Genomic DNA, 115,343 nt, shown 5'->3' on the forward strand with positions numbered 1-115,343 from the left:
GAGTTACGGCGGTTATGGCGGAGGGGAAACACCCGGTTACATTCCGAACCCGGAAGTTAAGCCCTCCAGCGCCGATGGTACTGCACCGGGGACGGTGTGGGAGAGTAGGACACCGCCGGACAATCTTCATACGAAAGCCCGACCAGTACTGGTCGGGCTTTCGTCATTTCCGGGCAGGTCCGCATCACCTGCGAAGACTTGCTAGGCTGGCGTAGCCGGGCCACCCTGACGAACGGGTGGCCTTCGTCGCGTCAGAGGAATACGCGACCCCTAACAGTGCCCATACCGCGCACCCGCCTCGCAGCCAGAGACGTAGATCCGTACGCGGTGGAGCAACAGAGGATCAAAGTGAACAGAGAAGACGGGCGTGACGGCGCGGGCCGTGGCGATGAGCGAAACGACCGACCGGCCGGCGGCCGGGACGGCGACAGGTATGGCCGCGGCGGTGCCGACGGCAGAGGCGGCCAGGTAGACGGCCCGAACGACCGGGGCAACCGCCCCTTCCGCGCGAACAGCCGCGGCGGCTACCGCGACCGCGACGAGGTCAGCGGCGGCGGTGGCTTCGGCGGCCGCTACGGAGTACGCGACTCCCGCCCCCCGCGGTCGTCCGGCGACCGCGACGACCGCCCCCAGCGTTCCTACGGCGACCGCGACGACCGGCGCGGCTTCCAGAACCGCGACGACCGCCCCCAGCGCCCCTTCAACGACCGCGGTGACCGCTCGCAGCGGTCCTTCGGAGACCGTGGCGATCGTCCCCAGCGGCCTTTCAGCGATCGTGGTGACCGTGGCGATCGCCCGCAGCGCTCGTTCGGCGACCGTGGTGACCGCCCCCAGCGGCCTTTCAACGACCGTGGTGACCGGCCGCAGCGGTCTTTCGGTGATCGCGGTGACCGTCCCCAGAGGTCGTTCAACGATCGGGGTGACCGCCCCCAGCGTCCCTTCCAGGACCGTGGCGACCGTCCCCAGCGGCCTTTCAGCGACCGCGGTGACCGGCCGCAGCGGCCTTTCAGCGACCGGGGCGATCGTCCCCAGCGCCCCTTCAACGACCGAGGTGACCGGCCGCAGCGGTCTTTCGGTGATCGCGGTGACCGGCCTCAGCGTCCCTACCAGGACCGTGGCGACCGTCCCCAGCGCCCCTTCAACGACCGTGGTGACCGGCCGCAGCGGTCGTATGGCGACCGGGATGACCGGCCGCAGCGGTCCTTCGGTGACCGTGGCGACCGACCCCAGCGTCCCTTCCAGGACCGGGGTGACCGCCCGCAGCGGTCGTTCCAGGATCGGGGTGACCGTCCCCAGAGGTCCTTCAACGATCGTGGCGACCGTCCGCAGCGTCCCTTCCAGGACCGCGATGACCGTCGTGGTTTCCAGGACCGGGGCGACCGTCCCCAGCGGCCTTTCCAGGATCGTGGTGACCGTCCGCAGCGGTCCTACGGCGATCGTGACGACCGGCAGTCCCGGCCGTTCCAGGACCGGGGCGACCGTCCCCAGCGCTCCTACGGCGACCGCGACGACCGGCCGCGTCGGTCGTTCGGTGACGATCGCCCGCAGCGGTCGTACCAGAACCGGGATGACCGGCCGCAGCGGTCGTTCGGCGACCGTGACGACCGGCGGGGTTCCCAGAACCGCGACGAGCGCCCTGTTTACGGTGACCGGGACCGGTTCCGGGGTGGCGACCGCCCGCAGCGGTCGTACCAGAACAGGGACGACCGGCCCCAGCGGTCGTTCCAGGACCGGGGCGACCGGCCGCAGCGGCCTTTCCAGGACCGTGACCGCCGGCCCTCCGGCGACCGGGACGACCGGCCGCAGCGGCCTTTCCAGGACCGTGACCGCCGGCCCTCCGGCGACCGGGACGACCGGCCGCGCCGCAGCTTCCAGGACGGTGGTGACCGGCCGCAGCGGTCGTTCGGTGACGACCGGGGAGGTAGCCGTACCCGCTATGGGCGGGAGGACGAGCCGCGGCGCGAGCGCGAGGTGCTGCCCGAGCTCGAGGCGGACATCACCGCGGAGGAGCTCGACCGCGAGGCCCGTGGCGAGCTGAAGTCGCTGCCGGGCGACCTGGCCGAGCTGGTGGCCAAGCACCTGGTCGCGGCGACGCGCGCCCTGGCGGCCGAGGACGCCGAGAAGGCCTACGAGCACGCCAAGGTCGCGCGCCGGTTCGCCGGACGCATCGGCGTGGTCCGGGAGGCGGTGGGCATCGCCGCCTACCACGCGGGGCAGTACGCCGAGGCGCTCAGCGACCTGCGGGCCGCCCGGCGGATGACCGGGTCTGAGGCGTTCCTCCCGATCATGGCCGACTGCGAGCGCGGCATGGGCCGGCCGGAGCGTGCGCTCGACCTGGTCAAGTCCAAGGAGGCCGAGAAGCTCGACCGGGCGGGCAAGATCGAACTGGCCATCGTCGAATCGGGCGCCCGGCGCGACCTGGGCCAGCTCGACGCGGCCGTCGTGACCCTCCAGCGCCTGACGGAACTGCGCGACCCGCAGCCCCGCGAGTGGTCGGCCCGCCTGGCCTTCGCCTACGCCGACGCCCTCGCGGCGGCCGGCCACGCGAGCGCCGCCGCCGACTGGTTCGGCCGGGCCGCCTCCTTCGACGAGGACGGCGAGACCGACGCGGCCGAGCGCTACGCCGAACTGACCGGCGCGGTGATCGAGGACATCGAGGAGGACGAGGGCGACTTCGACGACGACTTCGCCGACGACGCCTCGGACGACGCCTCGGACGACGACGATCTCGACGAGGAGTCCCCCGAGTCCGCCTCGGCCGAGGACGACTCCGATGAGGACGACGACCTCGACGAGGAGTCCCCGGAGAACGCCTCCGCCGAGGAGGAGGACGACTTCGACGACGACGAGGACCTCGACGAGGAACCCGTCGAGAAGCAGGCCGCCGCCCCGGTGAAGGCCGGGGCCGACAAGCCCGCCGAGGAGGCCGGGTTCGGTCCGGCGTTCATCGAACCGGACTACGGCGACGTCCTCGACGGTCCGGCGGACAAGCCGGAGGCCTGATCAGGTCTTCGGGCGGTCGAGCCAGTGCATGATGCCCGCCAGGTTCGGCTCGGTGCCGCTGAGCATCTCGATGTGCTCAGCGGCCTTGTCGCCGGGAGCGGGCCGGGCATAACGGTCACGGGTGCGCTGGTCGACCATCGCCACGGCGTGGTCGAGGTCGAGCTGCTCGCCCTTGGCCTGCTTGGCCAGATCGACCCAGATCAGTAGTTCCTCGGCGGATCGCTCCAGAATCGATCCGACTTCGTCGACCGGGCCGTAGTGGCTGAACAGCAGCCGCTGCGGCCCGAGCGCTTCGAAGAGGGCGATCGACGCCAACGCCGTCTCGAGGTCGAAATCCGGCGGAGGCGTGGACGGCCGCACGTCCCCGGTGTCCGGGATGTACACCCCGGCGGCGTCCCCGACGTACAGATCACCCGTTAGCGAGTCGACCAGCCCGACGTGGTGCTTCGCGTGACCGGGTGAGTAATGGCTGGTCAGCCGCCTGCCGTTGCCCAGGTCGATGGCCCCGGTGTCGCCGAGCGCCCGGATCCGGGTCGCGTCGGTCGGCTTCAGCATGCCGAAGAGGGTGTCGAGCCGCTCACCCCAGACCATCCGGGCACTGGACATCAGCCGGGACGGATCGGCCAGATGCCGGGCCCCCTTCTCGTGTACGACGATCTCCGCAGCCGGGAACATTCCGGCGATGTCGCCCACTCCGCCCGCGTGGTCGAGATGGATGTGCGTCACGACGACCGTCGCGAGATCACCGGCTCCGACTCCGAGTGAGGCCAACGCGTCGCGGACGACCGGCGCCGAGGTCGACGTACCCGTCTCCACCAGGCACGGTCGATCGCCAAGGATCAGATATCCGGCGGTGATTCCGGCATGTCCGGCCAGCCTCGTGTCGATTTCGTACACGTCTCCGCCGAGCGGGGTCACGTTTTCCACAGCTCACCTCAGAGCGAGAACGGGTTCTCACAGAACGGGGCTCGAACAGCCGGTCCAGCAGCATAGTCACCGACAGTGGTGCCCGAGAGAAGGGGATCACATGTCAGTTGATCAAATGGTGAGCGTGCCCGCCCACCACAACGAGGTCATCCTGGTCGGCCGTCTGTCCAAGGCCCCGGAGGCCCGCCGGCTGCCCAGCGGCACCGAACTGACCCAATGGCGCCTGGCCGTCCGCCGCCCCACCCCCGACAACGAGAAGGGCCGCGCCGACGCCATCGAATGCGTGACCTACGACCCGATGGTCCGCGACGCCCTGACGGGCCTGACCGTCGACGACGTGGTGGAGGTCCAGGGCGCGCTACGCCGCCGCTGGTGGCGCGGCGGGAGCGCCTTCGAGGTCGAGGCCCGCTCGGTGCGCTTGGCCCATCGCGCCAGTGCGGGGGATGAGGAGACACCGCCGGGGTGAGGCTGACGGCGGGTTTGGGCGGCCGGGCGATTCGATGCTGCCGCTGAGGTGTGGTGAGGCCTTCTGGCCTGCGTATCCTTGCGAGTTCCGCTCGTTCGCAAGTTCGGTTTGTCGGCTGGGGGTCGCCCACCGGATCGCGGGGCGACTTCGCTCGCTGGCCCGGCCTGCGGGGCGGTTCCTTGCCATGGGCAGCTGCGGGCTAAGCGAAGTCGCCAGGCGGGTGGCCGCGGGACGTTTCCGGGAAGTGGTTTGCCGCTATGAAGGGAAGCCGCCCGGCGGGTCGGTCCGTGAGGCGGTTTCGGCGAACTGGTCAGCCGGTGGCGAAGGTTCTCAGGACCAGGCCCGTGGCGGGTTTCGGGCTGAACGATGTCGACTTTCTGGGCACTCGTTCGCCCTCTTCGGCCACGGCGAAGACGTCCGACGCGTCCAGTGGGCGCATCAGGACCGCTGTGCCGTTGGACTCGTGGGCCAGGCGGGCGGCGGTGGTGTGGTCGTGGTGGACGATCTGGACGTTCTGTTCGTCGTCCTCGATGCCCCACACCTTCGGGAGGAGGAACTCGTTCAAAACGGCTGTGACCAGGGAGCGCCAGCGGGGCGAGCGGTCTTTCGGCATGGCCAGGTTCAGCTGGAGGGGGTCGGGGTGGGTCAGGAGGTGGGCCGTCTGGCCTGCGGTGATGACATAGGCGGGGGAGTCCGCGTCGGCCAGGGCGGCGAGGGCCTCGTCCAGGTGGGGGTGGTCGGCGACCTGCCAGGAGCCCTTGGCGCGGGCGACGGCCTCACTCAGGGGGAGGCCGGGGATCACGCGGTGGATCGCCTTCAGGTCCGGAGGGTAGGCCGTCGAGTCGACCAGGTAGGCGAGGCCGCCGTCCCAGGGGCCGGGTTCGTCGTGTTCGGCCTGGAGCTCCTGGTAGGTGGCGTAGCGGTGGTGGCCGTCGGCGATCATGGCGCGGTGGTCGGCCAGGTCTTCGGCGATCTTGTCGAGGGCGCCGGGGTCGGTGATCGCCCAGAGGCGGTGCCTGGTGTGTTCGCTCAGGTTGACGTCCACCAGAGGGGGTTTGGTCGCGGCGGTCTCCTCGACGAGGGCGGTGGCGGGGCCGCCGCCGGCGTACAGGAGGAAGATGGGTTCGAGGTTGGCCTCGGTGGTGCGCATGAGGGCCAGGCGGTCGGCCACGGGGCCGGGCATGACGTTCTCGTGGGGGAGGACGGCGTCGGAGCCGACGCCCACGGCGCCGATCAGGCCGCGCTGGACGAAGGTGGGGCCGCTCTGTTCGTACACATAGAGGGCGGGTTGCTCGTCGGCGGCCAGGATTCCCGCGCTGAGCCAGGCGGCCAGGGTGTCGCGGGCCTCGGTGTAGTGGCCGGGGCCGGGAAGGATCAGGCGGACCACGTTGTTCGGATGGGCGTCAGCGAGCCGACGGGCCTCGGCGGGGGAGATGAGGTCGTAGGGCGGCGAGGTCAGAGCGCTCAGATCGTCGGCCGTGTAGCGCACGCCACGGAACGGGCGCAGCACCAGTCCCGCCCGTTCAGATCTCTCCATATCGGGCATGCTGCCATAAAGGCCCGGACTCCCCACTGCCGCGGTGCCCGGTTGGAACCGAAATCGGAAGCAGGAGGCCATTGCGTGACACGGCATGATCAGAATGGAGTGGGCGATACGTCCGGCAGCCCGTCGGGCGACGTATACGAGTGGTACCAGCGCGGCATGAAGCTCCTCCAGGAGGGCAGCCCCGCTGCCGCCGCGGCGCTCCTGGAGCGCGCGGCCGACGCCGAACCCGATGCTCGGAGCATCCGCGAAGGACTGGCTCGGGCCCAGTTCAACTCACGCCGGTACGAGGAGGCGGCCACCAGCTTCCGCTGGATCGTGGACGCGAACCCGGCCGAAGACTACGCCTACTACGGTCTCGGTATGGCACTTTGGCGAACCGGCGACATCGAAGGCGCCCAGGAACCCCTGGCCGTCGCTGTCGCGATGCGTCCCGACGAACGACACTACGTCTCCGCCCTCACCCAGATCCGGGCGACCCTGCGCGCGAGGCGCGCGTGAACCACCTGCTCGACGCGTACGACACCCTGCTCCTCGACCTCGACGGTGTGGTCTACCTGGGACGGCACGCCGTCCCGGGCGCACCGGAGGCGCTGGCCCTGGCCCGGGAGCGGGGCGTACGCCTGGCCTACGTCACGAACAACGCCTCCCGCACCCCGGCGGCGATCGCCGAACACCTGACCCACCTGGGGGTGCCCGCGTCGCCCGACGACGTGGTGACCTCCGCGCAGGCCGCCGCCCGGCTGGTGGCCGAACACGTGCCCGCCGGGTCGGCCGTGCTCGTCGTGGGCGGGATGGGACTGCGGTCGGCCCTGCGCGCTCACGGGCTGCGGCCGGTGACGACCGCGCTGGAGGGTCCGGCGGCGGTCGTCCAGGGCATCTGGGACGGGCTCTCCTACGGGCTGCTCAGCGAGGGGACGCTGGCGGTGCGGGGCGGGGCCTGGTTCGTGGGGGCCAACCACGACAGCACGATGCCGACCGATCGGGGCGAAATGCCCGGTAACGGGTCGATGCTGAAGGTCATTCAGGCCGCCACGGGGGTCAGTCCGGTGGTGGCGGGGAAACCGGAGCCTCCGCTGCATCGGGAGTCGATGATCCGCACCGAGGCGCAACGGCCGTTGATCGTGGGCGACCGGCTCGACACCGACATCGAGGGCGCCAACCGGGCCGGGGTCGACAGCCTGCTGGTGCTGACCGGGGTGGCCACGCCGCTCGACCTGCTGACGGCCGAGCCGGTCCATCGGCCCACCCACGTGTCGGCCGATCTGTCCGGGTTGCACCAGCCCGCCGCTTCCGCGCGCGCCACTCAAGACGGGTTCGCGTGTGGTGGATGGGTGGCCTCGTGGGAGGGCGGGCGGTTGCGGCTGTCCGGAAGCGGGGAGTCGATCGACGCCTTGCGGGCGGCTTGTGCTGCCACGTGGGCCGGGGTGGGGGACGGGCGAGCGGAGGAGGACGCCGTCAAGCCGGCGCTTCGGGCCTTCGGCTAGAGCCTCGGGCCGGGCTGTCCGACCGGTCGAGCAGCGTCGCCTTGCCGCTGCCGTCGGCGGTCGGTGCCTCCACAGCAGGATGTCGTTCCCGAGTTCCTTCGCGGGTGGCCGTGGTGATGACGGGGGCCTTTGCCGGGGTGCCCGTCGGTTTGCCGGAACGGCGTCCGTTGAGGGCTTGGGCCGCGCTTGCTTGCCGGGCGGGGGGCCGACTTCTCGGCTTGTGGTGCCTTCTTGTGGCTTGTTGATGCGCTGAGTCGGGTCGGTTGTGTTCGCGGGTGCGGGAATGGCGTCGTATTGGCGGAGTCGTTCGGGCTGGGATTCGGTTTGAGAGACATCGTGTTCGCACGGTGGCCTAACGTGGCTGCCGTGCGGGGCGGCTGTGAATGGTCTCTCCAAAGCCGGTCCGTTTTTGTTGGGGCCTTTGGGACTTCAAACCTTTCCGAAGGGCCTGTCGCCACATGGTGATCAGAATGCGTGAGTCGCGGAGTTCGAGTTACGAGAACTGAATGGAAGCGACGGTGGAATTCGGGAGTCCTTGGCGCCTTGTCCTGGCGGTCAGTGGGGACTGGAAGCGTCAGCGGAGCAACGTGGATCGCCCAGGGCCGGCCGCGGCGACCGGCCACGTGTAGTTCGGAGGTGCGGTGGGGCCTGCGGGGTCATGGCCGGCGTCCGGCCGGCTGACGCTGCTGCGGCAGCGGGTCCGCCCGGCGCTGATCGGGCCCGACAACCCGTCGGTGGGGGAAGACGCCGCTGGTCATCGCGAAGCCCGGCCTGGCTTTGGCCACGTGGTGCAGGAGCATCGAGTACATAGTGCTTGCAGGAGTCCAGGTGATCGATTACGTGGTGCTTTGCAGGGTGCAGGAGGTCCTTCGGATGGTCCAGGTGCATCGATTACGTGGCGCCGCCCGTGCGGTCCTCTTGGGGTCTGGCCGTCATGTGTTGCGTGGTGGCGAGGCGTTGTTCGGTCGGCTGCGCAGGCGGGCTGGTTTCCGACGTGTGCACTTCGGAGCAGGGTGACGGTTCTCTCGGAGGCTCTGTTCAGCGGCGGCTTCGATGTGAATTCCACGCGCTGTCGTCACGGCCATCCCCGTGATGGGCCGTTGTCCTGTCGAAATCAAAGGGGGCGGGAGGTCCCCAGCCAGGCGGGGGCGCCGTGTTGGGCCGGTTTGGTGACTGGGTCTGGTCCGGGTTGTTGAGGGCCGGTCGTCGGTGGGGTGGCGTGGGTCGTATCACAAACCACTCGTGAACGAGGAGCGGGAGGTCTCCAGCCAGGCGGGGCGCCGTGTTGGGGTGCGTTTGTGACCGGTGCCTGTCCGGGTTGTTTGGGGACCGGTCGTCGGTGGGGCCTGGGTCGCATCACGGACCACTCGTGAACGAGAGGGCGAGAGGTCTCCAGCCAGGCGGCGGTGTCGTGTTGGGCCGGTTTGCTGGCCGGGGGTCTGGTCCCTGCTGTTGAGGGCCGGCCATCGGTGGGGTGGCCTGAGTCACATAACGGACCACTCGTGGACGAAGGGTCGGAAAGTCTCCAGCCAGGTGGGGGTGCTGTGTGGGGGCGGTTTCGTGATCGGCGTCCGGGTGCGGGTTGTCACGGACCGGCCGTCGGTTGGGTGGTCTGGGCCGTATCGCGGACCACCGCGTCGGACGTTCGGGGTGAGGTCGAACGGGGGTTCAGAGGAGGCGGCGGAGGCGGAGGAGGTCGCCCAGGCTCGCGTCGATTTTGACTCTGCCGCCGAAAAGGGCTCGGGCCATGTCGAGTTCGCCGTTGACGAGGGCGATGAGGTCTTCGCTGCCCAGGGTGAGTTTCACTTCGGCCGGGCGGCCGTCGGCCGGGGGGATCTCGGTGAAGGGGTCGAGGCCTTCGCGGTGAATGCGGCCGTAGAAGGTGACGTTCAGGTCGGAGATGCGGCATTGGAGCCGGCGCTCGACGACATGTTTGGCGCGGTCCTCGTCGCTGATCTCGTGGAACTGCTCACCCAATTTGTCCAATGCGGCACGGCATTCTTCGATCGTCGCCATGCGTCATCCCCCTTAAGCCAGGACCGGTCAAATGCCCATCTACCAACGGACGGTAGCGTTCAACCTGAGTACTACGCGAAATCTGACACGTGGGGGCGTGTCAGGTGACAAGGGGGTTCGCATGGTGTTCCACACGCTGCGTGGCATCGTACAGATGGCCACGTCGCTCACCGAGACGGCCACGAGCAGCGCTCGCGCCGCCGTCATCGACCTGCTCGACACGGACTCGTCGCGGTCCGCGAAGTCGCGGCGGGGCTCGTCCCGGTCGTCGTCCCGGTCGTCCCGGTCGTCGAAGGGGATCCAGGAGTACGTCCGGTCGGGGGCCGACCAGGTGCTCGGGGCGTTCGACCTCGCGCGCAAGGACGAGGTCGACCGGCTGCGGTCGCAGGTCCGCGAGCTGCAGGGACGTCTGAAACCGGCCGACCGGGCCAACGGGTCGCGCTCGCGCACGTCCACCCGCGCGAAGGCGGCCTCGGCGCGGACGTCCCGGGGGGTGTCGGCCCGGGTGTCCGGGATGGCGGCCAAGGCCGAGCGGACCATCTCCGCCATCACCGGCAAGGCCGCGTCGAGCGCCACGAAGACGACCGGCGCGAAGACGTCGGCGGCCAAGCGGACGGCCAAGGCGGCCGCCTCGGGGTCTCCGGCCCGCCGGACGTCGGCGGCTCGTTCCGGGACGGCGCGGAAGGCCACGACCGCCCGCACCGCCGCGTCGCGGTCCAGGGCCGGTCTCAACGGCGCCGCGGCGTCGTCGCGGACGGCGTCGGGCTCCGCGTCCGCGCGCCGGGCGTCGTCGTCCCGTTCGGGTGCGTCGGCGACGGGTTCGGTCCGTCGGGCGTCGACCTCCCGGACGGCCGGTTCCGCCAAGACGTCGGCCGGCTCGGCCCGGCGGTCGTCGGCTTCCACGTCGGCGGGTTCCGCGCGTAGGTCGTCGGCTTCCACGTCGGCCGGTTCGGCTCGCCGGGCGTCGGCCGCCACGTCGGCGGGTTCCGCGCGTAAGGCGTCCGGTTCCGCGGGTAAGGCGTCGGCTTCCCGGTCGGCGGGTTCGGCTCGGAAGGCGTCGGCCTCCCGGTCCGCCTCGGCCGGTTCGGTGCGCAAGGCCTCGGCCGCTCGCAAGGGGTCCACAGCCACTCGTACCACGGCCGCTCGCAAGAGCGCGTCCGCCGCCGGGAACCGGATCGCCACGGCCGAGAAGGCCGCCGCGCGGATCGTCAAGGCCACCGGGTCCACCCGGGGCGCGCGGGCCGAGAAGATGGCCGCGCGCATGGCGCACGCCGTCGGGACGGCGCGCACGCCGGCGCACGCCGTCTCCCGGGCGGCCTCGCACGCGGCGAGCGTCGTGGCGGCCAAGGCGCCGGCCTCGACCGCGCCCGGCAAGGGCGGGAAGAAGTCCGCGAAGAAGGCGCTCGCCAAGAAGCCGGGGAAGAAGGCCGGCAAGAAGTCGTAGCGCCGCCGGGTGGGCGGCGGGCGACGTCGTCGGCCCGGTCCGCTACCGTCAAGGCGGCGGAGCGTCTGAGGCCCGTGTTCGGGAGCCTTGTTTCGGGTGCCTCGTGAGGCGTTTCGGGCAAGGGCCGCGTATCTGACACCGGAGGGGGCGCATGACCGAGATGAACTCGGCCGGCGGTGGGGAAGCCGTCGTGCCGGTGCAGGCCGCTGTGTCCGCGGATGCCGGTTCGCCGGCTGATGTCATGGCGACCCCGACAATCAACGTGGTGCCGGCCGTTGTCCCGGCCGGCACCCGACCGCCCGGCGCCGAGGCCGATCCGGAGACGGCGGTGCGCGCCGCCGTCGAACGGCTCGCGGAGGCGCCGGTGGCGGCTCATGTGGAGGTGTACGAGCAGGTGCTCGGCACGTTGGAGGAGACCCTTGCCGCTGTGGACGACCGCCCGTGATCGATAATCCCCCCACCACGTCCCTCGCCAGGGGTGACCGTTGAGTCAGCGCCGCCGTCTCGACAGTGAGCTGGTGCGGCGCAAACTGGCCCGCTCGCGGGAGCAGGCCGCCCAGCTCATCGAGGCGGGCCGGGTCACCATCGGTGGCCGGCCCGCCTCCAAAGCGGCCACGCAGGTCGACACCGCCGCCCCGATCGTGGTCGCCGAGGCCCCCGAGGGGCCCGACTACGTCTCCCGGGGGGCGCACAAGCTCATCGGCGCCCTCGACGTCTTCGCCGACCTCGACGTCACGGGGCGGCGCTGCCTCGACGCGGGCGCGTCGACCGGCGGGTTCACCGACGTGCTGCTGCGGCGCGGGGCCGCCCACGTGCTGGCGGTCGACGTCGGCTACGGGCAGCTCGCCTGGTCGCTGCGGACCGACGAGCGGGTCACCGTGATGGAGCGGGTGAACGTCCGCGACCTCACCCCCGAGATGGTCGGGGAGCCGCCCACGCTCGTCGTCGGCGACCTGTCGTTCATCTCGCTGCGGCTGGTGCTGCCCGCGCTGACCGCCTGCCTGGCCGAGGGCGGGGAGCTCGTCATGCTGGTCAAGCCCCAGTTCGAGGTGGGGAAGGAACGGGTGGGGGCCGGAGGGGTCGTCCGCGACCCGGAGCTGCGGGCCGAGGCGGTGCGCGAGGCCGCGGCGGCGGCGCAGCGGCTGGGGCTCACGGTCAAGGGGGTGACGGCCAGTCCGCTGCCGGGTCCTTCGGGCAATGTGGAATACCTGATCCGGCTGGGGAAGGGTTCCGGTCACGAGGCGGTCGCCGACGTGGCCGCCGCCGTCGCCCGTGCCGTCGAGGAGGGGCCACGATGAGTGACAGCCGATCGGTCCTGATCACCACGCACACCGGGCGTGACGCCGCCGTCGAGAGCGCCCGGCTGGTCATCGACCGCCTGCTCAAGGAGGGGCTGAGGGTCCGGGTCCTGGCCGACGAGGCCGACGAGGTGGCCCGGTCGGGCGTCGAGGTCGTGCCGGCCGACGAGCGGGCCGCCTTCGGCGCCGAGATCATCATCGTCCTGGGCGGCGACGGAACGCTCCTGCGGGCCGCCGAGATCTCCCGGCCCACGGGCGTGCCGCTGCTGGGCGTCAACCTCGGGCACGTCGGGTTCCTCGCCGAGGCCGAGGTGGAGGACCTCCACGTCGTCGTCGACCGGGTCGTCGACGGGCGGTTCGAGGTCGAGGAGCGCATGACCCTCGACGTGACCGTCCGCAACGGCACCGTGCTGGCGCGCACGTGGGCGCTCAACGAGGCGTCGGTGGAGAAGCGCGACCGCATGCTGGAGGTCGTGGCGGAGATCGACGGGCATCCGCTGTCCCGCTGGGGCTGCGACGGCGTCATCTGCGCCACGTCGACCGGGTCGACCGCCTACGCGTTCTCCGCCGGCGGGCCCGTCGTGTGGCCTCAGGTCGAGGCGCTGCTGGTGGTGCCCAACAGCGCCCACGCGCTGTTCGCGCGGCCCCTCGTGGTGGCCCCGACCAGCTCGATCGCGATCGAGTTGTTGTCGACGACCCACGCGGGCGTGTTGTGGTGCGACGGCCGCCGCCGCTTCGACCTGCCGCCGGGCGCGCGGGTGGAGGTCCGCAAGGGCACCCATCCGGTACGCCTGGCGCGCATGCTCGGCGTCGACTCCACGGGCGTGCCGTTCACCGACCGGTTGGTCGCCAAGTTCGGCCTGCCGGTGGAGGGATGGCGCGGCCGCGCCAGGCCCGCCTGAGGTCTGAGCGACTCGAAAATCTTGGCGAGTTGCGCGTAGGATCGCTTGCGACATTGACGTTGAACGGGAGGGACCAGTGCGGCCGAGGGTCGAGGAGGTCCGCATCCAGGGACTGGGTGTCATCGACGAGGCCGTCCTCGAGTTGTCACCCGGTTTCACCGTTGTCACGGGTGAGACGGGCGCCGGCAAGACCATGGTGGTGACCGGCCTGGGGCTGCTGTTCGGCGGCCGGGCCGACCCCGCGCGGGTCCGGCCGGGGGCCGACAAGGCGACCGTCGAGGGCACGCTCATCGTCGACCCGGCCGGCCGGGCCGCCCAGCAGGTGTTCGACATCGGCGGCGAGGTCGACGGCGGCGAGCTCATCATCTCCCGCACCGTCTCCTCCGAGGGCCGGTCGCGGGCCTGGCTCGGCGGCCGCACCGTCCCGGTCGGCACGCTGACGTTCCTGGCCGACGACCTGGTGGCCGTCCACGGGCAGATGGACCAGCAGCGGCTGCTCCAGCCCGGCCGCCAGCGCGCCGCACTCGACCGCTACGCCGGAGACGAGCTGGTCAAGCCGCTGCGCGCCTACGAGCAGGCCTACAAGCGCCACAAGCAGGTCGGCGACCTGCTCGCCGAGCTGACCGGCAGGGCCCGCGAACGCGCGCAGGAGGCCGACGTGCTGCGGTTCGGCCTGGAGGAGATCGAGAAGGTCGCCCCCCTGCCCGGCGAAGACGCCGAGCTGAAGGAGGAGGCCGAGCGCCTCACCCACGCCGACACCCTCCGCACGGCCGCGACGACCGCCCACACCGCGCTGCTGGGCGACCCGATGTCGGGGCCGGAGGCGGCGCCCGACGCGGTGTCGCTCATCGGGCAGGCGCGGTCGGCCGTCGAGTCGGCCCGCGACTACGACCCCGCGCTTGCCGGTCTGGCCGAACGGCTGGCCGAGGCCGGCTACCTGCTCAACGACGTCGCGACCGAGCTGGCCGCCTACGCCGAGTCGGTCGAGGCCGACCCCCAGCGCCTGTCGATCGTCCACGAACGCCGCTCCCAGCTCAACGGGCTGACCCGCAAATACGGCGCCGACGTCGGCGAGGTGCTGGCCTGGGCCGAGCGGGCGGCCGTCCGCGTCGGCGAGCTCGACGGCGACGACGACCGCATCGGCGAGCTCACCCGCGAACACGAGGAGCTGACCACCCGGCTCGGCGAGCTGGCCGGTGAGCTGACCCGCATCCGCGAGGCCGCCGCCGAACGTTTCGCGGTCGCGGTGACCGAGGAACTGACCGCGCTGGCCATGCCCCACGCCCGGGTCGCCGTCGTCATCGATTCGAGCGGCGACTTCGGCCCGACGGGGGTCGACGAGGTCGAGCTGCGCATGGCCCCCCACCCGGCGTCCCCGCCGCTGCCGCTGAACAAGGGCGCGTCGGGGGGCGAGCTCAGCCGCGTCATGCTCGCCATCGAGGTCGTGTTCGCCGGCGCCGACCCGGTGCCGACGTTCGTCTTCGACGAGGTCGACGCGGGCGTCGGCGGCAAGGCGGCCGTGGAGATCGGGCGGCGGCTGGCCAAGCTGGCCCGCACCGCCCAGGTCATCGTGGTCACCCACCTGCCCCAGGTTGCGGCCTTCGCCGACCAGCACCTGGTGGTCGAGAAGGACAGCGACGGCAGCGTGGTGCGCAGCGGCGTGGTCACCCTCGACCGCGAGGCCCGCAAACGCGAGCTCGCCCGCATGCTGGCCGGCATGGAGGACTCCGAGCTCGGCCGCGCCCACGCCGAGGAACTGCTGGCCACGGCGGCCGCCGCGAAGTCCGCCGGCTGACGTTCCCGCGCACAATCCGGCGGCCCCCGATGGTCCGCGGGCGCGATCCGTGGTCGTGATGGGCCGCGGTTGACGTGGAGGCTCCGTCGTCGCGGCGGGCCCCTGGCCGCGTGCTCGGCGCCGGATGCGGTGCGGTGGGACGACGGCGGGCGGCGCCGGGGTGGGCGGAGCCGTAACGGAAATGAAAGAGCAGCTCAGCGGCGGCTTAGTCACATATCGGAAACTTGTCGGCGAATCTCGTGAAAGTCGGCCAGGCTGGAGTCACCGCGGGTGGCGGTCGCGCGGGGGCGTGCGGCCGATCGTCGGGAAAGGCCTCCCGCGACGGGTGACATCGGTTCGTGTTCTGGGCAGAGGTGGGCATCGTGCCCGGACGAGGCCGGATGGCGACATGGGGGACGGCGGCATGAGGGCAGGGTGGCGACAAAGCTGGCGGGTGCCGGGGTGTCGGGCCTTCATGGTCGCCGCCTCTGGCAGGATGGTCCCGATGAAGGTCTCGAGCGTCAGGGTTCCAGGCCTCCGCCGCCGGAAGGTCAGTGTCCTTCCCGGGGTGACTGCGACGGCGCGGATCGACCGGCGCACCAAGAGGCTCACCAAACGCCTTCGCCCGGGGGAAGTCGCGATCATCGATCACGTCGACATCGACCGGGTCAGCGCGGAGGCCCTCGTCGCGTGTGGCGTGGCCGTGGTGGTCAACGTCGCGGCGAGCGTCTCCGGCCGTTACCCGAACCTGGGGCCGCAGATCCTGCTCGAGGCCGGGGTGACCCTGGTCGACAACGCGACGCCGGAGCTGTTCGAGAAGGTCCGCGACGGTGACACGGTCCGGATCGCCGAGGGCGTCGTCTACGTCGACGACGAGATCGCCGGCAAGGGCGAGGTGATGACCGCCGAGTCGGTCGAGGCCGCGATGGTCGAGGCCCGCGCGGGGTTGTCAGTCCAGATCGAAGCGTTCACCGTCAACACCATGGAGTACGTCCGGCGCGAGCGCGACCTGCTCATCGACGGTGTCGGTGTGCCCGACGTCCGCACCAAGCTCGACGGGCGGCACGCCCTGATCGTGGTGCGCGGTTACCACTACAAGGAAGACATCGCCGCGCTGCGGCCCTACATCCGCGAATACCGGCCGGTCATGATCGGGGTCGACGGCGGCGCCGACGCGCTGCTGGAGGCCGGTTACCGGCCCGACATCATCGTCGGCGACTTCGACTCGGTCTCCGACGAGGCGCTGAGCGGCGGCGCCGAGCTCGTCGTCCACGCCTATCCCGACGGCCGGGCCCCCGGGCTCGACCGGGTGCGCAAGCTGGGGCGCGACGCCGTCGTCTTCCCGGCCGCCGCCACCAGCGAGGACATCGCGATGCTGCTGGCCGACGAGAAGGGCGCCTCGCTCATCGTCGCGGTCGGCACCCACGCCACGCTCGTCGAGTTCCTCGACAAGGGGCGGGCGGGCATGGCCAGCACCTTCCTCACCCGGCTCCGGCTGGGCAGCAAGCTCATCGACGCCAAGGGCGTCAGCAGGCTCTATCGCAGCCGCATCTCCGCGGCGTCGCTGCTTCTCCTGGTGGCCACCACGATCGTGACGATCGGCGTGGTGCTGTTCGTCTCGCCGGTCGGCAAGATCTGGCTCGACGGGGCGCAGGACGTCTGGAACGGCTTCATCTTCTGGGTGGTCGGACTCTTCTCGTGATCGATTTTCGCTATCACCTCGTCTCCATCGTGGCGATCTTCCTGGCGCTGACGGTCGGCATCGTGCTCGGCAGCACCGTCATCCAGGACCCGATCATCGAGTCGACGCAGGTGACCGCCGAGACGTTGAAGAAGGAGAACCTGACCCTGCGGGCCGAGATGGCCGCGCAGCAGGCCCGCGAAGACGGCAACAACACCTTCGTCTCCTCCGCCACCGCCGAACTGGTCGAGCGCGACCTGGCCGGCGAGCGGGTCGTGGTCGTCGAGGCGCCGGGCGCCCCCACGGCGCTGCGCGACCCGCTGCGCGAGGTGCTGGAGCTGGCCGGCGCGACCTACACGGGCCGGGTGTCGCTCACCGACGGCTTCCTGGAGGCCGAGCAGGCCGGGGTCGTCGACGGGCTGGCCACCCAGCTCGCCCCGGCCGGGGCGGCCTTCCCCGAAGGCGCCACCCCCTACGACAAGGCGGGCACCGTGCTGGCCGCCGCGCTCGTGACGAACATGCGCCCGCAGGCGGGCACGGTCAACACGGCCACCTCGACGGTGCTCTCGGCCTTCCAGGAGGGCGGGTTCATCGCGGTCTCCGGCGAACCGGCCGACCGGGCCACCCTGGCGATCGTGGTCGCGCCCGCGCTGCCCTACGAGGGCGAGACGGCCGAGACGATGAACGGGGCGATCGTTTCGGTGTCCGGCGCCCTCGACAAGGCCGGGCTCGGTACCGTCATGACCGGCACCACCGCCGCCTCGGCGACCGGCGGCGTCATCGCCGCGCTGCTCGACTCGGGCGAGGAGACCTCCCAGGTCTCCAGCGTCGACACCCTCGACCTCCCCTCGGGGCGGATCGTCGTGGTCGACGCGCTCCGGGAGCAGCTCGGCGGGCAGTCGGGCGCCTACGGGATCGGCAGCGGCGCGACCGCGTTCGAGCCGGCCCCGGCCGTGCCCGCGATCACGCCGTCCGTCACCCCCTCTGCGACTCCGTCTCCCGTGGCCTCGTCCACGGGCTGACCCGGAAGGATCCGCCGTGACTCAACGTCCCCTGCTCCTCGCCCTGGCGGGGGCGGCGCTCGGCGCGGCCGCCGCGCGGGTCGCCTACACGGCCTTCACGAAGAAGCAGCCGTTCGGCGAGGAGAAGACCTGGGCCCGCGTCAACCATCGCGGCGAGCCCGTCACGCTGCTCGAAGGCCCGGCGTTCGCGGCCGGGGCCGGGGCCGCGCTGGCGCTCACGCCCGGTCTGCCCGCGAAGGTGAAGGCGGCCGGCGTGCTGACCTCCCTCGCCTGCGGCGCGCTCGGCGCCTACGACGACGTGTTCGGCACCAGCGCCTCCAAGGGCTTCAAGGGCCACCTGTCCGCGCTGCGCAGGGGGCAGGTCACCAGCGGCGCGGTGAAGATCCTCGGGATCGGCGCGACTGGGCTCGCCGCCGCCGCGCTGACCCGCCGGAACGTGGCCGACATCGCCATCGACGGCCTGCTGATCGCCGGGTCGGCCAACCTGGCCAACCTGTTCGACCTGCGGCCCGGCCGGGCGATCAAGGTCGGTCTGCTGGCCGGCGCGCCGCTCGCCGGGTCGCCCCTGGCCGCCGTGCCCCTCGGCGCGGCCGCGGCGCTGCTCCCCGACGACCTGGCCGAACGCGCCATGCTCGGCGACACCGGCGCGAACGCGCTCGGCGCGCTGCTGGGGCTGGCGGCGGCGCAGCAGCTCGGGCGGCCGGGACGGCTGGCCGTGCTGGGCACGGTCGCGGCGCTGACGGCCGCCTCGGAGAAGGTGTCGTTCACCAAGGTCATCGCGGGTAATCCGGTGCTGAACCGGCTCGACATGCTCGGGCGCCGCCCGGTGCCGCCTCCGGCCGAGGTCACCCGGCCCACCCCTTGACCGCCCGGGGGGTCGCCCGCGCGGCCCTGCTCATCGGCGTCATCACGATCGCGGCGCGGGTCACCGGCTTCGCCAAGCAGCTCGTGTTCGCCAAGACGGTCGGCACGGGCTGCCTGTCGACGGCCTATTTCACGGCGAACGCCGTCCCCAACCTGATCTTCGAGGTCGTCGTCGGGGGCGCGCTGGCGGGCATGGTCGTGCCGGTGCTCGCGGGCGCCGCCGAGCGCGGTGACAAGGAGACCGCCGGGCGGATCGCGTCGGGGCTGCTGACCTGGGTCGTCGTGCTGCTGGTCCCGCTGAGCGTGCTGGCCGCGCTGTTCGCGGGCCCCATCGTGTGGATCTTCGTGCCCGGCACGATGGACGGGTGCGACGGCGGCGACGTCGTGGTGCTCGCCGCCCGCATGCTGGTCGTCTTCGCGCCCCAGATCCTTCTGTACGGTCTGGCGGTCGTCCTCTACGGCGTGCTCCAGGCCCACCGGAGGTTCGCCGGGCCCGCCCTGGCCCCGCTCGTGTCGAGCGTCGTCGTCATCGCCGCCTATCTGGCGTTCGTCCCGCTCGGCGGCACGATCGAGGTCGCCGGGCTGCCCCGGGCGGCCGAACTCGTCCTGTCGGTCGGCACCACCCTCGGCGTGCTCGCGCTCGTGCTCACCGTGGTGGGGCCGGTCGCCCGGCTCGGCCTGCGCTGGCGGCCGGTGCTCAGCTTCCCGCCCGGCGTCGCGCCCCAGGTCAGACGGCTGGCGGTGGCCGGGCTGAGCGCCCTGCTCGCCCAGCAGGCCGCGATGGCCGTGGTCGTCCGGCTGGCCAACGAGGGGGGTGCGGGGCGGCTGGCCGCCTACAACTACGCGTGGGCGATCTACCTGGTCCCGTACGCCGTCCTCGCGGTCCCCATCGCGACCAGCGCGTTCCCCGTGTTGTCGGCCCGCTGGGAGACCGGTGACGGGCGGGGGTTCGCGGAACTGGCCGCCCGCACCACCCGCGCGGTGATCCTCGTCTCCGGCCTGGCGGCGGGCGCCCTGGCCGCCGTCGCCGCGCCGGTCGCCGAGGTGTTCCTGAAGACCAGGTCGCAGGTGCCGCCCGGCCAGCTCACCCTGGGCATCGTCGCGTTCGCCCCCGGCCTGGTCGGCTACGGCCTGATGGCCCACCTGTCCCGCGTCCTGTACGCGGGAGGTCACGGCCGCCCCGCCGCCCGTGACCAGGTGATCGGCTGGCTCGTGGTGATCGCCGCCCAGGTCGCCCTGGTGCTCACCCTGCCCGACGATTGGGCGGTCGGCGCGCTGGGCCTGGGCAGCACGATCGGCATGACGACCGCGGGGGTGCTGCTGCTTCTGGCGGTCCGCCGCGCGTACGGCCCTCTCGCCGGGCTCGGCCGGGCCGCGTTCGCCTCGGTCGGCGGCGGCGTGACGGGCGCGGTGGCCGGTTCGGCCGTCGTCTGGCTGCTGGGCGCCCCGGGCCTGTGGGGCAGTGTGCTGGTGGCGGGCCTGGCCGGGATCGTGGCGGCCGGTTCCGGCGGCGCGGTCGCGGCCGCGATCGACCGTGACGACCTCAGGGAAGTGATCAGACGGTGAAGATCCTGCTGACCCTCGGCACCAGCGCCGGGGGAGTGGGCCGACACGTGCGCACCCTCGCCGACGGCTTCGAGGCCCGGGGGCACGAGGTGGTCGTCGCCGGTCCGGCCGAGACCCGGGACCGGTTCGGCTTCACCCAGTCCTTCGCCGAGGTCCCGGTCGCCGACCGCCCCCACCCGGTGAACGACGCCCGGACGGTCCGTGTCCTGCGCCGGATCGAGGCCGACGTCGTGCACGCCCATGGCCTGCGCGCCGGCGCCCTGGCCGCGCTGGCCCGCCCGCGCCGCCTGGTGGTCACGCTGCACAACGCGGTCACCGCCGGCGGCGCGATCGGCGCGGTGTACGCGACGCTTGAACGGGTCGTCGCCAGGCGGGCCGACGTGGTCCTCGGCGTCTCGCCCGACCTCTGCGAGCGTATGACGGCGCTCGGCGCGCGGGCCGTCGCCCCGGCCGTGGTGCCCGCGCCGCCGCTGGCCGACCTGCCCGCCACCACCGAGTTCGGCGGCAGAAGGGTGCTGCTGACCGTGGCGCGGCTGGCCCAGCAGAAGGGGCTGGAGGTGCTGCTCGACGCGGCGGCGGGGCCGTATCCGCAGGACGTCGTCTTCGCCGTCGCCGGGGAGGGGCCGCTGCGCGAGGCCCTTCAGGAGCGGGTGACCCGCGAGAACCTGCCGGTGACCCTGCTCGGCCCGCGCGACGACGTCGCGGCGCTGCTGAAGGCCGCGACCGCCCTGGTGGTGCCGAGCCGCTGGGAGGGGCAGCCGCTGACCGTCCAGGAGGCGCTGCGGGCGGGGGTGCCCGTCGTGGGCTTCGCCGTGGGGGGTGTGCCGCCGATGACCGGCGACGCGGGACTGCTGGTGACGCCCGGCGACGCCGGGGAGCTGCGGTCGGCGCTGCTGCGGCTGCTGGCGGACGACGCCCTGGTGGACGGGCTGAGGGCCGCCGCGCTGGCCCGTGGCCGGGCGCTGCCGGGCGAGGCCGACGCGGTCGAGGCCGCCTTGAAGAACTACGGCTGAGCGGGGAATCACCCGGGCTTGTTCCGGGTTGAGAGGAATAATTCCTTCAGGAAACCTGCCCCTGGGGTTCAGAAGCCCTTGGGCATGGTCTCTATACTGTTCGCGTTGGGGGGGAGTATCCCTTCGCGACGGTCCCGTCATCACGGTGTCTGCACCCGGGGCCGTCGGTCCGTGTCTGGAGGTTTTCCAGGGGCGGGAGAGACCTCCGGCAGTGTGTTTCGTCGCGCGCCGGAGGGATTAAGGAATTGGACATTCCCGTGTGGGGTTGGGCTGCCGTCATCATCGGCCTGCTCGTGGTCATCGCCGTCGACCTGTGGGTCGTCGACCGAGGGGAGCCCAGAGAGTTCTCCCTCCGTCAGGCGGGATTCTGGGTGGGTCTCTACGTCGCGCTCGCCGTGCTGTTCGGGATCGGCCTGCTGATCTTCGCGGGCCCGCAGCAGTCGGGTGAGTTCTTCGCCGGTTACATCACCGAATACAGCCTGAGCATCGACAACCTGTTCGTGTTCTTCATCATCATGTCCAGGTTCGCGGTGCCGAAGGCCTACCAGCACAAGGTGCTGACGATCGGCATCCTGATCGCGCTGGTCATGCGCGGGTTCTTCATCGTCGTCGGCGCCGCCGCCCTCAACTCCTTCCACTGGCTCTTCTACGTGTTCGGCGCGATCCTCCTCTACACCGCGTACACGATGATCCGCGACCACAACAAGAGCGAAGAGGACTTCGACGAGAACATCCTGCTGCGCTACGCGCGCCGGGCGTTCCCCACCACCCCCGACTACGTCGGCTCCAAGATGATCGTCCGGGTCGACGGCAAGAAGATGGTCACCCCGATGCTGATCGTCATGATCGCCATCGGCAGCACCGACCTGCTGTTCGCCCTCGACTCCATCCCCGCGATCTTCGGTCTGACCACCGACGCGTTCATCGTCTTCACCGCCAACGCGTTCGCCCTGATGGGTCTGCGGCAGCTCTACTTCCTGCTCGGCGGTCTGCTGCAGCGCCTGGTCTACCTCAGCTACGGCCTGGCCTTCATCCTCGCCTTCATCGGCGTGAAGCTGATCCTCGAGGCCATGCACGATGTGGTCGACTGGGCGCCGAAGATCCCGATCCAGGTCTCGCTGAGCGTCATCATCGGCACGATGGTGATCACGACGGTGGCGAGCATCATCAAGTCCCGCCGCACCCCTCCGGCCGTCGACGCGGACGCCGCCCCGGAGCAGGCGGAGCGCCACTAAGGCCTCGAAACCCCTCGGGGGTGCCGCGCTTGACGCGAAAGAGGACGGTTAGGGACTGTGGCATCGGTAACATAACTGCCTAAGTCGCAAATCCGTCCTCTAGTCGCAAAAGAGTACAAAGGCTCCTAGTGTCGAACGAAATGGAAAGTCCTCGCCCGCGCATACGGCTCGCGCGCGGTGTGTCGCCGTGGCTGGCTCCGACAGCGGCCGCGGCGGCCGTCACCGCGGCGCTGACCGCTCGGTCTCCCAAGTGGGCTCTCGCGGCGGTGCCGCTGACGGCCCTCACGGGAGGGATGCTCTGGTTCTTCCGTGATCCTGACCGTTCGCCCGGCGCCGGGCGGCTGCTCTCGCCCGCCGACGGCGTCGTGCAGAGCGTCGACCCCTGGCCCGATGGCCGCACCCGTGTCGCCATCTTCATGAGCCCCCTGAACGTCCACGTCAACCGCGCCCCCGCCGCCGGGACCGTCGTCTCGGTCGAGCACATCGCGGGGGGCTTCGTGCCCGCGTTCAACAAGGACAGCGACAAGAACGAACGTGTGGTGTGGCACTTCGACACCGCGCTCGGCGACATCGAGATGGTCCAGATCGCCGGGGCCGTCGCGCGCCGAATCGTCCCCTATCTGCAGGCCGGCGCGAAGGTCGCCCAGGGCGACCGCGTCGGGCTGATCCGGCTGGGCTCCCGGGTCGACCTCTACCTGCCCGAGGGCGTCGAGCCCGCCGTGACCGTCGGCGACAAGACCGTGGCTGGGGTGACCCGCATTGACCGCGCCTGATATCAGGGCCGGAACCTGGTCCGTCGAAGAAGAGGAAGAACCGATAGGGCCGGTCGGCAAGGCGTTCCGCCTGTCGGCGGCCGACCTGCTGTCTCTGGGCAACGCGTTGTCGGGGTTCCTGTCGGTGGTCGTGCTGGCGTACAGCGCGATCGACCAGCTCAGGATGACCGGCAAGTTCGAGCCCGACCCCCGGTTCTTCGGGACCGCCGTCGTGCTGCTGCTCGTCGGCGCGACCTGTGACCTGTTCGACGGGCTGGTGGCCCGCCGGTTCCGGGCCTCGGCGATGGGCGCCGAGCTCGACAACCTCGCCGACGTGATCAGCTTCGGCTTCGCGCCGGCGTTCATGATCGTCATCTGGGGCGGCTTCGACGCCCCGCTGCCCCTGTGGCTCGTGCTGGCCGCCGCGGCGTCGGTGCTGCTCGCGGGGGTGACCCGGCTCGCCCGGTTCGCCTGCGTGAAGACCAAGAGCGGCGACTTCATGGGCCTGCCCATCCCCATGGGCGCCATGACGATCGTCTCGATCGTGCTGCTGTTCCAGCCGACGATCTGGACGATCCTCGGCATCTTCGCCACGTCCTACCTGATGATCAGCCGGATCGAGTACCCCAAGCCGAAGGGCAACCTGGCGGCCGTCGTGCTCGGCTGGATGATGATCAACGTGGCCTGCCTCACGATCTGGGCGGCCGGTCTGCCCGGCGGCGACCAGCTCATCCAGGTCGGCGCGATCATGCAGATCGCGATCGTGTCGGCGATCCCGCTGCGGGTGCTGATGTTCAAGCGGGCCCAGCGCAAGGAACGCCGCGCCGCCGACTCGTGACGGGGCGGCTGTCCCGGGGCGGTGCCGCCGTTGTTGAATGGGCACATGGCGACCGCCCCGCGTGAGCTGACCCGGTCCTACTTCCTCGGCAAGCTGGCGCGTGAACTCGAACAGCGCGGCTTCGACGTCACCCTTCGGCTCGATCCGCCGTCGCTGAAGGTGAGCGACCCCGAGGCCGCCCTGCTCAACGAGACCGTCGACTGCGTCTCGCTGCAGGGCGGCTGGTTCTACCGGTGGTCGTGGGGCGAGGTCGTCGAGAGCGCCGAGGAGCCCGACGCCGCCGCCACGCTCATCGCCAGGGTGCTGGGCGCGCGCTGACCTACCAGCCGCGCGCCTTCCACTCGGGCAGCGCGGGACGCTCGGCCCCGAGCGTGGTGTCCTTCCCGTGGCCGGGATAGACCCACGTCTCGTCGTCGAAGCGGTCGAAGACGCGCTCCACCACATCGGTGTAGAGCTGGGTGAACCGCTCCGGGTCCTTCCAGGTGTTGCCCACGCCGCCCGGGAACAGCGAGTCTCCCGTGAAGACGTGGCCCGGGTAGTAAAGGGCGATCGAGCCCGGCGTGTGCCCGCGCAGGTGGATCACCTCCAGGTCGGTCACCCCGACGGTCACCCGGTCGCCGTGGTCGACGGGACGGGCCTCGACCGGCAGCGCCCCGGCGTCCTCGCGGCCCGCCACCACGGTCGCGCCGGTCGCCCTGACGACCTCCTCCAGGGCGCCCCAGTGGTCGCCGTGCTGGTGGGTGGTCACGATCACGCTGATGGGCTGCCTGCCGATCAGCTCCAGGATCCTCCCGGGCTCGGCGGCGGCGTCGATCAGCATGCCGTCGCCGGTCTCCCGGCAGCGGATCAGGTAGGTGTTGTTGCCGAAGTCGCCGACCTCCATCTTGGCGATGGTGATCTTCTCCAGTTCCCGGACGTCGGCCGGGCCGCCCTTGGACACGTCTCCCGTATAGGTCATGAGATCACGCTAGGCCGTCGGGGGCCGACCGGACCATCCAGGGCGGGGGAGCCGGGAAGCCGTCGGGGCTGTGCCGGCCGATCAGCCAGGCGACGAGCTCCCGCTTGGCAGCCCGCAGGTCGGGGCCGTCGGCCCCGGTGATCGTCTCGCCGGTGTCGGTCGCGGTCAGGCTCCGGTACGTCGGCTCGTCCGCCAGCGCGGGGGAGTCGCGCCACTCCCAGTGGACGTAGCGGTCGGGCCAGTCGCGCCAGGTGTAGGCGGTGCCGAGGTCGCCGTGGTGGATCTCGACCTCGCGCAGGCGGCGCATGACGACGTACCAGGCGGGGTGCTCGGGCGGGCGGGTGCCGCTGATCAGGGCGTTCCACCGGTCGTCGGGCATCGCGTCGGCCGCGGCGGCGAACCGGGCGGTGCTCTCCTCCAGGTCGGCGAGCTGCTCCTTGGCGGGCCTGGCGTAGCCCGCCTCGATGCCGGCGTCGCGTTCGGCGGCGTCGCGGTACTGCGGGGTGACCACGCCCGTACGGGCCCAGGTGAGCAGGTTGACCAGAGAGTCGGCGTTGCGGGCGACGTGGGTGACCACGTGGCCGCGGGTCCAGCCGGGCAGGGCCGAGGGGGCGCGCATCTCGTCGTCGGACAGGGCGGCCACGGTGGCGATCAGCCGGGCGTCGGCGGCCTGGAGCTCCGCCCGGTAGTCGTGAAGGAGGGACATGGCTTCATCCTCGTCCACGGGACAACAGGTTTGACCGCCTGCATACTCTGGATGAGCAGGGGGAGACCGGCCGGGCCGGTTTTTGTCGGTGGCGGCGGATAGCCTGCCCGACGCACACCTGTAGACCCCAACGACCATCGGGAACGCTGTGGCTGACCGTCTCGTCGTGCGTGGCGCACGCGAACACAATCTGAAGGACGTCTCTCTCGATCTCCCCCGAGACGCCCTGATCGTCTTCACCGGGCTGAGCGGCTCCGGCAAGTCCAGCCTGGCCTTCGACACGATCTTCGCCGAGGGCCAGCGGCGCTATGTCGAGTCGCTGTCGGCCTATGCCCGGCAGTTCCTCGGCCAGATGGACAAGCCCGACGTCGACTTCATCGAGGGCCTGTCCCCGGCGGTCTCGATCGACCAGAAGTCGACCAGCCGCAACCCCCGCTCGACCGTCGGCACGATCACCGAGGTCTACGACTACCTGCGGCTGCTGTGGGCCCGCATCGGCAAGCCCCACTGCCCCACCTGCGGGCGGCCGATCGCCCGGCAGACCCCGCAGCAGATCGTCGACCGCGTCCTGGAGCTGGAGGAGGGCACCCGCTTCCAGGTGCTCGCGCCGGTCATCCGGGGCCGCAAGGGCGAATACGCCGAGTTGTTCCGCGAGCTCCAGACCAAGGGCTACGCCCGCGCCCGCGTCGACGGCACGATCATCCGCCTGGAGGAGCCGCCGACCCTCAAGAAGTACGAGAAGCACGACATCGAGGTGATCGTCGACCGGCTGGCGGTCAAAGACTCGGCCCGCCGGCGCCTGACCGACTCGGTCGAGACCGCGCTGCAGCTGTCGGGCGGCACGATCACCCTCGACTTCGTCGACCTGGAGGCCGACGACCCCAACCGGGAGCGCTTCTACTCCGAGCACCTCTACTGCCCCTACGACGACCTGTCGTTCGAGGAGCTGGAGCCCCGGTCGTTCTCGTTCAACTCGCCGTTCGGCGCCTGCCCCGAGTGCACGGGCCTCGGCACCCGCATGGAGGTCGACCCCGAGCTGGTCGTCCCCGACCCGGAGAAGACCCTCGGCGACGGCGCGCTGACCCCGTGGGCGGGCGGCCACACCAGCGACTACTTCGAGAAGCTGATGGAGGGCCTGGGCAACGCGCTCGGCTTCGACCTCGACACCCCGTGGGAGAAGCTGACCCGCGCCCAGCAGAACGCCCTGCTCCACGGGCACAACGAGCAGGTCCACATCCGCTACAGCAACCGGTTCGGGCGCCAGCGCTCCTACTACACCGACTTCGACGGCGTGATCCCGTGGATCCAGCGCCGCCACGCCGAGTCCGAGAGCGACGCGGTGCGGGAGAAGTTCGAGGGCTACATGCGGGAGATCCCGTGCCCGGCCTGCAAGGGCCGCCGCCTCAAGCCGGTCTCGCTCGCGGTGACCGTCGGCGGGTCGTCGATCGCCGAGGTCGCGGGCCTGTCGATCGGCGAGTGCGCGAAGTTCCTGGCCGGGTTCAAGCTCTCCGAGCGCGACATGCAGATCGCCGAGCGGGTGGTCAAGGAGATCAACGCCCGCCTGGGCTTCCTGCTCGACGTGGGCCTCGACTACCTGACCCTCGACCGGGCCGCCGGCACCCTCGCCGGCGGCGAGGCCCAGCGCATCAGGCTCGCCACCCAGATCGGCTCGGGCCTGGTCGGGGTCCTCTACGTCCTCGACGAGCCCTCGATCGGCCTCCACCAGCGTGACAACATGCGCCTGCTGGAGACCCTGATCCGGCTGCGCGACATGGGCAACACCCTGATCGTCGTCGAGCACGACGAAGACACCATCGCGGCGGCCGACTGGGTGGTCGACATCGGCCCCGGCGCCGGCGAGCACGGCGGCCAGGTGGTCGTCTCGGGCACCGTCGAAGAGCTGCTGGCCAGCGAAGAGTCGCTGACCGGCGCCTACCTGTCGGGGCGGCGGGCCATCGCGGTGCCCAAGAAGCGCCGCAAGCGCGACCGCAAGCGCCAGCTCGTGGTGAAGGGCGCCCGGGAGCACAACCTCGGCGGCATCGACGTCGAGTTCCCGCTCGGCGTCTTCACCGCCGTGACCGGGGTGTCGGGCTCGGGCAAGTCGACGCTGGTCAACGACATCCTCTACAACTCCCTGGCCAAGGAGCTCCACGGCGCGAAGACCGTGCCGGGCCGGCACTCGCGGGTGACCGGGGTCGACCAGCTCGACAAGGTCGTCCACGTCGACCAGTCGCCGATCGGGCGCACCCCGCGCTCCAACCCGGCGACCTACACCGGGGTGTTCGACCACGTCCGGAAGTTGTTCGCGCAGACGACCGAGGCCAAGATCCGGGGCTACCAGCAGGGCCGGTTCAGCTTCAACGTCAAGGGCGGACGCTGCGAGGCGTGCGCCGGCGACGGCACCATCAAGATCGAGATGAACTTCCTGCCCGACGTCTACGTCCCGTGCGAGGTCTGCCACGGCGCCCGCTACAACCGGGAGACGCTGGAGGTCCACTACAAGGGCAAGACGATCGCCGAGATCCTCGACATGCCGATCGAGGAGGCGCTCGACTTCTTCGAGGCCATCCCGGCGATCAGCCGCCACCTGCGCACCCTCAACGACGTCGGCCTCGGCTACGTCCGCCTCGGGCAGCCCGCCACCACCCTGTCGGGCGGCGAGGCCCAGCGCGTCAAGCTCGCCTCCGAGCTGCAGCGGCGCTCGACGGGCCGCACGATCTACGTGCTCGACGAGCCGACCACCGGCCTCCACTTCGAGGACATCCGGCGGCTGCTGGGCGTGCTGGAGCGGCTGGTCGACGCGGGGAACACGGTCATCGTGATCGAGCACAACCTCGACGTCATCAAGACGGCCGACTGGGTGATCGACATGGGTCCCGAGGGCGGTTCTGGCGGCGGCCGGGTGGTCGCGACCGGCACCCCCGAAGACGTCGCGCTGGTCGACGGCAGCCACACCGGGCTGTTCCTGCGGAAGATCCTCGACCTGTAAGTGCATTTCTTCATATTCCGCCGGGATCCGGTAGGTCAGGCTGAACCGCGAACGGGGTTGGCCCCGTACCTACCTATGATCGCGAAGTCCCCCAGCGGAGGATGGAAATGAACGTTGACGGCACCTCTGAGCAGGAACAGGTCACGAGCGCGCTGACGCGGCGGGGCCTGGTCTTCGCGGTGGGCGGCGCCGGGCTGGCCGCCGCCCTGACGGCGTGCACCGGCTACTCCTCCGGCGCGGCCACCAGCGCCGAGCCGCCGGGCTCGGTGCCCGCCGACCAGGCCAAGCCCGCCTGGGGCGACAACCCGCCGCCGACCGGCGACGCCCAGTCCGAGGCGCCCCCGGCCGGCGAGCCGGACGAGGAACCGGCCGACCCGCCCGCGGAGGAGGAGCCGCCCGCGCAGGCCGCCAACGCCTTCGCCAAGACGGCCGACATCCCCGAGGGCGGCGGCAAGATCTTCGAAGCCGAGAAGGTCGTCATCACCCAGCCGACGCCCGGCAACTTCAAATGCTTCACGGCCGTCTGCACCCACGCGGGCTGCACGGTGGCCAGCATCTCGGGCGGCACCATCAACTGCCCGTGCCACGGCAGCAAGTTCAAGATCTCCGACGGGTCGGTGGCCGGTGGCCCCGCGCCGTCGCCTCTGGAGGAGAAGCAGATCACGGTCAGCGGCGACAGCATCGTCCTGGCGTAGTTGGACGGCGCGTGCTCCGCACGCGCGGCTCGGGCGTCGGGCGTGGGTGTTCTCACAGGCTCCCCGAATCGGAGCGGCTGTCGAGGGCGCCGCTTGGGGTGTCGGGGGTGCTCGGTTGACGGTCGGGTGATGATCATGGAGTGGTGTGGGGGTTCGCGCGGGCCGGTCGGCCGGGGTGGTTCGTACTGGCCGCGGGGGCGGTGCTGGGGTGGGGGGTGCTCGTCGCCTTCCGGCATGCCTGGCTGGCCGACTGGGATCTCCACGTCGCCACCCTGCGGGCGATGCTCGACGAGCCGACGGCCGGGGGGTGGACGCCGACGCCCTACGTCCTCGGGCTGGCCATGCTGGCCCGGATCTCCGGCGCGGGGCCCGAGACCGTTCTGGCGGGCGCCGGCATACTGAACGTCCTGCTGCTGCTGGTCGCGCTGCGGGCGTTCGGGCGGGAGCTCGGCGCGCGTGACTCCGTCGCGGCGCTGGCGGCGGTGTTCACGGTGGTCCTGTGGGGGGTCAGCGGGCTCGGGGCTACCGGGTTCCCGGGGCTCACCTCGTTGTCGTTCTCGTTCGCCTTCCCGTCGACGCCGGCCTTAGCGCTGATGGTGCTCACGTGGACGGTGTTCGTGCGGTTCCGCGAGAGCGGGCGCGGGCTCGTCGGGCTGGTGCTGCTGCCGCCGGCGATCCTGCTCGTCCATCCGTTCGCGGCCGTGGCGACGCTGCTCGGCGTGGTGGGCATCCTGGTGGCCCGGCGGTGGGAGTGGCGGCGGCTGGTGCTGATCGTGCCCGCGGGGGTGGGGGCGATCGCGCTCGCGCTCGCCTGGCCCTACCCCGACGTGACCGGGGTGCTGGCCGACTCTCCGGAGTTCTCGGAGGTGCACGCGCCGCTGGTGGAGGACCCCCATCTCCGGTACGGCCTCGCCCTGCTCGGCGTTCCCGCGCTCCTCTACGGGCTGCGCCGGCCGCTCGGCAGGGAACTGCTGATCATCGCCGCCCTCGGGACGGGCGTCGTCGGCGTGGCCGCGTGGGCGGGGCGCTACGAGTTCGCCCGGTTCGTGCCGGTCGTCGTGCTGACGTGCCATCTGGCGCTGGCGCGGCACCTGGGGGAGCGGATGACCGGGTGGCGGCCCTACGCCGTCGTGACCGCCATCGGGTGTCTCGCCGGGTTCGTGGCGGCGATGCCGCAGGTGATGGAGACGCTCCCATGATGTCCTCGATCATGGAATCGGAATGTCAGCGGGGGCGGATAGTCTTTGAGGGTGGCTGATCCGGCAACCTATCGGCCCGCACCCGGATCGATCCCCGAGTCCCCCGGCGTCTACCGTTTCAGGGATCCCTCCGGCCGGGTGATCTACGTGGGCAAGGCGAAGAGCCTGCGGCAACGACTGAACTCCTACTTCGCCGACTTCGCGGGCCTCCACTTCCGCACGCAGTCGATGCTGACCACCGCGGCCCGCGTCGACTGGACGGTCGTCGGCACCGAGGTCGAGGCCCTCCAGCTCGAATACTCCTGGATCAAGGAGTTCGACCCCCACTTCAACGTCAAATACCGCGACGACAAGTCCTATCCCTACCTCGCGGTGACGATGTCCGACGAGTTCCCCCGCGTCCAGGTGATGCGCGGCGCCAAGCGCAAGGGCACCCGCTACTTCGGGCCCTACAGCCACGCCTGGGCCATCCGCGAGACCGTCGACCTGCTGCTGCGCGTCTTCCCGGTCCGCACCTGCTCGGCGGGGGTGTTCAAGCGGGCCGGGCAGATCGGGCGGCCCTGCCTGCTCGGCTACATCGACAAGTGCTCGGCGCCCTGCGTCGGCCGGGTCACCCCCGAGCAGCACCGCGCCCTGGCCGAGGACTTCTGCGACTTCATGGCGGGCAACACCACCCGCTTCATCAAGCGCATCGAACAGGAGATGCGCGAGGCCGCCGCGGTCGAGGAGTACGAACGCGCCGCCCGCCTGCGCGACGACGTCCAGGCCCTGCAGAAGGCGCTGGAGAAGCAGGCCGTGGTGCTCGGCGACGCCACCGACGCCGACGTCGTGGCGCTGGCCGAAGACGACCTCGAAGCCGCCGTCCAGGTCTTCTACGTGCGCGGCGGGCGCATCCGCGGCCAGCGCGGCTGGGTGGTCGACAAGGTCGAGGAGTCCTCGCCCGGCGACCTGGTCGAACACTTCCTGATCCAGATGTACTCCGAGGCCGAGATCCCGCGCGAGATCCTCGTCCCGGCGACCCCGCCCGACCTCGACGCCGTGGTCGAGCTGCTCTCCGAGGCCAAGGGCGCCCGCGTCCAGGTGCGGGTCCCGCAGCGCGGCGACAAGAGGGCGCTCATGGAGACCGTGGAGCGCAACGCCAAAGAGGCCCTCACCCAGCACAAACTGCGCCGCTCCAGCGACCTCACCAGCCGGAGCAAGGCCCTGCAGGAGCTCGCTGAGGGGCTCGACCTCGACCAGGCGCCGCTGCGCGTCGAGTGCTACGACGTCTCCCACATCCAGGGCACCAACGTGGTCGCCTCGATGGTCGTCTTCGAAGACGGGCTGGCCCGCAAGAGCGAATACCGGCGGTTCCAGATCAAATCCACCGAAGGCGACGTCGCGTCCATCCACGAGGTCATCACCCGGCGGTTCCGCCGCTACCTCGAAGAACGCAGCGCCACCGGCGAGCTCGGCGGCGAACCCACCGGTGAGCCGATCGACCCCGACACCGGCCGCCCGCGCAAGTTCGCCTACCCGCCCAACCTGGTCGTGGTCGACGGCGGCCCCGCCCAGGCGGCGGCGGCCCAGCGGGCCCTCGACGAGCTCGGCATCGACGACGTGGCGGTGTGCGGCCTGGCCAAGCGGCTCGAAGAGGTCTGGCTGCCGGGCGACGACCAGCCGGTGATCCTGCCGCGATCGAGTGAGGCCCTCTACCTTCTGCAGCGGCTCCGTGACGAAGCGCATCGCTTCGCGATCACCTACCATCGTGCCAAGAGGTCCCGATCGCTCAAAGAGAGCGCTCTGGACGCGGTCCCCGGTCTCGGTCCCGCCCGGCGGCAGGCTCTTCTCCGTCACTTCGGCTCCGTGAAACGCCTAGGTGACGCGACCGCCGCCGAGATATGCGAGGTTCCCGGCATCGGGCCGGCGACGGCCGAGGCCATCGTCGCGGCGTTGAAGGGGGAGAGCGCATGAGCGACAACAAGTCCGGTGAGCCCGGGTTCGTGATCGTCACCGGCATGTCCGGCGCCGGGCGCAGCACCGCGGCCAAGGCGCTGGAGGACCTGGGCTGGTTCGTCATCGACAACCTGCCGCCCGGCCTGCTGTTCTCGCTGGCCGAGGAGGCCGGGCGGGTCAAGCTGGCCGCCGACCACGTCGCGGCGGTCGTCGACGTGCGGTCGCTGGCGTTCACCACCGACCTCAACGCGGCCATCGAGGAGCTCGACGGCCGCGGGGTCGAGGTGCGGGTGGTGTTCCTGGAGGCCAGCGACGACGAGCTGGTACGCCGGTTCGAGAACGTCCGCCGGCCCCATCCGCTCCAGGCGGAGAACCGCCTGGTCGACGGCATCGACCGCGAGCGGGGCATCCTGCGCGAGGTCCGGGCCAACGCCGACCTGGTGATCGACACCTCCAAGCTCAACGTCCACGAACTCCGCAAGAAGATCGTCTCGTTCTTCGGCGGGGAGGACCGGCCAGGCCTTAAGGTCAACGTGGTGTCGTTCGGTTACAAATACGGCCTTCCGGTTGATGCCGACCTCGTGGTCGACTGCCGTTTCCTGCCCAACCCTCACTGGGTGCCGGAGCTGCGGCCGATGAACGGTCTCGACGTCCCGGTGAGGGAATATGTGCTCAGCCAGCCCGGCGCCAAGGAGTTCCTCGACGGCTACGAGGAGGTCTTCGGCGTGGTCGCCGCCGGCTACACCCGCGAGGGCAAGGGCTACGCCACCCTCGCCGTCGGCTGCACCGGCGGCAAGCACCGCAGCGTGGCGATGGCCGAGCAGCTCGGCGCGCGGCTGCGCGAACGCGGCATGGACGTCCAGGTCAGCCACCGCGACGTGGGTCGCGAGTGAGTGACGACGCCCCCGCGAGACCGAGGGTCGTCGCGCTCGGAGGGGGCCACGGTCTGCACGCCTCCCTCTCCGCCCTGCGCCGGGTCACCACCGACCTCACCGCGGTCGTCACGGTCGCCGACGACGGCGGCTCCAGCGGCCGGTTGCGCCGCGAGCTCGGCGTGCTGCCGCCCGGCGACCTGCGCATGGCGCTGGCCGCGCTCTGCGGCGACGACGAGTGGGGCCAGACGTGGTCCCGGGTCGTCCAGCACCGCTTCCACGGCGAGGGCGACCTGCAGGGACACGCGGTCGGCAACCTGCTGATCGTGGCGCTCTGGGAGCTCCTTGACGACCCTGTCAAGGCGCTCGAGTGGGTCGGCCGCCTCCTCGGCGCCCACGGGCGGGTGCTGCCGATGGCCTCGGTGCCGCTCGACATCCAGGCCGAGGTGGAGCTCGACGGCGCGGTCACGATCGTCCGGGGGCAGGTCGCGTGCGCGCTCACGCCCGGCCGGGTGCGGGCGATTTCGCTCGTTCCATCCGATCCGCCGGTGTCTCCCGAGGCGGTCACGGCCATCCACGAGGCCGACTGGGTGGTGCTCGGGCCCGGCTCCTGGTTCACCAGCGTGCTGCCGCACCTGAAGGTGCCCGAGCTGGCCAGGGCGCTGGCGACCACGAGCGCCCGGCGGCTGGTCATCCTCAACCTGGCTCCCCAGCCGGGGGAGACCGACGGCTTCTCGCCCGAGAACCACCTGGAGGTGCTCCGCGACCACGCGCCGTCGCTGCTGGTCGACGCCGTCGTCGCAGATCGGGGCGTGGTTCCCGAACCGGGCGAACTGGAGAAGGCCGTGGTGGCCCTCGGGGGCCGTCTGGTATTGGCCGATGTGGGCGCCGCTGACGGATCTGCCAGGCATGACGCACCACGCCTTGCCGCTGTCCTGGACGAGATTTTCCGCGAGAAGCGGTGATACCCCCTAGTCAGCGTGCGAGAGACTAACGGCCATAGTCTGTTTGGGGGAGGACACGCGCTAATGGCCATGACAGGCGTGGTAAAAGACGAGCTGAGCCGTCTGCCGGTGCTGAAGCCCTGCTGCCGCAAGGCCGAGGTGTCGACGCTGCTGAGGTTCGCCAGCGGGCTCCATCTGGTGGGCGGCCGGATCGTGATCGAGGCCGAGCTCGACACCAACGTGACGGCCCGCCGCCTGATCAAGGACATTGGCGAGGTGTTCGGCCACAAGGCCGAGGTCCTGGTGCTGGCCCCGGCGGGGCTGCGGAAGGGGTCGCGTTACGTCGTGCGCGTCTACAAGGACGGCGAGGCGCTGGCGCGGCAGACCGGCTTGATCGACAACCACGGCCGCCCGGTTCGGGGCCTGCCCCGACAGGTCGTGTCAGGAGCGACGTGCGACGCCGAGGCCGCCTGGCGGGGCGCGTTCCTGGCCCACGGCTCGCTGACCGAGCCCGGCCGGTCGATGTCGCTGGAGGTGACCTGCCCCGGCCCCGAGGCCGCGCTGGCCCTGGTCGGCTCCGCCCGCCGGCTGAAGATCCACGCCAAGGCCCGCGAGGTGCGCGGCGTCGACCGCGTGGTCGTCCGCGACGGCGACGCCATCAGCGCCCTGCTGACCCGCCTCGGCGCCCACGACAGCGTGCTGGCCTGGGAGGAGCGCCGGATGCGGCGCGAGGTCCGGGCCACCGCCAACCGCCTCGCCAACTTCGACGACGCCAACCTGCGCCGCTCGGCCCGCGCGGCCGTGGCCGCGGGGGCGCGGGTGCAGCGGGCCCTGGAGATCCTCGGCGACGACGCCCCCGAGCACCTGGTGATCGCCGGGCGGCTGCGGGTGGAGCACAAGCAGGCGTCGCTGGAGGAGCTCGGCCAGATCGCCGACCCGCCCCTGACGAAGGACGCCATCGCCGGCCGCATCCGCCGCCTGCTCGCCATGGCCGACAAGCGGGCCCAGGACCTCGGCCTGCCGACCACCGAGGCGAGCCTCACGGCCGACATGCTGAGCGGCTGAAGACCCCACATCACAGCGCAATTTTTTACAGAAAGTCGCCCCGCTTTGCGGCTTTCTTACGCTATGCCGCCCTGCGGCAGACCCGCTTGGTCTAAACCAATTTGAGTCCGATAGGGTCTGCACCGAGGTTTCAGTCACGTAACGACGGACGAGGAGATCGGATCCCCGTGACCATCCGCGTAGGCATCAACGGCTTCGGCCGCATTGGCCGCAACTTCTGGCGAGCCGCCGCAGCCAGCGGCAAGGACATCGAGGTCGTCGCTGTCAACGACCTCACGGACAATGCCACGCTCGCGCACCTGCTCAAGTACGACAGCATCCTCGGCCGCCTCCCCTACGAGGTGAAGGCGACCGCTGACGAGATCATCGTCGACGGCAAGCCCATCAAGGCGTTCGCCGAGCGCGACCCGGCCAACCTTCCGTGGGGCGACCTGGGCGTCGACGTCGTCGTCGAGTCGACCGGCTTCTTCACCGACGCCAACAAGGCCAAGGTCCACGCCGAGAACGGCGCGAAGAAGGTCATCATCTCCGCTCCGGCGAAGAACGAGGACGTCACCATCGTCATGGGTGTCAACCACGACACCTACGACCCGGCGAACCACACGATCATCTCCAACGCGTCGTGCACCACCAACTGCCTGGCCCCGCTCGGCAAGGTCCTCAACGACTCCTTCGGGATCGAGAAGGGCCTCATGACGACGATCCACGCGTACACGCAGGACCAGAACCTGCAGGACGGCCCGCACGGCGACCTCCGCCGCGCCCGCGCCGCCGCGCTGAACATCGTCCCCACCTCGACCGGCGCCGCCAAGGCGATCGGCCTGGTGCTGCCCGAGCTCAAGGGCAAGCTCGACGGCTTCGCGCTGCGCGTGCCGATCCCCACGGGCTCGGCCACCGACCTGACCGTCGACCTCAAGCGCGAGGTGACCGTCGAAGAGGTCAACGCCGCGTTCAAGGCCGCCGCCGAGGGCCCGCTCAAGGGCTTCCTCACCTACACCGAGGACGAGATCGTCTCGAGCGACATCGTCACCGACCCGAGCTCCTGCATCTTCGACGCCGGCCTGACCAAGGTCTTCGGCAACCAGGTGAAGGTCATCGGCTGGTACGACAACGAGTGGGGTTACAGCAACCGCCTCGTGGACCTCATCGAGTACGTGGGTGCCTCGCTCTGATGCGTGGTCTCGACGAGCTCGACGTGAAGGGTCGGCGCGTCCTCGTGCGCGCCGACCTGAACGTTCCCCTCGACGGGGACGTGATCACCGATGACGGCCGCATCCGCGCCTCGCTCCCGACGATCCGGGAGCTGGCCGGCAAGGGCGCCAAGGTGATCGTCTGCGCTCACCTGGGCCGTCCCAAGGGCCAGGTCAAGCCGGAGTTCTCGCTGGCCCCCGTGGCGAAGCGGCTCTCCGAGCTGCTGGGCGAGCCGGTCGCCTTCGCCGCCGACGTGGTCGGCGACTCCGCCCGCGCCACCGTCGCGGCGCTGGAGGAGGGCCAGGTCGCCCTGCTGGAGAACCTGCGCTACGAGCCGGGCGAGGAGTCCAAGGACGACGCCGCCCGCGCCGAGTTCGCGGCCCGCCTGGCCATGCTCGCCGACCTCTACGTCGGCGACGGCTTCGGAGCGGTCCACCGCAAGCACGCGTCGGTCTACGACGTGCCCAGGCAGCTTCCCCACGCGGTCGGCGGCCTGATCGCCGCCGAGGTCGACGTGCTGAGGAAGCTGACCGAAGACCCGGCCCGCCCCTACGCGGTGGTGCTGGGCGGCGCGAAGGTCTCCGACAAGCTCAAGGTCATCGCCAACCTGCTGACCAAGGTCGACCGGCTGCTCATCGGCGGCGGCATGGCATACACGTTCCTCAAGGCCCAGGGCTACGAGGTCGGCAAGTCCCTCCTGCAGGAGGAGCAGCTCGACACCGTCCGCGGGTTCCTGAACGAGGCCGCCTCGCGCGGCGTCGACCTGGTCCTGCCGGTCGACATCCTCGCCGCGACCGAGTTCGCCGAGGACGCCGAGTACGAGGTCGTCGACGCCACCGCCATCCCGGCCGACCGGGAGGGCCTGGACATCGGCCCGCGCACCCGCGAGCTGTTCGCCCAGAAGCTGGCCGACGCCGAGACCGTGTTCTGGAACGGCCCGATGGGCGTGTTCGAGTTCGAGGCCTTCTCGGGCGGCACCCGCGCCGTCGCCGAGGCGCTCGTGCGCTCCGAGGCGTTCACCGTGGTCGGCGGCGGCGACTCCGCCGCGGCGGTCCGCAAGCTCGGCCTGCCGGAAGACGGCTTCTCGCACATCTCGACCGGTGGCGGCGCCTCGCTCGAATACCTCGAGGGCAAGGAACTGCCCGGCCTGATCGCGCTGGAGGACTGACGTGAGCCGCAAGCCGCTCATCGCCGGCAACTGGAAGATGAACAAGAACCACCTTGAGGCGATCAAGCTGGTTCAGGAACTCGCCTTCTCCCTGACCGACAAGGACTTCGACAAGGTCGAGGTCGCGGTGCTGCCCCCGTTCACCGACCTGCGCAGCGTCCAGACCCTGGTCGACGGCGACAAGCTCCGCATCGTCTACGGCGGCCAGGACCTGTCCGCCCACGACGGCGGCGCCTACACCGGGGAGATCTCCGGCGCCATGCTCGGCAAGCTCGGCTGCACCTTCGTGGCGATCGGCCACTCGGAGCGCCGGCAGTACCACGCCGAGGACGACGCCCTGGTCAACACCAAGGTCCAGGCGGCCTACCGTCACTCGGTGACGCCGATCCTGTGTGTCGGCGAGGGCCTGCCGGTCCGCCAGGCGGGCAACCAGGTCGAGCACACCCTCGCCCAGGTCGACGGCGCCCTCAAGGGCGTCACGGCCGAGCAGGCGAAGACGATCGTGATCGCTTATGAGCCGGTGTGGGCGATCGGCACCGGCGAGGTCGCCACTCCCGACGACGCTCAGGAGGTGTGCGGCGCGATCCGCGTGCGACTCGCCGAGCTGTACGACACGGAAGTCGCCGACGCCGTCCGTATCCTTTACGGAGGCTCGGTGAAGTCTGACAACGTCGCCGCGATCATGGCACAGCCCGACGTCGACGGCGCGCTCGTCGGCGGGGCCAGCCTCGACCCGGCGGAGTTCGTGAAGATCTGCCGGTTTTAGCGCAGATGTCGGCCTAGCTGGGTCATTATGGGGGTGCGACTTGACACCAGGTCGTACCCTCATAGAGCACGTTTGAATCGTCATGCCGCTCAGGCGCTATCCGGAAAAGGTCTACCGTGACTATCGGAATCTCCATCGCCCTCATTCTGTCGAGCTGCCTCATGGTGCTGCTGGTTCTGCTCCACAAGGGCAAGGGCGGCGGTCTGACGGACATGTTCGGCGGCGGCTTCGCCTCGTCGTTCGGCGGTTCGTCCGTCGTGGAGCGCAACCTTGACCGCCTCACGGTCATCACCGGCGTCGTGTGGTTCGTCTGCATCATCGCGCTCGGCCTGCTGCTCAAGCCGTAGCAGCCGCAAGCGTCACATAGGGTTCATTCTCTCCCCGTGTTCCCCGCGGGGCGATCGAGCGAGGAGTAATCCGTGGGTAGTGGCAACGCGATCCGTGGCAGTCGAGTCGGAGCCGGCCCGATGGGCGAGGCCGAGCGCGGCGAGGCGGCCCCCCGAGTGCGTGTCGCCTTCTGGTGCGCGAATCTTCACGAGACGCGTCCCAGTTTCGCCAGCGACGCGGCCGTCCCGGAGTTCTGGGACTGCCCCCGTTGCGGCCTGCCCGCGGGTCAGGACCAGGCCAACCCGCCTGCTCCGCCGCGCAACGAGCCCTACAAGACCCACCTTGCCTACGTGAAGGAGCGCCGGAGCGACAAGGACGGCGCGCAGATCCTCGCGGAGGCGCTGGAGCGGCTGCGCTCCTCCTCGCGTCCGATCTACTAGGACTTGCCGAAACGGCCCCGCTGCCCTGGCAGCGGGGCTTTTTCGTGCGTCAGAACACCTGGTCGCCGTCTATGAACGTGGCGCGGACCCGGGTGAGGGCGATCTCCTCGACCGGCTGGGCGAAGGGGTCGCGGTCGAGCACGACCAGGTCGGCCGGGCGGCCGGGTTCGATCACGCCCGCCGGCGACCCGTTGAGCCAGGCGCTTCCCTCCGTGTACGCCGTCATGATCGTGCGCAGGTCCAGCGCCTGACCGGGGAGGAACGGCGTCGCGGAGTGCCCGGCGTGGTGGGAGCCGGGCGGCTCGACCCGGTTGACCGCGACGTGCATGCCCTCAAGGGGGTCGGCCGACGACACCGGCCAGTCGGAGCCCGCCGCCAGGCGCGCGCCGGAGGCGACCAGGTCGCCGAACGGATACTGCCACGACGACCGGGGCTCGCCCAGGTAGGGCAGGGTGAGCTCGTCCATCTGGGGGCTGTGGGCGGCCCACAGCGGCTGGAGGTTGGCCACCGCGCCGAGCTTGGCGAACCGGGGCACGTCGTCGGGGGTGATGATCTGGAGGTGGGCGACGTGGTGGCGGTTGGCGGGGTCGGTGCCCTCCAGGGAGTCGAGCACCTCCCTGACGGCGCGCTCGCCGATGGCGTGGAAGTGCACCTGGAAGCCCAGCGCGTCGAGTTCGCGGACGTAGCCCTTCAGGAGCTCCGGATCCACATAGGACAGGCCCGTTCCGCCGCAGCGGCAGTAGGGCTCGATGACGGCCGCGGTGAAGTTCTCGGCGATGCCGTCCTGCATGATCTTGACGGCCCCGGCGCGGAACCTCTCCAGCCCCGCCGCCGAGGCGCGGCGCTCGACCAGTGACGGGATCTGCTCGGCGCCCCGCGTGCGGTCCCACCACAACGCCGCCACCACGCGGGCCTTCAGCAGGCCTCTCCCGGCCACCGACAGGTAGGTGGGGAGCTGGTCGTCGGAGCCGGCGTAGGAGCCGACGATGGCGTCCTGCCAGCCGGTGATGCCCAGGGAGAACAGGTGCCGCTGGGCGTCCAGCAGCGCGGCCTCCTGGTCGGCGGCGGTGGGGCGGGGGGTGAGGAGGCCGACCAGGTCCATCGCGCCCTCGTGCAGGACGCCGGTCGGGGTGCCGTCGGGGTCGCGTTCGATGCGGCCGTCGGCGGGGTCGGGGGTGTCCCTGGTGATGCCCGCCCGTTCCAGGGCCCGCGTGTTGACCCAGGCCGCGTGGTGGTCGCGCTGGATCAGGTAGGCCGGGCGGTCGAGGAAGTCGAGTTGCTCACGCCGGGGGAGACCGCCGGGGAAGGCGGCCATGTCCCAGCCGCCGCCCTGGATCCACTCGCGGCCGGGGTGGGCGGCGGCGTACTCGGCGATCTCCTGGAGGTAGGCGTCGAGGCCGTACACCTCCGACAGTTCGCACAACGCGCGTTCGAGGCCGGCCTGGACCGGGTGGACGTGGCTGTCGGTGAAGCCGGGCGTGAGCAGGCCGCCGGCCAGGTCGAACGGCTCCGCGGCCGGGGTGGCGACCTCGTCGGTCGCGCCCACGGCGGCGATGACTCCGTCGCGGACCAGCGCCGCTTCGGCGAAGCCGCCCGGGGTGAGGACGCGGCCTCCGTGGAACAGGGTCTCGGTCAATTCAGTGTCCTGTGATCTTGTCGGCGATTCTGGCCAGCACGGACGTGCGGGGCACGCCCCCGGCCTCCTGGGCGTCGGCGAGCCGGTAGAGACGGTACATCGCGTGCACCCCCGTCCAGCGCAGGGGTTCGGGCTCCCATTTGCGCACCCTGCGGCCCACCCAGGGCAGCGCGGTCAGGTCGGTCTCGCGGCCGAGCACCAGGTCGCGCAGGGTCCGCCCGGCGAGATTGGTCGCGGTGACGCCGTGGCCGGTGTAGCCGCCGGCCCAGCCGAGGCCGGTCGAACGGTCCAGCCCGACGGTGGCGCACCAGTCGCGCGGCACGCCCAGCACCCCCGACCAGGCGTGCGCGACCCTGGTCGAGCGGGCGGCGGGGAAGAAGCCGAGCAGCAGGCTCCAGAGGGCGTCGACCGTCCAGCCGTGGGTGTGGCCCCGGTCGTCGACCCGGGAGCCGTAGAGGTAGGGGCGGCCCCGGCCGCCGAAGGCGATGCGGTCGTCGGCGGTGCGCTGGGCGTACATGTAGTAGTGGGCGAAGTCGCCGAGCAGTTCACGGCCCTGCCAGCCGACCTCGTCCCAGAAGCTCGGAGGGAGCGGCTCGGTGACGATCATGGAGCTGTTCATCGGGAGCCAGTCGCGGTGGTTGTCCTTCAGCGTCGCGGTGAACCCCTCGGTGCAGCGGAGGATCACGTCGGCGCGGACCGTGCCCCGCGCCGTCGTCACCCGGCCGGGCGCGATCCCGGTCACCTCGGTGCCCTCGTAGAGCTCCACCCCCAGGTTCTGTACGACCTCCGCCAGCCCCCTGGCCAGCTTCGCCGGCTGCACCCGCGCACAGTGGGGGCTCCAGGATGCCGTCAGGGCGCCCTCGACCCGGATGCGCTCGCCGACCGGCACCACCGACACGTCCTCGGGGCCCCAGCCCCAGGCGTACTGCGCCTCGACCTCCTGCTCCAGGCGCAGCGCCTGCGCGGGGGTCCGGGCGACGTTGACGACGCCGCCCTTCACCACGTCGGCGTCGACGCCCTCGGCCGCGCAGACGGAGATGACCTCGTCGACGGCGGTGAACAGCTCCCGCTGGAAGGCCCGCGCGGCCTCGGCGCCGTGGGTCTTGGCGTAGCGCCGGGGGCTGCCCGGCAGCAGCCCGGCCAGCCAGCCGCCGTTGCGGCCCGAGGCGCCGAACCCGGCGAACTCCTTCTCCAGGACCACGACGTGCAGCGACGGGTCGGCCTTGACCAGGTAGTAGGCCGTCCACAGGCCCGTGTAGCCGCCCCCGACGATCGCCACGTCGGCCCGCAGGTCGCCGCCGAGGCGGCGGGCGGGCTCGGGGACGCCGAGCGCCCGATACCAGTAGGAGACGTCACCGTTGGCGAAGGAATCGGAGAGCGGAGCGTTCATAGGGGCAATCCTGCTCTATCCGTCACCGACGCCGCATCTCACGACGGAACACGTCGTCGTGGACGGTATTAAGCACCGTTATGCGAAGTCTTAACAGAATTTGTCATGACGAAACGGATGGCACACCGTCATGTAGCAAATGCGTAACAACGCTCCCCCAGGCTGGGACGCAGCGGAGGGAGAGATGTTATGGGGTTTCTGCGGATCAGGACGACGGTCGACGAACGTCCCGGGCGGCTGGCGTCACTGGCGTCGGCGCTCGCGGCCAAGGGCGGCAACATCCTCGGCCTGTCCGTGCAACCCGACTCCGACGGCACCGTCGACGAGTTCATCGCCGACATCCCGGCCTCGGCGGACGACGTGCGGGTCGCCCTCGAGGAGGCCGGCGGCCGGCGCGTCAGGGTCGTCCCGGCGACCGCCCACGAGCTGACCGACGAGCCGACGCGGGTGCTGCTGCTGGCCGCGCGGCTGCGGGCGATGCCGTGGCGGCTCCCGGAGATCCTCGGCGACCTGCTCCGCGCCGACGACGCCCGCTGGGTGTTCGGCGCCGCGAAGGGCGAACTGCCCGACCCCACCCTGCTCGTGGTGCCGGTGGCGCAGCGCCGGTCGATCCGGCTGCGACGGACCGGCCTGCCCTTCACCATGACCGAGGCGGCCCGCGCCGCCGCGCTGGTCCGGCTGGCCCAGCCGCCGGCCGACCCCGTCTCGGCCGAGCGCGACCTCACGCTGACCGACGGGACGCGGGTGCGCGTGGAGTCGCTGGCCCCGATCTACCGCGAGGCCGTACGCGACCTGCACGAACGCTGCTCCCCGGAGACCCGCAGGTTCCGTTACTTCACCGCGGCACCCAGCCTGCCCCCGAGGGTCTTCGACCGGCTCTGCGACCGGTCGAAGGGCCACTCGCTGGTGGCCGGGCACGACGGCCAGGTGGTCGCGCTGGCCAGCCTGAACTTCGGCGCCGAGCCCGGCACCGCCGAGTTCACCCTCCTCGTCGAGGACCGCTGGCAGGGCCGCGGCCTCGGGGCCGCCCTGACCCGGATGCTCCTGGAGGAGGCCCGTGACCTGGGCCTGGCCGAAGTGCGGGCCACGCTCCTGTCCGACAACGCGCGCATGCGGAGTCTGCTGATCTCCCTCGGCGCCACGCTCGGCTACACCGAGGACCCCGGTGTGGTCGAGGCGCGGATCGCCGTGGGTGTGCTGGCGCCGGTCGTCCCGGCCTAGACCGCGCCACACGAACATTCCGGTCCGGGGCGGCTCAGGGGCCCCGGACCGGAATGATCACTTTTCCGGATCGGGCGGCGCGCCCATCGCGTCGAGCCGCCGGTGGAGGCTTTCGAGGCTCTCCAGGACCTTCTTCATGGTCTGCCGGTCTTCTCCGTGGCGGCGGAGGGTGGCCTGGATGATGTGGTCGCCCGGATCGGTCAGCCGGTCGATGACCGACCGGTCCTTCGCGCCCTGGGCGGTCATGCGCCGTTCGAGCGCGTCCTCGGCCACCTCGGGCGGGATGCCGCACTCGGCGAGCGCGTGCACGGCGATGCCCTGCCCCTCCCGGAGGGTGGCGAGCAGGATGTGCTCGGTGCTGACGTACCTGTCATTGCGCCGCATGGCCTCACGGAGCGCCAGCGCGAGGATCTACTTCGCGCGGGGGGGGAAGGGGACGGTGGCGATCTCGCCCGGGGGCGGGGTCTCCGGTTCGCCGACGAGGCGGGCGACGACGGCCCGTACGTGTTCGAGGTCGGCCTGGCACTCGGTGAGCGCCTGGGCGGCCAGGCCGTGGCCCTCCCTGATGAGCCCGAGCAGGATGTGCTCGGTGCCGAGGTGGCGGTGGCCCAGGTGGCGGGCCTCTTCGCCGGCGAGCATGATCACTTGGCGCGCGCGGTCGGTGAATCGCTCGAACACGGGTTTCCTCCGTGTCGTCTCCGTGGGGAGTGTGGGGGACTGCTCCCACTATGCGCCGGATACGGCGGGTGCGCGAAGCGTGTAGACGTGGACGGGCCCGTGCTCGCCCCTGCGGGTCCGGGTGCGGATCATGCCCAGCTTCTCGGCCAGCCGCTGGGAGGCGGTGTTGGCGGCGTCGGTCTCGGCCACCACCTCGGGCGCGCCCCGGTCCTCGAAGGCGAACCTCACCACCAGGCGGACCGCCTCCAGTGCCAGCCCCTTCCCCTGCCACTTCGGATCTACGCTGTAAAGGAGCTCGGCCGCGTGGTCGTCGGTGGTGCGCAGCCCGCACACCCCGATCTCGTCGCCGACGACGATCGCCCACAGGCCGTAGCCGTGGGAGGCGAAGTCGTCGCGGCTGTCGCCGACGATCTCGGCCACCAGCTCCACCGATACCAGCGCGTCGTCGAAGAGGTGCCGCCGCACGCTCGGCTCGTTCCAGTGCACCAGCAGCCAGGGGGCGTCCGCCGGGGTGATCGGGCGGAGCGTCAGCCGGTCTCCGCGCAACTCGGTCATGCGGGCCAGGGTATGACCTCTCCGTGAACCGTGAAGAGGCCGCCGACCGGCTTTACGCCCTGCCCCCGGCGGAGTTCACCGCCGCGCGCAACCGGCTCGTCAAGGAGACCGGCGACAAGGAGATCGGCAAGCTGCGCAAGCCCACGGTGCTGGCGTGGGCGGTCAACCAGGTGGTGCGCTCGCACCCCGCCGAGATCGACGAGCTCCTGGCCGTGGGGGAGGAGTTGCGGGCCGCCTGGGCCTCCGGCGACGGCGACGCCCTGGCCGCGCTCGGCCCGCGCCGCTCCGCCGCCGTCGCGGCGGTCTCCCGCCTGGTGCTGAAGGCCGCCTCGGGCCGGTTGACCTCGACGGTGGAACTGGAGCAGACCCTCGACGCCGCCGTGGTCGACGCCGACGCGGCCGCTCAGGTCCGCTCCGGGCGGCTGGCGGGGGCGCTGAGCTACAGCGGCTTCGTGCCCACCGCGGTCCCGCCCTCCGCCCCGGCCCGCCGCAGGCCCGCCGCCCCCGACCCGTCGGCCCGCGCCGAGGCCGAGGCGGCCGTGGAGAGGGCGCGGGACCGCCACGCGGAGTGGGCCGGCCAGCTCGCGTCGGCCGTCGCGGAGCGCGACGAGGCGCTCGGCGCCGTCGCCGAGGCCGAACGCGCCCTGACCGAGGCGCGGAGACGGGCGTCGGCGTCCGAACAGCGCCACGACGTCGTCAGGAAGGAGGAGGCCAGGGCCCGGCAGGCGCTCACCGACGCCGAGCAGGCGCTGAGACGCGCCTCTACGGGCAGATGACGACCCGTCCGGGTGGCCGCTTCGCCACCGCCTCGTAGGCGTCTCCGGCCAGTTCGAGGTCGAAGGTGAACGCGATGGGCGGCGGCCGGAAGTCGCCCGACTCCAGGTAGGAGGCGACCTGGGCGAGCCGTGCGGCGCACTGCCTGGTGCAGAGCCGCCTGGTGTCCAGGCCCGTCATGCGCACCTCCCGGTGGTAGAAGTCGGGCAGGTCGATCTCGACCTTCCGCGTCCCGGTCGAGGCGATGACGAGCAGCCGGCCCCCGTGGGCCAGGCAGGCCAGCGCGGCGGGGGTGGTGACACCGCCGACGGCGTCGTACACGACCTCGGCCCCGGCGCCCCGGGTCAGCCGCCGCACCTCGCCGGGGACGTCGCCGTGCAGCAGCACGAAGTCGTCGAGGGCGGCGTCGTCCACCGGGGGCCTGCGGTCGATCCCGATGACCCGCGCGCCCCGGACGCGGCCGATCTGCGCCACCGCCGAGCCGACGGCGCCGCTGACGCCGAAGACCGCGAGCGTCTCGCCCTTCTCCAGCAGGGCGGTCTCGACGACGCCGAGCCAGCCGACGACGAAGTTGACCCCGATGACCGACGCCTCGGCGAAGGTGAGCCTCTCGGGCTTGCGGACCAGCGCCGAGACGGGCACCACGACGAGTTCGGCGTGCGACCCGTCGCGGGTGTACCCGAGGTCGCCGCCGCTGCCCCACACCTCGGCGCCGAGCCAGTCGTGCGGCCCGCCGACGACCACCCCGGCGAAGTCGCGGCCGGGCACGCGGGGCAACGAGGTGCCCGGGATGTAGCCCGAGACGGTCTTCAGGTCCGACGGGGTCACCGAGGCGGCCCTGATCGAGACGAGGGCGTCGCCGCCGTTCAGCTCGGGCTCGGTGACGTCGACGACCTCCAGGACGTCGGCGGGCGAGCCGTAGCGGGCGAATCGCAGGGCGCGCATGTCACGGCCTCCTCTCCGGCGCGGCCGGGGTGAGCGTGAAGGTCCAGTCGACGGTCTGGAACGGCTCGCCGACCTCGGTCCCGTCGGGCGCGGTCCCCGGTCCGTGCTCGACGAAGTCGACGACCAGCGACCGCTTCGCCGCGAAGACGGCGTCGTGGTCGAGGTAGGGGTCGTCGCGCCGGAACAGCATGGTGATCAAAGGCTGGTAGCCGTCGGCGTGCAGCCGGAAGTGCAGGTGTTCGGGCCGCATCGCCGACCGCCCGGAGGCCTCCATGATCTCCCCGCACGGCCCGTCGACCGGCACCGGGTAGAAGCGCGGCGCGATCGACCGGTACCAGAACCGCCCGTCGTCGTCGGTGGTCAGCAGGGCGCGCATGGCCGGCCGGCCGTGCAGCCGGTCCTCCTGCTGTACGTCGTAGTGCCCCTCCCCGTCGCTGTGCCAGGTGTCGACCCTGACCCCGGCCAGGGGGTCGCCGTCGGGCCCGAGGACCCGCCCGGTGACGAACATGGGCGTGCCGGGCACCCCGCCGGAGATGTCGGCCCCGTTGGGCACCTGCGGCCGTCCTTCGACGAAGAAGGGGCCGAGCAGGGTGCCGTCGGTGGCGTGCGGCCCGTGGTGCTCGTTGATCAGGTCGACCAGGACGCTCAGCCCGAGGATGTCGGAGAGCAGGACGAACTCCTGGCGGGTGGGCGTGGTGACCCGGCCGACGCGGGCCAGGAAGTCCATCGCGGTGAACCACTCGTCCTCGGTGAGCCGCGTCTCCCGGGCGAAGTCGTGCAGATGCCGGACCAGCTCGACGAACAACTCGCGGGTGCGCCGGTCGGGACAACCGTCGAAGGTGCTCTGCACCTCTTTGGTGATCGTGTCCTCTGTGAGGTCGATCGACATGGTCCCCTCCCTCGTCCGTGGACCACCTCAGACGACACTATCCGCAGGTCGGAGAGGGGTTCGCGGGCGTGGAGGCGGCCACGTAAAAGCGCCGCAACAGTGCGGCAGAGGGGTTGCCCCGGCGTCGGGCCGCCGCAAGGCCGGGGCCGGGGCCCGGCCAAACGCGGGCCCCGTTCCGGCAAATCCCGGCTTTACCCGACCGGCGACTGGCCGGGGATCTCGGCGGCCGCCGCCCGGTCGACCAGGAACAGGGTGCGCTCCACGCCGCGGGCGCCCGCCGCCGGAGCCTCAAGCCGGTCGCACGTCAGGCCGACCCGCACCGCGGGCGCCTTCTCCGCGCCCGACGCGATCACCCACACCTCACGCGCCGCCTGGATGGCGGGGAAGGTGAGGGACACCCGCGTGGGCGGCGGCTTGGGGGAGTCGTGCACGGCCACGACCAGGCGGTCCTTCTCGTGGAGGGCCGGGTGGCCGGGGAACAGCGAGGCCACGTGGGAGTCGGGGCCCATGCCCAGCATCAGGACGTCGAACGCCACCCCGGAGCCCAGCGCCGCGGCGTACCGGTCGGCGGCCTCCTCCGGGGACAGGCCCGAGTCGGAGGCGGGCATCGGGTGCACCCGCTCCGGGTCGAGGTCGAGCACGTCGAGCAGGGCCTCGCGGGCCTGCTTCTCGTTGCGGTCGGGCGAGTCGGCCGGCACGAACCGCTCGTCGCCCCACCAGACGTCCACGGCGCGCCAGTCGACCGCGTCGCGGGCCGGGGAGGCGGCGACGGCGGCCAGGGTGGCGATGCCGATCGTGCCGCCGGTCAGCACGACCGAGGCCGTTCCCCGCTCCGTCTGCACGTCGGTCAACCTCGTGATCAGCCGGGCCGCCACGGCCTGGGCCAGGACGCCCGGGTCCCGGTGGACCACGACGAAGGGGACTGCGCTCATGACGTACCTCCGATAAAAGAGAAACCGCCCGTCTCCCGGGAGGGGAGACGGGCGGTTGACGATCTTATTGTCCGGCGAGGTGCTTCAGCGCGCCGGCGTAGATCTCGTCGGGGTCGAGCCGCCGCAGCTCCTCGGCCAGCAGTTCCGACTCGCCGCGCCGGGCCAGCGCGACGTTGCGGTCGGGCTGGCCCGGCCGCGACAGCGTCGCCAGCCGCGCGTCGCCGCGGACCAGCGACAACTCGCCGCCGCTGGCCAGCGTCAGCCGCACGGCGGTCAGGCCGGGGCCCTCCGACTCACCCACGGCGATGTCGGCGCCGAGCCTGTCGGACAACCACGACGCCAGCAGGCAGGCGCTGGGGTGCCCCGGCGTCCCCTCGACGACGCCGCCCGTGACCGGGCCCACCGGCAGGTCGAACGCCGCCGCCAGCAGCGAACGCCACGGCGTGAGCCGCGTCCAGGCCAGGTCGGTGTCGCCCGGGACGTAACCCTCCCAGCGCGACCGGATGACCTTGGCGCCGTCGTGGGCGGTGCGGGCGTCGACGATGCGCCGGGTGGCGAGGTGCCCGATCGGGTCCTTCGCCGGGGCCGACGGACCGTCGGCCGGCCACCAGACCACCACCGGGGTGTCGGTCAGCAGCAGCGGGCTGAGCACCGAGTCGGCGTGCCGGGTCAGCTCGCCGTAGAGGCGCAGGATGACGACCTCGCCGGGCGAGGACTCGCCGACGCGCAGCTCCGCGTCGAGCCGGTCGGGCTCGCGGGCGTCGCGGCGGATCACCACCAGGATCCTGGACGGGTGCTCGCGCGCCGCGTCGGTGGCCGCGCGCACCGCGTCGTACTGGCCCGCCTCGTCGGAGACCACCACGAGCGTGAGCACCATGCCGACGGCCGGGGCGCCCATCTGGTGGCGGAGCTTGGTCAGCGCGGAGCTGATCTTCGACGCGGTGGTCGCGGTCAGGTTGAAACTGGTCACAGCCGCCTCCAGACCCGCCCGTCGCGGGCGAGCATCTCGTCGGCGCCCGCGGGGCCCCACGTGCCGGCCGGGTAGCCCTCGGGGCGCCCGTGGGTGGCCCAGTACTCCTCGATGGGGTCGAGGATCTGCCACGACAGCTCCACCTCCCGCTGGTGCGGGAACAGCGGCGGGTCGCCGATCAGGACGTCCAGCAGCAGCCGCTCGTAGGCCTCGGGGCTGCTCTCCATGAACGACTCGCCGTAGGCGAAGTCCATGGACACGTCGCGGACCTCCATGGCCGTGCCGGGCACCTTCGACCCGAACCGCACCGTGATGCCCTCGTCGGGCTGGACGCGGATCACCAGGGCGTTCTGGCCCAGGATCTCGGTGTCGTCCTTGCTGAACGGCAGGTGCGGCGCCCGCTGGAACACCACGGCGACCTCGGTCACCCGGCGGCCCAGGCGCTTGCCCGCGCGCAGGTAGAACGGCACCCCGGCCCACCGGCGGTTGGCCACCTCGAGCTTGATGGCGGCGTAGGTGTCGGTCAGCGAGTCCTTCGGGATGCCCTCTTCCTCGAGGTAGCCGATGACCTTGTCGCCGCCCTGCCAGCCCGCGGTGTACTGGCCCCGGATCGCGCCGGTCGCCAGGTCGTCGGGCAGCTTGACCGCCTTGAGGACCTTCTCCTTCTCGCGGCGCAGCGAGTTGGCGTCGAAGGACGTCGGGTCCTCCATCGCGACCAGCGCCAGGAGCTGGAGCAGGTGGTTCTGAATGACGTCACGGGCCGCGCCGATGCCGTCGTAGTAGCCCGCCCGCGACCCGATGCCGATGTCCTCGGCCATCGTGATCTGCACGTGGTCGACGAAGCTGCGGTTCCAGATGGGCTCGTAGAGGTTGTTGGCGAAGCGCAGGGCCAGGATGTTCTGGACCGTCTCCTTGCCCAGGTAGTGGTCGATCCGGAAGACCGAGCTCTCCGGGAAGACCGCGCTGGTGATGCGGTTGAGGTCCTGCGCGCTGGCCAGGTCGTGGCCGAACGGCTTCTCGATCACCACGCGGCGCCACGACCCGTCGGGGTGCTGCGCCAGGCCGGTGCGCTTGAGCTGCTCGACGACCGTCGGGAAGAACTTCGGCGGGACCGACAGGTAGAAGGCGTAGTTGCCGCCCGTGCCGCGGGTCTCGTCGATCTCCTTGAGCATCATCGACAGGCAGTCGAACGCGCCGTCGTCGTGGAACTCACCCGGGCAGAAGTGGATGCCCTCGGAGATCTGCTTCCAGACCTCCTCCCGGAACGGGGTCCGGGCGTGCTCCTTCACGGCCTCGTAGGTGACGTTGGCGAAGTCCTCGTGGGCCCAGTCGCGGCGGGCGAAGCCGACCAGGGAGAAGCCCGGCGGCAGCAGGCCGCGGTTGCCCAGGTCGTAGATCGCCGGCAGCAGCTTGCGCTTGGCCAGGTCGCCGGTCACGCCGAACAGCACCAGGACGCACGGCCCGGCCACGCGGGGCAGGCGCTTGTCTCTGGGGTCGCGCAGCGGGTTGGCGGCGATCGTCTCCTCATTCGTCGCCACCGCCGCGACGGCCGCGGTGGCGACCTGGGTCTCCTCCGCGAGCGCGGCGGGCTCGTTCTCAGACATGATTCGGCGCCCTCCTGTACGACGGCTCCGTTTTGATCTCATGCGCTCTCATCGGGTCAGAGCTCCTCGGCCACCGCCAGCAGGTGGGCGACGCCCGCCCGCCGGTCGGTGAGGTGGAGCCGCACGGTCGGACGGCCCCGCGACTGGAGCGCCCCCAGGTCGCCCAGCGCCTGCGCGAGCTGGAGCTCGGCCAGGCCGTAGGGCCGGCCCGGGACCTCCACGTCGTCGCCGTTGGCGCCGGTGATCTGCAGGAACACCCCGACCTGCGGGCCGCCCTTGTGGTATTGGCCGGTCGAGTGCAGGAACCGCGGGCCCCACCCGAAGGTGACGGCCCGCTCGGTGCGGTAGTCGAGCAGGTTGCGCAGCGTCGCCACGTCGGCCCTGGCCCACGCCTCGGTGGTCTGCTCGAAGTCGGCCCCGCCGAGCACCGCGGCGTCGAAGGCGGCCTCGCGGTCGAGGTACGCCATGATCGCCAGGTAGCCGTCGGAGGGGATCGCCCGCAGCAGCCACGTCAGCACGTCGGCCAGGTTGCGCGAGTCGCCGACCTCGCCGTAGACCTCGACCGGGCCGTCGACCAGCGCCGGGGCGCCGATCTGCGGGGCGGAGGCGAGGATCTTGCCGGTGTTCTCCTTCGACTCGGCCACGTTGGGCTGGTTGAAGGGGTCGATCTCCAGCACCCGGCCGGCGATCGCGGTGGCGTACTCCCAGACCAGGAACTGCGCGCCCAGCGGGCCGTCGACGTGGACGTCGCCCTCGGGGCCGATGTCGACCGCGAACTGGTCGTGGCCCTCGGCCGAGTCGGCACCGACGACGGGCAGGATGCCCTTGCCGGACTTGCCGGTCGACTCGGCGATGAGCTGCTCGATCCAGTCGGGCAGCCCCGCGATGTCGGTCAGCGCGTCGCGCAGGATCAGCTTGTCGCGCCCGCCCAGCGCCTGGGCCCCCAGCAGGGCGCCCAGGTCGAGACCCGGGTTGCCCTCGTTCTGACCCAGCAGCGGGGCGATCTCGGCGGCGTCGTCGAGGAGCTTGACGACGTCGGCGCCGGCCAGCGCGCTCGGCACCAGGCCGAACGCGCTGAGCGCGCTGTAGCGCCCGCCCACGTTGGGGTCGGCCAGGAAGACCTGGTAACCCGCCTCGGTGGCGGACTTCTCGAGAGGTGAACCCGGGTCGGTCACGACGACGATCCGGTCGGCCGGGTCGATGCCGGCGTCGCGGAAGGCCTTCTCGTAGATGCGGCGGTGGCTGTCGGTCTCGACGGTGCCGCCGCTCTTCGACGCGACCACCACGACCGTGTTCTCCAGCCGGTCGCCCAGGGCGCGCAGCACCTGGCCGGGGTCGGTGGTGTCGAGCACGGTCAGCGGCACGTCCTCGGTCGCGCAGATGACCTCCGGCGCCAGCGACGAGCCGCCCATGCCGGCCAGCACGACGTGGTCGAGCCCTTCGGCCCGCACCCGCTCCACCAGCTTGTTCAGCTCGGGAAGCAGCTCCCGGCTCGTGGTGGGCAGGGTCAGCCAGCCGAGACGGATCGCCGCCTCGGCCTGCGCCTCCGGCCCCCACAGGGTCGCGTCGCCCGCCGCGAGGGCGGCCGGCACGCCCTCGGCCACCAGCTTGTCCTTGACGGCCGCCGCGGCCTCGGCCACGGGACCCAGGGTCACCTCTACCGCCATGAGTTATCGGGCCTTCCCCAGCTCGGTGGTGACGGTCTCCAGCAGTTCGTTCCACGACACGGCGAACTTGTCGACGCCCTCGTCCTCGAGCGCCCGCACGACGTCGTCGTAGTCGATGCCGATGTTCTTGAGGGCGGCCATGGCGTTCCAGGCGGCCTCGTAGAACGGACGGATCGTGTCGCCCGAGATACGGCCGTGGTCAGCCACGGCGTTCAGCGTCTTCTCCGGCATCGTGTTGACGGTGCCGGCGGTGACGAGCTCGTCGACGTAGAGCGTGTCGGGGTAGTCGGGGTTCTTGGTGCCCGTGGAGGCCCACAGCGGGCGCTGGGGACGCGCCCCGGCCGCGCGCAGCTCCTGCCAGCGCGGGGTGTTGACGACCTCCTCGAAGGCGGCGTAGGCGAGCCGCGCGTTGGCGACGGCGGCCTTGCCCTTGAGCTCCAGCGCCTCGGGGGTGCCGATCTTGTCGAGCCGGGCGTCGATCTCGGAGTCGACGCGGCTGACGAAGAACGACGCCACCGACTCGATCTTGGACAGGTCGAGGCCCTTGGCCTTGGCCTGCTCCAGGCCGTCGAGCCAGGCGTCCATGACCGCGCGGTAGCGCTCCAGGGAGAAGATCAGCGTGACGTTGACGCTGATGCCCTCGGCGATGGCCGCGGTGATCGCGGGCAGGCCCTCGACGGTCGCCGGGATCTTGATGAACAGGTTCTCGCGGTCGACCAGCCACCACAGGGCGCGGGCCTCGGCGATGGTCGCCTCGGTCTCGCGGGCCAGGCGCGGGTCGACCTCGATGGACACGCGGCCGTCGACGCCGGAGGTGGCGTCGTAGACCGGGCGCAGCACGTCGGCGGCCCAGCGGATGTCGAACGTGGTGATCGCGCGCACGGCCTCGTCGACCGAGACCTTGCGGACCGCCAGGTCGTGGAGCTGGGTGTCGTAGGCGTCGCCCTTGCTCAGCGCGGACGCGAAGATCGTCGGGTTGGAGGTGACGCCGGTCACGTTCTTCTCGCGGATCAGCGCCGCCAGGTTGCCGGTGCGCAGACGCTCGCGGCTGATGTCGTCGAGCCAGATCGACACGCCGAATTTGGTCAGCTTGGAGAGGTTCTCACTCATATTCAGTTTCCCGTCGTCTCGCCCTTGTCGGCGCCGGTCTTGGCGAGCGAGGCCTTCGCCGCCGCGGCCACGCGCTCCGCCGTGAGGCCGAACTGCTCGTAGAGGGTCCTGTAGGGGGCCGAGGCGCCGAAGTGCTCCAGGCTCACCACGACGCCATCGTCTCCTACGAACTCACGCCAGCCCAGCGCGATTCCCGCCTCGACGGCGACCCTCGCGTGAACATTCGGTGGCAGGACCTCCTGCCGGTAGGCGGCGTCCTGCGCGTGGAACCACTCGACGCACGGCATCGAGACGACGCGCGTCGGGATGCCCTGCTCCTCGAGGCTCTTGCGGGCGCCGAGAGCGATCTCGACCTCCGAGCCGGTGCCGATGATGACCACCTTCGGCTGCCCGTTCGAGGCGTCTTCAAGCACGTAGCCGCCCTTGGCGACCTTGCTGGCGTCGGCGGTGCCGGCGTAGACCGGCAGGTTCTGCCGGGTCAGCGCCAGTGCGGCCGGGCGGTCGTTGTGCTCCATGATGATGCGCCACACGGCGGCGGTCTCGTTGGCGTCGGCCGGGCGGACGACGTCGAGGCCGGGGATGGCGCGCAGCGCCCACAGGTGCTCGACCGGCTGGTGGGTCGGGCCGTCTTCGCCGAGGCCGATGGAGTCGTGCGTCCACACGTAGGTGACCGGCAGCTTCATCAGCGCGGCCAGGCGCACCGCGGGGCGCATGTAGTCGCTGAAGACCAGGAAGGTGCCGCCGTAGGGGCGGGTGCCGCCGTGCAGGGCGATGCCGTTGAGGATGGCGCCCATGCCGTGCTCGCGGATGCCGAAGTGGAGGGTGCGGCCGTAGGGCCCGCCGGGGAACTCCTTGGTCTGGAACTCCTCGGGGATGAACGACGGCTCGCCCTTCATCGTGGTGTTGTTCGACTCGGCCAGGTCGGCCGAGCCGCCCCACAGCTCGGGCAGCACCGGCGCCAGAGCGCTCAGCACCTCGCCCGACGCCTTGCGGGTGGCCATGGAGCCGCCGGCCTCGAAGGTCGGCAGCGCCTCGGTCCAGCCGGTGGGCAGTTCCTTGGCGCTCAGCCGGTCGAGCAGGGCGGCCCGCTCGGGGTTGGCGGCGCGCCACTCCTGGTAGCCCTTGTCCCATTCGGCGTGGGCGGCCCGGCCGCGCTCGACGACGCCGCGGGCGTGCTCCAGCACGGCCTCGGGGACGACGAACGACTCGTTCGGGTCCATGCCGAGGATCTTCTTGGTGGCGGCGATCTCGTCGGCGCCCAGCGCCGAGCCGTGGATCTTGCCGGTGTTCTGCTTGTTGGGGGCCGGCCAGCCGATGATCGTGCGCAGCCGGATGAACGAGGGGCGCTCGGTCTCGGCGCGCGCGGCCTCCAGGGCGGCGTGCAGGGCGGCGACGTCCTCCACGTAGTCGCCGGTCCGCGTCCAGTCGACGGTCTGGGTGTGCCAGCCGTAGGCCTCGTAGCGGGCCACCACGTCCTCGGAGAGGGCGATCTGGGTGTCGTCCTCGATCGAGATGTGGTTGGAGTCGAAGAGCACGGTCAGGTTGCCCAGGCGCTGGTGGCCGGCCAGGGCGCTGACCTCGTGGCTGATGCCCTCTTCGATGTCGCCCTCGGAGGCCACGCACCAGATGTGGTGGTCGAAGGGGGAGGTGCCGGGGGCGGCGTCGGGGTCGTAGAGGCCGCGCTCGCGGCGGGCCGCCATGGCCATGCCGACGGCGTTGCCGATGCCCTGGCCCAGCGGGCCGGTGGTGGTCTCGACGCCGAGCGTGTGGCCGTGCTCGGGGTGACCGGGGGTCAGGCTGTCCCAGGTGCGCAGCGCCTTGATGTCCTCGAGGCTCAGGCCGTAACCGGACAGATATAGCTGAATGTAAAGCGTAAGGCTAGAATGACCACAGGACAGTACAAATCGGTCACGGCCCACCCAGTGGGAATCGGTTGGGTCGTGTCGCATCGTCTTCTGGAACAGCAGGTAGGCGGCGGGGGCCAGGCTCATCGCCGTACCGGGGTGTCCCGAGCCCGCCTTCTCGACAGCGTCCATCGCCAGGGCGCGCACCACGTCGACGGCCTGCCGATCGAGGTCGCTCCACTCAAGACCAGCACTGCTCACTCGTTCGATCCCCTCTTTTTTCATTCACGCGGTTCAGGCGTTCCCGCCCACACGGGACCCTAACGGGTGCGGATGCGTACCGTCCGGTAAGGACCCCCCGAACGATCAGGGGGTGGGTGAGCAGCCCCGATTCAGGGACCACGGGCCCGTCCCACTACAGTGATTTCCCTAGTTCCGGCTGCTGCCCGGAGATCCCGCTCTAATCCCGAGGTTACGCGTTGACCCCGCACGTGCTGGAAGCGCCTTGACGGTGCTGATGAAGAACGAAGCGATGGCCCCCGCCGCGGTTCGCCGCGGCGCCGGCGAGGTCATCCGGGCCTATGTGGCGCTGACCAAGCCGCGGATCATCGAGCTGCTCCTGATCACCACGCTGCCGGTCATGTTCCTCGCCGCCAAGGGCCTTCCCGACCTGTGGCTCGCGATCAACACCATGGTGTTCGGCACCCTGTCGGCGGGCAGCGCCAACGCGCTGAACTGCTACATCGACCGCGACATCGACGAGGTGATGCGCCGCACGCGGCGCCGTCCGCTGGCCCGCCACCAGGTGTCCCCGAAGGGCGCGCTCACTTTTGGCGTGATTTTGGGCGCGGCTTCCACGCTGGGCCTCGGCCTGACCGTGAACTGGCTGGCCGCCGCCCTGTCCTTGGGGGCGATCCTCTTCTACGTCCTGGTCTATTCGATGTTCCTGAAGCGGCGCACGTCGCAGAACATCGTCTGGGGCGGCATCGCCGGGTGCATGCCGGTGCTGATCGGCTGGGCCGGCATCACCGGCGGCATGTCGTGGGCGCCGGTCGTGCTGTTCGGCGTGGTGTTCTTCTGGACGCCGCCGCACACCTGGACCCTCGCCATGCGCTACCGCGAGGACTACGCCGCCGCGAAGGTGCCCATGCTCCCGACGGTCGCCTCCGAGGCCACGGTCGTGACCCAGGTCATCTGGTACACGTGGGCGACCGTGGCCTGCTCGCTGCTGCTCTGGCCGGTGGCCGGCACCTCGCCGTTCTACCCCGCCGTCGCGGCCGTGCTGGGCGCCGCCTGCCTGTTCGAGGTGTACGCCCTGCGCCACCGCCTGAAGCAGGGCAAGACCGGCGTGGACCTGCGCCCGATGCGGTTCTTCCACTGGTCGAACATCTACCTGGCGCTGCTGTTCCTGGCCGTGGCGATCGACTCCCTGATCGCCTGAGCGGACAGCGCGTCGAGGTTCCGTTACGCTCACGGAATGGCGAGCCGCGATCCACGATCGGTGTTGAGGGGGCGCCCGTCCTTCGGGCTCATCATCGGGCTCGTGGTGGCGGGCATCTGCGCGACCGTGTCGTTCTCGTTCGACATCCTCAACGGCGATCCGGTCGAGTTCTTCATCGCGCTGGCGGCGGCGATCGCGCCCGTCCCGCTGCTGCTGGCGGGGGTCCTGGCGCTCGACCGCATGGAGCCCGAGCCGCGCAGCAACCTGATCTTCGCGTTCATGTGGGGCGCCGGGATCGCGGTGCTGTTCGCCGGCCTGCTCAACTCGCTCAACCTGATCTACGTCGAGAACGCGCTGGGCGACCCCGAGGGCGCCCGCGACTACGTCGCCACCTTCGGCGCCCCGCTCGTCGAGGAGTCGATGAAGGGCCTGGTGCTGGTCGGGCTGCTGCGCTACCGGCGGCAGGAGCTCGACGGCCCGACCGACGGCATCATCTACGCCAGCATGGTCGGCCTGGGCTTCGCGATGTCCGAGAACGTCAGCTACTACCTGGCGGCGCTGACCGAGAACGGCCCCGAGGGCCTGGCCGCCACGGTGGTGCTGCGCGGGGTGCTCTCGCCGCTGGCCCACCCGCTGTTCACCTCGCTCATCGGGATCGCGGTGGCCTACGCCGCCCAGCCGCAGAACCGGGGCGCGCGCGGCGTGTGGATGGTGATCCTCGGCTGGATCGGCGCGATGATCCTCCACGGCCTCTGGAACGGGTTCGCCTCGTTCGCGGGCTTCAACGGGCTGATCGTGGCCTACCTGATCCTGATGGCGCTGCTGTTCGTGGAGTTGTGGGTCATCGTGCGCGACCGCAAGCGCGTGGTCGGCATGATCCAGCACTACCTGCCGCCCTATGAGCGCACCGGGCTGATCACCGCCGCCGACATCGTCATGCTCTCGTCGCTGAAGCACCGGCGCGAGGCCCGCAAGTGGGCCCGGCAGCACGGCGGGCGGCCCGGCCAGCAGGCGATGAGCGACTACCAGCTCGCCGCGACCGAGCTCGGCCTGCTCCACGAGCGCGCGGTGCGCGGCGGGGTCTCCGAAGACGACTTCCTGACCACCCAGCGGTCGCTGGCCGACCTGATGGCCCATTCGCGCGGCATGTTCCCGGTGCCACCGCAGCAGGTCACGGTTCCGCCGCCCTGGGCGTGAAATCTTCCTGTCAAGAGGGCTTCCGGTGACAGGTTCACATGGATTCCATGTCGCCTCAGTTACAAATCTTGTGTTATTTCACATTCGATCACTACCAATGAGGCACGCACTCTGATCACGGAGGTTCTCTGTTGCGTGCCCCCACCGCCCTCCTGAGCCTCGCCGTCGCGGCCACGCTCCTGGTTCCGACGGGTTCGGCCCTCGCCGAGCCGACCCCGCCGCCCGGGGTGACGACCCGCGACTTCGGCAACGGCCCCGAGCGCAACGAGGAGGCCGCCGGCGTCGCCGACCCGGCCGCCGCCACGTTACGCGCCCTGGCGGGCGACACGACCCCCGCGGCCGCCGCCGAGCGGCTCAAGCACTTCCCGTTCTTCCGCGACTTCAAGGACAAGGAGCGCGGCTACCCCCGCCAGACCCGCCTGCCGGTTCCCGCCGAGAACCCGGCCGACGCGTCCATCAAGCTGGGCCTGACCCCCTACCACGCCATCGCCGGGAAGCTGAACGCCCTCCAGGCCCGCAGCAACCGCGTCAGCGTCGAGGTCATCGCCCGGTCCCACCAGGGCCGCGACCTCTACCTGGTGACGGTCACCGCGCCCGAGAGCAAGCAGCAGGCCCGCGAGCAGGACGCCATCCGCGACCGCATCGAGAACGACGCCGCCAAGGCCGCCAAGGACCGCAAGCTGCCCGGCAGGTACAAGGCGCCGGTCTTCGTCAACAACAACATCCACGGCAACGAGTGGGAGGGCACCGACGCCGCCCTGCGCGTGATCGAGGAGCTGGCCGTCAGCGACGACAAGAAGATCGTCGACCTGCTGAACCGCACCCGGCTCTACTTCAACGTCACCGCCAACCCCGACGGCCGGTTCGGCAACACCCGCGCCAACGGCGCCGGCTTCGACATGAACCGCGACTTCATCACCGCCTCGCAGCCCGAGGTCCAGGCGATGCGCCAGGTCATGATCGACACCCAGCCGGTCGCCATGATCGACCTGCACGGCTACGTCAACGGCACGCTGATCGAGCCGACCACCCCGCCCCACGGCGCCAACTACGAGTACGACCTGTTCATCAAGAACACCTACGCCAACGGCCTGGCCATGGAGCAGGCGGTGCTGGGCCTCGGCTACACCCCCGAGAAGGACGGCGTGAACCCGCCGACCATCCCGTTCCGCGACGACGCCGAGGGCTGGGACGACTGGCCCCCGATCTTCACCCCGCAGTACGCCCCCTTCCAGGGCGCGGTGGCCTCGCACACCATCGAGTTCCCGATGCGGGTCAACAACGCCGACTACAACAACCTCCCGGTGGAGGAGCTGCGGCGGCGCACGGCCATCAACACGGACATCGCGGCGGCGGTGATGCGGGCGACGTACACGTTCGTGCGGGACCGCCACGACCAGCTCATCGCCGACCAGATCGAGATGTTCCGCCGGGGCGCCGCCGGTGAGGCCTCCAAGCAGGTGCCGCTGGGCATCGTGCCCGGCTTCGGCCCCGAGGACGTCTACAACACCACCTTCCCGCGCGCCTACGTGATCCCGGCGGGCGACCGCCAGCGCTCGGCCACCGCCGCCGCGCGCCTGGTCGACCACCTGATCGCCAACGACGTGCGGGTCGAGCGGGCCAAGCGGGCCTTCACGGTCGACGGCACACGGTACGCCGAGGGCTCCTACGTCGTCGACATGCACCAGCCCAAGCGCGGCATCGCCAACGTGATGCTGGAGCCCGGCGCCGACATCACCCCGCGCGTCGACTCCATGTACGACATCTCCGGCTGGAGCCACGCCCTGCTCTGGGGCGCGACCGTCGACTCGGTGAGCGCGCTGCGGGCCGACACCAAGACCGTGGACGGCGCCGACCTCGACGGCTCCGTGCCGTGGACGACCCGTCCGCTCTCGCTCAGGGTCACCGACGGCCGCGAGATCCAGGCCCTGAACGAGCTGATCGGCCAGGGCGTCCAGGTCACCTGGGCGGAGAACGGCACCGCCGTGATCCCCGCCTCGGCCCGCCGCCAGGCCGAGGGGCTCGCCCGCAAGTACGGCGTCACCTTCGGCGTCGCCGACCAGGCCGCCGGGGCCAGACTCGGCCAGGTCCGGGTGGCGGCCGCGGTCTCGGCCGACGAGCTGTTCACCCTGCGCGAGCTGGGCTTCCAGGTCACGCCGGTGTCCACGGCCGTGCTGAACGCCGGGTTCGACTGGAGCACCACCGACGTGCTCCTCGTCTCCAGCGGCCTCAACTACGCCCAGCTCAACGCCGGGGCCAGGGCCGCGCTCGACGCCTACCTGACGACGGGCGGCCTGGTCACCCGCGGCAGCACCGGCGCGACCTTCAACGGCGCGGCCGGCCTGCTCACCGTGACCCCGGTCGCCGGTCGCAGCGACGCCAACGGCGTGGTGAAGGTGACCTCGCCGGGCGGCCCGGTCGGCGGCGACGCCCCGGCCAACTCGTTCGTCTACTCGCCCCGCTGGTTCACCGGCCTCGGCCCGGAGGTCCGCGTCGAGCAGGCCTACGCGACCGACGGCCCGCTGGTCAGCGGCCACTGGCGGCCCAACGCCAACGGCACCGGCGGCCAGGACGCGGCCCGCGGCCAGGCGGCCGTGGTCAGCGGCCGGGACGAGCGCGGCGCGGCCGTGGTGATGTTCGGCACCGAGCCGATGTTCCGCAACCACCCCAAGGGCCTGTTCGCCCAGGTGGCCAAGGCGCTCTACTGGTCGTCCTCCGCGGCCGACGTGAAGTAGGGAATCATCCGGAACACGGCCCCTGGCGCTCCGGCCGGGGGCCGTGTTTCAATTCCGGCGGGCCCGGACCCGCGTGACGACCGTCGATCCGTCGCGCCTGGAGGGCCCCCGTTGAAGAGAAACTCCCTCACCGCCCTTGCCGTGCTCGTCCTGGTCGCCGGGGCGGCCCTGATCGTCTGGCGGATCGTGGGGAGACCCGCCGAGGCGGTGCACTTCCACCCCTCGCCCTCACCCGCCGTCGCGGCCGCCAAGTGCACCGCCGAGGTGAAGCTGATCACCACCTGGCCTGGGGGTTTCCAGGGTGAGGCCAAGATCACCAACACCGGCACCGCGCCGATCAACGACTGGTACGTCCAGTGGAACGTCCCGCTGGAGGCGAAGATCAACCAGTCGTGGAACGGCACCTGGATGCAGAGCGGCCCCTCGGTGATGATCCACGCCGAGAAGTGGAACAAGGTCCTCAAGCCGGGCGCGACCGAGGTGGCGGGCTTCAAGGGCGACGCCAAGGAGGCCCCGACCATCGCCGACGTCTACTGCGGCTGAAACGTTCAAGCGTCTTCCCAGGTCAGCGGCGGGCCCCGGGCCGTCTCCTCGACGGCCCGAGTGGGCGGGTGGCATCGTCCGGATCGTCACGCAGGTCATCGGGCCCCCTGTTCCGGGTGGGCCGTCTTTCCGGAGGGCGTACGACGCATGCCCCCGACCGAGAGGACCGCAACGTGACCCGACCCCTTATCGCCGTGGTGGCCGCTTTGGCGGCACTCGTGGCGATGGTCGTCGCATCGCCGGGGGCCCAGGCCCACGGCGCCACCACCAATCCGGCCAGCCGCACCTACGCCTGCTACGTCGACGGCCTGACCGGCGGCCAGATCATCCCGAAGAACGCCGCCTGCGCCGCCGCCGTCGCCCAGGGCGGCACCCAGCCCCTCTACGACTGGTACGGCGTGCTGCGCTCCGACGGCGCCGGCCGCACCCGGGGCTACATCCCCGACGGGCAGCTCTGCTCCGGCGGCAACCCCAAGTACGCCGCCTACGACCTGCCCAGGACCGACTGGCCCTCGACCAACCTGACCTCGGGGGCCCGGTACAACTTCGTGTACGGCGCCTGGGTGCCCCACCCCGGCGCGTTCCGCCTCTACGTCACCAAGCAGGGCTACAACCCAAGCCAGCCGCTGACCTGGTCGATGATGGAGGAGCAGCCCTTCTTCACCGCCGACCCGCAGCCCGCGCTCGACAACGGCGCCTACCGCTGGACCACCACCCTGCCGGTGCGGACCGGCCGGCACGTCATCTACGCCGTCTGGACCCGCAGCGACAGCGCCGAGACCTTCTACAGCTGCTCCGACGTGGTCTTCGGCGGCACCTCGAGCCCCACGCCCAGCCCGTCGAACCCCGGATGCGAGCCGGGCGCGCCGACCCCGGCGCCGTCGTGCCCGCCGGTCAGCCCCAGCCCGTCGTACCCCGGCGGATGCGAGCCGGGTGCGCCCACCCCCGCGCCCTCGTGCCCGCCGGTCAGCCCCAGCCCGTCCTACCCGGCCGGATGTGAGCCCGGCGCGCCGACCCCGGCGCCCTCGTGCCCGCCGGTCAGCCCCAGCCCGACGCCCAACCCCACCGGCCAGTGCACCGTGACGGCCGGCATCGCGAGCGCCTGGAACAGCGGCTTCCAGGGCAGCGTGACCATCCGCAACACCGGCTCGACCCCGGTCTCCTCCTGGACGGCCACCGCGACCGTCGCCTCCGGCGCCACGGTCACCTCGGCGTGGAACGCCGCCTACACGCAGAGCGGCACGACGCTGACGTTCCGGCCGTTGTCGTGGAACACCACGATCCCGCCGGGCGGCACGATCACGATCGGCTTCCTGTCGAACTTCAGCGGCGGCGGCACCCCGGCCGTCACGGCCGGCACCTGCCGATAGACGCGTGAAGCCCGCCACGGCAGGGCGTGGCGGGCTTCCGCGGTCACGAGGTCCCGGAAATGATAACCGGCGGCCCGGTACTCCGGCCAAGCGCGGCGACGTCGCCGCAGGTGATCTATGAACGTTTCGCGAGGGCGGTGTCGAGCGAGGTCTCGTAGGGCCCGAGGAACGTCGGGTCGGACCTGAGCACGACGGCGTCGAGGAAGGCCTTGCCGGTCGCGAAGAACTCGCGGGCGGCGTAGACGTAGGTGGTCAGCGCGTACTTCCGCTGGGAGTCGTCGCCGACCCCGAAGGTGTCCAGCCCGGCCTCCCGGCACAGGGTGACCGCGCGGGGCAGGTGGAAGGTCTGGGTGACGACCGTCACGCGGGAGGCGCCGAAGATCTTCTTGGCCCGGACGCACGAGTCCCAGGTGTCGAGGCCCGCGTAGTCGAGCACGAGCGCGCCGGCCGGCACGCCCTTGGCCAGCAGGTAGTCGCGCATGACCGTGGGCTCGTCGTACTCCTTGACGTGGTTGGTGCCCGACAGCAGCAGCGCCCTGACCTTCCCGGCCCGGTAGAGCGCCGCGCCGATGTCGAGGCGGTCGCGCAGCATCGCGGTCGGCCAGTCGCCGACCACCCCGGCGCCCAGCACCAGCGCGACCGGCGCGGCCGGGACCCCGGCGGTCCAGCCGGGGTCGTTGGTGTCGGCGCGGTGGCCGTCGCTCGACAACCACGCCCAGGTCATGGGCGCCAGCGCGGCCAGGCTGGCCGCGACGGCGCCCCGGAAGACGGCTCGTTTCACGAAGGGTCAGACGCGGGTGACCGTCTTGTGGTTCGCGAACTCGGTGATCTCGCTGCGCTCCCGCAGCGTGTGCACGACGTGCAGGGTGGCGATCCACACGAGGGCGGCCCCCAGCACGTGGAACCCGACCAGCAGGGCGGGGACGGCGAGGAAGTACTGGACGTACCCGATGATCCCCTGCCCGATCTCCACGGCGAACAGGATCAGCGCGGCCTTCCTGGCCCGCTCGGGCGCCTTGGTCAGATAGAGGGCGAACAGCAGCGCGAAGGTCAGCCCGACGACGACCCACACGACGTCGGCGTGGATGCGGGCCACCACCTCGATGTCGAAGTCGAACCGGCTGGCCCGCTCGTCGCCGGAGTGGGGGCCGGTGCCCGTCGTGACGACGCCCGCCACCAGCAGGACCAGCATGGCCCCGGTGAGCACCCGGCCCAGCGTGACGATCCACGGATGGACGACGGGCACGACGGGCCCGTCACCCTCGGCCGACCGGGCGAACAGCATGTACGCCGCCGCGATCATCCCGATCGACACCAGGAAGTGCACGCTCACGGTGACCGGGTTGAGCGCGGTCCGCACCACCAGCCCGCCCCAGAGGGCCTGGAAGATCACGCCGAGCGGCTGGACCAGCGCCAGCGGGATCAGCGAACGCCGCTTCAGCCTCCACGCGGCCAGGAACACCGCGATGGCGACCGCCAGCACCAGGAGGCTGAACATGCGGTTGCCGAACTCGATCGCGGTGTTGAGGGGCGAGTGGTCCGGATGGGGGACCGGGACGAAACTGTCGGCGGTGCACCGAGGCCAGGTCGGGCAGCCGAGCCCCGACCCCGTGAGCCGCACCGCCGCGCCCGTGACGGTGATGCCCGCGTTGACCACGACCGCCGCCAGCGCCCAGGCCCGCATGTCGCGGGCGACGGGTGTCCAGATAGAGGAGAGGAGACGCTTCACGGCGTCAATGCTAGGTGGGGTGAGGGGTGGTCCCTCTTGCGGCCCAATATGTCATGTGACATGGTACAAACCGTGGACGTTCTCGTGATCGGCGCCGGGATCGTGGGCGCTTCATGCGCCTATGCCCTGATGCGTGCCGGTGTGCGGGCAACGGTAGTCGATCGCGGGGGAGTGGCGTCGGGCACCACCGGCGCGGGCGAGGGCAACATCCTGGTGTCCGACAAGGAACCGGGCCCTGAACTGGAGCTGGCCCTCCGGTCCGGCGAACTGTGGCGGGAGCTCGACGAGGAGTGCGGCGGCTTCGAGTGGGAGCCGAAGGGCGGCCTCGTGGTGGCCGAGACCCCCGAGGTCCTCGACGCCCTCACGGCCTTCGCCGAAAACCAGCGTCGGCACCGCGGCCCGGCGGGTGTCGTCGCCTCGGTCGTGCCGGCCACGAGCCTTCGGGACTTCGAGCCCCACCTCGCCGACGGCCTGGCTGGAGGCGTGCACTACCCGCAGGACGCCCAGGTGCAGCCCATGCTGGCCGCCGCGCGCCTGCTGAAGGCCTCCGGGGCGCGGCTGGTCCGTACCGCCGTGGAGCGTTTTCTCGTCGCCGGAGACCGGGTGGCCGGCGTGCGCACCGGCCAGGGCGACCTCCACGCCGACGCGGTCGTCAACGCCGCCGGCACGTGGGCCGGGAGCTTCCCGCAGGCGCCGCTGCCGATCCGGCCGCGCAAGGGGTTCATCCTGGTCACGCAGCCGTTCGCGGTCCCGCCGGTGCGGCACAAGGTCTACACGGCCGCCTACGTCACCAACGTCGCCAGCGACGCCGAGGGGCTGGAGACCTCCGGCGTCATCGAGTCGACCCGGGCCGGAACCGTGCTCATCGGGGCCTCCCGGCAGCGGGTCGGCTACGACACCGCCATCGACTACACGGTCCTCGCCCAGCTCGCGAGACAGGCGGTCGCGCTGTTCCCGGTGCTCGCAGACAGGCAGGTCATGCGGGCCTACGCGGGGCTGCGGCCCTACTCGCCGGACCATCTGCCGGTCATCGGCCCCGACCACCGGCTCCGCAACCTCTTCCACGCCTGCGGGCACGAAGGCGCCGGCATCGGCCTCGCCCCGGCGACCGCCGAGATGATCACCGCTCAGATCACCGGCGGATCGCCGCGGGTCGATCCGGCGCCCTTCGCCCCGGGGAGGTTCGCGTGATCGAGTTCCGTTTCGAAGGACGCCCGATCGCCGCCGAGGACGGACAGTCGATCGGCGCGGCCCTGCACGCCGCCGGGATCCGGTCGTGGCGGACCACCCGGTTCGGCGGCCGGCCGCGCGGCCTGTTCTGCGCCATCGGCGCCTGCTTCGACTGCCTGCTCACCGTGAACGGCGCCCCCGACCAGCGCGCCTGCCAGACGGTGGCCCGCGCGGGCGACGAGGTGACCGGATGAGCTACGACCTCGCCGTCGTCGGCGCCGGGCCCGCCGGGCTGACCGCCGCCAGGGTGGCCGCCAGGCGGGGCCTGCGCGTCGCCCTCCTCGACGCCTACGCCACGCCCGGCGGCCAGTTCCTCCGGGGGACCGCGCCGCCCCGCCTGACCGGTGTCGACGTCATGCTCGGGCAGCGGGTGTGGGCGGTGGAGAAGGCCTCCGACGGCTTCCGGGTGCACGCGTCGACGACCACGACCGCCACGACCCTGCTGGTCGCCACCGGCGCCCACGACAAGGTCGTGCCGTTCCCGGGCTGGGACCTGCCCGGCGTGCTGACCGCCGGAGGCGCGCAGGCGCTGGTGAAGGGCGAGCGGATCAGGCCCGGCGAGGAGATGGTGGTGGCCGGCACCGGGCCGTTCCTGCTGCCCGTCGCGGTCACCCTGCTCGACGCGGGGGTGCGGGTCAAGGAGGTCCTGGAGGCCAACCGGCCCTCGCCCCGGATGGCCGCCGCGCTGGCCCTGGTCCCGTCGAAGGCCAGGGAGGCGCTGGGCTACGCGAGACGGCTGGCCGCCGCGCGGGTGCCGTACCGGACCGGGCACGCCGTGGTCGCCGCCCACGGCGAACACTCCGTCGAGGGCGTCACCGTCGCCCGGCTCACCCCCGGCTGGCGGCCCTACGCCTGGCGCACCGTCGACTGCGACACGGTCGCGGTCGGCTACGGCTTCACCCCGCAGGTCGACCTGCTCCTCCAGCTCGGCTGCGCGGTCGCGGGCGACCACGTCGTCACCGACGACCGGCAGCGGACCTCCGTCGAGGGGGTGCTGGCGGCCGGCGAGGTCACCGGGGTCGCCGGGGCGCCGAGCGCCGTCGTCGAGGGCGCGCTGGCCGTGCACTCCCTGGTCGGCGAACCGCCGCCCCGGCTGCTCGCCGAGAAGGCGCGGCTGCGCCGCTTCGCGCGGGCCCTCGACCTGTCCTATCCGGTACGCGACGGCTGGCGTGACTGGCTCACGCCCGGCACCGTCGTCTGCCGCTGCGAGGAGGTCACCCTGCGCGCGATCGACGAGGCCCGCGACCTCGGCGCGCACGACCCCCGCACCGTCAAGCTGCTGGCCCGGCCCGGAATGGGCTGGTGCCAGGGCCGCATGTGCGGCCACGCCGTCGCCGCGCTCACCGGGCATGAGCCGGCCCCGCAGAAACGGCCGTTCGCCCAGCCGATCACCCTCGCAGACCTGACCCTGCACGATCGAGAGGACAACGCGTGATCCGACCTTGGCACGGAATCATGGTGGCCACCGCACTCCCCTTCCGGAGCGACCTGACCGTCGACTACGACGCCTTCGGCGCCCACTGCCGGCGGCTCGTCGACGAGGGTTGTGACGGCGTGGTGCCCAACGGCTCGCTGGGCGAGTACCAGACCCTGACGCCCGACGAGCGCGCCCGCGTGGTCCGGACCGCCGTCGAGGCCGTCGGCGGCGAGCGGGTGATGCCCGGCGTGGCCGCCTACGGCTCCCGCGAGGCCCTGAGCTGGGCCGAGCAGGCCCGCGACGCCGGGTGCGCGAGCGTCATGCTGCTGCCGCCCAACGCCTACCGGGCCGACGAGGGGGCCGTGTTCGAGCACTACCGGACCGTCGCCAAGGCCGGGCTGCCGATCGTCGCCTACAACAACCCGATCGACACCAAGGTCGACCTGACCCCGGCGCTGCTGGCCCGGCTGTTCGGCGAGGGCCTGATCGTGGCGGTCAAGGAGTTCACCGGCGACGTGCGGCGGGCGTACATGATCAGGGAGCTGGCGCCCGAGCTGGACCTCCTCGTGGGCTCCGACGACGTCGTGCTGGAGCTGCTGACCGCCGGGGCGAAGGGCTGGATCGCCGGGTTCCCCAACTCGGTGACCCGCAGGTGCGTCGACCTCTACCGGGCCGCCGCGGCCGGGGACCTGACCACCGCGCTGCCGCTGTACCGGGACCTGCACCCCCTGCTCAGATGGGACGCGCGGGTAGAGTTCGTGCAGGCGATCAAGTTGTCGATGGACGTGGCCGGGCTCAACGGCGGCGCCTGCCGGCCGCCCCGCCTGCCGCTCCCCGCCGACGTCGCGGCCGAGATCAGCGCCGCCACAGAGAAGGTCATGTGACGTGCGCACCCGAAGGATCTTCCACGCCGTCGACTCCCACACCGAGGGCATGCCCACCCGCGTGATCACCGGCGGCGTCGGCGTGATCCCCGGCGCGACCATGGCCGAGCGGCGGGAACACTTCATGGCCCACCTCGATCACGTCCGCACCCTCCTCATGTACGAGCCGCGCGGCCACGCCGCCATGAGCGGCGCGATCCTTCAGCCGCCGACCCGGCCCGACGCCGACTGGGGCGTGCTCTACATCGAGGTCTCCGGCTGCCTGCCGATGTGCGGCCACGGCACGATCGGCGTGGCGACGGTGCTGGTGGAGACCGGCATGGTCGAGGTCGTCGAGCCCGTCACGACGATCCGGCTCGACACCCCGGCCGGGCTGGTCACCGCGTCGGTGGCGGTGCGCGACGGCGTGGCCGAGTCGGTCACGATCGAGAACGTGCCCTCCTACGTCGAGGGTCTCGGCCGGACCGTGAAGGTCGACGGGTTCGGCGAGCTCGCCTACGACCTGGCCTACGGCGGCAACTTCTACGCCATCCTGCCGATCGAGTCGGTGGGGCTGCCGTTCGACCGGGCGTACAAGCAGCAGATCCTGGACGCCGGGCTCGCGATCATGGACGCGATCAACGAGGACGAGCCCGTCCACCCCGAGGACCCCGGCATCCGCGGCTGCCACCACGTGCAGTTCCTCGCGCCCGGGTCGACCGCGCGGCACTCGCGGCACGCGATGGCCATCCACCCCGGCTGGTTCGACCGGTCGCCGTGCGGGACCGGCACCAGCGCCCGCATGGCCCAGCTCCACGCCCGGGGCGACCTGCCCATCGACGCCGATTTCACCAACGAGTCGTTCATCGGGACGCGGTTCACCGGACGCCTCGTGCGAACGGCCGCCGTCGGAGACCGGCAGGCCGTGGTGCCGCACATCACCGGTCGCGCCTGGCTCACCGGCACCGCCCAGTACTTCCTTGATCCACGCGACCCCTTCCCGCAGGGATTCCTGCTGTGACCAGGCGGTCGCGTACCGGTCCGAACCGGTACGATCACCAGATCCGATGTCACGGATGGGAGTGGGATGGGCGCGGGAGCAGAGGGACTCGGCCTGCCGGTCGTGGGTGAGCGGCAGAGCCTGCGCGAACAGGTCGCGCAAGCCCTCAGAGACGCCTTGGTCGCGGGCGAGATGAGGCCGGGGGTCGTCTACTCCGCGCCGGTGCTCGCGGCCCAGTTCGGCGTCTCGGCGACCCCGGTCCGCGAGGCGATGCTCGACCTGGCCAAAGAGGGCCTGGTGGAGGCGGTGCGCAACAAGGGGTTCCGGGTCACCGAGATGTCCGACTCCGACCTCGACGACATCACCGAGATCCGCCGCCTCATCGAGGTGCCCACGGTGGCCCGGCTGGCCGAGTCGGGGCACGACGCCGACTTCGAGCGGCTGCGGCCCCTGGCCCGCGAGATCGTCAGCTCCGCCGAGCGCGGCGACCTGCTCACCTACGTCAACGCCGACCTGCGCTTCCACCTCGAACTGCTGAGCCTGGCGGGCAACGCCCACCTGGTCGAGGTGGTGCGCGAACTGCGCGGCCGGGCCCGCCTCTACGGGCTGAAGGGCCTGGCCGACGCCGGGAAGCTGGTCGACTCGGCCCGCGAGCACGTCGAGCTGCTCGACGCCCTGATCGAGGGCGACCGGGCGGCGGCCGAACACATCATGGGCCACCACATCCAGCACGTCCGCGGCATCTGGGCCAACAAGCCCGAGTGACTCAACCCGAGCGGGCGGCCCCGACCGAGGCCACCACCACACACCCGATCGCGGCCCACTCGCGCAGGTGCAGGATCTCGCCGAGCACGACGAGCCCCACGAGGGCGGCGACGGCCGGTTCGAGCGACATCAGGATGCCGAACACCCGCTTCGGCATCCTGCGCAGCGCCTCCAGCTCCAGCGAGTAGGGGATCACCGACGACAGCAGCCCGACGCCGAGCCCGATCAGCAGGATCGCCGGGTCGAGCAGCCCGGTGCCGCCCGAGACGATCCCGGGCGGGGCGATCACGAGGGTCGCGACGATCATGGCGAAGGCCAGCCCCGACGTCCCGGGGAACCGCTGCCCGACCGACGCCGACAGCAGGATGTACGCGCCCCAGCAGACCCCCGCCCCGGCGGCGAACGCGATCCCGACCCAGTCGGCGTTCGCGGCGTCACCCCAGGGGGCGAGCAGCCCGATCCCGGCGGCGGCCAGCCCCACCCACAGCAGGTCGAGCCGCCGGCGGGAGGCCGCCACGGCCACCCCCAGCGGCCCCATGAACTCGATGGCGACCGCGATGCCGATGGGCAGCCGCGCCAGGGCCTCGTAGAACGAGAGGTTCATCAACGCGAGGATCGCCCCGAAGGCCACCCCGATCCCGACGCTCTGCCACGACAGCCCCCTGACCCGGGGCCGGACGAAGGCGACCAGCACGAGCGTCCCGGCGGCGATCCTCAGGAAGACCACGGCGGTGGGGGAGAGCTGCGCGAACAGGTTCTTGGCCAGGCCCGCGCCGATCTGCACCGACACGATGCCCAGCATCACCAGCAGCGGCGGCGGAACGGCGTCGGCGAGCCGGAACGACCCCTTGTACGCCCCCGCGTCAGCGGTCACCGTCGTCCCACCCCTCACCCGGAAATCAGCGGGTCTCACTGTAAGGGGCAAAACCCAAGATCGCTCATGATTCCGCCCTGTGAGACGGCCTGGGGAGCTACTCCCAGCGGAACCAGCGGGCCGCCGCGGCGAGGGCCAGCACGGCCCACGACAGCAGCACCAGCGTCGCGCCCACGGGGAACCCGCCCACCCCGGTCAGCACCGATCTCACCCCGTCGGTCAGGGCGGTGATCGGCAGGATCTCCAGCAGCGGCCGGATGCTCTCGGGGAAGGCCGAGACGGGCAGCACCACCCCGCCCAGCGCGAGCAGCAGCAGGTAGACCAGGTTGGCCCCGGCCAGCGTGGCCTCGGCCCGCAGGGTGCCGGCCATCAGCAGCCCGAGGCCGCTGAAGGCGGCCGTGCCCAGGACGACCAGCAGCGCCACCGTCAGCGGGTTGCCGTGGGGCGACCAGCCGAGCGCGAGCGCCACCAGCACCAGCACCACGATCTGCAGCACCTCGACCACGATCACCGCGGCGGTCTTGGCCAGCATCAGGCCGGTCCGCGACAGGGGAGTGGCCCCCAGGCGCTTCAGCACGCCGTAGCGCCGCTCGAAGCCGGTCGCGATGGCCTGGCCGGTGAAGGCGGTGGAGAGCACCGCCAAGGCCAGCACGCCGGGCGCGACGAAGTCGACCCGGGGGCCCGCGACGTCGAGGAACGGCGCCTTGGAGAACCCCACGAGCAGCAGGATCGGGATGATCAGCGTCAGCAGGAGCTGCTCGCCGTTGCGCAGCGTGGCGCGCACCTCCGCGCCCGCCTGGGCGAGCACCATCTTCGGGAGCGGCGCCGCCCCGGGCGCCGGCGACAGGTCGAGGGTGGTCAACGTAGCTCCCGTCCGGTCAGCTCCAGGAAGACGTCTTCCAGGGTGCGCCGCTCGATGCTGAGGTCTTCGGTCGTCACGCCCTCGGTCGCGCACCACGCGGTCACCGTGGCCAGCAGCGACGGGTCGACCTGGCCCTCGATGATGTAGTGGCCGGCCGGGGACTCCTTGGCCGCGCTCCCGGGCGGCAGGGCGCTGAGCACCTCGTCGAGGTTGAGCCCCGGGCGGGCGCGGAACCGGAGCTGGCGCTCGGCGCCGGTCAGCTCGGCGGGCGAGCCCTCGGCGACCACGCGGCCCCGGTCGATGATCACGACGTGGTCGGACAACTTCTCGGCCTCGTCCATGTGGTGGGTGGTGAGCACCACCGACACCCCGGCCGCGCGCAGCTCGCGCACCATGTCCCAGCAGGCGTGCCGGGCCTGGGGGTCGAGGCCGGCCGTCGGTTCGTCGAGGAAGACCAGTTCGGGACGGCCGATGACGGCCGCCGCGAGCCCGAGCCGCTGCTGCTGGCCCCCGGACAGCCGCCGGTAGGGGGTGCGGGCGTGGTCGGCCAGCCCCAGCCGGTCGAGCAGGGCCGAGGGGTCGAGCGGGTGGGCGTGGAACCGCGAGACCAGCCGCAGCCACTCTCCGGCGCGGGCCGCCTGGGGCACCCCGCCCGCCTGGAGCATGATCCCGATCCGCGGCTTGAGCTCCGGGTCGTCGGGCGCGCGCCCGAGAACCCGGACCGAGCCGGAGTCGGCCGTGCGGAAGCCTTCGCAGATCTCGATCGTCGAGGTCTTCCCGGCGCCGTTGGGGCCGAGCACGGCGGTCACCTCGCCCCGGCGGCAGCGCAGGTCGAGGTGGTCGACCGCGGTCACCCGGCCGTAGCGCTTGACCAGATCGCGGACCTCGACCGCGGCGTCTTCCATGCCTTCGAGTGTAGGGAGTGAGCACCCCGCCTCCGTCCGCGACCGGGCCGGTAAAGGTCTGCTCCGGGAACGTCCACGGTCCCCGACAGGGGTGTTTGTGCATGTAAGGGTGGAATTGTCCCCATGGCTCACCACAAGGAGGGTGGCGCATGTCCGAATTCAGGAGCTATGCACCCGGCGTGCCGTGTTGGGTGGACGTGTCCACTCCCGACATCGACGCGTCCACGGACTTCTACACCGAGCTCTTCGGCTGGACGGCGGTCTTCGACGAGGAGAGCGAGGACTACGGCGGCTACGGCGTGTTCCACCTGCACGGCAAGTACGTCGCCGGGATCGGCCCCGTCTACCAGGAGGGCATGCCCGCCGCCTGGAACACCTACATCTGCACCGACGACGTCGCCAAGACCACCGAGACGGTCCGCGAGAACGGCGGCACCATCGTCACCGAGCCCGTGCAGATCATGAACGAGGGCCGGATGGCCGGCTACCTGGACCCCGCCGGGGCCTACATCTGCGCCTGGCAGCCGATCGACAAGATGGGGGCCCAGCTCGCCAACGAGCCCGGCACCCTCAACTGGAGCGAGCTGATCACCCGCGACACCCTCTCGTCCACGGAGTTCTACGGCGACGTCTTCGGCTGGACGGCCGAGACCCGGCCCATGGGGGACATGGAGTACACCACCTTCGCCCAGAACGGGCACGTGCTGGCCGGGATGATGGCCATGCCCGACGCCCTGCCGGCCGAGATCCCGTCGTACTGGCTGGCCTACCTGGGGGTGGACAACCTCGACGCCGCCGTCCAGGAGTCGGCGCGGCTGGGCGCGACGCAGATGGTGGGACCGACCGAGGTGCCCGGGATGGGCAACTTCGCGATCATCACCGACCCCGCCGGGGCGGCCGTGGGGCTCTGGGAGAGCACCCCCTAGAACGAGAGAACCGGCCGGTAAGCACCCCGGCCGGTTCTCCCGTCATGCGGTTAGAAAGCGATGTCCTGCCAGGTCGAGACCTGGTTGGCGGGCAGCGCGTAGGGGAGGACCGCCATCCGGTCGACGGCGCCGGTCATCCGCTCGCCGCCGCCCTGGTTGGCGGCGAACAGCAGCGGCCGGGTGTTGCAGCCGTAGATGCCGGTCGAACCGGTGTTGCCGCCGCCCGCGCGGACGCCGTCGACGTAGACGTCGATCGCGCCGTTGCGGTTGAGGGTGATCACCAGGTCGATGTAGCGGCCGGTGGGCAGCGTCGCGTTGGTCGTGACGCCCTGGCCGGCGCCGATGAGGCGCAGGCGGTTGTCCGGCGTGACGTCCATCAGGACGCCGTCGGTGCCGGGGTTGCCCGAGGGCTGCGAGTCGAACAGGCGGCGGTAGCCGGAGCCGCCGATCTTCACCTCGGCGGCGAACGTGGCCTCACGCAGGTAGCCGAGGGTCGTCGGCTGCTCGGTGCGGACGTAGTTCTGCCCGTCGAGGATCAGGCCGCCGTCGGCGTCGTAGGCCGCCGTGCCGTTGACCACGACGCCGTTGCGGCCGGAGCCGGACTGGTCGGCGATGGTCGTGCCCGAGGCCGGGTCCCAGGCGACGATGGCACGGTCGGCCGGGGGAACCGCACACGGGTTCAGGGCGGCGCCGGTCGCGGCGCTGATCGACCAGCCGGAGCCGGCCAGGGTCGCCTGGATGCGCGCCGACGTCGCCCCGGTCGAGGGACCGGCCGTGACGTTGACGGTGATCTCGCGGCTCTCGCCCGCCGGAACCGGGGCGACGGCGGTCGAGGCCGGGTCGGCGGTCCAGCCGGTGGGGAGCTGGAGGGTCAGGGTGCCCGCCGGGGACGCGTTCTGGATCGCGGTGACGGTGGCCTTGACCGGGACGGTCTGACCCGCGCCGATCTCGGCCGGGGCCGAGACCGAGAGCTGGATCTCGTTGTAGAGGGTGTACGAACGGCCTTCCTCGGCGCCGAACGTGAGGGTGTCGCCGTTGCGGATCGCGTCGACCGGCTTGCCCTGGTCGTCGACGAACGAGTAACGGGCGTTGATCGCGCCGGCGCGGACCTTCAGCTCGCCGGTGTCGCCGGCGGTGATGACGGCCTTGGTGAGGCTGCTGTTGGCCCACTCGACGTCGACGGTCGCGTTGCCGCGGGCGCGCAGGCCGGAGATCGACCCGTTCTTCCACACGGCCGGCAGGGCCGGCAGGACGTGGATGGTGTCCTGGTGCGACTGCAGCAGCATCTCGGTGACACCCGAGGTGGCGCCGAAGTTGCCGTCGATCTGGAACGGCGGGTGGGTGTCGAACAGGTTGTCGAGGGTGCTCGACTTGAGCTGCTCGCTGAGCATCTTGTGCGAGTGGTCGCCGTCGAGCAGGCGCGCCCAGAAGTTGATCTTCCAGGCCTTCGACCAGCCGGTGCCGCCGTCGCCGCGCGCGGTCAGCGAGACCTTGGCCGCCTCACCCGCGGGGGTGCCGGCCTTGATCGCGTTGCCCGGGTGCACCGCGAACAGGTGCGAGACGTGGCGGTGGTCGTTGTTGGGGTTGTCCAGGTCTTCCTTCCACTCCTGGAGCTGGCCCCAGGAGCCGATGCGGATGCCCGGGTCGAGCTTGGCCAGGGTGTTGGTCAGCTCGGCCTGCAGCGCCGTGTCGACCTTGAGGGTCTTGGCGGCGTTCAGGGTGTTGGTGAGCAGCTCGGTGACGATCTGCTGCGACATCGAGGCGCCGGCGGTGAACTGGCCGTTCTCCGGCGAGTACGACGGGGAGACCACGAGCTTGCCGTCACGCGGGTCGGTGTGCAGGAAGTCGAGCCAGAACTCGGCCGCGCCCTTCATCACCGGGTAGGCGGTGCGCTTGAGGTACTTCTCGTCGTTGCTGAACCGGTAGTGGTCGTACATCTGCTGCGTGGTCCACGCGGCGGCCTCGGGGAACCAGAACGACTCGGGGTAGTTGTGCAGGCCCGTGAAGCCCCAGGGGTTGGTCTCGTTGTTCACGACCCAGCCGCGCGCCTTGTACATGTCGGTCGCGGTCTTGGTGCCGGGGGCGACCATCGAGGCGATGTACTCGTCGTAGGGGACCGTGGTCTCGGCGAGGTTGGTCTGCTCGGCGAGCCAGTAGTTCATCTGCAGGTTGATGTTGACGTGGTAGTCGGCGTCCCACGGCGGGTTCGTGACGTTGTTCCACACGCCCTGCAGGTTGGCCGGCAGCGACCCCTCACGCGAGGAGGAGATCAGCAGGTAGCGGCCGTACTGGTAGAACAGGGCCTCCAGGTAGCGGTCCTGCGCCGACGAGCCGCCCGTGTAGGACGAGCGCAGCACGTTGGTGGGCACGCCCGGCGCCTGCTGGCCCAGGTTCAGCTTCACCCGGTCGAACAGCTCGTGGTAGTCGTTCAGGTGGGCCTGCTTGAGGGCCGCGTACGACATCGACGACGCCCAGTTGGCCCAGTGGCGCACCTTGTCGTGCGGGTCCTCGGTCCGGTAGGTCGGGTACTCCATCGAGTAGTCCGTGCCGGCCGAGATCACGAACCACGCGGCGTTGGCGTTGGCGACCGTGATGCGGTCGGTCCCGTCGGTCCGGGAGCCGCCCTCGGTGACGACGTTGACCTGCGACTCGAAGTTGAGCCCGTTGTTGGCCAGCTTGCCGCGGATGGTCATGCGGCCCTTGGAGACGCTGACCGTCTTGTCGTTGCGCGGCGAGGTGTGGCGGACGGTGAAGTTCACCTTGCCGGCCGCGTCGGCCGAGATGCGGCCCACGATGACGTTGTTCGGGTAGGACGCGAAGTACTCGCGCTTGTAGGTGACCCCGCCGTCCTTGTAGGTCACGGCGGCGACCGCGTCGTTCAGGTTCAGCGACCGCTTGTAGTCGGCCGGGTTCGCCGGCGCGCCCGGGAAGTCCAGGAACATGTCGCCGAAGGTCTGGTAGGACCCGAAGTTCGTCTTGCCCTGGCCGAGGCGCTGCGCCACCTGGGCCGGGGTCATCTGCTTGTTCTGGTCGATGAGCGCCTGGACGTCGGCGATCGCGGTGGGCCGCGGCGTCGTCCAGTTGCCGAAGTTGTAACCGTTGGAGCCGGGGCCGCCGGTCCAGAGGGTCTTCTCGTTGAACTGGATCTGCTCGGTGGCGACGCCACCGTAGATCATCGCGCCGAGGGCGCCGTTGCCGATCGGAAGGGCCTGCGACTCCCAGTTGGTCGCCGGCTTGTCGTACCAGAGGGTCAGATCGTCCTGCGCGGCTGCGGCCTCCTGGACCTGAGCCGTGGCGGTGCTGCCCTGCAGCACCGGCACGCCCAGAGCCATGGCCAGCCCCAGCGCCGTGGCGGCGCCGAGCAGCCGCCGTGGGGGGTGACTCACGGGTGTTCCTTATGGGTCAGGGTTGGTGATCTCACAATGAAATAGCACCGAAACTTAAGCGAAACAAGCTTTGAGATCCGATGAATTTCGCTGCAACCAAGTTGTGACCCACACCTCATTGAGTGGTCTAGTCCGATGGGTGTGCTGTTTTGATCTTCAGAAGTCGACTTGTGGGGCGTCAGTCCGACGAGAGATCGGATCAATTTTCCCCTAAGCCGGGATAAGACATCGGATCTCTACCCCTCCAATGGCGGTCCGGTACAGACCACCTTCAACGGGCGGGGCATCGGCGCACCCCCGGCGACCGCGAGCCGGTCGACGCTCAGGCGAGGGTCGCGGCGTCGATGACGAAGCGGTAGCGCACATCAGCGGCCAGGACGCGCCGGTAGGCGTCGTTGATCTGGCCGGCGGAGACGATCTCGATCTCGGCACCGATGCCGTGCTCGGCGCAGAAGCCGAGCATCTCCTGGGTGAGGGCGATGCCGCCGATCATCGACCCGGTCACGACCCGGCGGGGCTGGGCCAGCATGAACCCGCTGGCGATGGTCAGCGGTCCGGGCGCCGCGCCGACGTTCACCAGGGCGCCGTCGAGGGCCAGCAGGCCGACGTAGGGGCTGATGTCCACGTCCCCGCTGATCGTGTTGATGATCAGGTCGAAGCGGCCGGCGAGGTCGGTGAGGGTGCCGGGGTCGGCGGTGGCGTGATAGTGCTCGGCGCCCAGCCGCAGCGCGTCCTCCTGCTTCTTCAGCGACCGCGACAGCACGGTGACCTCCGCGCCCATGGCATGGGCGATCTTGACGGCCACGTGGCCGAGGCCGCCCAGCCCGACGACCGCGACCTTCTTGCCCGGACCGGCGCCCCAGCGGCGCAGCGGCGCGTAGGTGGTGATGCCGGCGCACAGCAGCGGCGCCGCCGCGGCGGGGTCCAGGCCCTCGGGGATCGACAGCGTGTAGCCGGCGTCCACGACGATGTGAGTGGAGTAGCCACCCTGGGTGGTGGTGCCGTCCCGGTCGGCGCCGGCGTAGGTGGGCACCATGCCGAGGCTGCAATGCTGCTCGTCGCCGCCGCGGCAGTTGGCGCACCGGCCGCAGGAGTGCACGACGCAGCCCACCCCGACCCGGTCCCCGGCCCGGTGACGGGTCACCTCGGCGCCGGCCTGTTCGACGATTCCGACGATCTCGTGCCCGGGTACCAGCGGGAACGGCTGGGGTCCCCAGTCGCCGTTGACAGTGTGGATGTCGGAATGGCAGATGCCCGCGTATTCGATTTTGATGAGGACGTCGTGGGGGCCGACGTCGCGCCGTTCGATGGTCATGGGGGCCAGAGGCTCGCCGGCGGCCGGGGCGGCATAGGCGTTCACGCGCATGAAGATCATTCCTTGGGTCGAGGTGGGCGAGGTGTCCGCCGCTCATCCAAAGCCCAGGCCGGGACCGGTGGAAGGCACTGGTCAGAGGTGTACTGACGGGGCACCCCAGCCATCGGGAAGGCCGCCTAGCCTGGAAGGCGTGGACCAGCGCAGCCAGATCCGAGACTTCCTGACCTCCCGCCGAGCCAGGATCACGCCGGCTGAGGCGGGGCTGCCCTCTTACGGCACCCGCCGCGTCCCCGGCCTGCGCCGCGCCGAGGTCGCCCAGCTCGCCGGGATGAGCGTGGAGTACTACTCCCGGCTGGAGCGCGGCGACCTGTCCGGGGTGTCGGGCCAGGTCCTCGACTCCCTGGCCCGCGCTCTGCGCCTGGACGAGGAGGAGCGTGTCCATCTGGAGGACCTGGCACGCGCCGCCGGTCCCGCTCCCCGCCGCCGCCGCCCCGGGACGACGGTCGTGCGGCCCGGGGTGCGGCGGCTGCTGGACTCCATGACCGACGCCCCGGCCGTGATCATGAACGGCCGCTGCGACGTCCTCGCCTTCAACGCCCTGGGCCGCGCCCTGTACGCCCCCGTGATCGAAGCCGCCCGGGGGGACACCCCCAACCTCGCCCGGTTCGTCTTCCTCGACCCACGCTCGCACGCCTTCTGGGGCGACTGGGAACGCGCCGCCGACGAGACCGTCGCCCTTCTCCAGGCCGAGGCCGGTCGCGACCCCTTCGACAAGCAGCTCACCGACCTCGTCGGCGAGTTGTCCACCCGCAGCGTGGACTTCCGCGGGCGGTGGGCCCGCCACGACGTCCGCCAGTACCACAAGGGCGCCAAACCGCTCCGCCATCCCGTCGTCGGCACCCTGCACCTCTACTACGAGGCCCTCGCGCTGGCCGCGGACGATCTCACCCTCGTCGGCTACAGCGCCGAGCCCGGCAGTGATTCGCAGGACAAACTTCGCCTCCTGTCCTCCTGGGCCGCCGATTCCGGCACCCCCGCTCCGTCCCGGCCGGTTTCCGGCGTCGCGCGCCGCCGCCGAGTCGTATTCAGCGGAATTCAGGCGGGCGAGACGATGTGAACGGTGGATCTTCGTTCGATCCCGGCCCGGCCGCTGGGCATCACCCGAGGTCAGGGGGCGGTGCGGGCGCCGAAGACTATATGCTCGACCCCGCCCTCGCCGGCGGGCCTCCGCCAATAACTTAGGTAAGCCTTACCTGGGTGACAAATTGCATTCCCCACGAATGCGGGGTTCCGTTTGTGGTGCGGGAAGGAATTACGCCACACTGATGTTGTGAAAAACGTGACCGGGATCAGCGCAGGGGAGACCACGCGGTCCTCCGGCGTGCCCTCGGAACGGGGAACCCGGGCGCGGGTCGCGCGCCTGATCCTCGAACACGGCCCGGTCACCGCCGCCGACCTCGGCGAACGGCTGGGGCTCACCCCGGCCGCCGTGCGGCGGCATCTCGACAACCTTCTCTCCGAGGGGATGATCGAGCCCCGGCAGGCACACCCGAAGGGGCAGCGGGGGCGTGGCCGTCCGGCCAAGCTCTTCGGCATCACCGATGCCGGGCGCAGCGCCTTCGAGCACGCCTACGACGACCTCGCCGGCAGCGCGCTGCGGTTCCTGGAGGAGCATCTGGGGCCCGCCGCCGTCACCGAGTTCGCCCGGCAGCAGGTCGCCGGTCTCGTCGCGAGGCTGGGGCCGGCGATGCGGCAGATCCCGGCCGAGCAGCGGGTGCGCATGCTCGCCGAGGCGCTGTCGGCCGACGGATACGCCGCCTCGTCCACCAAGACGGCGACCGGCGGGGAGCAGCTCTGCCAGCACCACTGCCCGGTCGCCCACGTCGCGGCCGCGTTCCCGCAGTTGTGCGAGGCCGAGACCGAAGCGTTCGGGCGTCTCCTGGGCACGCCCGTCCAGCGGCTGGCCACCATCGCCCACGGAGACGGAATCTGCACCACCCACGTCAGCCCCCACGCGCTGGCGCGAGCCACTCGTATAGAGAGCAAGGAGCCCGGAAGGTGACTGTCACCGACCGCCCGGAGCTGGAAGGCCTCGGGAACTACAAGTTCGGCTGGTCCGACCCCGACGCCGCCGGCGCCGTGGCGCGCCGCGGCCTGAACGAGGACGTCGTGCGGAACATCTCCGCGCTGAAGAACGAACCCGAGTGGATGCTCGACCTGCGTCTGAAGGGGCTGCGCCTGTTCGGCCGCAAGCCCATGCCGACCTGGGGTTCCGACCTCACGGGCATCGACTTCGACAACATCAAGTACTTCGTGCGGTCGACCGAGAAGCAGGCGGCGTCCTGGGACGAGCTGCCCGCCGACATCAAGAACACCTACGACAAGCTGGGCATCCCCGAGGCCGAGAAGCAGCGGCTCATCGCGGGCGTCGCGGCCCAGTACGAGTCCGAGGTGGTCTACCACAAGATCCGTGAGGACCTTGAGGAGAAGGGTGTCATCTTCGTCGACACCGACACCGGCCTGCGCGAGCACGAGGAGCTCTTCAAGGAGTACTTCGGCTCGGTGATCCCCGTCGGCGACAACAAGTTCGCCGCGCTGAACACCGCCGTGTGGTCGGGCGGCTCGTTCATCTACGTGCCGCCGAACGTCAACGTCGAGATCCCGCTCCAGGCCTACTTCCGGATCAACACCGAGAACATGGGCCAGTTCGAGCGCACGCTGATCATCGTCGACGAGAACAGCTACGTGCACTACGTCGAAGGCTGCACCGCCCCGATCTACTCCAGCGACTCGCTGCACAGCGCGGTCGTGGAGATCATCGTGAAGAAGGGCGCCCGCTGCCGCTACACGACCATCCAGAACTGGTCGAACAACGTCTACAACCTGGTCACCAAGCGCGCCGTGGCGTACGAGGGCGCGACCATGGAGTGGATCGACGGCAACATCGGGTCCAAGGTCACGATGAAGTACCCGGCCGTCTACCTGATGGGCGAGCGCGCCAAGGGCGAGACCCTCTCCATCGCCTTCGCCGGCGAGGGCCAGCACCAGGACGCCGGCGCCAAGATGGTGCACCTGGCTCCGAACACGAGCAGCACCATCATCAGCAAGTCGGTGGCGCGCGGCGGTGGCCGCACCTCCTACCGGGGCCTGGTCCAGATCGAGGAGGGCGCCGCCGGATCGGCCTCCACGGTCAAGTGCGACGCCCTGCTGGTCGACCAGATCAGCCGCTCCGACACCTATCCCTATGTCGACGTCCGCGAGGACGACGTGTCCATGGGCCACGAGGCGACCGTCTCGAAGGTCTCCGAAGACCAGCTCTTCTACCTGATGAGCCGCGGTCTGAACGAGGACGAGGCCATGGCCATGATCGTGCGCGGCTTCGTCGAGCCGATCGCCCGTGAACTTCCCATGGAGTACGCCTTGGAGCTCAACCGTCTGATCGAGCTGCAGATGGAAGGAGCGGTGGGCTAACCATGGGTCTTGAGACCAAGCCGCTCGTGACCCTGCACGAGACGGCCTCCTTCGACCTGGCCGACTTCCCCGTCCCGACCGGACGCGAGGAGCAGTGGCGGTTCACGCCGCTGTCGCGGCTGAAGGGCCTGCACGACGGTACGGCCGTCAACGACGGCAACGACCGCACCGAGGTCCTGACCCCGTCCGGGGTGAGCTACGAGCTGGTCAGCCGGGAAGACCCCCGGATCGGCACGGCGGGCAAGCCGGCCGACCGGGTGGCGGCGCAGGCGTACAACGCGTTCGAGAAGGCCGGTGTCATCACCGTGCCCAAGGAGCTCGTGGCGTCGGAGCCGATCGTGGTCAACGTCCACGGGCAGGGCGGCACGGTGTTCCGCCACCTGCTCGTCGACGTCAAGCCGATGGCCGAGGCGGTCGTCGTGCTGAACTACACGGGCACCGGCGTGCAGGGGGCGAACGTCGAGTTCGTCGTCGGCGACGGCGCCAAGCTGACCGTGGTGTCGAACCAGGACTGGGACCGCGACGCCGTGCAGGTGGCGCAGTACACGACGCTGGTCGGCAGGGACGCCACCTTCAAGTCGGTCGTGGTCACCCTCGGGGGCGACCTGGTCCGGATCTCGCCGCGGGTGGCCTACACGGCGCCCGGCGGGCGGGCCGAGCTGGTCGGGCTCTACTTCGCCGACGCCGGTCAGCACCTGGAGCACCGCCTCCTGGTCGACCACAGCGTGCCCAACTGCGCCTCCGACGTCACCTACAAGGGCGGCCTCCAGGGTGACGACGCCCACACGGTCTGGATCGGCGACGTGATCATCCGCGCCGAGGCCGAGGGCACCGACACCTACGAGCTCAACCGCAACCTGCTGCTGACCGACGGCGCCCGCGCCGACTCGGTGCCGAACCTGGAGATCCTCACCGGCGAGATCGCCGGGGCGGGCCACGCGTCGGCCTCCGGCCGGCTCGACGACGAGCACATGTTCTACCTGCAGGCGCGCGGCATCCCCGCCGACGAGGCCCGCAAGCTCATCGTCCACGGCTTCTTCAACGAGCTGATCCAGCGCATCGAGGTGCCGGAGATCCAGGAGAAGGTGCTGGCCGCCGTCGAGGCGGAGCTCGCGCGATGAGCTTCGAAAAGGTCTGCAAGGTCGAGGACGTCCCCGACGAGGGCGTCATCGGCGTCGAGGTCGACGGCATCCCCGTGGCCCTCGTTCGCGAGGGCTCGGAGGTGTACGCCGTCCACGACGTCTGCTCCCACGCCGAGGTGCGCCTCAGCGAGGGAGAGGTCTACGACGGCACGCTGGAATGCTGGCTGCACGGATCGTGTTTCGACATCCGTACCGGCAAGCCCACGGGGCCGCCCGCGACCAGGCCCGTTCCCACATACCGAGTCAAGATCGAAGGCGACGACGTGTATGTCTCGCTCTCGAAGGAGTCATAACGTGTCCACGCTCCAGATCCGCGACCTGCACGTCTCCGTCGGCGACAAGGAGATCCTCAAGGGGGTCGACCTGACCGTCAGCGCCGGTGAGACCCACGCCATCATGGGCCCCAACGGCTCGGGCAAGAGCACGCTCGCCTACGCCATCGCCGGCCACCCGAAGTACACGATCACCAGCGGCAGCGTCACCCTCGACGGTGAGGACCTGCTCGACATGTCGGTCGACGAGCGAGCCCGCGCGGGCCTGTTCCTCGCGATGCAGTACCCCGTCGAGGTCCCCGGCGTGTCGGTGTCCAACTTCCTGCGCAGCGCCGTCACGGCCGTGCAGGGCGAGGCCCCCAAGCTGCGCCAGTTCGCCAAGGACCTCAAGACCGGCATGGACAACCTGGCGATCGACTCCGCCTTCGCCACCCGCAACGTCAACGAGGGGTTCTCCGGCGGCGAGAAGAAGCGCCACGAGATCCTCCAGCTGGAGCTGCTGAAGCCGAAGGTGGCCGTCCTCGACGAGACCGACTCGGGTCTCGACGTCGACGCCCTGCGCGTCGTCTCCGAGGGCGTCAACCGCTTCCGCGCCTCGGGTGACACCGGCGTCCTGCTGATCACCCACTACACCCGCATCCTGCGCTACGTGAAGCCCGACTTCGTGCACGTCTTCGCGGCCGGCCGCATCGTCGAAGAGGGCGGTCCCGAGCTCGCCGAGAGGCTGGAGAACGAGGGCTACGAGGCCTACACGAAGGTCAGTTCCTGATGTTCGACGTCGATCTCATCAGAAAGGACTTCCCGGTCCTTTCTCGTGAGCTGCCAGGAGGGCGCGCGCTCGTCTACCTGGACTCCGGCAACTCATCGCAGAAGCCGAACCAGGTGATCGAGGTCATGCGCGACCACCTGGCCAACCACTACAGCAACGTCGGCCGCGCCCACCACACGCTGGGCGCGGAGTCGACGGCCGCCTACGAGGACGCCCGCGACGCGATCGCCGCGTTCGTCGGCGCCCCCTCGCGCGACGAGATCGTCTTCACCAAGAACGCCTCCGAGGCGCTCAACCTCGTCGCGTACGCCTTCGGCAACCCGATCGCCACCGACGACCGCTTCCGGGTCGGGCCGGGCGACGAGATCGTCATCAGCGAGATGGAGCACCACTCCAACATCGTGCCGTGGCAGCTGCTCGCCCAGCGGACCGGCGCCACGCTGCGCTGGTTCAAGGTGACCGACGAGGGCCGCCTCGACCTCGACGACCTCGACGACCTGGTCAACGAGCGCACCAAGATCGTGTCGATCGTCCATCAGTCCAACGTGCTGGGCACGGTCAACTCGGTCTCGCCGATCCTGGCCCGCGCCCGCGAGGTCGGCGCGCTGATGATGCTCGACGCGTCCCAGTCGGTGCCCCACATGCCGGTCGACGTCACCGAGCTCGGGGTCGACTTCGTGGCCTTCACCGGCCACAAGATGGTCGGCCCGTCGGGCATCGGCGTGTTGTGGGGCCGCCGGGAGCTGCTCGACGCCATGCCGCCGTTCCTCGGCGGCGGCGAGATGATCGAGGCGGTCTGGATGGACCGCTCGACCTACGCGCCCGTGCCGCACAAGTTCGAGGCCGGCACCCCGCCGATCGTCGAGGCCATCGGCCTGGGCGCGGCGGCGAACTACCTGACCGGCATCGGCATGGCCGACGTCAGGGCCCACGAGAAGACGCTGACCGGCTACGCCCTCGACGCGCTCGGCGAGGTCCCCGGCCTGAAGGTGATCGGCCCGCGCACGAACATCTCGCGGGGCGGCACGATCTCGTTCACCCTGAAGAACCTGTCGGGTGACGACATCCACCCCCACGACGTCGGGCAGATCCTCGACGACGCGTTCGGCATCGCCGTCAGAGTCGGTCACCACTGCGCCAGGCCGCTTCACCTGCGGTTCGGCATCCCCGCCACCACTCGTGCGTCGTTGTACCTTTACAACACCACGGACGAGATCGACGCCCTGGCGCGGGGGCTCCACCATGTGCAGAAGGTGTTCGGATGATCGCTGAGTCGATGTACCAGGAACTGATCCTGGAGCACTACAAGCATCCCCAGGGCCGTGGCCTGCGCGACCCGTTCGACGCCGAGGTCCACCACGTCAACCCCACCTGCGGCGACGAGATCACGCTGCGGGTGAAGGTCGACGAGGGCAAGGTCCTCGACGTCTCCTACGAGGGCCAGGGCTGCTCGATCAGCCAGGCCGCCGCCTCGGTGCTCCACGAGCTGGCCACCGGGTCGACCGTCGAGGAGAGCCTCGGCGTCGTCGACGAGTTCACCCGGCTGATGCAGGGCCGCGGCCAGGTGGAGGCCGACGAGGACGTCCTCGGCGACGCGGTCGCGTTCGCCGGGGTCGCCAAGTATCCGGCGCGGGTCAAGTGCGCCCTGTTGTCCTGGATGGCGTACAAGGACGCCGTGGTGAGGAGTGCCTGAGATGAGCAAGCCGACCGAGACCCCGACGGCCGCCCCCTACGACGGCGACCTGTCGCCCGACGAGGTCATGGAAGCCCTCCGCGACGTCGTCGACCCCGAGCTCGGCGTGAACGTCGTCGACCTCGGCCTGATCTACGGCCTCAACCTCGACGCCGCCGGCGAGGGCGAGAAGCCGGTCGCCACGATCGACATGACGCTGACCAGCGCCGCCTGCCCGCTGACCGACGTCATCGAAGACCAGGCCAACTCGGCGCTCGCCGACCTGGTCAGCGGCGTGGTCATCAACTGGGTGTGGCTGCCGCCGTGGGGTCCCGACAAGATCACCGACGACGGTCGTGACCAGCTGAGGATGCTCGGCTTCAACGTGTGATTCCCACCGGGTTTCCCGGTGTAAGATACGAGGGTTGACTTCAAAGGCCGTCCGCTTTGGGAGCGGGCGGCCGTTTGCCGCGACTGTGAACCGCGGCGACTGCACACTGCTATGCAGTTTCTCGCGCCACGATGAGATCGGCGCGTTTATCGGGCGGTGCGCAGAGATGGCACTCGGCACCTTTGGAAGGGGTGCCCTCCCCCGATGCGGCGGATTGCCGCCCCGGTTTAATTTGGCTCGTCCTTTCGCAGAAGAGACGCGCCTGCGTGCTGCGGCACGTCCCTCTCACCGAAAGGCACGACCACGTGACCATGCTCGAACCGACCATGTCCGCGACCGACTCCACCGACGAGGCCGTCAACGGCTTCGCCGCGCTGGGGCTGCCGCGCCCACTGGTCACCGGGCTCGCCCGTCAGGGCATCGAATCGCCGTTCCCCATCCAGGAAGCCTGCATCCCCGACATTCTGACCGGCCACGACGTGCTCGGCCGCGGCCAGACCGGCTCGGGCAAGACGCTCGCGTTCGGGCTGCCGATGATGGCCCGCATCGCCGGTGACCGCGCGCTGCCCAAGCGTCCGCGCGCCATCATCCTGGTCCCCACCCGTGAGCTGGCCCTGCAGGTGAACGACGCCCTGGAGCCGCTCGGCCGGGGCCTGTCGCTGCGGATGAAGACCGTCGTCGGCGGCATGTCGATGGGCCGGCAGATCGAGGCGCTGCGCCGCGGCGTCGAGGTCATCGTCGCCACGCCGGGCCGTCTCACCGACCTGATCGAGCAGGGCGAGTGCTCGCTCGAGGACGTCGAGATCAGCATCCTCGACGAGGCCGACCACATGTGCGACCTGGGCTTCTTCCCGGTCGTCAGCGCGCTGCTCGACCAGACCCCCGTCCACGGCCAGCGGCTGCTGTTCTCGGCCACCCTCGACGGCGACGTCGACCAGCTCGTCAAGCGTTTCCTCGTCGAGCCGATCACCCACTCGCTCGCCCCGGCCACCTCGCCGGTCGAGACGATGGAGCACCACCTCGTGCAGGTGAGCTGGCAGGACAAGCCGGCCATCACCGCCGAGATCGCCAACCGCGAGGGCCGCACCATCCTGTTTGTGCGCACCCAGCACGGCGTCGACCGCGTCGTGAAGCAGCTCGCCCGCGTCGGCGTCCAGGCCGGCGGCCTGCACGGCGGCAAGCGGCAGAACCAGCGCACCCGCATCCTCGGCGAATTCCGCGAGGGCGGCATCAAGGTGCTCGTCTGCACCGACGTCGCCGCGCGCGGCATCCACGTCGACGACGTCTCGCTCGTGCTGCACGTCGACCCGCCGGCCGACCACAAGAGCTACCTGCACCGCGGCGGGCGCACCGCGCGGGCGGGCGAGAAGGGCAGCGTCCTGACGCTGGTCATGCCCAACGAGCGCCGCTCGACCGACGCCATGGCCCGCCGGGCCGGCATCACGCCCTCGCGGCACCGCGCCGTCCCGGGCGCCCCGGTGCTGGCCGACATCGCCGGGGCCCGCGAGCCCAGCGGCGAGTCGATCCCGGTCTGGGAGCCCGACATCCGCAAGCCGCTCCGCCCCCGCTCCGGTGGCCGCGACGACCGTCCGTCGGGTGGCCGCAAGCGCTTCGAGGGTCGTCGCCGGTACGACGGCGACCGCCCCCAGAGCCACGACGACCGTCCCCGCCGCGACTTCGGCGACGACCGTCCGCGCCGTGAGGGCGACGACCGGCCGCGCCGCGAGTTCGGGCACCGTCCGCGCTTCGCCCACGACGACCGGCCGCGCCGTGAGGGCGACGACCGGCCGCGTTTCCAGGGCGGCGACGACCGTCCGCGCCGTGAGGGCGACCGCCCCCGCCACAACGACGACCGGCCCCGTTACCGCGACGAGCGTCCCCGTTTCCAGGGTGACGACCGGCCGCGCCGGGACGCCTCCGCCCCGGCTCCGGCCCGGGGTCACTTCCGTGACGACCGGGCGCCGAGGGCGTACAACAACGACCGCGAGCGGCCCGTCCGCGACGACCGCGGCGGCGAGCCCCGCACGTTCGGCGAGGACCGCGCCCGTGGCGGCTTCCGCGGCCGGTCGGGCGGCGGCGGCTTCCGCCAGGGCCGTCCGGGTGGCCGCTTCAACGGCCGCTAGTCAGCAGTAGAGAACGCCGGTTCCCCATGCGGGGGACCGGCGTTCCGTCGTCTCACGGCACGTCAAACGGCCGTTCCGTTCGATGGAACATCCGTGTCACGCCCTAGGTGACAGAGACAGCCGAAACGACGGGGACATGAACCATGCGCAACCCACAAGGGCTCCGCGTGCCGATCCACTTGGGCCGCGGCGCCGCCGAGGCGCTGCCCGACCAGCTCGCCGGACAGCTCCGCCAGGCCATCGACTCGGGACAGCTCGCGGCGGGGATCCGCATGCCGTCCACGCGGACCATGGCCGTGGCGCTCAAGATCTCGCGGGGGGTGGCGCTGACGGCGTACCAGATCCTGCACTCCGAGGGGTACGTCACCAGCCGCCACGGGTCGGGCACCTACGTCGCCGCGCGGACGCGGCAGGCCGAACGGGCGCCGCTGCGCCCGCCTGCCCGGCCGAACGTCGTCGACATGCGGCCCGACCAGCCGACCGCCGACGCCTTCCCGCTGGCCGAGTGGCGGGCGGCCTGGCGCCGGGCCAGCCACCGCGTGCCCAGCGCCGCCGAGCCGCCGCCCGGCGGGCTGCCGGAGCTGCGGGCGGCCATCGCCGCCCACCTGCGCGACACCCGGGGGCTGGTGCTCGACCGGCACGAGATCGTGGTCACCACCGGCTGCGAGACGGCGCTCCAGCTCGCGGTTCCGGAGGGCCGCTCGGTCGTCGGGATCGAGGACCCCGCCCTGCCCCGCCTCAGGGAGGCCCTGGCGGGCCACAGAGGGCACGTCGTGCCCGTTCCGGTGAGTTCCACCGGACCGCAGGTTCCGGCCGGTGTGGACGCTCTGGTGCTCACGCCCGACCGCAACGAGCCGCTGGGCTACCGGCTGCCGACCGAGCACCGCCGGGCCCTGGCGGCGTGGGCGGCCGACCGGGGGACCTACCTCATCGAACCGGCCTTCGACGGCCTGTTCAACGCCAGCCTGAACCCCTGCCCGTCGCTGCTGGCGCTGGGGGACCCGGAGATGACGATCATGTTCGGCTCCTTCCGCGAGCTGCTGACGCCGGGGATGCGGCTGGCCTACCTGGTCGTGCCGCGCCACCTGGCCGACGGGATGCGGGAACGGGCCTGCGCGGTGCCGGAGACCTGCCAGCGGGCCGCATCCGACCTGCTCTCGACGGGCGCGGTCACCCGCCGGGTCGACCGGCTCTCGGCGATCTTCGCCCGGCGCCGGACGATGGTCCGCCAGGCGCTGACGGGGGTCCGGCGCGACACCAAGGTCATCGGCACCGAGACCGGCGCCACCGCGACCCTGTTGCTGCCCCGGGCGCTCCCGGCCCCCGCGCTGGCCGAGCAGCTCCGGGCACGCGGGGTCAGGGTGGCCACCCTCGCGGCCTTCCACCACCGGGGCGGCCGGGCCGGGAACGGGGTGGTGTTCGGCTTCGGCCACATCGAGGAGGCGGACCTGCGCCGGGCCCTGCGGATCATGGTCCGCGCCCTCTCGTCGTGACTTTCCCACGCCTTCGATGGAAGCGGTCCCGGGCCGCGAAGCCGAGCGCCACTGACGGGCGTTCGGCCGGGTGAAGTGGCCTGGGGGCGACACGGGTCTCGCTGAGTGGACGCTGCCGTGTTCCAGGCGGTGACCCCCATTAGGCTTGGGCGAGTGACGACGTTCGATGAGCTCTACGACGTGCTGTCCGAGAAGGCCCGCACCCGTCCCGAAGGGTCGGGGACCGTGAAGGCGCTCGACGCCGGGGTCCACTCGATCGGCAAGAAGATCGTCGAGGAGGCCGCCGAGGTCTGGATGGCGGCGGAGTACGAATCGGCCGACCGGACCGCCGAGGAGATCTCGCAGCTGCTCTACCACCTCCAGGTGCTCATGCTGGCCCGCGGGATCGGGCTCGACGAGGTCTACAAGCATCTTTAGGGCACCCCCGGGTGCCCGGACCTCGCTCATCTCAGAGGCCATCCCGAAAGGTTCCAACCATGCTTCGCCTCGCCGTACCGAACAAGGGCGTGTTGTCCGAGGCCGCCCAGGTCATCCTGAAGGAGGCGGGTTACCGCCCCCGGAAGGACAGCAAGGAGCTCGTGGTCGTCGACCCGGAGAACTCCTGCGAGTTGTTCTTCCTCCGTCCCCGTGACATCGCGGTGTACGTCGGCGAGGGCACCCTCGACGCCGGCATCACCGGCCGCGACATGCTGATCGACTCCGGCGCCCCGGCCGACGAGGTGGTGCCGCTCGGCTTCGGCCGGTCGACCTTCCGCTTCGCCGCGCCTCCCGGGGCCTTCAGCAACGTCAAGGACCTCAACGGCAAGCGGGTCGCGACCGCGTACGCCGGTCTGCTCGCCGGCTACCTGGAGGAGCAGAGCGTCGACGCCCGCGTCATCAAGCTCGACGGCGCGGTCGAGACGGCGATCCGGCTCGGCGTGGCCGACGCCGTCGCCGACGTCGTGGAGACCGGCACCACCCTGCGCAACGTCGGCCTGGAGGTGTTCGGCGACCCGATCACCACGTCCGAGGCGATCCTGATCAAGCAGGTCGGGGCGCCCGAGAACAACGGCTTCCAGCAGCTCATCCGGCGGCTGCAGGGCGTGCTCGCGGCGCGCGACTACGTGATGATCGACTACGACATCCGGGTCGAGCGCATCGACGAGGCCATCGAGGTCACTCCGGGCATGGAGGGGCCGACGGTCTCGCCGCTGCACCGCGAGGGCTGGGTGGCGGTCCGCGCGATGATCCGCCGCAAGGGCCACCAGCAGGTCATGGACAAGTTGTGGGACCTCGGCGCCAAGGCGATCCTGATCACCGACATCTACGCCTGCCGGCTCTAGCCGCCCGGCCGGCCGGTCCCGCTACTTCGGGACCGGCCGGTTGGCGACGTGCCTGATCAGGTCGCTGACGTGGACCGTGCCCAGGCAGCGGCCCACCTCGTCGACCACCACGAGGTCGTCGTAGACGCGCTTGGCGTCCTGCCCGGCGACCTGCATGGCCGCTATCGCCGGGGTCGTCTTGGGCACCAGCCGGGCGCTGTCGGCGATCCGGTGGGCGGGCTTCTTGGCGTGCAGGGCGTGGCCGTAGGCCCCGGCCATGTAGAGCAGGAACCGGCTGCGGTCGACCATCGACTGCGGACGCTGGTACTCGTCGACCAGGACCACGCTCGTGATCGAGGCCTCGTTGCCGAAGGCCTGCACGACGTCCTCGGAGGTCGCGGTGATCGGCAGCGTCACGGCCGGCATCAGGAACTCCTGCACCCTCGGCCCGAGGAGCTGGGCGAGGTTCGGCGAGGTCTCGGTCGCCGGGACCGGCACGTGCACCCGCCCGTCGGCGGGCCGCCAGTCGCCCGGGGCCAGCAGCGGCCCGGTGGCCAGCCTGACCCCCCACGCCCGCACCGCCGCGAGCTGGACCTCGTCCTGCACGCCCGGCGCGAGGATGTGCGCCGCCACGCCCTTGGCCACGGTGACCAGCGCCTCGGCCACGGCCGCCCGGCGGGCGTCCTTGGGGGCGCGCTCCACCAGTTCGGGGGAGATCAGGATGACGTAGGGGGAGGCGTCGGCGAGCACGTCGAGCGGGAGGTTGCGCACCCCGACGCCGCCGAAGGCGATCAGGTAACCGGCCGCGCGCAGCCCGTCGACCCCGGCCAGCAGCCGGGAGCGCTCGCCCGGGTCGAGGTCGCCCTCGATGGTCAGGATGATCTCGCGCGGCCGGCGTCCGGCCACCCGCATCGCCTCGTGCAGCGGCGCCAGCCCCGCCGAACCGGCCGAGACGGCGGCGATGGGGATGGGCAGCACGAGGGGGAGCCGCGCGTCGTGCTCGGCGGCGGCGCGGATGCCCGCGACGGTCCCGCCGACGTCGGCCCGCTCGGCCGCGGGCGTGCTCGCACCGACCTGTATGGCGATCACCCCGCCGGTGTCGAGGTCGACGACGGGCGTGAAGCTGGCGACCGGGCCGAAGGCGCTCGGCGGGCCGCCGGTGGGGTTCTGCGGCGCGGCGGCCCAGGCCGGCACGTACCCCGACACGGTGAACGGGCCGGTCGTGGAGGACTGCTCACCAGGTGAGACGGCGACCGGCGCCGGATAGGGCAAGGGAACCGACACACGACGATTCTGGTGCGCCTGCCTGCCGTCCTTGAGGCCGGTGATGCGAAATTCACCCACATTTCCCCCTGCCGACAACCGTGGACGTCCGGCTCCGGGCCGCTAATCTGGGCAGCCATGAGCGCACGCCCGGCCGCCGGGGGCGGACGGTGGGTGTCGATCCCCCCGTCCCGGCTGCCCCGCTGGCTCACCAACTTCGCCGACCGCCACGGCGGGCCGCCGTCGGAGACGGGCACCCCTGAACTGGTCGTGCTCACGGCCCCGGACGGCGCCGTGGCCGAGTGCCACGTCCCGTTCGGTCCTCTGGAGGCGCGCCCCGGCCCTCTCGCCGAGGCCTTGGTCTCCCACGTCTCCCGGGACCGCCGGGTGGCGGTCCTCCTCGTACGTCTCGGCGGATACGCCGCCGGGGTCTTCGAGGGCGACCGGCTGCTCGGCTCCAAGGTGGGCTCCCGGCTCGTCCACGGGAGGAGCGCCGCCGGAGGGTGGTCGCAGCAGCGGTTCGCCCGCCGCCGGGAGAAACAGGCCGACGAGGCCCTCGGGGCCGCCGCCGACGTGGCCGCCCGGGTGCTGCTTCCCGCGGTGGGGGAAGGGGTGGCGGGGTTCGTCGTCGGGGGAGACCGCAAGGCGATCGACGAACTGCGGGGCGACCGGCGGCTGGCGCCGCTGTTCGCGCTGGAGACCGCGCCCTTCCTGACCGTCCCCGATCCCCGGCTGGCCGTGCTGGAGAAGACGCCGGAGGAGTTCCGGGCGGTCAGGATCAGGGTGGTCGATCCGCCCCAGGTTTAAGAAGTCGGGGATTTCGCCGGGCCACCATACAATCGACGCATGCGCACTCCCGATTGATCACTTCCGTGTGCCCGCGATCCGAAGCCATGTCTTCCAGCCGGTTCACGGCGCGAGCCACGGCCGTCCGCGTCACGTGTTCTTCGAGCAGACTCACAGCGCGAGCCACGGCCGTCCTCCGGCCGTCCGCGTCTCGCTACTCACGGGAGTGTCCCCCAAACCATGATCATCGCAACCGACATCGAACTGCGCGTGGGTTCGCGCCTCCTCATCGAGGGGGCGTCGTTCCGGGTCAACCCGGGCGACAAGATCGGCCTGGTCGGCCGCAACGGAGCGGGCAAGACCACGCTCACCAAGACCCTCGCCGGCGAGGGCCAGCCCGCGGGCGGCACGGTCACCATCACCGGCGCGGTCGGCTACCTGCCGCAGGACCCGCGCACCGGCGACCTCCAGGTGATCGCCCGCGACCGCATCCTGTCGGCGCGCGGCCTCGACGAGGTCATCCGCGACCTGCGCCAGGCCGAGCTCGGCATGACCTCGGCCGACCCGCGCACCCGCGACAAGGCCGTGAAGGCCTACGGCCGCCTCGAAGACCGGCTCCACGTCCTGGGCGGCTACGCCGCCGAGTCGGAGGCCGCCTCGATCGCCTCCAGCCTGGGCCTGCCCGACCGGGTGCTCGGGCAGCCGCTGGAGACCCTCTCGGGTGGTCAGCGGAGGCGGGTCGAACTGGCGCGCATTCTTTTCTCGGGATCGGAGACTCTCCTCCTCGACGAGCCGACAAACCACCTCGATGCGGACTCGATCGGCTGGCTTCGTGATTTTTTGCGTTCCCACCAGGGCGGCTTGATCATCATCAGCCACGATGTTGGTCTACTTGAAGCGACGGTAAACCGGGTGCTCCATCTCGACGCGAACCGGTGCGTGATCGACACGTACAACGTCGGCTGGAAGGCCTACCTGACGCAGCGCGAGACCGACGAGAAGCGCCGCAAGCGCGAGCGGGCCAACGCCGAGAAGCAGGCCGGGGTGCTGATGGCGCAGGCCGACAAGATGCGCGCCAAGGCCACCAAGGCCAAGGCCGCCCAGGACATGCAGCGCCGCGCCGAGCGCCTGCTGCGCGGGATCGAGCCCGAGCGCCGCTCCGACAAGGTCGCCAAGCTGCGCTTCCCGTCGCCCGCGCCCTGCGGCCGCACCCCGCTGTCGGCCGTCGACCTCTCCAAGTCCTACGGCTCCCTTGAGGTCTTCACCGATGTCGACGCCGCCGTCGACCGGGGCCACCGGGTCGTCATCCTCGGCCTCAACGGCGCCGGCAAGACCACGCTGCTGCGCATCCTGGGCGGCATCGAGAAGCCCGACACCGGCGAGGTGCGCCCCGGCCACGGCCTGAAGATCGGCTACTACGCCCAGGAGCACGAGACCCTCGACCCCGAGCGCACCGTGCTCGAGAACATGCGCTCGGCCGGGCCCGACCTCGCCGACGTCGACCTGCGCAAGGTGCTCGGCTCGTTCCTGTTCACCGGCGACGACGTCGACAAGCCCGCCGGGGTGTTGTCCGGCGGCGAGAAGACCCGGCTCGCCCTGGCCACGCTGGTGCTCTCCAGCGCCAACGTGCTGCTGCTCGACGAGCCCACCAACAACCTCGATCCGGCCTCGCGGGAACAGGTGCTGACGGCTCTGCGCTCTTACACAGGGGCGATCGTCTTGGTCACCCACGACGAAGGGGCGGTGGAGGCGCTGCAACCCGACCGGGTCATCCTGCTGCCCGACGGTGTCGAAGACGCGTGGAGCGAGGAATTTTCCGATCTCGTCGCCCTCGCCTGATCATAAATTTACCGGGTACGGATCTTTTCCCTGGGAGTAGGTAGCCGATCGAGCCGAAATGACTGATCATGGCGTGAGTAACGCTGCGGAAGTCTGGCACTACAGGAGGTACTCGTGGCCGAGACTCTGAAGAAGGGCACCCGGGTGACCGGGGCCGACCGTGAAAAACTGGCCAGCGATCTCAAGAAGCGCTATGCCGCGGGTGAGAGCATCCGCGCCCTGGCCGCTTCCACCGGCCGGTCGTACGGATTCATCCACCGCATCCTCAGCGAGTCGGGCGTGACTCTGCGGGGACGCGGCGGGGCGACCCGAGGCAAGACCAAGCGCTAGTTCCGCCTCGCCGCCGCGCGACCGCAGCCGCTCGTGTACCTCAGATCCAGAGCGGTCCGCTCCCGAGCCGACCGGCCGGGGTCGGATGACCGAACAGGGTTCGGTAGGCTCGGGCGTGACCGCCAGGAAGGGGTTGCGGGCTGTGAACGACGCTGTGGAAGCGGCACAAGGGGGGAGAGCGGAGCAGATCTCGGCGAGCGCGCTCGCTGAGGTCGGACTGCGCTACGAGGTGGACGGCGAGATCGCGACGATCACGCTGAACCGGCCGGACAAGCGGAACGCCCAGACGTTCGCCACCTGGTCGGCACTGGCCCGGATCGGGGACGACCTCCCCGGGACCGTGCGGATCGTCGTCGTGAAAGGCGAGGGGCCGTCCTTCTCCGCAGGCATCGACCTGCGACTGTTCACGCCCGGGGGAGTCCCCGGTGAGGGCTCGTTCTCCTCGGTGCTCGGTGAGGGCTTCGAGGAGCGGATCGCCCAGGCGCAGCAGGCCTTCCTGTGGTTGCGTCGTCCGGAGATCATCTCGATCGCGGCCGTCCAGGGCCACGCGATCGGGGCCGGATTCCAGCTCGCGCTCGCGTGCGACCTGCGGATCGTGGCCGACGACGTGCAGTTCTGCATGAAGGAACCGGCGCTCGGCCTGGTGCCCGACCTGACGGGGACCAAGCCGCTGGTCGATCTCGTGGGGCTGCCGAGGGCCCTGGAGTTGTGCGTCACCGCCCGGAAGGTCGGGGCGGAGGAGGCGTTGCGCCTCCGGCTGGCCGAGCTGGCCGTACCGGTTGAGGAGCTGGATACGGCCGTGGCCGACCTTGCGGCGGCGCTGCTCGCCACGGAGCGGTCCGCCGCGACCGCGACGAAACGGCTGCTGCAGGGCGCGGGAACCCGCACACTGGAGGAGCAGGCGGCCGCGGAGAGAGCCGAACAGGTGGTCCGCATCCGGTCGCTGTTCGCCTCGGGCTGATCCTGGAATCGCCCTTTCACGTAAAGGGTTTGCCACGACATGGCGATGATGGGCGGCCCGAACATGGGCTGGCAGATGATGCGGTCGATGCGGCGCGACGGCGACGTGATGAAGGAGCGTCTCGCGCCGGGCACGATCCGGCGGATCGCCCGCTACGCCGCGCCGTTCAAGTGGTCGATCGTGGCGTTCCTGGCCCTGATCACGGTCGGGTCGCTGACCGTGGTGGCCAACCCGCTCGTCGTGAAGCAGATCATCGACGTGGCCATCCCGTCGAGGGACTCGGGGCTGGTCGTCTGGCTGGCGCTGGCCATCGCGGGCCTGGCGCTGCTCGACGCCGTGCTGGGCCTGGCCGAACGCTGGTTCTCGGCCCGGATCGGCGAGGGCCTGATCTACAACCTGCGCACGGAGGTCTTCGACCACGTCCAGCGCATGCCGGTGGCGTTCTTCATGCGGGCGCAGACGGGCGCGCTGGTCTCGCGGCTCAACGGCGACGTCATCGGCGCGCAGCGGGCCATCACCAGCACGTTGTCGTCGGTCGTCTCCAACGTGGTCAGCCTGGTCGTCGTGCTGGTCACGATGCTGGCGCTGTCGTGGCAGATCACCCTCGTGGCGCTGTTGATGGTGCCGGTCTTCATCCTGCCCGCCCAGTGGGTGGGCCGCCGCATGTCGACGTACACCCGCGAGCAGATGGAGCTCGGCGCCGAGATGAGCTCGGTGATGACCGAGCGCTTCAACGTGGCCGGTGCGATGGTCGCCAAGCTCTACGGCCGCCCCGACGACGAGGCCCGGCACTTCGCCGGGCGGGCCGCCCGGGTGCGCGACATCGGCGTCACCGTCGCCATGTTCGGCACCGTGTTCCGCATCGCGCTGGGCCTGATCGCCGCGCTCGCCACCGCCCTGGTCTACGGGCTCGGCGGCGTGCTGGCGGTCGACGGATCGTTCGAGCTCGGCACGCTGGTGGCCATGTCGGCCCTGCTGATGCGGCTGTACGGCCCCCTCACCGGCCTGTCCAACGTCCACATCGACGTGATGACCGCCCTGGTCAGCTTCGACCGCGTCTTCGAGGTGCTCGACCTCAAGCCGATGGTCGCCGAGAAGCCCGACGCCCAGAGGGTGCCGGCCGGGCCGGTCACCATCGAGTTCGACGACGTCCGCTTCCGCTACCCGGGCGCCGCCGAGGTGTCGCTGGCCTCCCTGGAGTCGGTCGCCCGCCCCGACCAGGGCGAGTCGGCCGAGGTGCTCAAGGGCGTCACCTTCACCGCCCGGCCGGGCCAGATGGTCGCCCTGGTCGGCCACTCGGGGGCCGGCAAGACCACCACGACCTCGCTGGTCTCCCGCCTGTACGACGTCGACGCCGGCGCCGTCCGGCTCAACGGCCTCGACGTGCGCGACGCCACGATGGAGTCGCTGCGCGACACCGTGGGCGTCGTCATGCAGGACCCGCACCTGTTCCACGACACCATCGCCGCCAACCTGCGCTACGCCCGCCCGGAGGCCACCGACGAGGAGATCTGGGAGGCCCTGCGGGCGGCCCAGATCGCCGACCTGGTCGCCACGTTGCCCGAGGGGCTCGACACGGTCGTGGGGGAGCGCGGCTACCGGTTCTCCGGCGGCGAGAAACAGCGGGTGGCGCTGGCCCGGCTGCTGCTCAAGGCCCCTCCGGTGGTGGTGCTCGACGAGGCCACCGCCCACCTCGACTCGGAGTCGGAGGTGGCCGTGCAGCAGGCCCTGAAGACGGCCCTGGCGGGCCGGACCAGCCTGGTCATCGCCCACCGGCTGTCGACCATCCGCGAGGCCGACGTGATCCTGGTCATGAACGAGGGCCGCGTCGTGGAACTCGGGCGGCACGACGAGCTGATGGTCCTCGACGGCGCCTACGCGGAGCTCTACAAAACCCAGTTCACGAGTAGCCCAGCCGTTTGAGCTCCTCGCGGGCGACCTTGCCGACCAGTTCGGCGTCGGTGTGCGCGAGGCGGCGGCGGGCCCCCACCTGCGGGGCGCCGGCGCCGTAGAGGGCGATCGTGGAGATCTTGGCGCCGAGGAACTCGCCCACCTGGCCGAACGTCTCGGCGGGGGACTTGTGCAGGTCCTCGTACCGGATCGTCAGGAGCTGGTCGGCGGGCAGCTCCTTGCGGAGCACCGCCGACAGGCGGATCGCGGCGCGCCAGCGCAGCGCGCTCTTGCCCGCGACCGGCATCTCCTTCCAGCGCAGCTTGTGCTCGGCGTTGTTGACGCCGAGGAACGGGCTGGGGAACTCGCTGTCGTCGGACAGCATGTGGGGCTTGAACCAGGCCATCGTCGCCGGGTCGGCCAGCATGTCGGCGACGACGTCGCGGCCGTCGCGGATGACCTGGACGAACCGGGCGTCGGGGAAGGCCTGGAGCAGGACGGGGGCGCTGTAGAGCAGGTCGGGGCTGGCGTCGCCGAACCGGGTCAGCTCGGAGGCGGTCACGCACGGGCCCGCCCCGATGATGCCCCCGGCCTCCTTGCACGTGCCGGAGCACTCGCCGCACGCGCCCGGCACCACCTGCCAGGCCTCGGCCAGCACGTCGCGGATCACCCGGGGCGCCCCCGGGCTGCGCGCGATCGACGGCCGCCGCGCGAACGCGTAGACGACACGGGAAACCGCGCCCCGGCCCATCGTGAGGTGCACGCCGGGCGAGCGCTTGATGGCACGGGCGAGCAGGTCCGCACCGCTGTGGGGGGCGGCGAGCACGAAGACCGGCTGACGGACCTTGACGCCGTTTACCACGAGAATGTGGGTCGGTGGTCGCATAGGTAGCGCCTAGTCTGACACTCTTTGGGGGGTGTCCGAACGTACTCCACCCCGTCTCCGGCACGGCGACACCGTGGCCGTCGTCGCGCCTTCGGGTCCGGTCGACCTCGACCGGCTCAACCGCGGCCGCCACGTGCTCACCGGCCTCGGCCTGAACGTCCGGTTCGGGCCCCGCATGCTGATCCGCCGCGGCTACCTCGCCGGGCCCGACCAGGCCCGCGCCGCCGACCTGCAGGAGGCCTGGTGCGATCCGGAGATCGCCGCCGTGGTCTGCGCCCGGGGCGGCTACGGCGCCACACGGGTCCTCGACCACCTCGACTGGGACAAGATGGAGGCCGTCCGGCCCAAACCCCTCGTGGGGTCGAGCGACATCACCGCCCTCCACCTGGCCTTCCAGCGCCGTCTGGGGGTGGCCTCGTTGTTCGGCCCGATGCCGGCCTGCTCGACGATCAGCGACGAGGAGGGGCCGGAGCCCCGGTCGTTGTCCCACCTCAAGGCCTCGCTCATCTCCAGCCTGGAGCCCCGGCCGGTCAAGGGCGACCAGGTGCTCGTGCCGGGGTCGGCCATCGGGCCGCTGACCGGCGGCAACCTGACGCTGCTGGCGGCGCTCTGCGGCACGCCCCACCAGATGGAGGCGCGGGGCCGGATCGTCCTGCTTGAGGACGTGCGTGAGGAGCCCTACCGAATCGACCGTATGCTGACCCAGCTACTCCAGGCCGGTTGTCTCGACGGCGCGGTCGGCTTCGCCCTCGGGTCGTGGGTGGAGTGCGGGGAGGCGCTCCCGGTGCTGGTGGAACGACTCGGACCGCTGGGAGTGCCGATCATCGCGGGGCTCCCGATCGGTCATGGGACACCACAGTTCAGTGTGTGGCTGGGGGCTGATGGTGTAATCGATGCAGAATCGTGCTCATTGACAGGCCTCATCGGCAACCAGGACAAGGCACCCTGAAACCTGGCAACACGCCACGTTTGTAAGGGGATGAGCCTTGGGTCTGTTGCGGCGGCTCCGCAGCCGGATTCGGCCTGACCAGCCTGTACAACCCGCCTCCCGGCCCGTCGAGGACGTCGATCTTGACTCCCTCCTCGCCCTGGTGGTCGAGACGATGGGCTACACCTGCGCGTTCGAGGACGACGGCGCCACCCTGATCATGGGCGGCGACGAGACGTCCCGTACCGTCAATCTGGTCGGGCTCCGCCGTGAGGCGGCCCGCAGGTCACGCGAGGACTGGCCGATGCTGGTCTCCGAGCACCTGTCCCACGCCGTGTCGGGCGAACCGTTCGACGCGTGCAACCTGGGCCGGATCAAACCGCTGCTGCGCACCCGCCTGCACGCGGCCGACGACCCGGCGATCCCCGACCCCTCGCGCATCATCGGCCGCCACCTGAGCGCCGACCTGATCGAGGTGCTGACGATCGGCGGCCGTCCGGTCCGGCCGGAGGAGGCCTTCTGCTGGCCGATCCCGCCCGCCGAGGCGCTCGACGTCGCGCTCGACAACGCCCTGACCGACGAGCGCATCACCGCCGAGTACCTGCAGCTCGGCGGGGTGAGCGTGCGGATGATCAGCGCGCCCACGGCCGTGGCGCACCTGCGGCGGCTGCCCGGCCCGCCCGACGGGCTGCTCGTCGTGCTGCCCCACCCGGGCGCGATGGCCGTGCACCCCATCGAGGGCATCGGCGTCGTACGCGCCCTGGAGCGCATGCGCGTCTACGCCCAGCGCGAGTTCGACGACCGCGACGGCGGCCTCAGCCCCCACGTCTACTGGTGGCACCGCGACCGGCTGACCCGCATCCAGGCCGACCTGGTTCCCCAGGACGGCCAGGTCAGGCTCGTGGTGACGCCGCCCGCCGACTTCGCCCGCCTGCTGGCGCGCCTCGCCGGAGACGCCAACTGACCACCGCGGGTCAGCCCAGCGCCTGGGCCGTGTGGATCAGCGGGACGTGGCTGAACGCCTGCGGGAAGTTGCCCACCAGGCGGCCCTGCACGGGGTCGTACTCCTCGGAGAGGAGGCCGACGTCGTTGCGCAGGTCGAGCAGGCGCCGGAACAGGTCGCAGGCCTCCTTGCGCAGGCCCATGCGGGCCTTGGCCTCGGCGAGCCAGAAGCTGCAGGCCAGGAACGCGCCCTCGCGGCCGGGCAGCCCGTCGACCGCGTTGTGCTCGCTGGTCGAGTAGCGCAGCACGAACCCCTCGGGCGTGGTCAGCTCGCGCTCGATCGCGTTGATGGTGCCGATCACGCGGTGGTCGTCGGGCGGCAGGAAGCCCATCGTGGGGATGAGCAGCGTCGCGGCGTCGAGCTCCGTGGAGCCGTAGTACTGGGTGAAGGTGTTGCGGTCGGGGTCGTAGGCCTTCTCGCAGACCTCCTTGTGGATCTCCTCGCGCAGCGCCTTCCACCGGTCGATCGGGCCCGAGCGCCGCTGGGCCTCCATGGTGCGGATGACGCGGTCGCAGGCGACCCAGACCATCACCTTGGAGTGGGTGAACTGGCGGCGCGGGCCGCGCACCTCCCACAGGCCCTCGTCGGGCTGCTGCCAGCCGGTCTCCAGGAAGTCCATCATCTTGCGGGTCAGCTTCCAGGCGTGGTCGTCGGGGTGGAGGCCGCCCTTGCCGGCCTGGTAGAGCGAGTTGACGACCTCGCCGTAGACGTCGAGCTGGAGCTGGTTGGCGGCGCTGTTGCCGATGCGGGCCGGCAGGGAGTTCTCGTAGCCGGGGAGCCAGTCGAGGGTCATCTCGGGGAGGCGGCGTTCGCCGGCGACGCCGTACATGATCTGGAGGTCCTGCGGACGTCCGGCGATCGCGCGCAGCAGCCACTCGCGCCAGGCCTTGGCCTCTTCGATGTAGCCGCTGGTCAGCAGGGCGTCGAGGGTCATCGAGGCGTCACGCAGCCAGCAGAACCGGTAGTCCCAGTTGCGCACGCCGCCGAGGTCCTCCGGCAGGCTGGTGGTGGCCGCGGCGACGATGCCGCCGGTGGGGGCGTAGGTCAGCCCCTTCAGCGTGATCATCGAGCGGACGACGGCGTCGCGCCACTCGCCCGCGTGGGTGCCCTTGGAGACCCAGTCCTCCCAGATCTCGCGGGTGTAGTCGAGCTCGTCGAGCGGGTCGATCATGGGCGGCGCGGGCGCGTGGGAGGGGTGCCAGCTGAACACGAACGACAACTTGTCGCCCGCCTCGACCCGGAAGGTGCCCTTGTGGCGGTAGTCGCTGCCGTGCAGGTGGACCGGCGAGTGGATCCAGGCGGAGTCGGGGCCGGCCACCGCCTGGAGGCTGCCGTCGCGGCGGCGCACCCACGGCACGATCCGGCCGTAGTCGAACCGGATGCGGATCTCGCAGTTCATCTCGACCGAGCCGGCCACGCCCTCGACGACCCTGACCAGGCGGGGGTGCTCGTGGCGGATCGGCATGAAGTCGATCACCCGGGCGGTGCCGCCGGGGGTGTCCCAGGTCGATTCCAGCACGAGCGTGTCGCCCCAGTAGCGGCGGCTGGAGGCCATCTCCATCCCGGAGGCCCAGATGCGCCAGGAGCCGTGGCGCTGGTTGCCCAGCAGCGCGGCGAAGCACGCGGGGGAGTCGAAACGGGGCAGGCAGAGCCAGTCGACCGAGCCGTCGCGGCCCACCAGGGCCGCCGACTGCATGTCGCCGATCAGCGCGTAGTCCTCGATCCGCATGTGATCAAGCTACCCACCGGGCCTTCATGAAGAACTGGGTGACGGGCCCGATCATCAGGGCGAACACCAGGGTGCCCACGCCGGCGACGCCGCCGAGGAGCCACCCGATCGCCAGCACGGTCAGTTCGATGACCACCCGGGCCAGCCGGATCGACAGGCCGAGCCGGTGCAGCCCGGTCATCAGGCCGTCACGCGGCCCGGGACCGTATCCCGCGCCGATGTAGAGGGCGGTCGCGCCGCCGACGACGACCACCCCGGTCAGCAGGTAGGCCCACTGGAGGAGCCAGTGACCGGGTGTGGGGGCCAGCCAGACGGTCAGGTCGAAGAACCACCCGAGCAGCAGCACGTTGCTGATCGTGCCCAGGCCCGGCCGCTGGCGCAGGGGGATCCAGAGCAGCATCACGGCCGCCCCGACGATGACGACCCACGCGCCGATGCTGAGCCCCCAGTGGCGGGACAGACCCTGGTGGAAGACGTCCCAGGGGGAGCTGCCGAGGTTCGACTCGATCTGGAGGCCGGAGCCGGCGCCGTACAGGAACAGACCGGCGTAGAGCCGGACAAGCCGCACAGAGGTGGGATGAATGGATGTTTGTACCATAGTGCCCTCAGTGTGGCGAAGGTCCTGGCCGGGAAAACAGAGCCAATCGTCGAAATTGGTCTTAAGCTGGCCGGCATGACGCGCACCATCGCTCCCGAGCAGCTCGCCCGCCTGCTCGCCGTCCCGGCCGGCGCCCGCCCCTACTACCGGGCGCTGGCCGAGGCGCTGCGGGAGCGGGTGCACGACGGCGCGATCCCCGTCGGGGTGCGCCTGCCGGCCGAACGCCACCTCGCCGCCGCGCTCGGCGTCAGCCGGACCACCGTGACCGCCGCCTACGACCTGCTCAAGGACCACGGCTACGTCACCGCCCGGCAGGGCTCCGGCAGCACGACCGCGCTCCCCGTGGGCGGCGACACCCCCTGGACGATCCCGATCCCCGGCGACGGCATGATCCCCCTGCACGTCGCCTCGATGCCGGCCGCCTCCCAGGTCGCCCCCGCCGTGGCCGCCGCCGCCGCGAGCTACCACCGCCACCTGCTCGGCATCGGCTACGAGCCGGTCGGCCTGCCCGTCCTGCGCGAGGAGGTGGCCCGGCGCTACACCGACCGCGGCGTGGCCACCCGGCCGGAGCAGATCCTCATCACCCCCGGCGCCCAGCAGGCCATGCACCTGCTCTTCACACTGCTGGTCAGGCCCGGCGACCCGGTGCTGCTGGAGTCGCCGACCTACGCCCACGCGATCCAGTCGGTCCGGCTCCACGGGGCCAGGGTGGTGGCGGCGGGGGAGCTGATGGAGAGCTCGCTGCGGCAGGCGAAGGTCGCCTACGTGCTGCCCGACTTCCACAACCCCACCGGCACGCTGATGGACGCCGCCCGCCGGGCCGCGCTCGTGGCCGCCGCGCGCCGCCACGACGTCACGCTGATCTGCGACGAGACCTGGGGCGAGGTGGCCGTCGACGACGTGGTCATGCCGCCGCCGCTGGCCCGCTGGGACACCGACAACCGGGTGATCACGATCGGGTCGGCGTCGAAGTTGTGGTGGGGCGGGCTCCGGGTCGGGTGGTTGCGCGGCACGGCCGAGCTGGTGGAGCGGCTGTCGGTGCTGCGGTCGGGCGTCGACCTGGCCACGGCGGTGTTCGACCAGCTCGTGGTGGCCGAGTTGTTCCCCCGGGTGGAGGAGTCCCGGGCCGAGCGCCGCGCCTGGCTGGCGACCTCCCGCGACGCCCTGACGGCGGCGCTGGCCGAGCACCTGCCCGGCTGGACCTATCCCCACCCGGTCGGCGGCGGGTCGATCTGGGCGAAGCTCGACGTCCCGTCGGCGGCCCCGGTGGTCCAGGCGGCCGCCGCGAACGGGGTCAGGCTCGCGCCCGGACGGTGGTTCGGCGTCGACGGCGCCTGCGAGGGTTACCTGCGGCTCTCCTACTGCCATCCGCCCCACCTGCTGGCCGACGCGGTCGCCAGGATCGCCGCCGCCCGGCCGGGGCAGGCGCCGCCGGCCGACACCCGGCTCACGCTGAGTCTGTGACGCCCCGCGCCAGCGGTGCCCGCCAGCCCCGCCGCATCGCCAGGAACCGCAGGCCGAAGGCCAGCACGGCGGCGGCCAGGACGGCCAGCGGGCCGCGTACGCCGAACTCGAAGAGCGCGGCGAGCGTGAACGCGCCCAGGAACGCGGGCACCGCGTAGAGCTGGCGGTCGTAGAGCAGCGTGGGCCGCTGTCCCGACAGGACGTCGCGCAGCACGCCGCCGCCGACCGCCGTGACCACCCCGAGCAGCACCGCGTGCAGCGGCGACAGGCCGAACAGCAGCGCCTTCTCGGTGCCGGTCGCGCAGAACAGGCCCAGCCCGGCCGCGTCGAAGATCAGGATGCTCGGCAGCAGCCGGGTCACCTGCGGGTGCCAGAAGAACACGATCCCCGCCGCCACCAGCGGGACCAGGACGTAACCGGCGTCGTGCAGCGCGGCCGGCTGCACGCCCAGGAACACGTCGCGCAGGATCCCGCCGCCCACCGCGGTGAAGAACGCCAGCACCGCCATGCCGACGACGTCGAGGCGGGTGCGGACCCCGGCGAGCGCGCCGGAGATGGCGAAGACGAAGATCCCGGTGAGGTCGAGCACCCATGTCACCAGGACATCTTGTCAGGGTTGACTTACCGATGATGTGATGCGGGTCACTCTGTCCAGCATCCCCCTGAGGAGACGCGGAATGGTTCTTGAGGAGCGGGCGGCGATCGAGGAGAGCATCGCCGGTCGGACCATCTGTTCTCAGCTCGACGAGACCGCCGAGGCCCACCCCGACCTACCCGCATATTCCGACCCCGTCGAGGGCGGCTGGTCCACCCTGACCTACCGGGAGGCCCGGCAGCGGGTGCTGGAGATCGCCGCCGGGTTCGCCGCGCTGGGCGTCGATCCGGGCGACTCGGTGGCCCTCATGATGGTCAACCGCAGCGAGCACGTGCTCGCCGACCTCGGGGCCGTGCACGCGGGGGCGATCCCGTGCTCGGTGTACGCCACCTTCGCGCCCGACCAGGTGGCCTATGTGGCCAACGACGTCGGTGCCAAGGTCGCCGTGCTGGGCGGCCCGGCCGAGCTGGCCCGCTGGGCGCCGGTCCTCGACCAGGTGCCCGGCCTGGAGAAGATCATCCTGTTGGAGGGCGCGACCGGCGACCAGCTCTCGTGGGCCGACTTCCTGGCCATGGGCGCCGAGGCGCTGGCCGCCGACCCCCAGTCGGTCGAGGAGCGCTGGCGCTCGGTCACCCCCGACGACACCCTCACCGTCCTGTACACCTCGGGCACCACCGGCATGCCGAAGGGCGTCCCGCTCACCCACCGCAACGTGCTCTTCGAGGTCGGCGCGACCGACCGGATGACCTCGCTGCCCACCCAGGGCACCCAGATCTCCTACCTGACCTACGCCCACATCGCCGAGCGGGTGCTTAGCCTCTACCTGCCCCTGTTCAAGACCTCCCACGTGCACTTCTGCACCGACCTGGCCAACCTCGGGCCGACCCTCGCCGCGGTCAGGCCGGTGTTGTTCTTCGGCGTGCCGCGCGTCTGGGAGAAGATGATGGCCAAGCTCTCCGCGCTGCTGGCCATGTCGCCGGAAGACCAGCAGGAGAACGCGCGCAAGGCCATGGCCGCCGGGCTCGCCTGGGTCGAGGCCGGTCAGGTCGGCCACACGATGACGCCGGAGGTCCAGGCCGCGTACGAGGCCGCCGACGCCGCCCTGCTCTCGATCATCCGCGGCATGATCGGCTTCGACAACGCGGGCTGGCTGGCCACCGCGGCGGCGCCCATGCCGCTGGAGGTGCAGCGCTTCTTCGCCGGCCTCGGGCTCAAGGTGCTCGACGTCTACGGCATGACCGAGACCACCGGGGCGTTCACCGCCAACAGTCCCGACGCCTACCGGCTCGGCACGGTCGGCCGCCCCGAACCGGGCGTCGAGGTGCGGATCGCCGACGACGGGGAGATCCTCACCCGCAGCCCGCTGAACACGTCGGGCTACCTCAACCGCCCCGAGGCCACCGCCGACCTGTTCGACGACGAGGGCTGGCTGCACACCGGCGACGTGGGCTCGCTCGACGAGCACGGCTTCGTCCGCATCGTCGACCGCAAGAAGGAGCTCATCATCACCGCCGGGGGCGAGAACATCTCCCCGGCCAACATCGAGAACTACCTGAAGGAGCACGCCCTCATCGGCCAGGCCCTCGCCTTCGGCGACGGCAGGCCCTACCCGGTCGCGATCCTCACCCTCGACGGCGAGATCGCCCCCGGCTGGGCGCAGGCCAACGGCATCACCTTCACCGACCTGGCCGACCTGGCCGGGCACCCCGACGTGCTGAAGACCGTCGAGGCGGCGGTCGAGGCCGCCAACGAGAAGCTGGCCCGGGTGCAGCAGGTCAAGCGCTGGCGGCTGCTGCCGGTCGAGTGGACGGCCGAGACCGAGGAGCTCACCCCGAGCCTGAAGCTCAAGCGCCGGGTCATCCACGCGAAGTACGCGGAGATCATCGAGGAGATGTACCGTCACTGATCATCTGACCCCGACGCGCGAGCAACCGTTCCCGTTGCCAAGTTGTGATCACTTTTTCTTCGGCAGACCCGCAACTTTTGGCGGAGATTTCCCGTCTATGACGTAGGCGCGCTTCATGCCGGAAGCGCGCGTTGTAACGGGGAGAGGAAGCACCCTCTTATGATCAAGCGCATCGCCACCGCGCTGGTGGCGGCCGCTGCGATGAGCGCCTCGGCGCTCGTCTCCGCGGCCCCCGCCTTAGCGGACCCGGGTCACGGGCACGGTCACCACGACGGGCCCAACCCGAGAATCACGAATGTCTGGGTCAACCCCGGCCAGGTTGTCCTCAAGGGCAAGTGGGACTCCGAGGTCGTGTCGATCACCGTCAAGGGCGTGGACATCAAGCACGCCAAGATCGTGGTCGACCACAAGGGTAGCTGGGGCCGGGACGACTGGGACGGCCCCAGCTGGGACGACAAGTCGGCGGACAGCACCACCGCCGACGGGTCGGAGGAGAAGAAGGCGCCGTGGAAGCCCGTGTGGTTCTCCACCTCCGAGAGCGTGAAGATCGACAAGAAGGACCCGAAGGGGTTCTACGCCGTCAAGGTCTACGCTCGCGGGTTCGACGGCAAGCTCTACACCAGCTCTTCCGGCTTCACGGTCAAGCACCTCAGCTATGACCCGCCGAAGCCGCCGAAGGGCCCCAAGGCCACGCGGATCGTCGACTTCAACGCCGGCCCCGAGCCGGTGAAGAAGGGCCGCTACGTCACCCTGACCGGGCAGCTCCAGGTCGCCCAGTGCTACGGCGACTGGTACTACGACTACAAGAAGCACGACCGCGCCTATGTCGAACTCGACGGTAGCGTCAAGCCCGTCGACGACGGCTGGAGCGGCTGCTACGACTCTCGCGACTACTGGCACGGCTGGTACAAGCTGGGCTGGCAGGACATCGACGTCTACTTCCTCCCTGCGGGTTCGCACAAGTGGAAGTACGTGAAGACCATCGACACCAACCCGAACGGGTCGTTCTACACCAAGGTCAAGGCCTGGGGCAGCGGCACGTGGGGCGTCCGGTACGACGGTCGTCACGGCTTCGGCTCTTCTGAGGCGAGCGACTACGTGAAGGTCGTCAAGTAGTTTCCTCTACGAGCCCGGGCCTCCCCTCCACGGAGGCCCGGGCTTCCCCGTTTCGGGGGGCGAAACTTTGCGGTCGACCGGTGAAACTTTCTTCGGGCCGCGCAGGTCAGCGACCGGCCGCGCTGGTGATCGTTGGCAGGGCTGACCAGGCCTCGTATGGTTCCGCAATGTCCAGACACGTTAGGCACGTCATCGCCGCGGCGATCCTGCTCCTCGGAGTGATGATCGCCCTGCCGGCCCGGGCCGCCGTGGTCGGCGGCTTCGACTTCGACCGGGCCCAGGTGTCGGTCACCGGGCTCCAGGTCCCGTGGGGGTTCGCCTTCCTCCCCGACGGGAGCGCCCTGGTCACCGAACGCAACACCGGCCGCGTCATGCAGGTGCGGCCCGGCCAGACCCCGGTCGCCGTGGCGACCGTCAGCGGCGTGTCCGCCTCGGGCGAGAGCGGCCTGCTCGGCATCGCCGTCTCCCCGACCTACGCCCAGGACCAGTGGGTCTACGTCTACTTCACCACCGCCTCCGACAACCGCCTGGCCCGCTTCCGCCTGAGCGCGCCCTCGACCCAGAACGTCCTGCTGTCGGGCATCCCGCGCGCGACCATCCACGACGGCGGGCGCATCGCCTTCGGCCCCGACGGCATGCTCTACCTGGCCACCGGCGACGCCGGGACCACGTCCAACGCCCAGAACATGAGCTCGCCCGCCGGGAAGATCCTGCGCATGAACCCCGACGGGAGCATCCCCGCGAGCAACCCCGTCGCCGGTTCGCGGGTCTACAGCCTGGGCCACCGCAACGTCCAGGGCCTGGCCTGGGACGCCCAGGGCCGCATGTACGCCACCGAGTTCGGCCAGAACACCACCGACGAGATCAACCAGATCGTGGCGGGCGGCAACTACGGCTGGCCGACGTGCGAGGGCACCTGCAGCAACCCGTCGTTCCGCAACCCGATCATCACGTGGACGACCGCCGAGGCCTCCCCGAGCGGCCTCGCCTTCGCCAACAACACCCTGTTCGCGGCGGCCCTGCGCGGCACCCGCCTGTGGGCGGTGTCGCTGAACGGCTCGGGCGGCTCGGCCGGCGCCTCCGCCCAGTTCCAGGGCCAGTACGGCCGCCTCCGCGCGGTCGCCGTCGGCCCCGACGGCTGGTTGTGGGTCGGCACCAGCAACCGCGACGGCCGGGGCACCCCGGTCGCGGCCGACGACCGCATCATCCGGGTCCCTCCGGCGGGCGTGAACCCGTCGCCGTCGCCGAGCCCTTCGCCGTCGCCCAGCCCCTCGCCGTCTCCCTCGCCCAGCCCCTCGCCCTCGCCCTCTCCTTCACCGTCGCCTTCGCCCAGCCCGCAGCCCGGCGGGCCGTGCTCGGCGACCGGGACCGTGCAGACCCAGTGGGGCAACGGCTACGTCGTCCAGCCGGTGACCGTGACCAACACGGGCACCTCGGCGCTGAGCGGCTGGCGGGTGACGTTCACGCTCCCGGCCGGGCACACGCTCTCGGGCTCGTGGAACGCCACCCTCACGGTCTCCGGGCAGACCGTCACCGCGACCAACCAGAACTACAACGGCAACCTCGCGCCGAACGCCAGTACCACGTTCGGCTTCCAGGTCACCCGCCCCACCGGCAACACCGCCACGGTGAGCGGCTACACCTGCGGCTCACCGTGACGTGAGCGACCCTCCCGGGCCTCAGCCCGGGAGGGTCTCGCCGCCGATCGGGGCCAGGACCTCGCCGGTGTAGTAGGACGACAGGCGCCCGGACGCGAAGAACACGTAGGACGGCGCGATCTCGTCGGGGTCGGCGGCCCGCTTCATCGGGGCCTGCTGGCCGAACTTCTCCACCTTCTCCTCGGGGAAGGTGGCCGGGATCAGCGGGGTCCAGACCGGGCCGGGGGCGACCGCGTTGACGCGGATGCCCTTGTCGACGAGGTTCTGCGCCATCGACATGGTGAAGGCGTTGATCGCGCCCTTGGTGGCGGCGTAGTCGATCAGGCTCTTGTTGCCGCGCAGGCCGTTGATCGACGAGGTGTTGATGATCGACGCGCCGTCGCCCATGTGCCGCAGGGCCGCCTTGGTGACCCGGAAGTAGCTGTGGATGTTCACCGCGAAGGTGTGGTTCCACTGCTCGTCGTCGAGTTCGTCGAGCGAGTCGACCGGCTCCTGGTAGGCGACGTTGTTGACCAGCAGGTCGAGCCCGCCCAGTTCCTTGACGGTGCGCTCGACCACCTCCTCGCAGTGGTCGGCCCTGCCGAGGTCGCCCGGCAGCAGCACGCAGCGGCGGCCCTCGCGCTCGACCAGCGCGCGGGTGTGCTCGGCGTCCTCGTGCTCGCTCAGGTAGGCGATGGCGACGTCGGCCCCCTCCTTGGCGAAGGCGACCGCCACGGCCCTGCCGATTCCCGAGTCGCCTCCGGTGATCAGGGCCTTGCGGCCCTTGAGCAGGTCGCGGCCGGCGTAGTCGCGCATCTCGTCGCGGGGCTCGGGCGCCATGTCGCCGCTGCTCCCGGGGTAGCTCTGCGTCTGGCCCGGCGGTGTCTGGTTCGGTTCCTCAGGCATGCTGCGACCCTGCCCAGGCGGTTGATCGCTTAACGGAGCCGGGCGGCCATGCCCTCGAAGTAGCTGCGGTGGACGGCGGCCAGGTCGACCCGCTCGGGGTCGAGCAGCCACACCAGGTGGGCGCCCTCGATGAACGCGGCCGTCTCGGCCGCCAGGATCGACGGGTCGAGCTCGGCGCGGGCGGAGCCGTCGGCCATGGCCCGGCCGTAGAGCGAGGTCAGATGGGCCCGGAGCGCCCGGCCGCGGTCGCGGAACCAGGTGTGCAGCGCGGCGCCGGGCTCCAGGTTCTCGGCGGTGAGCGTGGTGTGCAGGGCGGCCAGGTCGCGGTCGGCGGCGGCGGTGTGCCCGGCGTCCCGGACGAACCACTCGAAGGCCTGGTCGAGGGTGGGTTCGGCGTCCGGGGAGGCCGACAGCCGCTCCAGGGCCCGCCGGTCGGCCTCCTCCAGCACGGCCTGGACGAGCCCGTCCTTGCTGCCGAAGTGGTGGATGAGGGCCGAGGGGGTGGCGCCGGCGCGCTCGGCGACGGCGGCCACGCCGGTGCCGCGCACCCCCTGCCGCGCGAACAGCTCGATCGCGGCGTCGACCATGGCGCGGCGGCGCGCCACGCCCCGCTTCTGCACCTGTCCCTTGACTCCGGCCATGGGGATCAGGGTGCCGCCGGGGGCGGGGGAGTTCAACTCGGAAAACCGGGGTGCGCGATCACGGGCCGACCATTATCTTGAACGACCATGCAGGAAAATAACGAACAGATCGTCCGCGCCGGTGACCTCGACCTGTGGGCGGAGGCCTTCGGCGACTCCGGGCACCCGACGGTGCTGCTGGTCATGGGCGCGCAGGCGCAGGGTGTCCAGTGGCCCGACGGGCTCGTCCGCCGCCTGGTCGACGGGGGCCGCCGGGTGATCCGCTACGACCACCGCGACACCGGGCGCTCCTCCACCGTCGACTTCGCCGCCCACCCCTACACCGTCGCCGACCTGGCCTCCGACGCGATCGCCGTGCTGGACGACTTCAAGGTCGAACGGGCCCACCTCGTGGGCGCCTCCCTCGGCGGCCTCATCGTCCAGCGGCTGGCCGTCACCCACCCCGATCGTGTGCTGACCCTCACGAGCCTGTCGTCCCAGCCCCTCGGCACCGACACGGCGGCCGCGGTGCGGCGCGTCATGGAGGGGACGCCGACGCCGCCCGGCGAGCTCCCGCCGCCCACGCCCGAACTGCTCGCCGCGCTCGCCACCTCGTTCCCCGAGCCGGGGGCCTCCCTGGAGGACTACCTGGCGGCCCGGTCACCGCTGTGGCGGATCCTGCACGGCCCGGTCCTGCCGTTCGACGAGGAGGAGTACCGCACGCTGGAGCGGCGGGCCTACACGCGGGCGCGCGACCTGCGGGCCGGCCTCAACCACGCCCTCGCCGGGGCCGCCGACCCGGGCTCCACGGCCGACCTGGCCGCGGTCACCGCGCCGACGCTGGTCGTGCACGGCACGGAGGACCCGATGTTCCCGCCCGCGCACGCCGAGGCCACCGCCGCCGCCATCGCCGGGGCCCGCCTGGTGATGATCGAGGGCATGGGCCACACCCTGCCCGCGTCGGCGCACGACCGCCTCGCGGAGGAGATCCTGCGCCACACGGGAGGCCGTCCTTAGGAGGGCGCCGGGTCGAGCACGTCCATCAGCAGGATGACGCCGGCGGTCCGGCCGTCTTCGCCGAGCATGCGGGAGAACTCGATGCTCAGCCGGGTGGCGCGGCCCCGCCGGTTGACGGCGTCGACGGCCAGGCCGTCGGGCCGGTCGCGGGGTTCGGCGTCGCTCAGCATCATCCGCAGGCGGGCGGCGAGGCCGTCGAGAGGCAGGCCGATGTCCAGGCCGGTCAGGAGACGCCCGGCGACCTCGTCGGCGCGCACGCCCCACAACTCCTCGGCCCCGGGGCTCCAGATCAGCACGCGCAACTCGGTGTCGACGACCGCGACGGCGTCGCCGAGGCTGCGGACCATCGCCGAGACGAACGCGTTGGCCTGGTCGAGCTCCTCGCCGCGCGCGTTGAGGGCGTCGTTGATCTGCTGGAGCTCGTCGTTGGTCGACTGGAGCTCCTCGTTCATGGTCTCCAGTTCCTCGTTCGTGGACTGGAGCTCCTCGTTGGTGGTCTCGAGTTCCTCGTTCGTGGACTGGAGCTCTTCGTTGGTGGTCTCCAGTTCCTCGTTGAGGGACTGGAGCTCCTCGTAGGCGTTCTCGAGCTCCCGGTTGGCCTGTTCGAGCTCGTCGCGCAGGCGGCGGTAGCGGGTGACGTCGTAGAAGTTGACGCCGACGCCGACGAGGTCGCCGTCGCCGTTCTGCAGCGGGACCACCGAGATGTCGTACACGTCCGCGTCGGGGTGTCCCGGCCGCTGCCAGGTGACCTGCTGGAGTTCGACGGTCCGCAGGTCGGTCTGGGCCTGCTCGATCACCGAGCGCAGCTCGACCGGCCGGTAGGACAGCTCCAGGTCCTGGAACGGGCGGCCGACGTCGCGCGGGCGGAGGCCGAACAGCGTCTCGGCGCGGCTGTTGAGCAGGGCGAGTCTTCCGTGGGTGTCGAGCCCGATCTGGGCGACCGGGCCCGAGGCCAGCGCGGCGCTCTGCAACTCGCCGATCGTCGTGTGGGAGGGCAGCGCGGACGACCAGGCGGGACGGCCCGCAGGGGAGGCGGTCCCGGCCTTCTTGAACAGCCGCATGCGCAGGTCGAGCGGTTCGAACTTGTCGCTGTGGTTGAGCAGCATCTCGGCCTTGCCGAGGAACAGGTAGCCCGGGTTGCCCAGGGCGAAGTGGAACCGCCGGACGACGCTGAGCTGCGTCTCGGTGTTGAAGTACATCAGGGTGTTGCGGGCCAGCAGCAGGTCGACCCGGGAGATCGGGGCGTCGCGCGTCAGATCGTTACGGCCGAAGATCACCTGGCGGCGCAGGTCGCGGCGGAAGGCGTAGAGGCCGTCGGCGGGCTCGAAGTAGGTGTCGCGGAGCGCCGGGGGGACTTCGGCCATCTGGCGGTCGGTGTAGGTCGCGCCCCGGGCCACCTGCAGCGCCTGTTCGTCGAGGTCGGTGGCGTAGATCTTGACGCGAGCCCTGAACTCGTCGACGCCCATCTCCTCGGCGAAGATCATCGCGAGGCTGTAGGCCTCCTCGCCGGTGGCACAGCCGGCGCTCCAGACGCGGATGCCCTTGCCCGCCTGCTTGCCGGCCACGATGGCGGGCACCACCCGCTCGCGCAGCACCTGCCAGGCGAGGGGGTCGCGGAAGAAGCTCGTGACGTTGATGAGCAGGCTGTCGAACAGCCGGTCGAACTCCGCGGGTTCCAGTTCCAGATAGTCGCGATATTCGCCGTAGTCGTGGAGCTTCAGTGATTCCAGGCGGCGGGCGATGCGGCGCATCAGGGTGGTGCGCTTGTAGCCGGTGAAGTCGAACCCCCTGGTCTCCTTCAGCATCGCCAGGAGGTCGTCGAAGTCACGTTCGTCAGCCGGGATCACGTTCCGACCCTATGCCTCGGTGACGTCGTCCCGGGTACTGAGCCGCGCCTGCATGATCCTCATGGTCTCCAGCGCCTCACGGGTCTGGTCCGCCTCCTCGGCGAGCCGGACGACGGACAGCCGCCGGCCCCGGTCCTCCGCGGAGCGGATCATGCGCTGGAGCAGCCGTCCCCGCTCCTCCAGTCGCAGCACGGCCACCCAGAGGGCGCGCTCCACCGCGTCCGACTGTCCGGCGATCATGGTCTCCATCGACCACGAGTGGCCCACGCGGCAGTCGTAGCGCGGGTCCGGGTCGCCGGGCCGCGCGTAAAGCGGGCCGCTGCAGTCGGGGCAGGTGAAGCCGGACAGCTCCCCCTCGGGCGGGGTGGTGGGCAACCGGGGGGTCAGATAGCGGGCCAGGTCGCGCAGCAGTTCGTCGTCGGCCATGGTCTCCTCCGCGATCACCGGCGACCGGGTCTGCTCCACGATCCACTCGGCCAGCCGCGCAGCCGGCAGGGTCTCGGCCCGTTCGCTCGCCCGCAGCGCCGCCGACGGCATGCCGGGAAAGGCGCATTCCTCCGGGTCCTGTACGGCCACCACCCCGCCGTGCCCTTCCACCCGCGCGCAACCGTGCGCCCCGTCGTCGAGGGTGCCGCTCAGCACCACCCCCGCGACCCGGGGCCCGGCGGCGACGGCGGCGCTCATGAACAGCAGGTCGGCGGCCGGGCGGTAGCCGTTGTACCGCGGTCCCCGGCTGACCCGCTGGTGGTCGTCGTGCACCAGCAGATGGTGGTCGGCGACCGCCACCCGGACCTCCCCGCGCACGAGCGGCCGCCCGTCCTCGGCGGGCGCCGCCTTGAGCGGCCCCGCCCGGTCGAGGATGCCCGCCAGCGCGCTCGACCCCGAGGAGGCCACGTGGAGGACGACCAGGACCGCCGCGGGTAGGCTCGGCGGGAGACGGGCCACCAGGGTGCGCAGCGGCTCGACCCCGCCGGCCGACGCGGCGATGACCACGAGGTCCCTTCCCTGATGGCTGTCCACGGGATTCCCCTGCCCGCTATCTCGGCATATGCACATAAGACCGCAGAAAGGGTAGGGATTCGGACATGCTCCTCTCGCTCGCCGTCGTCCACCACGACCGGACCGACCTCGGCCTCGCGCTGTCCGGCGACATCGACTGGACCTGGACCGAGTGGCTGGAGAGCTCCCTGGCGTGCCTGCTGTTCCGGCGGTTCGAACGGGTGACCCTCGACGTGGGGGCGGTGGGCTTCTGCGACCTGGAGGGAGCCCGGGTCCTGCTCCGCTTCAGGGCGCTGGTCGAGCTCGACGGGGCGACTCTGCTCATGACCGGCGGCGGTCCGGCCGTCCGCCTGCTCGGGCTGCTGTCCGAGGACCCGGCGATCCCGGATGCCGGGCCTTCCACGGGCGAGGCGGGCGCCCCCGAGCCCGAGCCGGCCACCCGGCATCTGCCGGTCGTCCGCGGCGCCCGGCCCGGCGCGGAGTCCCGGCCCCGCCGGCCGCTCGACGCGAGCGGGCCGGCCGCGGACTCC

General features: G+C 71.2%; 106 protein-coding genes and 1 rRNA gene (1 of these 107 running past the window's edge). 71 read left to right on the forward strand and 36 right to left on the reverse strand.

Features of this window, described 5'->3' with window-relative positions:
- Window positions 1-4: 4 nt before the first annotated feature.
- Window positions 5-121, forward strand: a 5S ribosomal RNA gene (gene rrf / locus QSK34_RS23720).
- Window positions 122-270: 149 nt separating this feature from the next.
- Here rrf and QSK34_RS23725 read toward each other — a convergent pair.
- Complete coding sequence (locus QSK34_RS23725; RefSeq protein WP_285586737.1) at window positions 271-2,079, reverse strand: hypothetical protein; 1,809 nt, start codon at window positions 2,077-2,079, stop codon at window positions 271-273.
- Here QSK34_RS23725 and QSK34_RS23730 point away from each other — a divergent pair.
- Complete coding sequence (locus QSK34_RS23730) at window positions 1,972-3,003, forward strand: tetratricopeptide repeat protein (protein ID WP_285586739.1); 1,032 nt, start codon at window positions 1,972-1,974, stop codon at window positions 3,001-3,003. The genes QSK34_RS23725 and QSK34_RS23730 overlap by 108 nt on opposite strands.
- On the opposite strand, the gene QSK34_RS23735 is transcribed toward QSK34_RS23730, so the two are convergent.
- Entirely contained in the window at window positions 3,004-3,930 is a 927-nt protein-coding gene (locus tag QSK34_RS23735) for an MBL fold metallo-hydrolase (protein WP_285586741.1), read from the reverse strand. It lies immediately after the preceding gene.
- Between the two features lie 100 nt (window positions 3,931-4,030).
- On the opposite strand from QSK34_RS23735, the gene QSK34_RS23740 reads away from it, so the two are divergent.
- A complete protein-coding gene (locus tag QSK34_RS23740; protein WP_285586743.1) occupies window positions 4,031-4,396 on the forward strand; it encodes a single-stranded DNA-binding protein in 366 nt (121 codons plus the stop codon).
- Between the two features lie 310 nt (window positions 4,397-4,706).
- On the opposite strand, the gene QSK34_RS23745 is transcribed toward QSK34_RS23740, so the two are convergent.
- The gene (locus tag QSK34_RS23745) at window positions 4,707-5,933 is read right to left on the reverse strand and encodes a DUF1015 family protein (RefSeq protein ID WP_285586745.1); all 1,227 of its coding nucleotides are present in this window, start codon (window positions 5,931-5,933) and stop codon (window positions 4,707-4,709) included.
- Window positions 5,934-6,098: 165 nt separating this feature from the next.
- Between QSK34_RS23745 and QSK34_RS23750 the strand changes: the two genes are divergently transcribed.
- Complete coding sequence (locus QSK34_RS23750) at window positions 6,099-6,440, forward strand: tetratricopeptide repeat protein (RefSeq protein WP_156045452.1); 342 nt, start codon at window positions 6,099-6,101, stop codon at window positions 6,438-6,440.
- On the forward strand, window positions 6,437-7,426 hold the full coding sequence (locus tag QSK34_RS23755) for an HAD-IIA family hydrolase (RefSeq protein WP_285586749.1): 990 nt from the start codon (window positions 6,437-6,439) through the stop codon (window positions 7,424-7,426). Before QSK34_RS23750 ends, QSK34_RS23755 begins: the two co-directional genes overlap by 4 nt.
- A 1,668-nt stretch (window positions 7,427-9,094) precedes the next feature.
- On the opposite strand, the gene QSK34_RS23760 is transcribed toward QSK34_RS23755, so the two are convergent.
- Together QSK34_RS23760 and QSK34_RS23765 are read right to left on the reverse strand one after the other, a co-directional pair.
- Window positions 9,095-9,442, reverse strand: coding sequence for an SCP2 sterol-binding domain-containing protein (locus tag QSK34_RS23760; protein ID WP_161483068.1), 348 nt, complete (start codon window positions 9,440-9,442; stop codon window positions 9,095-9,097).
- Between the two features lie 39 nt (window positions 9,443-9,481).
- The gene (locus tag QSK34_RS23765; protein WP_285586756.1) at window positions 9,482-10,660 is read right to left on the reverse strand and encodes a hypothetical protein; all 1,179 of its coding nucleotides are present in this window, start codon (window positions 10,658-10,660) and stop codon (window positions 9,482-9,484) included.
- A gap of 43 nt (window positions 10,661-10,703) precedes the next feature.
- Here QSK34_RS23765 and QSK34_RS23770 point away from each other — a divergent pair, with 43 nt between their 5' ends.
- The 14 genes from QSK34_RS23770 (at window position 10,704) to QSK34_RS23835 (ending at window position 24,149) form a co-directional block, all read left to right on the forward strand.
- Window positions 10,704-10,886, forward strand: coding sequence for a hypothetical protein (locus QSK34_RS23770; RefSeq protein ID WP_285586758.1), 183 nt, complete (start codon window positions 10,704-10,706; stop codon window positions 10,884-10,886).
- Window positions 10,887-11,037: 151 nt separating this feature from the next.
- Window positions 11,038-11,331 (forward strand): hypothetical protein, encoded by a 294-nt coding sequence (locus QSK34_RS23775; RefSeq protein ID WP_285586760.1) that lies wholly within the window; start codon window positions 11,038-11,040, stop codon window positions 11,329-11,331.
- Between the two features lie 40 nt (window positions 11,332-11,371).
- Complete coding sequence (locus QSK34_RS23780; protein WP_285586762.1) at window positions 11,372-12,184, forward strand: TlyA family RNA methyltransferase; 813 nt, start codon at window positions 11,372-11,374, stop codon at window positions 12,182-12,184.
- Window positions 12,181-13,086 carry an NAD kinase gene (locus tag QSK34_RS23785; RefSeq protein WP_161483072.1) on the forward strand — a complete coding sequence of 302 codons (906 nt, stop codon included), beginning with the start codon at window positions 12,181-12,183 and terminating at the stop codon, window positions 13,084-13,086. Before QSK34_RS23780 ends, QSK34_RS23785 begins: the two co-directional genes overlap by 4 nt.
- A gap of 76 nt (window positions 13,087-13,162) precedes the next feature.
- Entirely contained in the window at window positions 13,163-14,881 is a 1,719-nt protein-coding gene (gene recN / locus QSK34_RS23790) for a DNA repair protein RecN (protein WP_285586764.1), read from the forward strand.
- Between the two features lie 475 nt (window positions 14,882-15,356).
- Window positions 15,357-16,562 (forward strand): putative cytokinetic ring protein SteA, encoded by a 1,206-nt coding sequence (gene steA, locus QSK34_RS23795; protein WP_502875545.1) that lies wholly within the window; start codon window positions 15,357-15,359, stop codon window positions 16,560-16,562.
- On the forward strand, window positions 16,559-17,563 hold the full coding sequence (locus QSK34_RS23800; protein ID WP_285586769.1) for a copper transporter: 1,005 nt from the start codon (window positions 16,559-16,561) through the stop codon (window positions 17,561-17,563). Before steA ends, QSK34_RS23800 begins: the two co-directional genes overlap by 4 nt.
- A gap of 16 nt (window positions 17,564-17,579) precedes the next feature.
- Entirely contained in the window at window positions 17,580-18,428 is an 849-nt protein-coding gene (locus QSK34_RS23805) for a hypothetical protein (RefSeq protein WP_285586771.1), read from the forward strand.
- Complete coding sequence (gene murJ / locus QSK34_RS23810; RefSeq protein WP_285586772.1) at window positions 18,425-19,993, forward strand: murein biosynthesis integral membrane protein MurJ; 1,569 nt, start codon at window positions 18,425-18,427, stop codon at window positions 19,991-19,993. Before QSK34_RS23805 ends, murJ begins: the two co-directional genes overlap by 4 nt.
- Window positions 19,990-21,006, forward strand: coding sequence for a glycosyltransferase family 4 protein (locus tag QSK34_RS23815; RefSeq protein ID WP_285586774.1), 1,017 nt, complete (start codon window positions 19,990-19,992; stop codon window positions 21,004-21,006). The genes murJ and QSK34_RS23815 overlap by 4 nt, the downstream gene beginning before the upstream one ends.
- A 257-nt stretch (window positions 21,007-21,263) precedes the next feature.
- Complete coding sequence (locus QSK34_RS23820; RefSeq protein WP_285586777.1) at window positions 21,264-22,241, forward strand: TerC family protein; 978 nt, start codon at window positions 21,264-21,266, stop codon at window positions 22,239-22,241.
- Window positions 22,242-22,381: 140 nt separating this feature from the next.
- Window positions 22,382-23,014, forward strand: coding sequence for a phosphatidylserine decarboxylase (locus QSK34_RS23825; protein WP_285586779.1), 633 nt, complete (start codon window positions 22,382-22,384; stop codon window positions 23,012-23,014).
- Window positions 23,001-23,831 carry a CDP-diacylglycerol--serine O-phosphatidyltransferase gene (gene pssA / locus QSK34_RS23830; RefSeq protein WP_285586781.1) on the forward strand — a complete coding sequence of 277 codons (831 nt, stop codon included), beginning with the start codon at window positions 23,001-23,003 and terminating at the stop codon, window positions 23,829-23,831. The genes QSK34_RS23825 and pssA overlap by 14 nt, the downstream gene beginning before the upstream one ends.
- A 45-nt stretch (window positions 23,832-23,876) precedes the next feature.
- The gene (locus QSK34_RS23835) at window positions 23,877-24,149 is read left to right on the forward strand and encodes a hypothetical protein (RefSeq protein ID WP_161483082.1); all 273 of its coding nucleotides are present in this window, start codon (window positions 23,877-23,879) and stop codon (window positions 24,147-24,149) included.
- A gap of 1 nt (window position 24,150) precedes the next feature.
- Here the strand turns inward: QSK34_RS23835 and QSK34_RS23840 are convergent, their stop codons facing one another.
- Window positions 24,151-24,789, reverse strand: a complete 639-nt coding sequence (locus tag QSK34_RS23840; protein ID WP_285586783.1) for an MBL fold metallo-hydrolase — start codon at window positions 24,787-24,789, stop codon at window positions 24,151-24,153.
- Window positions 24,790-24,793: 4 nt separating this feature from the next.
- Complete coding sequence (locus tag QSK34_RS23845; protein ID WP_285586786.1) at window positions 24,794-25,495, reverse strand: maleylpyruvate isomerase N-terminal domain-containing protein; 702 nt, start codon at window positions 25,493-25,495, stop codon at window positions 24,794-24,796.
- 148 nt (window positions 25,496-25,643) lie between these two features.
- Here QSK34_RS23845 and uvrA point away from each other — a divergent pair, with 148 nt between their 5' ends.
- The 12 genes from uvrA (at window position 25,644) to QSK34_RS23905 (ending at window position 39,086) form a co-directional block, all read left to right on the forward strand.
- Window positions 25,644-28,484 carry an excinuclease ABC subunit UvrA gene (gene uvrA, locus QSK34_RS23850; RefSeq protein WP_161483085.1) on the forward strand — a complete coding sequence of 947 codons (2,841 nt, stop codon included), beginning with the start codon at window positions 25,644-25,646 and terminating at the stop codon, window positions 28,482-28,484.
- A 107-nt stretch (window positions 28,485-28,591) separates the two neighbouring features.
- Window positions 28,592-29,179, forward strand: coding sequence for a Rieske (2Fe-2S) protein (locus QSK34_RS23855; RefSeq protein WP_161483086.1), 588 nt, complete (start codon window positions 28,592-28,594; stop codon window positions 29,177-29,179).
- A gap of 140 nt (window positions 29,180-29,319) precedes the next feature.
- Window positions 29,320-30,378: a hypothetical protein gene (locus QSK34_RS23860; RefSeq protein ID WP_285586792.1), complete on the forward strand. Its 1,059-nt coding sequence runs from the start codon at window positions 29,320-29,322 to the stop codon at window positions 30,376-30,378.
- 51 nt (window positions 30,379-30,429) lie between these two features.
- A complete protein-coding gene (gene uvrC / locus QSK34_RS23865; protein ID WP_285586794.1) occupies window positions 30,430-32,331 on the forward strand; it encodes an excinuclease ABC subunit UvrC in 1,902 nt (633 codons plus the stop codon).
- Window positions 32,328-33,206 carry an RNase adapter RapZ gene (rapZ, locus tag QSK34_RS23870; protein WP_161483089.1) on the forward strand — a complete coding sequence of 293 codons (879 nt, stop codon included), beginning with the start codon at window positions 32,328-32,330 and terminating at the stop codon, window positions 33,204-33,206. Before uvrC ends, rapZ begins: the two co-directional genes overlap by 4 nt.
- A complete protein-coding gene (locus tag QSK34_RS23875; protein WP_285586797.1) occupies window positions 33,203-34,150 on the forward strand; it encodes a gluconeogenesis factor YvcK family protein in 948 nt (315 codons plus the stop codon). Before rapZ ends, QSK34_RS23875 begins: the two co-directional genes overlap by 4 nt.
- Before the next feature lie 63 nt (window positions 34,151-34,213).
- Window positions 34,214-35,194, forward strand: a complete 981-nt coding sequence (whiA, locus tag QSK34_RS23880) for a DNA-binding protein WhiA (RefSeq protein ID WP_030452232.1) — start codon at window positions 34,214-34,216, stop codon at window positions 35,192-35,194.
- 167 nt (window positions 35,195-35,361) lie between these two features.
- Window positions 35,362-36,366: a type I glyceraldehyde-3-phosphate dehydrogenase gene (gene gap / locus QSK34_RS23885; protein ID WP_161483091.1), complete on the forward strand. Its 1,005-nt coding sequence runs from the start codon at window positions 35,362-35,364 to the stop codon at window positions 36,364-36,366.
- Window positions 36,366-37,553 carry a phosphoglycerate kinase gene (locus QSK34_RS23890; RefSeq protein ID WP_285586802.1) on the forward strand — a complete coding sequence of 396 codons (1,188 nt, stop codon included), beginning with the start codon at window positions 36,366-36,368 and terminating at the stop codon, window positions 37,551-37,553. Before gap ends, QSK34_RS23890 begins: the two co-directional genes overlap by 1 nt.
- 1 nt (window position 37,554) lies before the next feature.
- On the forward strand, window positions 37,555-38,319 hold the full coding sequence (tpiA, locus tag QSK34_RS23895) for a triose-phosphate isomerase (RefSeq protein WP_285586804.1): 765 nt from the start codon (window positions 37,555-37,557) through the stop codon (window positions 38,317-38,319).
- 116 nt (window positions 38,320-38,435) lie between these two features.
- Window positions 38,436-38,666: a preprotein translocase subunit SecG gene (secG, locus tag QSK34_RS23900; RefSeq protein WP_030452236.1), complete on the forward strand. Its 231-nt coding sequence runs from the start codon at window positions 38,436-38,438 to the stop codon at window positions 38,664-38,666.
- A 72-nt stretch (window positions 38,667-38,738) separates the two neighbouring features.
- Window positions 38,739-39,086 carry an RNA polymerase-binding protein RbpA gene (locus QSK34_RS23905; RefSeq protein WP_081898407.1) on the forward strand — a complete coding sequence of 116 codons (348 nt, stop codon included), beginning with the start codon at window positions 38,739-38,741 and terminating at the stop codon, window positions 39,084-39,086.
- Window positions 39,087-39,135: 49 nt separating this feature from the next.
- Here the strand turns inward: QSK34_RS23905 and QSK34_RS23910 are convergent, their stop codons facing one another.
- Together QSK34_RS23910 and QSK34_RS23915 are read right to left on the reverse strand one after the other, a co-directional pair.
- Window positions 39,136-40,722, reverse strand: a complete 1,587-nt coding sequence (locus tag QSK34_RS23910; protein WP_285586811.1) for an amidohydrolase — start codon at window positions 40,720-40,722, stop codon at window positions 39,136-39,138.
- A 1-nt stretch (window position 40,723) separates the two neighbouring features.
- The gene (locus QSK34_RS23915) at window positions 40,724-42,112 is read right to left on the reverse strand and encodes an NAD(P)/FAD-dependent oxidoreductase (protein WP_285586814.1); all 1,389 of its coding nucleotides are present in this window, start codon (window positions 42,110-42,112) and stop codon (window positions 40,724-40,726) included.
- A 189-nt stretch (window positions 42,113-42,301) separates the two neighbouring features.
- Here QSK34_RS23915 and QSK34_RS23920 point away from each other — a divergent pair, with 189 nt between their 5' ends.
- The gene (locus tag QSK34_RS23920) at window positions 42,302-43,333 is read left to right on the forward strand and encodes a GNAT family N-acetyltransferase (RefSeq protein ID WP_285586817.1); all 1,032 of its coding nucleotides are present in this window, start codon (window positions 42,302-42,304) and stop codon (window positions 43,331-43,333) included.
- Window positions 43,334-43,390: 57 nt separating this feature from the next.
- Here the strand turns inward: QSK34_RS23920 and QSK34_RS23925 are convergent, their stop codons facing one another.
- Genes QSK34_RS23925 through QSK34_RS23935 form a run of 3 tightly spaced genes read right to left on the reverse strand, consistent with a single transcriptional unit; the run spans window position 43,391 to window position 44,566 of the window.
- A complete protein-coding gene (locus QSK34_RS23925; RefSeq protein ID WP_353051430.1) occupies window positions 43,391-43,744 on the reverse strand; it encodes a Clp protease N-terminal domain-containing protein in 354 nt (117 codons plus the stop codon).
- On the reverse strand, window positions 43,745-44,011 hold the full coding sequence (locus QSK34_RS23930; RefSeq protein ID WP_285586821.1) for a Clp protease N-terminal domain-containing protein: 267 nt from the start codon (window positions 44,009-44,011) through the stop codon (window positions 43,745-43,747).
- A gap of 48 nt (window positions 44,012-44,059) precedes the next feature.
- Complete coding sequence (locus QSK34_RS23935; RefSeq protein ID WP_285586830.1) at window positions 44,060-44,566, reverse strand: GNAT family N-acetyltransferase; 507 nt, start codon at window positions 44,564-44,566, stop codon at window positions 44,060-44,062.
- A 23-nt stretch (window positions 44,567-44,589) separates the two neighbouring features.
- On the opposite strand from QSK34_RS23935, the gene QSK34_RS23940 reads away from it, so the two are divergent.
- Window positions 44,590-45,342, forward strand: coding sequence for a hypothetical protein (locus tag QSK34_RS23940; protein WP_285586832.1), 753 nt, complete (start codon window positions 44,590-44,592; stop codon window positions 45,340-45,342).
- Here QSK34_RS23940 and QSK34_RS23945 read toward each other — a convergent pair.
- From QSK34_RS23945 to tkt, 8 genes are all read right to left on the reverse strand, one after another.
- Window positions 45,329-46,285 carry a quinone oxidoreductase family protein gene (locus QSK34_RS23945; RefSeq protein ID WP_285586836.1) on the reverse strand — a complete coding sequence of 319 codons (957 nt, stop codon included), beginning with the start codon at window positions 46,283-46,285 and terminating at the stop codon, window positions 45,329-45,331. The genes QSK34_RS23940 and QSK34_RS23945 overlap by 14 nt on opposite strands.
- A 1-nt stretch (window position 46,286) precedes the next feature.
- On the reverse strand, window positions 46,287-47,174 hold the full coding sequence (locus tag QSK34_RS23950) for a dioxygenase family protein (protein WP_285586838.1): 888 nt from the start codon (window positions 47,172-47,174) through the stop codon (window positions 46,287-46,289).
- Window positions 47,175-47,365: 191 nt separating this feature from the next.
- A complete protein-coding gene (gene pgl / locus QSK34_RS23955) occupies window positions 47,366-48,106 on the reverse strand; it encodes a 6-phosphogluconolactonase (RefSeq protein ID WP_161483102.1) in 741 nt (246 codons plus the stop codon).
- A 64-nt stretch (window positions 48,107-48,170) separates the two neighbouring features.
- A complete protein-coding gene (locus QSK34_RS23960; RefSeq protein WP_285586841.1) occupies window positions 48,171-49,076 on the reverse strand; it encodes a glucose-6-phosphate dehydrogenase assembly protein OpcA in 906 nt (301 codons plus the stop codon).
- Window positions 49,073-50,680 (reverse strand): glucose-6-phosphate dehydrogenase, encoded by a 1,608-nt coding sequence (zwf, locus tag QSK34_RS23965; protein WP_285586844.1) that lies wholly within the window; start codon window positions 50,678-50,680, stop codon window positions 49,073-49,075. The genes QSK34_RS23960 and zwf overlap by 4 nt, the downstream gene beginning before the upstream one ends.
- A 56-nt stretch (window positions 50,681-50,736) precedes the next feature.
- Window positions 50,737-52,347, reverse strand: a complete 1,611-nt coding sequence (locus QSK34_RS23970) for a phosphoglucose isomerase-related protein (RefSeq protein ID WP_285586846.1) — start codon at window positions 52,345-52,347, stop codon at window positions 50,737-50,739.
- Window positions 52,348-52,350: 3 nt separating this feature from the next.
- Window positions 52,351-53,457 carry a transaldolase gene (gene tal / locus QSK34_RS23975; RefSeq protein WP_161483106.1) on the reverse strand — a complete coding sequence of 369 codons (1,107 nt, stop codon included), beginning with the start codon at window positions 53,455-53,457 and terminating at the stop codon, window positions 52,351-52,353.
- A gap of 2 nt (window positions 53,458-53,459) precedes the next feature.
- Window positions 53,460-55,586: a transketolase gene (tkt, locus tag QSK34_RS23980; protein ID WP_502875543.1), complete on the reverse strand. Its 2,127-nt coding sequence runs from the start codon at window positions 55,584-55,586 to the stop codon at window positions 53,460-53,462.
- Between the two features lie 232 nt (window positions 55,587-55,818).
- On the opposite strand from tkt, the gene QSK34_RS23985 reads away from it, so the two are divergent.
- The 5 genes from QSK34_RS23985 to QSK34_RS24005 all read left to right on the forward strand — a co-directional run bounded on the left by QSK34_RS23985 (window position 55,819) and on the right by QSK34_RS24005 (window position 62,587).
- Entirely contained in the window at window positions 55,819-56,742 is a 924-nt protein-coding gene (locus tag QSK34_RS23985) for a heme o synthase (RefSeq protein WP_161483108.1), read from the forward strand.
- A gap of 60 nt (window positions 56,743-56,802) precedes the next feature.
- Window positions 56,803-57,939, forward strand: a complete 1,137-nt coding sequence (locus tag QSK34_RS23990; RefSeq protein WP_285586852.1) for a PrsW family intramembrane metalloprotease — start codon at window positions 56,803-56,805, stop codon at window positions 57,937-57,939.
- Between the two features lie 131 nt (window positions 57,940-58,070).
- Complete coding sequence (locus QSK34_RS23995) at window positions 58,071-60,674, forward strand: M14 family zinc carboxypeptidase (RefSeq protein WP_285586855.1); 2,604 nt, start codon at window positions 58,071-58,073, stop codon at window positions 60,672-60,674.
- A 111-nt stretch (window positions 60,675-60,785) separates the two neighbouring features.
- Window positions 60,786-61,217 (forward strand): cellulose binding domain-containing protein, encoded by a 432-nt coding sequence (locus QSK34_RS24000; RefSeq protein ID WP_161483115.1) that lies wholly within the window; start codon window positions 60,786-60,788, stop codon window positions 61,215-61,217.
- A 173-nt stretch (window positions 61,218-61,390) separates the two neighbouring features.
- Window positions 61,391-62,587: a lytic polysaccharide monooxygenase gene (locus QSK34_RS24005; protein ID WP_285586859.1), complete on the forward strand. Its 1,197-nt coding sequence runs from the start codon at window positions 61,391-61,393 to the stop codon at window positions 62,585-62,587.
- Window positions 62,588-62,702: 115 nt separating this feature from the next.
- Here the strand turns inward: QSK34_RS24005 and QSK34_RS24010 are convergent, their stop codons facing one another.
- Both QSK34_RS24010 and QSK34_RS24015 read right to left on the reverse strand, forming a co-directional pair.
- Window positions 62,703-63,368, reverse strand: coding sequence for a SanA/YdcF family protein (locus tag QSK34_RS24010; RefSeq protein ID WP_285586861.1), 666 nt, complete (start codon window positions 63,366-63,368; stop codon window positions 62,703-62,705).
- Between the two features lie 6 nt (window positions 63,369-63,374).
- On the reverse strand, window positions 63,375-64,316 hold the full coding sequence (locus QSK34_RS24015) for a COX15/CtaA family protein (protein ID WP_285586862.1): 942 nt from the start codon (window positions 64,314-64,316) through the stop codon (window positions 63,375-63,377).
- A 72-nt stretch (window positions 64,317-64,388) separates the two neighbouring features.
- Here QSK34_RS24015 and QSK34_RS24020 point away from each other — a divergent pair, with 72 nt between their 5' ends.
- The 6 genes from QSK34_RS24020 to QSK34_RS24045 all read left to right on the forward strand — a co-directional run bounded on the left by QSK34_RS24020 (window position 64,389) and on the right by QSK34_RS24045 (window position 69,591).
- Window positions 64,389-65,507 carry an NAD(P)/FAD-dependent oxidoreductase gene (locus tag QSK34_RS24020; RefSeq protein WP_285586863.1) on the forward strand — a complete coding sequence of 373 codons (1,119 nt, stop codon included), beginning with the start codon at window positions 64,389-64,391 and terminating at the stop codon, window positions 65,505-65,507.
- A complete protein-coding gene (locus QSK34_RS24025) occupies window positions 65,504-65,740 on the forward strand; it encodes a (2Fe-2S)-binding protein (protein ID WP_285586864.1) in 237 nt (78 codons plus the stop codon). The genes QSK34_RS24020 and QSK34_RS24025 overlap by 4 nt, the downstream gene beginning before the upstream one ends.
- Window positions 65,737-66,981, forward strand: a complete 1,245-nt coding sequence (locus tag QSK34_RS24030) for an NAD(P)/FAD-dependent oxidoreductase (protein WP_285586867.1) — start codon at window positions 65,737-65,739, stop codon at window positions 66,979-66,981. The genes QSK34_RS24025 and QSK34_RS24030 overlap by 4 nt, the downstream gene beginning before the upstream one ends.
- Window positions 66,978-67,847 carry a dihydrodipicolinate synthase family protein gene (locus tag QSK34_RS24035; protein ID WP_285586868.1) on the forward strand — a complete coding sequence of 290 codons (870 nt, stop codon included), beginning with the start codon at window positions 66,978-66,980 and terminating at the stop codon, window positions 67,845-67,847. Before QSK34_RS24030 ends, QSK34_RS24035 begins: the two co-directional genes overlap by 4 nt.
- Window position 67,848: 1 nt before the next feature.
- Window positions 67,849-68,847 (forward strand): proline racemase family protein, encoded by a 999-nt coding sequence (locus QSK34_RS24040; protein WP_285586869.1) that lies wholly within the window; start codon window positions 67,849-67,851, stop codon window positions 68,845-68,847.
- 66 nt (window positions 68,848-68,913) lie between these two features.
- On the forward strand, window positions 68,914-69,591 hold the full coding sequence (locus tag QSK34_RS24045; protein WP_285586873.1) for a GntR family transcriptional regulator: 678 nt from the start codon (window positions 68,914-68,916) through the stop codon (window positions 69,589-69,591).
- Window position 69,592: 1 nt separating this feature from the next.
- Here QSK34_RS24045 and QSK34_RS24050 read toward each other — a convergent pair whose 3' ends face one another.
- From QSK34_RS24050 to QSK34_RS24060, 3 genes are all read right to left on the reverse strand, one after another.
- Window positions 69,593-70,465, reverse strand: a complete 873-nt coding sequence (locus tag QSK34_RS24050) for an EamA family transporter (protein WP_285586874.1) — start codon at window positions 70,463-70,465, stop codon at window positions 69,593-69,595.
- Window positions 70,466-70,562: 97 nt separating this feature from the next.
- Window positions 70,563-71,327 carry an ABC transporter permease gene (locus QSK34_RS24055; protein ID WP_407929437.1) on the reverse strand — a complete coding sequence of 255 codons (765 nt, stop codon included), beginning with the start codon at window positions 71,325-71,327 and terminating at the stop codon, window positions 70,563-70,565.
- Window positions 71,324-72,232, reverse strand: a complete 909-nt coding sequence (locus tag QSK34_RS24060; RefSeq protein ID WP_161483121.1) for an ABC transporter ATP-binding protein — start codon at window positions 72,230-72,232, stop codon at window positions 71,324-71,326. Before QSK34_RS24060 ends, QSK34_RS24055 begins: the two co-directional genes overlap by 4 nt.
- A gap of 149 nt (window positions 72,233-72,381) precedes the next feature.
- On the opposite strand from QSK34_RS24060, the gene QSK34_RS24065 reads away from it, so the two are divergent.
- Window positions 72,382-73,158: a VOC family protein gene (locus tag QSK34_RS24065; RefSeq protein WP_285586876.1), complete on the forward strand. Its 777-nt coding sequence runs from the start codon at window positions 72,382-72,384 to the stop codon at window positions 73,156-73,158.
- A gap of 50 nt (window positions 73,159-73,208) precedes the next feature.
- Here the strand turns inward: QSK34_RS24065 and QSK34_RS24070 are convergent, their stop codons facing one another.
- Entirely contained in the window at window positions 73,209-76,544 is a 3,336-nt protein-coding gene (locus QSK34_RS24070) for a glycosyl hydrolase family 95 catalytic domain-containing protein (protein ID WP_285586879.1), read from the reverse strand.
- A gap of 322 nt (window positions 76,545-76,866) precedes the next feature.
- The gene (locus QSK34_RS24075) at window positions 76,867-77,910 is read right to left on the reverse strand and encodes an NAD(P)-dependent alcohol dehydrogenase (RefSeq protein WP_285586881.1); all 1,044 of its coding nucleotides are present in this window, start codon (window positions 77,908-77,910) and stop codon (window positions 76,867-76,869) included.
- Between the two features lie 139 nt (window positions 77,911-78,049).
- Between QSK34_RS24075 and QSK34_RS24080 the strand changes: the two genes are divergently transcribed.
- The 13 genes from QSK34_RS24080 (at window position 78,050) to hisG (ending at window position 90,514) form a co-directional block, all read left to right on the forward strand.
- On the forward strand, window positions 78,050-78,976 hold the full coding sequence (locus tag QSK34_RS24080) for a helix-turn-helix domain-containing protein (protein ID WP_285586884.1): 927 nt from the start codon (window positions 78,050-78,052) through the stop codon (window positions 78,974-78,976).
- Between the two features lie 213 nt (window positions 78,977-79,189).
- Entirely contained in the window at window positions 79,190-79,921 is a 732-nt protein-coding gene (locus QSK34_RS24085) for a helix-turn-helix transcriptional regulator (RefSeq protein WP_051759654.1), read from the forward strand.
- Entirely contained in the window at window positions 79,918-81,330 is a 1,413-nt protein-coding gene (gene sufB, locus QSK34_RS24090; protein ID WP_285586889.1) for a Fe-S cluster assembly protein SufB, read from the forward strand. Before QSK34_RS24085 ends, sufB begins: the two co-directional genes overlap by 4 nt.
- 2 nt (window positions 81,331-81,332) lie before the next feature.
- The gene (sufD, locus tag QSK34_RS24095; protein ID WP_161483124.1) at window positions 81,333-82,451 is read left to right on the forward strand and encodes a Fe-S cluster assembly protein SufD; all 1,119 of its coding nucleotides are present in this window, start codon (window positions 81,333-81,335) and stop codon (window positions 82,449-82,451) included.
- Window positions 82,448-82,765: a non-heme iron oxygenase ferredoxin subunit gene (locus QSK34_RS24100; RefSeq protein ID WP_161483125.1), complete on the forward strand. Its 318-nt coding sequence runs from the start codon at window positions 82,448-82,450 to the stop codon at window positions 82,763-82,765. The genes sufD and QSK34_RS24100 overlap by 4 nt, the downstream gene beginning before the upstream one ends.
- Before the next feature lies 1 nt (window position 82,766).
- The gene (gene sufC / locus QSK34_RS24105) at window positions 82,767-83,513 is read left to right on the forward strand and encodes a Fe-S cluster assembly ATPase SufC (RefSeq protein ID WP_161483126.1); all 747 of its coding nucleotides are present in this window, start codon (window positions 82,767-82,769) and stop codon (window positions 83,511-83,513) included.
- Entirely contained in the window at window positions 83,513-84,778 is a 1,266-nt protein-coding gene (locus tag QSK34_RS24110; RefSeq protein WP_285586899.1) for a cysteine desulfurase, read from the forward strand. Before sufC ends, QSK34_RS24110 begins: the two co-directional genes overlap by 1 nt.
- Window positions 84,775-85,206 (forward strand): Fe-S cluster assembly sulfur transfer protein SufU, encoded by a 432-nt coding sequence (gene sufU / locus QSK34_RS24115; protein WP_030452277.1) that lies wholly within the window; start codon window positions 84,775-84,777, stop codon window positions 85,204-85,206. The genes QSK34_RS24110 and sufU overlap by 4 nt, the downstream gene beginning before the upstream one ends.
- A 1-nt stretch (window position 85,207) precedes the next feature.
- On the forward strand, window positions 85,208-85,576 hold the full coding sequence (locus tag QSK34_RS24120; protein ID WP_161483128.1) for a metal-sulfur cluster assembly factor: 369 nt from the start codon (window positions 85,208-85,210) through the stop codon (window positions 85,574-85,576).
- Window positions 85,577-85,887: 311 nt separating this feature from the next.
- Entirely contained in the window at window positions 85,888-87,699 is a 1,812-nt protein-coding gene (locus tag QSK34_RS24125) for a DEAD/DEAH box helicase (protein ID WP_285587791.1), read from the forward strand.
- A 167-nt stretch (window positions 87,700-87,866) separates the two neighbouring features.
- A complete protein-coding gene (locus QSK34_RS24130; protein ID WP_285586903.1) occupies window positions 87,867-89,192 on the forward strand; it encodes an aminotransferase-like domain-containing protein in 1,326 nt (441 codons plus the stop codon).
- A 153-nt stretch (window positions 89,193-89,345) separates the two neighbouring features.
- Window positions 89,346-89,609, forward strand: a complete 264-nt coding sequence (locus QSK34_RS24135; protein WP_030452281.1) for a phosphoribosyl-ATP diphosphatase — start codon at window positions 89,346-89,348, stop codon at window positions 89,607-89,609.
- Between the two features lie 59 nt (window positions 89,610-89,668).
- Entirely contained in the window at window positions 89,669-90,514 is an 846-nt protein-coding gene (gene hisG, locus QSK34_RS24140; protein WP_285586906.1) for an ATP phosphoribosyltransferase, read from the forward strand.
- Between the two features lie 21 nt (window positions 90,515-90,535).
- Here the strand turns inward: hisG and QSK34_RS24145 are convergent, their stop codons facing one another.
- Entirely contained in the window at window positions 90,536-91,777 is a 1,242-nt protein-coding gene (locus tag QSK34_RS24145; protein ID WP_285586909.1) for an EAL domain-containing protein, read from the reverse strand.
- A 117-nt stretch (window positions 91,778-91,894) separates the two neighbouring features.
- On the opposite strand from QSK34_RS24145, the gene QSK34_RS24150 reads away from it, so the two are divergent.
- The 5 genes from QSK34_RS24150 to QSK34_RS24170 all read left to right on the forward strand — a co-directional run bounded on the left by QSK34_RS24150 (window position 91,895) and on the right by QSK34_RS24170 (window position 97,595).
- Entirely contained in the window at window positions 91,895-92,563 is a 669-nt protein-coding gene (locus tag QSK34_RS24150; protein WP_285586912.1) for an acVLRF1 family peptidyl-tRNA hydrolase, read from the forward strand.
- A gap of 219 nt (window positions 92,564-92,782) precedes the next feature.
- Window positions 92,783-94,381 (forward strand): ABC-F family ATP-binding cassette domain-containing protein, encoded by a 1,599-nt coding sequence (locus tag QSK34_RS24155; RefSeq protein WP_285586915.1) that lies wholly within the window; start codon window positions 92,783-92,785, stop codon window positions 94,379-94,381.
- A gap of 114 nt (window positions 94,382-94,495) precedes the next feature.
- Window positions 94,496-94,711 carry a helix-turn-helix domain-containing protein gene (locus QSK34_RS24160; RefSeq protein ID WP_030452286.1) on the forward strand — a complete coding sequence of 72 codons (216 nt, stop codon included), beginning with the start codon at window positions 94,496-94,498 and terminating at the stop codon, window positions 94,709-94,711.
- A 142-nt stretch (window positions 94,712-94,853) separates the two neighbouring features.
- Window positions 94,854-95,672 (forward strand): enoyl-CoA hydratase/isomerase family protein, encoded by an 819-nt coding sequence (locus QSK34_RS24165; RefSeq protein ID WP_285586920.1) that lies wholly within the window; start codon window positions 94,854-94,856, stop codon window positions 95,670-95,672.
- A 39-nt stretch (window positions 95,673-95,711) separates the two neighbouring features.
- Window positions 95,712-97,595 (forward strand): ABC transporter ATP-binding protein, encoded by a 1,884-nt coding sequence (locus tag QSK34_RS24170; protein WP_285586921.1) that lies wholly within the window; start codon window positions 95,712-95,714, stop codon window positions 97,593-97,595.
- Here the strand turns inward: QSK34_RS24170 and QSK34_RS24175 are convergent.
- Complete coding sequence (locus tag QSK34_RS24175; protein ID WP_285586923.1) at window positions 97,573-98,448, reverse strand: sulfotransferase family protein; 876 nt, start codon at window positions 98,446-98,448, stop codon at window positions 97,573-97,575. The genes QSK34_RS24170 and QSK34_RS24175 overlap by 23 nt on opposite strands.
- A gap of 31 nt (window positions 98,449-98,479) precedes the next feature.
- On the opposite strand from QSK34_RS24175, the gene QSK34_RS24180 reads away from it, so the two are divergent.
- A complete protein-coding gene (locus tag QSK34_RS24180) occupies window positions 98,480-99,397 on the forward strand; it encodes a S66 peptidase family protein (RefSeq protein ID WP_285586924.1) in 918 nt (305 codons plus the stop codon).
- A 142-nt stretch (window positions 99,398-99,539) separates the two neighbouring features.
- Window positions 99,540-100,340, forward strand: a complete 801-nt coding sequence (locus QSK34_RS24185; RefSeq protein WP_285586926.1) for a hypothetical protein — start codon at window positions 99,540-99,542, stop codon at window positions 100,338-100,340.
- 10 nt (window positions 100,341-100,350) lie between these two features.
- On the opposite strand, the gene QSK34_RS24190 is transcribed toward QSK34_RS24185, so the two are convergent.
- Together QSK34_RS24190 and yczE are read right to left on the reverse strand one after the other, a co-directional pair.
- On the reverse strand, window positions 100,351-102,108 hold the full coding sequence (locus QSK34_RS24190) for a glycoside hydrolase family 15 protein (protein WP_285586927.1): 1,758 nt from the start codon (window positions 102,106-102,108) through the stop codon (window positions 100,351-100,353).
- A 4-nt stretch (window positions 102,109-102,112) separates the two neighbouring features.
- Window positions 102,113-102,676 carry a membrane protein YczE gene (gene yczE / locus QSK34_RS24195; RefSeq protein WP_353051423.1) on the reverse strand — a complete coding sequence of 188 codons (564 nt, stop codon included), beginning with the start codon at window positions 102,674-102,676 and terminating at the stop codon, window positions 102,113-102,115.
- 105 nt (window positions 102,677-102,781) lie between these two features.
- Here yczE and yczR point away from each other — a divergent pair, with 105 nt between their 5' ends.
- The gene (yczR, locus tag QSK34_RS24200; protein WP_285586930.1) at window positions 102,782-104,170 is read left to right on the forward strand and encodes a MocR-like transcription factor YczR; all 1,389 of its coding nucleotides are present in this window, start codon (window positions 102,782-102,784) and stop codon (window positions 104,168-104,170) included.
- On the opposite strand, the gene QSK34_RS24205 is transcribed toward yczR, so the two are convergent.
- On the reverse strand, window positions 104,154-104,768 hold the full coding sequence (locus QSK34_RS24205; RefSeq protein ID WP_285586932.1) for a trimeric intracellular cation channel family protein: 615 nt from the start codon (window positions 104,766-104,768) through the stop codon (window positions 104,154-104,156). The genes yczR and QSK34_RS24205 overlap by 17 nt on opposite strands.
- A 79-nt stretch (window positions 104,769-104,847) precedes the next feature.
- Here QSK34_RS24205 and QSK34_RS24210 point away from each other — a divergent pair, with 79 nt between their 5' ends.
- The 3 genes from QSK34_RS24210 (at window position 104,848) to QSK34_RS24220 (ending at window position 109,445) form a co-directional block, all read left to right on the forward strand.
- Window positions 104,848-106,671, forward strand: a complete 1,824-nt coding sequence (locus tag QSK34_RS24210) for an AMP-dependent synthetase/ligase (protein ID WP_285586933.1) — start codon at window positions 104,848-104,850, stop codon at window positions 106,669-106,671.
- 159 nt (window positions 106,672-106,830) lie between these two features.
- Window positions 106,831-107,787: a hypothetical protein gene (locus QSK34_RS24215; protein WP_285586936.1), complete on the forward strand. Its 957-nt coding sequence runs from the start codon at window positions 106,831-106,833 to the stop codon at window positions 107,785-107,787.
- Window positions 107,788-107,954: 167 nt separating this feature from the next.
- Window positions 107,955-109,445 (forward strand): PQQ-dependent sugar dehydrogenase, encoded by a 1,491-nt coding sequence (locus tag QSK34_RS24220; RefSeq protein ID WP_285586938.1) that lies wholly within the window; start codon window positions 107,955-107,957, stop codon window positions 109,443-109,445.
- 21 nt (window positions 109,446-109,466) lie between these two features.
- Here the strand turns inward: QSK34_RS24220 and QSK34_RS24225 are convergent, their stop codons facing one another.
- A complete protein-coding gene (locus tag QSK34_RS24225) occupies window positions 109,467-110,330 on the reverse strand; it encodes an SDR family oxidoreductase (RefSeq protein ID WP_285586940.1) in 864 nt (287 codons plus the stop codon).
- 29 nt (window positions 110,331-110,359) lie between these two features.
- Window positions 110,360-110,971 (reverse strand): TetR/AcrR family transcriptional regulator, encoded by a 612-nt coding sequence (locus QSK34_RS24230; protein WP_285586942.1) that lies wholly within the window; start codon window positions 110,969-110,971, stop codon window positions 110,360-110,362.
- A gap of 87 nt (window positions 110,972-111,058) precedes the next feature.
- Between QSK34_RS24230 and QSK34_RS24235 the strand changes: the two genes are divergently transcribed.
- Window positions 111,059-111,967 (forward strand): alpha/beta fold hydrolase, encoded by a 909-nt coding sequence (locus tag QSK34_RS24235; protein ID WP_285586945.1) that lies wholly within the window; start codon window positions 111,059-111,061, stop codon window positions 111,965-111,967.
- Here QSK34_RS24235 and QSK34_RS24240 read toward each other — a convergent pair.
- Together QSK34_RS24240 and QSK34_RS24245 are read right to left on the reverse strand one after the other, a co-directional pair.
- Window positions 111,964-113,814, reverse strand: a complete 1,851-nt coding sequence (locus tag QSK34_RS24240; RefSeq protein WP_285586947.1) for a CheR family methyltransferase — start codon at window positions 113,812-113,814, stop codon at window positions 111,964-111,966. The genes QSK34_RS24235 and QSK34_RS24240 overlap by 4 nt on opposite strands.
- Before the next feature lie 9 nt (window positions 113,815-113,823).
- Window positions 113,824-114,834, reverse strand: coding sequence for a chemotaxis protein CheB (locus QSK34_RS24245; protein ID WP_285586949.1), 1,011 nt, complete (start codon window positions 114,832-114,834; stop codon window positions 113,824-113,826).
- Between the two features lie 65 nt (window positions 114,835-114,899).
- Here QSK34_RS24245 and QSK34_RS24250 point away from each other — a divergent pair, with 65 nt between their 5' ends.
- Window positions 114,900-115,343: the 5' portion of an STAS domain-containing protein gene (locus QSK34_RS24250; RefSeq protein ID WP_285586952.1), read on the forward strand. 231 nt of this gene lie beyond the right edge of the window; only the first 444 of its 675 coding nucleotides appear in the window; it begins with the start codon at window positions 114,900-114,902; the stop codon falls past the right edge of the window.

Source organism: Herbidospora sp. NBRC 101105 (assembly GCF_030269205.1).
GTDB classification, from domain to species: Bacteria; Actinomycetota; Actinomycetes; order Streptosporangiales; family Streptosporangiaceae; genus Herbidospora; species Herbidospora solisilvae.

Bases quoted from the DNA above. Each gene is read 5' to 3' on its own strand.
- QSK34_RS23745 (WP_285586745.1), bottom strand. From the start codon at position 5,933: ATGGAGAGATCTGAACGGGCGGGACTGGTGCTGCGCCCGTTCCGTGGC.
- QSK34_RS24125 (WP_285587791.1), top strand. From the start codon at position 85,888: ATGCTCGAACCGACCATGTCCGCGACCGACTCCACCGACGAGGCCGTC.
- rapZ (WP_161483089.1), top strand. From the start codon at position 32,328: ATGAGCGACAACAAGTCCGGTGAGCCCGGGTTCGTGATCGTCACCGGC.
- yczR (WP_285586930.1), top strand. From the start codon at position 102,782: ATGACGCGCACCATCGCTCCCGAGCAGCTCGCCCGCCTGCTCGCCGTC.
- QSK34_RS23825 (WP_285586779.1), top strand. From the start codon at position 22,382: ATGGAAAGTCCTCGCCCGCGCATACGGCTCGCGCGCGGTGTGTCGCCG.
- steA (WP_502875545.1), top strand. From the start codon at position 15,357: ATGGTCCCGATGAAGGTCTCGAGCGTCAGGGTTCCAGGCCTCCGCCGC.
- QSK34_RS24175 (WP_285586923.1), bottom strand. From the start codon at position 98,448: ATGCGACCACCGACCCACATTCTCGTGGTAAACGGCGTCAAGGTCCGT.
- tkt (WP_502875543.1), bottom strand. From the start codon at position 55,586: ATGAAAAAAGAGGGGATCGAACGAGTGAGCAGTGCTGGTCTTGAGTGG.
- QSK34_RS24075 (WP_285586881.1), bottom strand. From the start codon at position 77,910: ATGCGCGTGAACGCCTATGCCGCCCCGGCCGCCGGCGAGCCTCTGGCC.
- QSK34_RS23950 (WP_285586838.1), bottom strand. From the start codon at position 47,174: ATGTCGATCGACCTCACAGAGGACACGATCACCAAAGAGGTGCAGAGC.
- QSK34_RS23915 (WP_285586814.1), bottom strand. From the start codon at position 42,112: ATGAACGCTCCGCTCTCCGATTCCTTCGCCAACGGTGACGTCTCCTAC.
- QSK34_RS24120 (WP_161483128.1), top strand. From the start codon at position 85,208: ATGAGCAAGCCGACCGAGACCCCGACGGCCGCCCCCTACGACGGCGAC.
- pgl (WP_161483102.1), bottom strand. From the start codon at position 48,106: ATGAGCGCAGTCCCCTTCGTCGTGGTCCACCGGGACCCGGGCGTCCTG.
- QSK34_RS24065 (WP_285586876.1), top strand. From the start codon at position 72,382: ATGTCCGAATTCAGGAGCTATGCACCCGGCGTGCCGTGTTGGGTGGAC.
- QSK34_RS23760 (WP_161483068.1), bottom strand. From the start codon at position 9,442: ATGGCGACGATCGAAGAATGCCGTGCCGCATTGGACAAATTGGGTGAG.
- tal (WP_161483106.1), bottom strand. From the start codon at position 53,457: ATGAGTGAGAACCTCTCCAAGCTGACCAAATTCGGCGTGTCGATCTGG.
- QSK34_RS23770 (WP_285586758.1), top strand. From the start codon at position 10,704: ATGGCGCACGCCGTCGGGACGGCGCGCACGCCGGCGCACGCCGTCTCC.
- hisG (WP_285586906.1), top strand. From the start codon at position 89,669: ATGCTTCGCCTCGCCGTACCGAACAAGGGCGTGTTGTCCGAGGCCGCC.
- QSK34_RS23840 (WP_285586783.1), bottom strand. From the start codon at position 24,789: ATGACCTATACGGGAGACGTGTCCAAGGGCGGCCCGGCCGACGTCCGG.
- QSK34_RS24230 (WP_285586942.1), bottom strand. From the start codon at position 110,971: ATGGCCGGAGTCAAGGGACAGGTGCAGAAGCGGGGCGTGGCGCGCCGC.
- QSK34_RS24110 (WP_285586899.1), top strand. From the start codon at position 83,513: ATGTTCGACGTCGATCTCATCAGAAAGGACTTCCCGGTCCTTTCTCGT.
- QSK34_RS24060 (WP_161483121.1), bottom strand. From the start codon at position 72,232: ATGGAAGACGCCGCGGTCGAGGTCCGCGATCTGGTCAAGCGCTACGGC.
- QSK34_RS24220 (WP_285586938.1), top strand. From the start codon at position 107,955: ATGTCCAGACACGTTAGGCACGTCATCGCCGCGGCGATCCTGCTCCTC.
- QSK34_RS23740 (WP_285586743.1), top strand. From the start codon at position 4,031: ATGTCAGTTGATCAAATGGTGAGCGTGCCCGCCCACCACAACGAGGTC.
- QSK34_RS23985 (WP_161483108.1), top strand. From the start codon at position 55,819: ATGAAGAACGAAGCGATGGCCCCCGCCGCGGTTCGCCGCGGCGCCGGC.
- QSK34_RS23785 (WP_161483072.1), top strand. From the start codon at position 12,181: ATGAGTGACAGCCGATCGGTCCTGATCACCACGCACACCGGGCGTGAC.
- QSK34_RS24045 (WP_285586873.1), top strand. From the start codon at position 68,914: ATGGGCGCGGGAGCAGAGGGACTCGGCCTGCCGGTCGTGGGTGAGCGG.
- sufD (WP_161483124.1), top strand. From the start codon at position 81,333: ATGGGTCTTGAGACCAAGCCGCTCGTGACCCTGCACGAGACGGCCTCC.
- QSK34_RS24155 (WP_285586915.1), top strand. From the start codon at position 92,783: ATGATCATCGCAACCGACATCGAACTGCGCGTGGGTTCGCGCCTCCTC.
- QSK34_RS23935 (WP_285586830.1), bottom strand. From the start codon at position 44,566: ATGACCGAGTTGCGCGGAGACCGGCTGACGCTCCGCCCGATCACCCCG.
- QSK34_RS24170 (WP_285586921.1), top strand. From the start codon at position 95,712: ATGGCGATGATGGGCGGCCCGAACATGGGCTGGCAGATGATGCGGTCG.
- QSK34_RS23855 (WP_161483086.1), top strand. From the start codon at position 28,592: ATGAACGTTGACGGCACCTCTGAGCAGGAACAGGTCACGAGCGCGCTG.
- QSK34_RS24150 (WP_285586912.1), top strand. From the start codon at position 91,895: ATGAGCGCACGCCCGGCCGCCGGGGGCGGACGGTGGGTGTCGATCCCC.
- QSK34_RS23920 (WP_285586817.1), top strand. From the start codon at position 42,302: ATGGGGTTTCTGCGGATCAGGACGACGGTCGACGAACGTCCCGGGCGG.
- QSK34_RS23775 (WP_285586760.1), top strand. From the start codon at position 11,038: ATGACCGAGATGAACTCGGCCGGCGGTGGGGAAGCCGTCGTGCCGGTG.
- QSK34_RS24190 (WP_285586927.1), bottom strand. From the start codon at position 102,108: ATGCGGATCGAGGACTACGCGCTGATCGGCGACATGCAGTCGGCGGCC.
- whiA (WP_030452232.1), top strand. From the start codon at position 34,214: ATGGCCATGACAGGCGTGGTAAAAGACGAGCTGAGCCGTCTGCCGGTG.
- QSK34_RS23845 (WP_285586786.1), bottom strand. From the start codon at position 25,495: ATGTCCCTCCTTCACGACTACCGGGCGGAGCTCCAGGCCGCCGACGCC.
- QSK34_RS23835 (WP_161483082.1), top strand. From the start codon at position 23,877: ATGGCGACCGCCCCGCGTGAGCTGACCCGGTCCTACTTCCTCGGCAAG.
- QSK34_RS23945 (WP_285586836.1), bottom strand. From the start codon at position 46,285: ATGCGCGCCCTGCGATTCGCCCGCTACGGCTCGCCCGCCGACGTCCTG.
- QSK34_RS24210 (WP_285586933.1), top strand. From the start codon at position 104,848: ATGGTTCTTGAGGAGCGGGCGGCGATCGAGGAGAGCATCGCCGGTCGG.
- QSK34_RS23970 (WP_285586846.1), bottom strand. From the start codon at position 52,347: ATGGCGGTAGAGGTGACCCTGGGTCCCGTGGCCGAGGCCGCGGCGGCC.
- QSK34_RS24215 (WP_285586936.1), top strand. From the start codon at position 106,831: ATGATCAAGCGCATCGCCACCGCGCTGGTGGCGGCCGCTGCGATGAGC.
- QSK34_RS23750 (WP_156045452.1), top strand. From the start codon at position 6,099: ATGAAGCTCCTCCAGGAGGGCAGCCCCGCTGCCGCCGCGGCGCTCCTG.
- QSK34_RS23890 (WP_285586802.1), top strand. From the start codon at position 36,366: ATGCGTGGTCTCGACGAGCTCGACGTGAAGGGTCGGCGCGTCCTCGTG.
- QSK34_RS24100 (WP_161483125.1), top strand. From the start codon at position 82,448: ATGAGCTTCGAAAAGGTCTGCAAGGTCGAGGACGTCCCCGACGAGGGC.
- sufU (WP_030452277.1), top strand. From the start codon at position 84,775: ATGATCGCTGAGTCGATGTACCAGGAACTGATCCTGGAGCACTACAAG.
- QSK34_RS24225 (WP_285586940.1), bottom strand. From the start codon at position 110,330: ATGCCTGAGGAACCGAACCAGACACCGCCGGGCCAGACGCAGAGCTAC.
- zwf (WP_285586844.1), bottom strand. From the start codon at position 50,680: ATGTCTGAGAACGAGCCCGCCGCGCTCGCGGAGGAGACCCAGGTCGCC.
- QSK34_RS24030 (WP_285586867.1), top strand. From the start codon at position 65,737: ATGAGCTACGACCTCGCCGTCGTCGGCGCCGGGCCCGCCGGGCTGACC.
- QSK34_RS24235 (WP_285586945.1), top strand. From the start codon at position 111,059: ATGCAGGAAAATAACGAACAGATCGTCCGCGCCGGTGACCTCGACCTG.